Origin of the sequence: Pseudoalteromonas sp. bablab_jr011 (genome assembly GCF_016464045.1) — a bacterium.
Taxonomy (GTDB): Bacteria; Pseudomonadota; Gammaproteobacteria; order Enterobacterales; family Alteromonadaceae; genus Pseudoalteromonas; species Pseudoalteromonas lipolytica.
Map to the genome: position 1 here is coordinate 1 of NZ_JACDWU010000170.1, position 115343 is coordinate 115343.

Here is a 115343-nt window from a genome sequence, read left to right on the forward strand (position 1 = left end):
GCGATGATTTATAAAAATCTTACTGAAGCCCTTTTGCTATATGGTCTTTAGCTAATTTTGTCCCCACCTGCTTTAAGCAGCTTTAACTGAATAATATTCACATATTTATTCAAAAAACTGCTTAACTGACTGGCATTAAGCCGTAGCTGGTTTTTTAATAACGAATAAATTAGCTCATTGCCATCATCATTTTTGCGGGATCTTCTAAGTAAGATTTCCACAAATTATTGAATCGAGCAATAGTACCGCCATCGATAACACGGTGGTCACCAGACCAGCTCACTTGCATTATAGCTGCCGATACCACATGACCATTTTCATCAAAGCGCGGTAGATGCTGTAATTTACCTAATGCGACAATTGCCACCTCAGGCTTATTGATGATCGGGGTTGCAATTGTGCCACCAATCGCACCAATATTAGAAATACTGATTGTTCCACCCTTTAAGTCATCAGGTGAAACACGACCATCACGAGCGGCTTCTGTTAAACGAGTAACTTCGTTTGCAACATCAACAATGCTCTTCGACTGGCATGATTTAATATTAGGCACTAATAAACCAATCTTCGAATCTACTGCCATACCAATATTATGATCATCAAAGTACGTCAACTCTGTACACTCATCGTTTACTTGCGAGTTAAGCACTGGGAACTGCTTAATTGCAAGCGACAACGCTTTGATAAAAAATGGCATCATAGTGAGCTTAACGCCCTGCTGTTTATACTGCTCTTTTAAATCAGTACGCAGTGCAATAAGTTTTGTTAAATCGATTTCGTCACAGAATGTAAAATGAGGAATTGTCGATACTGACGCAACCATTTGCTTAGCCATCGCTGCTTTAATGCCTTTAATTGGCTCAACACGGCTTCCGCCTGTCACTACCACAGGTGTTGATTGTGATGTTGCTGACGAAACAGTTTCAGTGCGTGCTTGGCTTTGACCCTCATTTAAGAAGTCTTCAATATCCTGCTTATAAATACGGCCATTTTTACCCGAACCCGGCACTTGCGTTAAATCAACATCTAGCTCACGGGCTTTACGACGCACTGCCGGTGATGCAACTGCTTTTTTGTTAAGCTGTTTATTTGCAGCAGGCGTTGCTGGTTTTTCTGAAGGTTTATTGGCCGCGTTAGTTTGTGCTTTAACAACCGCTGAGCTGACATCAGGCTCGGCAGTATGACCTTCTATACTCATTTGGAATAACGGGCTGTGTACCGCAGCAATATCGCCTTTTTGATAGTAAAGCTTTTCGACTTTACCCGTGTATTTAGCCGGAATTTGAACCAAAGCTTTGTCTGTCATCACATCACAAACAGCTTGATCTTCTACTATTTCATCGCCTTCGCTGACTAACCACTCAACGATTTCGCATTCAACAATACCTTCACCAATGTCTGGCAAGATAAAGTCTTCTAAATACGAGCCTGAGGTTGCAGTTTGCGGTGTTGGCTGTGCAGCGGTATCGTCTGCTGCTTCAACTGTTTGGCTTGGCGTTTCACCATCAACATCCATTGCAAATAAAGGAGCATGCACTTTTGCAATATCACCTTTTGCGTAATATAACTTGCTGATCACACCATCGTGCACTGCAGGAATTTGTACAAGTGCTTTGTCGGTCATTACGTCACAAATAGGCTGATCTTCTTTTACCGTATCACCCTCTGCAACTAACCACTCAACGATTTCACACTCTACGATGCCTTCGCCGATATCTGGTAAGATAAAATCTTTAGACATACTGACTCCTAAAACTCAACTGATTGCTTAATCGCAGCAAGCACTTTGTGCGCATCTGGCACATATTCTTTTTCAAGGGCGAGTGGGTACGGCGTATCTAAACCACACACTCGTGCAATTGGCGACTCTAAGTGTAAGAAACACTCTTGTTGAATAGTCGCAACAATCTCGGCCCCAAAACCATTGGTAATTGGCGCTTCGTGGCTAACAATTAGGCGCCCTGTTTTAGTAACAGATTTAGCAATTGTTTCAACGTCCCAAGGTAAAATTGTACGTAAGTCAATAACTTCACAACTAATACCCTGTTCAGCTGCTTTTTTCGCTGCGTCTTCAATGATTTCCATCTGCGCCCCCCAAGCAAGTAAGGTAACGTCAGTACCTTCTTGAACAACTTCGGCTTTACCAAGCTCAATGCTGTAATCTTCTTCAGGCACTTCACCGGTTGACGCACGGTATAAACGCTTAGGCTCAAAGAAAAGAACCGGGTTGTTGTCCTTGATTGATGCACGTAATAAACCTTTAGCTTGATAAGGGTTACGTGGCACAACCAATTTTAAACCTGGGGTATGTGCAAAATAAGCTTCAGGCGATTGTGAATGATATAAACCACCTGCAATCCCGCCACCATACGGCGTGCGAATTGTTAAATTACCCACGTTAAATTCATTACCACTGCGGTAACGGAATTTAGCTGATTCATTCACAATTTGGTCAAATGCAGGGAAAATATAATCAGCAAATTGAATTTCTGCTAATGCAGGCGCACCGAATGCAGCAAGGCCATTGGCAAAACCTAAAATACCTTGCTCAGTCAAAGGTGTATTAAATACACGATGCTTACCGTATTTCTCTTGTAAGCCTGAGGTTGCACGGAATACACCACCAAAATAGCCAACATCTTCACCAAAAATACAGGCATTTGGGTGCTCTGCCATGGTGATATCAAGGGCAGAATTAATTGCATGAAGCATGTTCATTTTAGCCATTACTTTAATCTCCCTGCAGTCGTTGGATAAGCATCAGGATGCTGCAAAATGTGTTGTTTTAATTCTTCGTATTGTTTTTGCAGTGATGGAATTGGCGTATCGTATACATCAGAGATAAGTTCTTCTAACGCTGGTTTCGCCACTTTTTCTGCACGTTTAAGTGCCGCTAAAATTTCTTCACGAATAGTTTCTTTATCTTTCGCATCTTGGGCTTCATCTAACCACCCCTGCTTAAGTAACCACTTGCGAAAACGCTCAATTGGGCAACCTTGATGTTTGGCTTCTTCGTCTTTACTGCGGTAACCACTTGGATCATCACTCGTAGAGTGTGCACCTAGTCGATAAGCAATCGACTCAATCAGTACCGGCTCACCATGAGTTGTAACGATTTCACGTGCTTTCTTAGTCGCAGCATAGACAGCAAGTGCATCTGCACCGTCAACTCGAATAGTTTTAATGCCATAACCAACACCGCGTGATGCAATACCGTCACCTTTAAATTGCTCATCTGCAGGCGTTGAAATCGCATAGCCATTATTACGTGCAAAAAAGATAACAGGCGCTTTATGAACCGCAGCCATATTCAAACCGGCATGGAAATCACCTTCTGAGGCAGCACCTTCACCAAAATAACAAATAGTGATGTTATCAATCGTGCTGTTTAAATCACCCGTTTCTGCATCAATGTGACGTACTTTTTGACCGTATGCGTAACCCGTAGCCTGTGGGATTTGTGTCCCTAGCGGCGACGATATAGTCATATAGTTAAGTTCGCGAGAGCCATAATGGATTGGCATTTGGCGACCTTTACCTAAGTCTTTCTCATTCGAGAACATCTGATTCATAAATTGGTCTAGGCTAAAACCACGATAACGTAATGCTGCTTGTTCGCGGTACTGCGCCATAATCATGTCATTTTGATCAAGGGCTGCAGCCGAGGCAGTCACCGCCGCTTCTTCGCCTAAACATTGCATATAAAAACTAACACGACCTTGACGCTGTGCCGCTTGCATACGCTCATCAAGCGCACGAATGAATCGCATTGTCTCATAAAGACGAATTGCGGTGTCTTTGTCGATATCAGGTGCTGTTGCACCTTCATAGATGTCGCCTTCCTCATTAAGAATGCTTAATGTAGGGATTTTTAATGCGTGACCATCAATAAATGACAGTTCATGATTAATATTCAGCGATACGTTATTTGGATTACTCATAACCTACCTTCTTTCGTTGTCAGATACATACGCAACTGCCCTTATTTGAATTTTTATCAGCAAAAGCTGTAAGGATAAAGTTTGCGTAATTTTCAATCTATTTAAATTAAACTGCCGACACTTTACGTTAACGTAAGTTGTTATTCAACTAATCATAGACGAATAGTCGATAAATCGCTAAACATGCATGGAAAGTTAACTATACAACAATAAATTTTATTTAATATCATACAGTTAACTGTATTTTGGTGGGTGTAAATGCAACTATTTTAAATAAAGTTGCTATCAACTTGCATTGGAATAACCGTCAATAATGCACGCTGACCTAAGGCTACATCAGCATTTGGGAAGATTATAGCTTCACCCTCAACCTCAGCCACATACCTGGTCTGACCATCAGTTGCTAATAATTCACCTTTCGCGAAGCCCGTAAAATTTTCTACGTCATCTGCGAATGGAAAACTAAAGTCTTCGCACGTTCGGTTTATTGTTCTATAAACTGAAAAAAGCTCAAAATCAGATGCATTAAACTCACCATATTCAACACTTTCTTGACTAATTAATGCAATTAAAGTTTCTTTGGTTTTCGCAAAGCGTGACATATCATTCTCACCAAACGCTTTAACTTGACCGAGCTCAACGGTAAATGAGTCAGCGCCATGGACAAATGACGAGTAGTAGCTAAAGGTTGTCGCTGCCGACTTCATCATTAATACGGTGTTTACGCCACAGCTTAATAAAAACTGCAATTGAGATTTTTTCCACGGTTTTCCATGTAAGTAGGGATACACAGCAAATTTTTCATTTTTTGAGCCACGAATAGCAGTATGCAAATCATAATGACAACGTGCGCTACCTTCGCTGCCACGACTAAAAAAGTCACTGACAACATCTTCTAATTGTTTTGCGCGCACACGCTCCGAGTTTGAAGCAATGCCCTCTTGGGTATGATGACCATTGAATAAACGATTTAAGTTTTCTTCAACAAATCGCTTACCGATATTTATTGATTTTGGGTTACCAAAAATAAACAGCACGCGTTGTTTTAAGGTCATCTCTTCTTTAATTATTGCACTAATTAACTGATCGCAAATTTCAATCGGCGCTGTTTCATTACCGTGTATCGCACTTGATAACACAATATCTTTATTGCTTACTGTTGCAGGCTGAAACTCGATAATCCCCGTGTCATGGACAGTCACATTTGTCCCATTCGTTAACGTGAATGATGAATAAGGTAATGAAAATTCGTTTTCACGAGTTAAGCTTAGAAAATCACCCGACGCTTTTAGCGCATCTAGGTAAGTAGCTGATGAGTAGCTCATGGTCTGATCCTAATATTACGTGAGAGTAGAATACAAAAACGGCTGATTAAATCAGCCGTTATAATAAAAAAGAAAGATAAATTAGCGAATAACAGAATCAACTAATTTTTTGGCTTCTTTTTCTAGTAATGCAAGGTGTTCTTCACCTTTGAATGATTCAAGGTAAATTTTATAAATATCTTCCGTACCTGAAGGCCGCGCAGCAAACCAACCATTTTCAGTTACGACTTTTAAACCACCTATCGCCGCGTTGTTACCCGGTGCATGGGTCAGCTTTTGAATGATTTCATCACCTGCAAGTGTATTGGCTTTCACATCGTCAGCTGATAACGCTTTTAGGCGCGATTTTTGTTCAGCATTCGCAGGCGCATCGATACGCTTATAAATCGGCGCACCAAACTCTTGTTCAAGCTCTTTGTAAAGCGCTGAAGGTGTTTTGCCTGTTACCGCTAAGATCTCAGCAGCTAGTAAGCCAAGAATGAAACCGTCTTTGTCTGTATTCCACACGGTACCATCAAAGCGTAAGAATGAGGCACCTGCACTTTCTTCGCCACCAAAGGCTAAAGCGCCACTACTCAACCCTTCAACAAACCATTTAAAGCCAACCGGCACTTCTTTTACTTTACGGTTATTGCGCGCAACGACCTTATCAATCATGCCGCTTGAAACAAGCGTTTTGCCAATTGCCACATCTGCAGACCAATCGCGGTGATTTAATAAATAATCAATCGCAACAGCAAGGAAATGGTTCGGATTCATTAAACCATCCGGTGTCACAATACCGTGACGGTCGTAATCTGGGTCATTACCAATGCTGATATCGTAATCGTCTTTCAGGGCAATTAAATTCGCCATGGCGTAAGGTGACGAGCAATCCATACGAATTTTACCGTCTTTATCAAGCGGCATAAATGCAAAACGTGGATCGACTGACTTATTTACGACCGTTAGGTCTAAATTGTATTTTTCGGCAATCACTGGCCAAAAGTTAATACCTGAACCCCCTAGTGGGTCGATACCAATTTTAATTTTAGCGTCACTGATGGCTTTCAAGTTAATGATATTCTCTAAATCATTAACGTACGGCGTGATCAAGTCTTGATATTTAATAAAGCCTGAGCGAGACGCTTTTGCAAAAGGAAATAACTCCACCTCAACAAGGTCTTCTAATAAGAGTTGATTTGCTCTGTCTTCAATCCATTTGGTAACGTCTGTGTCTGCTGGGCCACCATTTGGCGGGTTATACTTAAAACCGCCATCTTCGGGTGGATTATGAGAAGGTGTAACAACAATCCCGTCAGCTAACTCATTTTGGTTCACTTTATTATGTGACACTACCGCGTGGCTAATTACCGGCGTTGGTGTGTATTCATCATTCTCTTGCGTAATCACTTGTACTTCATTAGCAACAAGGACTTCGATTGCAGAGTTAAATGCCGCTTCACTTAATGCGTGTGTATCTTTACCTAAGAAAAGTGGTCCAAAAATATCGTTTTCTTTACGAAAATCACAAATAGCCTGGGTGATCGCTAAAATATGCGACTCATTAAACTTTACATCGTACGAGCAACCACGATGGCCAGACGTGCCAAAGGCAACGCAATGCTCTGGATTTTGTTCTAGATCTGGTTCATTTAAATAGTAGGCTGAAACCAGCTTTGGTACATTGACTAAGCTTTCTTGAGGTGCAGTTTTACCTGCATCTGGATGAATCGCCATAATATTTCCTTATTGATTATAAGTAATCACGAATCTTTTCTGCTTCATCAGCCGTGTAACCAAGGCACAAGGCGACTTCATGAAGCATCATTTTTTTACGCGTAGTATTAGAGTTTGTCATCACCCAGTATTCTGTATCAGTGATGTTTTTCGGGTTCATACTGCTGCCACTTTCAAGTAACGCTTCTTTACTTGTGGCAAAATAAACGCGGTCACGTCCTTTAATTTCAAGCACGTTAACAAAATCGTCTTTATGTGTTCTGTACAAAGCAGCCAAAATAAATAAGAAACGGCCGACAACGCCTTTTTGCATCGCTAGCTCTTCTTTATTAAGCACATTGAATACATTACCTTTAGCGTATGTCGTTGCTGTGACAGCTGGTTGGCTTTTTGATTCAGGCGCTGCTGATTCTGTGTGTTGTTCCGTGTCTTCTTCTGATTCAACAACGCTGATTTCTTGTTCAGTGTTTGTCGTCGTTGAATGACTGGTCGTTAAAGTGCCATCAGAAAGGTTTAATAAACGACGCAAAATGGTTGATGCACTTTCACCAATACTTTGCGTATTACTCGCGATGTATTGATATAACTCGTCGTCTATGTCGATTTTTTTCATGTTATTCCTGTCTTTACGGGTCACATTTTAAAAGTTCGCAATGATTATACCTAAGCTCGCAGCAATTCTCTATGTTTTGCAATTTGTTATTTCACTAGGCAAAATAGCGCCACTTAAAATAGGAGCTAAAAATGCTATTAAATTACCAGCAAAGCGGCCAAGGTTCGCATGTTGTTTTGATCCACGGATTATTTGGTTCGCTAGAAAACTTAAATGTCATCGCGAAAGCACTGTCAGAAAATTACACAGTGACCAATATCGATTTACGTAATCATGGTAAATCATTCCACAGTGATAGCATGAACTATACGGTAATGGCTGCCGATGTTTTAGAGTTACTGAACCATTTAAATATCAATAAAGCACATATTGTTGGCCATTCAATGGGCGGTAAAGTGGCTATGCAATTAGCACTTAGCTACCCAGAACGCGTTGAAAAACTAGTGGTTATGGATATTTCGCCAGTGGCTAACAAACCTCGCCATAGCGCTATTTTCAAAGGTTTGAACGATGTTGCTAATTCTGCCGTTACAGATAGAAAAGCAGCCGACGAAATACTTGCCAAACAGATTCCCGAGCTTGGCGTACGCCAATTCTTATTAAAAAGTTTTGCCAAAAATGAACAAGGCCAGTATCAGTGGCGGTTTAACTTAGCTGTTTTAGACCAACAATATGAAAATATTTTAGCACAACTTGATGAAAATGATTCTTGTTTATGTGATACTTTATTCATTAAAGGGAATGATTCAGACTATATTTTAGCTGAACATCGCCCTGTTATTATGGCGTTATTTCCAAATTCAAAGGCAAAAATAATTCATGGTGCGGGTCATTGGCTTCATGCTCAAAAACCGCTTGCTGTAAATAAAGCAATCAGTGATTTTTTAGCCTCGAATTAACGTCGATAAAATTCACTGTTTTTGATCGTACGCACTAAATTAATACGATTTTGTGTGGTATAGTACGCGCCGTTTAATTTGAAGGTTTATACGTTGATGGTCAGTCAGTTAATTAACGAATTTGATACCTTAGGGTTGTATTTTGGCTTAGCCGGCATTTTCTTTTTTATTGGTATGGCAATTCAAGACGTACTAAAGAAAGGTGACGTGCCCCGATTTGGCCGATACATCGTTTGGTTAGTGCTATTTTTAGGCTGCTCTGGTTTTATAGCAAAAGGACTTATTCAAGTCTTCTGGCAAGGCGCAGGTGTAGGCTAGGCATGGCAAAGTCAGAAACAGATAGAACAACACCCGATTTATTTGAATACGAAAAGCGTCCTGGTAGACCAAAAACAAATCCCCTACCACGTGACATGCAGTTGAAAGTCAACAAACGTAATCAAATAAAACGAGACAAAGCACGTGGTTTAAAGCGTGTAGAATTTAAGGTTTCATCACAGTTATATCAAGCACTAAGCGATATGGCCGATGCGCAGAATATTAGCCGTAGCGCGTTGATTGAAACAATTTTACAAGAAAGATTGGCTATTGATAGATAGAAGGTTTTAAATCCATGTCAAGCGTAGGTATTTTTTTCGGAAGCGATACAGGCAATACTGAACACGTAGCAAAAATGATTCAGAAAGAATTAGGTAAAAAGCTCGTTGCTGTTCACGATATTGCAAAAAGTTCTAAAGAAGAGATTGCTGAATTCGATTTATTGTTATTCGGTATCCCCACTTGGTACTATGGCGAAGCGCAATGTGACTGGGATGATTTTTTCCCTGAGTTAGAAGAAGTAGACTTCGATGGTAAACTTGTTGCTATTTTTGGTTGCGGTGACCAAGAAGACTATGCTGAGTATTTCTTAGATGCGATGGGCATGATCAACGATATCGTTACTGAACGTGGTGCTATAGTTGTGGGTCACTGGCCTACTGAAGGTTACGACTTCGAAGCCTCAAAAGCGGTCATTGATGATAATCACTTTGTAGGCCTAGGCATTGATGAAGACCGTCAGCCAGAACTTACTGAAAAGCGTGTTAAAGAGTGGTGTGCTCAAGTTTATGAAGAAATGTGTTTAGCAGAACTTGCTGATTAATAACAAGTACTACTCGCATTTACTAGCTGATGTAAAGATGCACAACCAGTTCATTTTTGTCTAAAAAATCGGCAATTAAACGAATTGTTCTTTGCACTTAGTAACTAGGCACGTTATTCTAATATTTGCTAATGTGTCGTGTGCATCTTTATGATGCCTAGTATAAATAAATAAAATTGAGACAGATTTAATGACTGATCACAACTTGGAATTAAAAAAAGCAGGGTTAAAAGTAACACTGCCGCGTATTAAAATTTTAGAGATTCTACAATCTCCAGACAACCAACACATCAGCGCTGAAGATGTCTATAAAATTCTGTTAGACATTGGCGAAGAGATTGGTCTTGCAACTGTCTATCGTGTTTTAAACCAATTCGACGATGCAGGTATTGTATCTCGTCATCATTTTGAAGGTGGCAAGTCAGTTTTTGAATTATCGGGTAGTACTCACCACGACCACTTAGTGTGTTTAAAATGTGGTAAAGTTGTTGAGTTCGAAGATGATACGATTGAACGTCGCCAAGAAGAAATCGCAAAAGAGAACGGTATTAAACTAACAAACCACTCTCTTTACCTTTATGGTGAATGCGAAGACACTGCTAAGTGCAAAGAGTTCGCTGAATCAAATAGTTAAAATTTGATTTAGACATAAAAAAACCTGCATTAAGCAGGTTTTTTTATGTCTGTAGAAATTAATTAGATAATTTCTAGTAACTCAACATCAAAGATTAATGTTGAGAAAGGTGCGATTGCAGCACCTGCGCCACGCTCACCATAGGCAAGTTCGTGTGGTACGTATAAACGCCATTTTGAACCAGTACCCATCATTTGTACCGCTTCAGTCCAGCCTTTGATAACACCGCTTACTGGGAATTCAGCAGGTTGACCACGCTCATAAGAGCTGTCAAAAACAGTACCGTTAATTAATGTACCGTGGTAATGAGCACGAATTGTAGACTCAGCAGTTGGCTTTTCACCCTCACCCGCTGTTAATACTTCGTACTGTAAGCCTGATTCAGTTACCGTAATTTCTGGACGTTTTGCATTTTCTTCTAAGAACGCAACACCTTCAGCAGCAAGTACTTTAGCTTCTTCTTCACGACGAGCTTGGATTTCTGCATTGATTTTTTCGAAAGCAGCTTGAATTGCAGGGATCTCAACTTGGAAATCACTTCCTGCGTATGCGTCTTTCATACCTTCAAAAACTGAGTTTAGGTTTAAACCTTCAAAAGGGTTAGCTTTAAGTTGCTCACCCATTTGTAAACCAATACCGTAGCTTGCTTTTTCAGCGTCTGTTGTAAAAATATCTGACATGTTTAAATTCACGTTTATTAGTTAAAAGATGCATTTATACTAACATAAAAAAACAACGAATAATGCTTAGTTTACTGCGTTTGCTCAGTGTTTAAACTAATTCGCTGCTTTATTTTTTCAATGACAAAGGTTGACGTTGGTAAACTTAAGATCATTGCGACAATAAAATACACATCCATCAATCCTGCTTTACCGAGTATAACAAGTGGCACAATTAACAAGCCAACTGATGCGATATACAGTGCAGCTATAACAGGCCAATGCTTATCATATTTTCCAATTAAGTGACCAACCAGCACATTAAAACCGATGCCATAAGCAATCGATGTGAGTAAACCATGCTCTGGCTTTGCATCATGTGCCATAGCAACTAGAACATTCACGCCGCTATGATAAAAATAAGAAAAAACACTCCAAAGCAGAATATGTTTTATAAGGTGTTTAAAAGTAGACGAAGACTCGCTTGTTGACATGACTTATCTCCAGATAGCAAAAAACCGCCCTGTAGGCGGTTTTTTAAAAATAATGGTGGAGAGATAGGGATTTGAACCCTAGAGGGGCTACAAACCCCTGCCGGTTTTCAAGACCGGTGCATTCGACCACTCTGCCATCTCTCCGTACGGCGCGCATAATAGTGCTTACAGCTTTCATTGTAAAGACTTAACTGTAAAAAAGCCTAAAAAATTTAAATCAATAATATTGCTTTGGTCTGCGGGCAATCCATGAACAAATTAAACAGACGAATAAACTGATTAGTGCAAAGCCGAGCGTCTGAACAATAATGTCTATTTTATTCATGTTGTGATTTGGCACAATCACCAGTAAAAAGGCCGGTAGACTGCTAAACGTTAAAACATAACAACAGACTTTAAACGCACGCCCAAAATCAAAACGTTTTGTACTGTGCATCCACCAGGTAAGTAGAAACAAAACACCGACCGCTGATAAACCTAAAAACTGAGGTGCTTTTGTCGAGAGTGCAACAAACAAAGTGATCACTGCACCAACAATGCCCCAAAGAGACCAAGCGAACCAATTTTCTTTTTCACGTAAAAATAAGTTTCCCATTTTTCTCGTCTTCTTTATCGTTATTTTTCTAAGACTATCCATACGTTAACAAAAAACAACCGATTAAAAAACATACTGAAGAAGAATAATTAAGTTTTTGCATCCAAGCGCTTCTTACAGCAAAGCCACAACTTGAAAAAAAGTAACATAAGCAAGCTTAATCAGGTATGACTCTTGTGATGCTAAAAAGTTCCCTTAACTTACAGTTTCTCAAAAAAAGTGTCTGGTTTATGACGAATGGGCTTTTTAATATCTACCTCAGGTGTGCCTATATACAAGTAGCCGACAATTTCATCCTCTGCTTTGCAACCAAGCGCGTGTTTAACAGCTGGACTTTGCGCAAAGTAGCCTGTGCGCCAAATGCCACCTAATCCCTGAGCGAATGCAGCTTGTTGCATTGCTAACACAGCGCACCCAGCACTTTGCACCTGCTCTATGCGCGGTACTTTTGGGTTTTCTTTTACATCGGCAATTGCGATTATCACCATAGGTGCTCTGAGGGGGAGCTCTTTTGCCCGCTCAATTACGCGGTCATCTTGCTGCTCTTCGATAGCGGCTTGGTGGTAGATCTCACCTAATTTATGGCGTGCTTCGCCTTCCACCACGATAAAACGCCACGGCGCAATACAACCATGATCGGGGACTTTAATCGCAGCGCGCTGAATAATTGAAAGCTGTTCTTCTGTTGGACCCGGTGAAATTAAACGTGGATCTGACTGTCGTGTTTGTAAAAGCGTTAAAGCGTCCATTATTATTCCGTAAATTCTTAAATACGATGCCCGTTAATACAGGCAATAAAATCTAAGCTTATCATTTAACTTCATTATCAATAAAGCGATTACGGTACTTTCTGCTAAACCAGTAATCGAGACTGACATAGCGTCCCCCGCCTGTAAAAAATAGGCTTAACAGCATCGCAAAATAAATAACAGAAAACTCCATTCCGTTATTTAAAATCACAGGGCGCCCTGTTTCATATAAATAATCAGTAAAACCGTGGGTTTCTAATAAGTCGCGCATTTTTGTTAAGCGCTCAGCTGCCGCTGAGGAGTTGTCTAAGCTTGCTTGTGCACCTGGTATTTGTAGCCAGCTTAATACTCTTGCAGGACTGGTACTGGCATCTGTAGGCGTGACAGCAAACCAGCCATTATCACCGTGTACGCTAGTCGCAGCCACACACATCGTAATCATTAATGGAATAGCTGTAAGACGTGTAAACAGCCCCAAAAATAGCAGTATACCGCCAAGAAACTCGGCCCATGCGGCCAAAAATGCCAGTAGTGCAGGCATCGGTAAACCTAAGCCCCATTCTTTGTTACCAAACCATGTAACGATGTCATCAGATGCGAGAAAATATTGGTAAAAATGCGAAACATCTCCGCTCAACGCTAACTTGTTAAATCCAGCGATTATCATCACCGGCGCTAAGATTAAGCGAAAAAGTAAAGCGGGTATCCCCTGTAAACACTGCAGACGTTTGAAGATTGTTTGATAGGTATGTGTAATGTGCATAGCGGTCTCATGACTAAAATAGATTAATCAATAAGACCGCTAACAATGTGGTTATCTTTCAGTTAGATTTTGCGTGCGACTTGCAATGCTTCAAAAATAGCGCGTTTTGCATCAATGGCCGCGGCCAGTTTTGCACCACCTATCACATGCACTTTTGCGTTTTCAGCCTCAGCTGCAAATGGTTCACTGTTAGACACCTGACCAATACAGGCAATCACTGTATCAACATCAAGTATCTGTTCCTCACCCTTTACGGTAATCTTTAACCCTTGGTTATCAAAACTGATGTACTGGCAGTCAGCAATTTGTTTAACACCATGCTGTTTTGCTACTTGGCGGTGGATCCAACCCGTCGTTTTACCCAGCTCACTGCCAAAGCGACCTGAGCTTCGTTTTAGCATATAAATTTGGCGATTATCTTTGTGAGGTTGTGGCTCACACTCTATTCCCCATTGAGTTTTAAACTCTTCAATGGTTTGATCTTTATGCTCACTTAAAAAGGCCACCATATCGAAACCGATACCTCCAGCGCCTAATATCGCAATTTTTTCACCCAGTTCAACCTCACCTCTAATCACTTCATCGTAGGCAAAAACACGCTTACCATCAGCACATTCAATTTTAGCTTCACGAGGTCTAACACCGGTCGCAAAAACAACATCATCGTATTGATTTAGCATGTTATCTGAAAACTCAGTGCCCAATTTTAATTCAACATTTAAACGCTTAAGTTCATTAGTGAAATAATTTAGCGTGTGATTAAAATCTTCTTTTCCGGGTATTTGCATGGCTAAATTAAACTGGCCGCCCATTTGCTCTTTACGCTCAATGAGCGTTACTTTGTGCCCTTTTTGCGCCAAATAGCAACTCGCAGCAAGGCCAGCTGGTCCTGCACCTACCACTAACACTAAACGTGATGACGCGGCTTTTTCTAGGCTATATTCAAGCTCAAATGCAGCTTGAGGGTTCACTAAACAGGTCGCACGTTTATTTTTAAATACGTGGTCTAAACAACCCTGATTACAACCAATACAAATATTTATCTGCTCAGTTTTATTATTTACGTATTTATTAAAAAACTCAGGATCAGCTAAAAGTGGTCTTGCCATCGAAATAAGGTCTGACTCTCCTGCCGCTAAAATACTATTAGCAATCTGTGGGGTGTTAATACGGTTTACCGCAACCACAGGAACTGAGACCGTGTCTTTTAAACGTTTTGACGCCTCTTTAAATGCGCCAGGTGGAACCATACTGGCAATCGTTGGAACGCGAGCCTCATGCCAACCTATACCTGTATTAAAGATATCAACGCCGGCTTCTTCAAGCGCCAAAGCTTGTTGCTTTACTTCATCAGGAGTAGAACCGTCAGGAACTAAGTCCATCACTGATAAACGAAAAATAATAATAAATTTTTCACTGACTTTTGCGCGTACTGCTTTCACTATTTCAACAGCTAGGCGCATTCGGTTTTCTAAGCTACCACCATAAGCATCATTTCGCTTATTAGTATGATTCGCCATAAACTCATTAATTAAGTAGCCTTCTGAGCCCATGATCTCAACACCATCGTAGCCCGCCTTTTCGGCTAAGCGCGCTGAGCTTGCAAAATCTTTTATGGTTTTTTTAATGGCACCAAGCGACATCGCCTTTGGTTTGTATGGGTTTATTGGCGCTTTAATCGCACTAGGAGCATGATTAAATGGATGGTAGGCATAACGCCCTGCATGCAAAATCTGTAAACAAATTTTCCCACCATGTTGGTGTACTGCTTCAGTGTAAGCACGGTGTTTAACAACGTCATAATATGAGCTAAACGTTGATGCAAATGGAGTAAGTTTACCGCGTAAATTCGGACTATACCCGCCGGTAATAATTAAGCCTGTGCCTCCTTTAGCACGTGCTTCATAAAATGCGCGTAACCGTTTACGATTATGCCAGCCCTCTTCAAGACCGGTGTGCATTGAGCCCATAACCAAACGATTACGAAGTTCGGTATGCGGTAATTGTAATTTTTGTTCTAACATTGTCTGCCCCGTTAACTGGTCGAACCTCTATGATGTTTAGATTCTGCGGTAATAACCCAGAATAATCAACTTTTAGCGAGTAATTAACTGTCGCAATTTCTCGTTTTAAACACTCTGTTACTATTTAACAGTTAAATTTCAGATTATTCTAAGCTAAGATGGGATTACTACTAAGCTGTACTGAATTAAGGAATTATTTTGCTAGCAAAGATATTTAAAGGCATATGGACTGGGATAAACTTTTCCCGCCGTTTGGTTCTAAACCTATTATTTTTAATACTAGTAATACTCTTTATTGTCGCTATTACTAGCGAAGAAGACAAAGTTAAAGTCGCGGATGGAACCGTACTGCGCCTAAACTTAAATGGCCCTATCGTTGAAGAGAAAACCTATGTTGACCCTGTAGAAGCAGCCATTAATGATGCGACTATGGGCAAAGAAGCACCTTCAGAGATTTTGCTTGATGATATTATTGAAGTTATCAACCAAGCTGCAAAAGATGACCGTATCTCTATTATGTTGCTTGATCTTCAAAAAATGCCAAGCGCGCATATCAATAAGCTTAAACAAATAACAAAAGCGATTGATGAGTTCAAAGACGCTGGTAAACAAGTTATTGCTACAGGCTATTACTACACTCAAGCACAGTACTATATTGCAGCACATGCCAATGAAGTGTCTATGCACCCTTATGGTGGTGTAAGCATTGAAGGTTACGGCATGTTCCCGCTTTATTTTAAAGACGCCCTTGAAAAGCTAAAAGTAACACAGCACATTTTCCGTGTAGGTACGTACAAGTCAGCAGTTGAACCATTTATTCGTAATGATATGTCAGATGCAGCAAAAGAAGCTAACCAAGTATGGTTAACTGCACTTTGGAACGAATATAAGTCAGATGTTGCCGCTTCTCGTCCATTTGATGAAAGTAACTTTGACGAAGATATGGATGTTTACCTTGCAAAAATGCAAGCAGTGGATGGAAATTCAGGTGACTATGCCTTAAACAATCAATGGGTTGATTCACTAAAAACATCTCAACAAATTCGCCAGCAACTTATTGACCTAGTCGGTACAGAAGAAACCGGTAAAACATTTAAGCAAGTGAGCTTCCGTGAATATTTATCGCTGGTTAAACCTCCTATCGAATTTGATAACCCTATTACTGAAAAAGTAGCGGTAATCGTAGCAAAAGGCACGATTGTTGATGGTGAACGTAAAGCCGGTGAAATTGGCGGTGATTCTACCGCAGCCCTACTTCGCAAAGCGCGCTTAGATGATAAAGTAAAAGCTGTGGTTCTGCGTATTGACTCTGGCGGTGGTAGCATGTTTGCCTCTGAGGTTATTCGTGCTGAAGTTCTGGCACTTAAAGCCGCAGGGAAACCGGTTATTGCGTCAATGAGTTCTGTTGCGGCCTCGGGGGGGTATTGGATTGCCTCTGCTGCAAATGAGATTTGGGCAGCGCCAAGTACGATTACAGGTTCAATCGGTGTTTTTGGTACTTTTATGACATTTGAAAACACCATGGCTGAGTTAGGTATCTATTCAGATGGTGTTGCAACCACTGATTTAGCAGGCTTCTCTATTGCTCGCCCACTGGATGAAAAAATGGCCGACATCATTCAACTCAGTGTAGAAAATGCCTACAAACGCTTCTTAAACGTTGTAGCCGAAGCACGAAATATGACTCCTGAGCAAGTTGATAAAATTGCCCAAGGGCGTGTGTGGATTGCAACTCAGGCGAAAGAGCTTGGCTTAGTTGATAAACTAGGTGACAAACAAGATGCGATTGAAGCGGCAGCAGAACTTGCAAAATTAAAGCATTACGATGTTAAAACCATCAAGCAATCTTTAACACCCCAAGAGCAAATGCTACAGGATATTTTTGGCACCGCTGCTGTACAAGCATTCTTAGCTAAGTCGCAGTCTTCTGACTCTGTGCTTGCAACACAAGCTAACTTACAAAGCCTTGTTAAGCAGTTGAGTAGTGAAATTGATAATTTAAAAGATTACAACGACCCACAAGGTGTCTATGCACGCTGTTTAGTGTGTAATGTAATTCAATAAGTTACTAACTAACGCGATTTTAGGTATACTAAGCCCAGTTAATTTACTGGGCTTTTTTATGAAACGTAAACGTATATATATCGCCTATACAGGCGGCACAATCGGGATGAAAAAATCGAGCCGGGGCTATGTTCCTGCTGAAGGCTTTTTAACCGAAACAGTGGTCAACAATGCTGAGTTTAATCGTGATGAAATGCCTTTATTTGATATTCACGAATACTGCCCTTTGATTGATTCATCCGATATGTCACCGGCACATTGGCAACTTATTGCTGACGATATCAAAAGTAAATACCAAGACTATGATGGCTTTGTCGTATTACATGGCACTGACACAATGGCCTACACGGCATCGGCTTTATCGTTTATGTTTGAAAATTTGACCAAACCCGTGATTGTCACAGGCTCACAAATTCCTTTGTCACAGCTTCGCTCTGATGGTCAAGTTAATTTACTAAACGCTATGTACTTAGCAGCGAATTACCCTATTGCTGAAGTCAGCCTGTTTTTCAATAACCAACTGTTCCGTGGTAATAGAGCAACAAAAGCACACGCAGATGGTTTTGACGCGTTTGCTTCACCTAACCTTGAACCGTTAGCGTTATCAGGTATCAATATACAATTAATCAAGGGGCAATTGAGCCCGTATGTCGATAACGAACTGCAAGTATCTAACATTACTCCACAACCAATTGGCGTGTTGTATTTGTATCCGGGGATCAGTCCTGAGGTTGTAAAAAGCTTGGTTAACGATAACATTAAAGCGCTTGTATTATTAAGCTTTGGCGTTGGCAATGCACCACAAGACCCTGCCTTTCTAGACATCCTCAATGAGGCTAGTAAGCGTGGCATGGTGATTGTTAATCTTACCCAGTGTTTAAAAGGACATGTCAACATGGGTGGGTATGCCACCGGTAATGCATTACTCAACTGTGGTGTTATCAGTGGCTATGACATGACTTTAGAAGCCTGTTTAACAAAGTTACATTACTTATTTAGCCAAAAGCTTGAGGTTGAAACAGTGCGCCATCTTATGCAAGACAACCTACGTGGCGAGTTGAGTCGATAAAATTAAAGTTTTAGATATTAAAAAGGCACCGTACGGTGCCTTTTTTCATGATGGTGAGTAATTCAACTCATTAACGGACTTTTTCGTCAATATCGACTAAATCAGTTAAATGGCAAACTTCACCACTGTGTGTTTTGATACCGTGCTCACCGAAGTAATCACGCTGTGCCTGAACCAAATGTCCATTGCTTGGTGTTGTAAGTGTTGCAATATACGTTTGTGTTGCAGTTAACACAGGGAATGCAAGACCAGAAGCAACTGCCGCCCCTGTCACTTTACGAAGTGCAGCTGATTCACGCTGCATAGAATCAATAAACTCTACGCCTTCAGCAACATTATCTAAGTAATCGGCACGAATAATACAACCCGCTCGCCACGTTTGTAACGTTTTAGCAAGATCAACTTTCCACTGGTGCGCACGTGATGCACCTTTGATAAGCGCAAGACCTTGACGGTAAGCCAGTAAACTTGCCAACGTAAACGCGTCTTTTAATTCTTCTAGGTCTAACTCAACAGTGTTAGTTGCTTTGGCTGCATAGGTCATTTCTTTTGCAGCATGCGTATCACATGTATTTGTTAAATGGCGAGCTTGTACCGCAGCAACCAGTGAAGGCACTGCAATGCCTAACTCAAGCGCATTTTGTGCTGTCCATAATCCAGTGCCTTTGGCCCCTACTTTATTGTCAATTAAGTCAACTAAAGGCTCACCTTCAGTTGTTTCAAGGCTAAGAATATGACTAGAGATTGATAGTAGGTAGCTATTTAATGTTCCTTCAGACCAATCATTAAAAATGTCGGCAACTTCTTTTGGCGTGCGATTAGTGCCCAAACGAAGCAGTTGATACATTTCTGCAATAAGCTGCATCAACGCATATTCGATACCGTTGTGCACCATTTTTACAAAGTGACCGCTTGCAGATTGCCCTACACGCGCAAAACACGACTCCCCCTTGTAACTTGCTGCAACTTTTTCAAACCACGGCTCAACACGCTCCCAGCCGCCTTCTGAGCCACTAGCCATCATTGCAGGACCATGGCGTGCGCCTTCGGCACCCCCTGAGATCCCCATTGTGGCGAATTCAAATTTATTTTGGAACTTAAGTTTACGGCTAATACCGTCTTTATAGTTACTATTGCCGCAATCGACGATGATGTCATCACACTCGACGCCTGCTTCCGCAAGCTCAGTACATACTTTATCAACCAATTCACCAGCAGGAACTAAAAGTAAAATTGAACGAGGCGGCTCTAAACGTCTAACCATATCATTTAAATCAGACACAATATGTAAACGGTCTGCCAATCCGAGTGCTTTCGCACAGCTTAGTAACTCAGCACCCGCATCAGGGTTCTTATCGTACGCTACTAATGTCAGCCCTTTTTCAATCAGGTTGAGGGCAAGATTTTTACCCATAACGCCTAACCCTACTAATGCAACTTGCATTTAGTGTCCTCCTCGGTAACAACTATTGGTTAGTTAATCAAAATAAATACGCGCGCATTATACCCAAGCAGCCCAAAAATGCGAGCATCCAAGCCAACTTGGTAAAAATCAGTGTGTTTAAAAGCGACGTTGTTCAAATTATATCAAAATAACGCAGGCATCGGACCAGATTTTTATAATACCCATTTAAAAGTTAAGTGTATTGACGCTACCTGACACCGGTGTCATAATATCGTCATTCAATTTTTGTATTATGATTCAATAATACATGGATTCAGATACTCATAGTTAAAAAACACATTTTTACCTATGAGTTCTACACCGTGCCGTTGTATAAGCCCATTAGCAAGGCTTTTAGCACGACTTTTTAATAGTAAACCATCAATTCGCTTAACATCGATTAAGCGCACAGGAGAATTTGATGCTAAGACGCACAAAAATTGTTGCGACACTTGGACCGGCAACCGATCGCGATAACAACCTAGAAAAAATTATTCGTGCAGGTGCAAATGTTGTTCGTTTGAACTTCTCACATGGCGTTGCTCAAGATCACAAAGACCGTGCTCAAGCTGTACGCGATATAGCAAAGCGTTTAGGCAAGCACGTTGCAATACTTGCTGATTTACAAGGTCCTAAGATTCGCGTTTCTACATTTAAAGATGGCAAAGTAAACTTAGAAGTAGGTGCTAAATTTACGCTAGACGCAAAAATGGAAAAAGACCAAGGCGACGTAAACGCTGTGGGTATTGACTACAAAGAATTACCAAACGATGTAAAATCAGGTGATTTGCTACTGTTAAATGATGGCTTAATTCAACTTACTGTCGACTCTGTTGAAGGTGAATTAGTGCATACCACAGTCACTGTGGGTGGCGTGCTTTCGAACAATAAAGGCATCAACCGTTTAGGCGGTGGTCTAACGGCCCCTGCTTTCACCGAGAAAGACAAAGAAGATTTAATCACAGCAACCGAAATTGGTGTTGACTATATTGCGGTTTCTTTCCCACGCAGTGGTGATGACATGCGCTATGTACGTTCACTAGCCGAAGCAGCAGGTTCAAACGCGCAATTGTTAGCTAAAATTGAACGTGCAGAAGCGGTTGAAACCGTTGAAGCAATTGATGATATCGTCCTAGCTTCTGATGCTGTAATGGTGGCGCGTGGTGATTTAGGTGTTGAAATTGGTGATGCTGCCCTTGTGGGTAAGCAAAAGCTTATTATTAGACGCGCTCGCTCATTAAACCGTACAGTAGTAACGGCAACGCAAATGATGGAATCAATGATCGATAACCCAATGCCAACACGTGCAGAAGTTATGGACGTTGCCAACGCAGTGCTTGATGGGACTGACGCTGTTATGTTATCAGCAGAAACAGCGGCAGGTGACTACCCAGAAGAGACTGTCGCAACCATGGCGCGTGTATGTTTAGGTGCCGAGTCACAAAAAGAAACGCACGTCTCTAAACACCGTTTAGATAGCCGTTTTTCTTCTAACGCTGAATCTATTGCACTTTCAGCCATGTATGCTGCTAACCACCTTGACTCAGTGAAAGCGATTATCACACTGACTGAATCTGGTAGCACGGCTAAACTTATGTCGCGTATCAGCTCTGGTTTACCTATTTATTCGCTGTCTCGTCATGCAAGTACATTAGGCCAAACAGCACTTTATCGTGGCGTTTACCCTGTATACTTTGACTCAACTAAATGTGAAAAAGACAACATGGTTCGTGATGCGTTAAACACGCTTGTTGAGCAAGGCTCTTTAGCCACAGGTGACACTGTAATATTAACTCACGGTGACGCTATGGAAACCATTGGTGCAACTAACACGATGAAAATTGTGACGGTTTAAAAACCAATATAACGAAAAAAGGCGCAAAATTAATTTTGCGCCTTTTTTGTTTAAAATAGCGTATCAGCTTGCCAGTGCTGCTTTTACTTTATCGCGATAACTGCGGCTTACTTTTAACTCTTGGCCATTATCGAGCACTAATAAGTACTCACCGCTGACTTGAGTAACAAGTTTGCTGATTTGTTTTGTATTAACAATCGCACTGCGATGTACTCGCACAAATAACTGGGGATCAAGCTCTTGCTCAAGCTCTTTCATTGTTTTGCGTAAGATATGTGTTTGCCCATCTTGGCAATGTAAACACATGTAATCACCAGCAGCGTCAACCCATTGAATAGTAACAACAGGCACACGGACTATTTCACCCTGCTCTTTTACAGCCAGTGACTCCGGATAACGACGGTCGGCTAAGCTATCACCTGTGGCCAGCTTTTTTAAAATCTCTTCGCAATTATTGCCTGTTATACCCGCGACAAAACTCGCTAGTTTTTTCTTATGGGCGTTATCTTGTTGCGTCTTTAAATAGGTATGCACTTTCTCTACCGCCTGTTTTAGTCTGTTGTCATCGACTGGTTTAAGAATATAATCCAATGCATGAATCTCGAATGCTTTTACAGCAAACTGATCAAACGCCGTTACAAATACAATTGCAGGTAAAGGGTTCACACTTTCGCTTAACGCACGTGCTACTTCAAAACCATTCATATTTGGCATTTGAATATCTAAAAAAACTAATTGGATGTTACCACTAAGGCATTCATCTATTGCCTCTTGACCATTGCTACATAAACGAATGACTTCTATGTCGTCAAACTCAGAGAGTCGAACCGCTAAGCCTTTCCTAGCTAATGGTTCATCATCAACGATCAAAGTTCTAATTTTGCTCATTTCTTAACAGCCTTTTCAAACGGAACACGCAGATTAACTTTTAATCCACTTGGCGAATTGTCAGAGAGTACAAACGAATAGTTGTTCTCATAAAGTGTTTTTAATCGGTCCTTTGTATTTGCTATGCCAACGCCTTGAGAATTAACCAGTTGACCATCTATTAACTCAGTACCAGGACCATTATCGCCTACTTCCAATAATAGTTCATTTGCAAAAACTTGTGCTTTAATATCAATCACTCCCCCCTCATTAAGCTGCGCTATCGCATACTTGATTGAGTTTTCAATAATGGGCTGGAGGATCAAACTCGGTACTAATGCCTCTTTCGCTTGCTCGCTAACATCAACATTGACCTGAAGACGCTCATCAAAACGTACTTTTTCAATCTCTAAATACAGCATGAGTGCGTGTATTTCTTGCTCTAGAGGCACCTTTTTAATGGGATCAGTATTGAGTGTGTAGCGTAAGAAGTCACTTAATTTAGAGACCATTAAATTCGCATCTTTATTCTCTTTCACCAAAATTAAGGTTGATATTGCATTCAGTGTATTAAATAAAAAGTGCGGATTAAGTTGGTAGCGCAGCATTTTTAACTGTGCTTCGTGCGCCATTGTTGTTGCTTTTAAGGCTTTTTGACGCTCACTTTGCAGTAGTTGGTAATACTTTATACCAAAATACAAACCACTCCAGCACAGAATAATATAGACAGAGTCTAATCCTTGCTGAAAATAATAAAACCATTCATTCGGCCGGTAACCGTGTCGATAAATTTCCCATAAGTTGAATTTTTGAACGACCGCCCATAACGTACCCGTGATATAGGATGCCCCAAACACAACCAGCATAAGAACCCATGGCGATGCATTCCAAACTTTGCGATACATATAACGCAGTGGTACTGTCATTAAACACCCTGCATAGGCGTTTAATACAATAACAAATACGTAAATATCACGCATTTCAAATACTTTTGAGCCGATATAATTCACCAACGCGTAGCCTATCCAGCCTGCTATTTGCAAAACCCAGAAGAAGCGTTGTCGATTATCAACTAATGATTGCCAATTCAAAATATCAAGTTACCTTTCGTCGTTATTTTTATTATACCGATAGTCACTCATGCAAAGCACTGCCACCTATCTTAATTTTTAATAGCCTTACCGCATTCTACAGGCATTAAAAAAGCGAAGACTTTGACGGCCTTCGCTTTTTAATCGGCAATTTATTACGCCAATTTATCAGAGGCTACTTTGTATTTAGGATCCTCAATCACGTTAACCTCGACAAGATCGCGTGCTTTATGAAGCAACTGAATACAATCTGGGCTTAAATGACGTAAATGTAATTTTTTACCCGCTTTAGCATACTTATCGGCTAAACTATCAATGGCTTCAATCGCACTGTGATCTGCCACTCGGCTATGTTTAAACTCAATAATGACGTCTTGGGGATCACTTTTTACATCGAATAATTCGGCAAAGTTTTTCACCGAGCCAAAAAACAGTGGGCCATGCAATTCATACACTTTTGAGCCTTCTTGGTCGATATAGTTACTTGTATAAATGTGTTTAGCATGCTGCCAAGCAAATACCAGTGCAGACACAATCACACCTACGCACACAGCAATAGCAAGGTCAGTGGCAACAGTCACACCAGACACTAATACAATCACAAATGCATCAGACTTAGGCACGCGCTTCATCATTTTAAAGCTTGCCCATTCAAATGTGCCCAGTACCACCATGAACATTACACCAACCAGTGCCGCCAGCGGGATCATTTCGATTAAGCCTGCTGCAAAAATAATGAATGCCAATAGGAGTAAGGCCGCGCTAATACCTGATAAACGTGAGCGACCACCCGAGTTAATGTTAATCATTGATTGGCCAATCATTGCACACCCGCCCATTGCACCAAAGAAACCACAGGTTACATTAGCAGCACCTTGACCAATACACTCTTTATTACTGTGGCCACGCGTTTCTGTAATTTCATCTATAAGCGTGAGTGTTAACAATGATTCAATTAAGCCAATTGCCGCTAGAATTAATGCATACGGAAAAATTATTTTTAACGTTTCAAGGGTAAATGGCACCATTGGAATATGGAATTGCGGCAGACCGCCTGCAATAGTTGCTTGCTCGTTACCCGTCATCCCTTTTAAGAAATCAAGCACAGTGCGTGCTTCAAGGTCAAAACCAATCACAATACCCGTGACTGTCACAATAGCAACTAATGATGAAGGTACCGCGGTAGTTAGCTTAGGTAAAAAGTGAATAATCGCCATTGTTAACGCGACTAAACCAAGCATTATGTAGAGCGCTTGACCTTCCATCCACTGTTGGCCGCCCATACCATCTGGCACTTTAAATTGACCTAGTTGGGCTAAGAAAATAACGATAGCAAGACCATTCACAAAGCCTAACATGACGGGGTGAGGTACCATGCGAATAAACTTACCAAGCTTAAATATACCTGCGAGGATCTGTAATATCCCCATCAATAATACCGTCGCAAATAGATATTCAACGCCATGGTCTAATACTAAACTTACCATTACGACGGCTAATGCGCCGGTTGCACCTGATATCATTCCAGGGCGACCACCAAAAATAGCCGTAATCAAACCAACAATAAATGCGGCATATAGGCCTACTAAAGGCTCTACATTAGCAACGAAAGCAAAAGCAACGGCTTCTGGCACCAATGCCAGTGCGACTGTCAGGCCTGATAATATATCGTTTTTAGCAGAGCTTGGCGCTTTGCTGAGTAAGTTAAACATTAAGATCCTCTTTCAAGTGTATGCATTTTGGCAAGGCGCAGAATTCTAGCAAAAACTGCCTACGTTAACAATCAGCAACAACCGTAAACACACAGACAACAAAACGGTTAGCACGCAAAAGCACTAACCGTTTGTCAATAAAAAGCTAAATGAAGAAGGTATAATTAAAGAGGTAAAGATGTACTTCGCTTCACACAAGTCATCGTCACATTTGAGTGTACTTCTTGCACAAACTCAAGATTTAGAAGGTTATCGCGAACAAACTGCTCATACCCTTCAATTCCTTTAGAAATAATGCGCAGCATAAAGTCCATAGTACCCGCCATGCTATAGCACTCGGTCACTTCGTCGTAGCTCATGATTAAACGTTCAAATTCAGCTAAGTTTGTTCTGCCATGATTTGATAAGCGAACATGTGCATAAACCAACATATCAAAGCCAAGCTTTTTCTCATCAAGTAAAGCAACTTTACCTTTGATATAACCATCTTGTTCAAGTTTAGCGATACGACGCCAACAAGGAGATTGAGATAAACCAACTTTATCGGCAATTTCTGCCGTTGATAAGCTAGCATCCTGCTGTAATAATGCCAAAATTTGGCGATCTACTTGGTTTAGAGACATTTTATTTCTTTTTCTTTAAAAATACTGAGTAAATTATATAACTGATTTGAATGTCAGTCTGCCTATTTTCTATTATTTATGCGAAAAAAATGCAATTTTAGCCAAAGCGTCCACTAATAAATGGATTCGTTTTTCGCTCATGCCCTACGGTAGTGTTTGGACCATGACCAGGTAAAATGGCAACTTCATCTGCAAACGATAAAATTTCTGATTTAATTGATGCAAGCAGCTGCGCACTATCGCCTTTTGGAAAGTCTGTGCGCCCTACTGAACCTTGAAAAATAACATCTCCGACGATGACCTGCTGTGTCTCGTCATCATAAAAGACCACGTGCCCTGGCGTATGGCCTGGACAATGGCGCACCGATAACTGACTATTACCCACGCTAATCACATCGCCATGGTTTAACCACTGTGTTGGATAAAAAGGTGAAATGGGTGCAAATCCGAACATTTGAGCTTGCATTGGCAGTGAATCAAACCAAAACTTGTCGTCAATGTGTGGACCAATGATGTCAACATTAAACTTATCGGCAAGCTGTTTAGCCGCACCAACATGATCTAAATGACCATGGGTTAGATAAATTGCAATTAATTCACAACCAAGTGAGGCAAGCTGAGCGCATAATTTTTCAGCATCACCGCCAGGGTCAACTAATGCTGCTTTATTCGTCTGCTGGCAAATAATTATGCGGCAGTTTTGTGCAAACCCCGTCACAGGGACTGTAATGACTTTCATCGTTTTTATCCTTGTTCAGGTGTCTCAAACGTCATTAAAATTGGGTATTTTAAATACGCTTTATCATAAAATGGGGTACGCTCATAAAGCCAATTCAAACGCGCTTCTGGATCATTCGCAAATTGTTTATCTTCACGAATTTTCTGATCAAACTCTAACGCAAGGGCCGGTTTTTCTTTTAACATCTGTCGAGCATACGGCATGAGCGCGTAATTTTCCATGTACTCAGTACGTTGAAAAATGGTGTTAAACTCACCCCATGAAAAAAATGAATCAGGCGCTTCAGGGTGCAGCAAATGTGTTGCCAATTCTGAGTAGGGTTGCGCCGTTGAGACTTTATACCAGCCCTGTACATCTACTTGCACAGGGGCATAGTCAAATTTGGCATCTACACGAAAACGCCCTTCAAAGGGAGCTTTAGCAAATGTATAGTCGACTACGCTTGCCTGTGTCATCACTGCCGTTGGCGTGTTATCAACCTGTGTAACGTCGATACCGTGTAACTTAAGTTTTTTGATTATATTGCTATACGCAGGTGGAATGTAAAACGCACGAGGAACATGAACCGTTTTCTTAACGTCTTTTTGCCAAAAAATCGGCAATGACTCATAGTTTTTAGCTTCACCGAGGTATTTAACTTCAGCTTGCCCTGTAAGCGCGCTTTCACTGCGTGAATAGGCAATGCCTTTAAATGCGAGTGTGTCGGGTTGCTTTGCGTAACTTCGCTCAACAACAAGTTGTCTCGGTTTAAAATCGAGCTCTTTTTTTACAGCGGCATTTAATGCTTTATCGTTAGCTGCAAGCGCATCAATAGCGCCGTCGATAAACACATAAGTGCCTAACACACGCTGCTTGTAAGGTTTTAAAGAGTGATTTTCAACTAAAATACTAGGCAATGAACGTAAGTCACCCCACCCATTCGAATAACGAGGTGTCGCAACCCATCCTGCTAAGCCTTTTTTAAAATCGCGCTTGTCCATAACAAACACTAATGGCCCAGGTATGTGCCCTGCTTTTTCTAATTTGGCATCAATGACAGGTTTAAACAGGGTGTCTAGCGCTTCTGACACACTTGGTGACTCACTTGAGAACACAGGATTGTACCCATACGTGACATCGTATTGGTAATCAGCGCCATCTGTTACATGTACATCAATATAAAGATCGGGTTTGAATTGATTTATAACCTGCATAACCCCTTGTACTTCGGGGGTATCAAGCTTTGTATAATCACGATTTAAGTTTAAATTTAGACCGTTAGTTCTAAATCCCATTTCTGCTGGGCCGCGTTGATTTATACGGTTAAATTGGCTACTACGTTCGTGACCATCTACATTCAGAATTGGAATGAACAGTATGTTTACTTTACTTAAAATATCACGACGCTTTCCGGTCGCAATATCACGTAATAGCATAAACATGGCATCTTTACCGTCAATTTCCCCGCTGTGAATACCCGCTTGAACAAAGATAGTTGGTTTGGTATCTGCAACAAGTTGTGTTGGCTCAAACAACCCTTGCTCATTAGCAACAAGCATTTTTATTGCGCGGCCACTGCTACTTGTGGCAATCGTTTTTACTTTAAATTGAGTAGGATTAGCCGCAACGAGTCGATCTACAAAAGCCATTGTGTCTGCATAATTTGGCGATAAGGTGCCATCACTTAATTCAAAATCAGTCGTTAATGGCCCTTTTTCTTGCATTAAAGACACACTGTTACCTTGCCACGGTAACAAAGGAGGTAGGTGGCTGTCTAAAGTCACTACAGTAGATAAAAACACTAAACTGGCAAACATATCACTCTCAAGTGCGGTACTTATTCTATTAACGGGAATTATAACAACTAATTAGAATAGATTGCGTAAACTGCGGTGATTCAACAAAAAAATGGAGCAAATGACAGGACGTGATTATTTAAAGATTCACGGTTCAGGAGTTCTAAGATCAAAAAAAGGAGCACTAGGCTCCTTTTTAAACTGTATCAAAAGCGAAAATTAAGCCGCTAGGCCTTCTTTAGCTTTTGCAACAAGCGCTGCGAATGCAACTTGGTCGTAAACAGCGATATCTGCAAGGATCTTACGATCGATTTCTACAGATGTCTTTTTAAGACCATTGATAAAACGGCTGTATGAAAGACCGTTTTGACGAGCTGCTGCATTGATACGTGCAATCCAAAGTTGACGGAAAGTACGTTTCTTAGCACGACGGTCACGGTAAGCGTATTGACCCGCTTTAGTAACTGCCTGGAAAGCTACGCGGTAAACACGTGAACGTGCTCCGTAGTAGCCTTTAGCTTGTTTTAAAACTTTTTTGTGACGTGCACGTGCGATAACACCGCGTTTAACTCTTGCCATTTCTGAAGACTCCTATTAAGCGAATGGTAACATACGTGAAACTAGACCATGGTCATTCTTATGAACCATCATCTTAGGACGTAAGTGTAATTTACGCTTAGAAGTTTTCTTAGTCAGAATGTGACGAAGATGCGCTTGTTTACGCTTGAAACCGCCAGAAGCAGTTTTCTTGAAACGCTTAGCTGCGCCTCTGTGTGATTTTAGCTTGTAAGCCATTGCAATAACTCCAAATGTATTGCTCAACAATATGGCAAGCAGGCGAGAGATATAAATAGCTCTTCTTTCAAGGCCTAACTTACCGCCATTATCCGGTGAAAGCCCAGTACTAATGCACTGCAACTTTACTTAAACCGGTTATTTCAGGTGAACAGCAAGCTGTTACTTGATGACCTGAGATAAATTCGGTGCGTATTATCGCTTGTTTATTGCTTTTTAGCAATAGGTGCCATCATCATAACCATTTGGCGACCTTCAACACGATTTGGGAAAGATTCAACTTGTGAAACATCTTCCAAATCAGCTTTAACACGATTTAATAATTCAATACCAATTTCTTGGTGAGCCATTTCACGACCACGGAAACGAATAGTAATTTTAGCTTTATCACCCGCTTCTAAGAACTTACGCAAATTGCGAAGCTTAACCTGGTAATCACCTTCATCCGTGCCTGGACGGAATTTGATTTCTTTCACCTGGATTTGCTTTTGCTTTTTCTTTTGTTCTTTTAGTTCTTTGCTTTTCTCAAAGATGAACTTACCGTAGTCCATAACCTTACAAACAGGTGGCTCAGCATTAGGACTGATTTCTACAAGATCTACACCCGCATCATCAGCCATAGCTTGCGCCTCTTTTAATGACACGATGCCAGCTTGCTCGCCGTCAATGTCAATTAAACGAACTTCTTTAGCTGTAATATCTTCGTTGATACGATTTTTTTGAGCTGTTTGTTGCCCTTTCTTGCCGCCTCTAATGGTACGATCCTCCAAGAATATAAAATAAAAAGCGTGTAGTTGGCTGTTTGTTATGCCCTACACGCTCATGATTTATTGTCGATTTTTTATTTCGTCGCTAATTTTTGCAATGAAATCATCAACATTAAATTTGCCTAGGTCTTCACCTGTGCGAGTGCGTACTGCCACTTCTTGTTGTTCAACTTCTTTGTCGCCTACAACAAGTAAGTAAGGAATACGTTTTAACGTATGTTCACGGATTTTAAAGCCAATCTTCTCATTTCTCAAGTCAGCAGCGGCTCTAATTCCAAGTTTATTTAATTTTTGTACAATTTCTTGCACATAGTCAGCTTGTTTATCCGTGATATTCATGATCACCACTTGCTTAGGTGCAAGCCATGTCGGGAACAATCCGGCGTATTCTTCGGTTAAAATACCAATGAAACGCTCAATCGAACCTAATATAGCACGGTGTATCATAACTGGTGTACGACGTTCGTTATTTTCTGCAACGTATGTCGCACCTAAACGACCTGGTAATGCAAAATCTAATTGCACTGTACCACATTGCCATGCACGGTCTAAACAATCATATAATGTAAATTCAATTTTCGGACCGTAAAACGCCCCTTCACCCGGTAAGTAATCAAACTCAATGTCGTTTACTTTCAGAGCTTCTGCTAACGCAAGCTCTGCTTTGTCCCACATTTCGTCTTCACCGATACGTTTTTCTGGGCGAGTAGACAGTTTTACAACGATCTTTTCAAAACCGAACGTTTCATACGTGTCGTAAACCATTTTGATACACGCTGATACTTCATCCATAATTTGGTCTTCAGTACAGAATATATGTGCATCATCTTGTGTAAAACCACGAACACGCATTAAGCCATGTAATGCACCTGATGGCTCATTACGATGACAACAACCAAACTCAGCCATACGCAATGGTAAGTCACGGTATGATTTTAGACCTTGGTTGAAAATTTGCACATGACCAGGACAGTTCATTGGTTTAATAGCATATTCACGCTTTTCAGATTCTGTGGTGAACATGGCATCTGCGTATTTATCCCAGTGCCCTGATTTTTCCCACAAAACTCGGTCCATCATTAATGGGCCTTTCACTTCTTCGTAATCGTACTCACGTAGTTTTTCACGAACGAAGTCTTCAAGCTCACGGTAAATGCTCCAGCCGTCATTATGCCAAAACACCATACCCGGCGCTTCTTCTTGCCAATGCCATAAATCAAGTGCTTTACCAATGCGACGGTGGTCACGTTTTTCAGCTTCTTCTAAACGTTTTAGATACGCTTTAAGTTGCTTTTTATCTGCCCATGCTGTGCCGTAAATACGTTGCAGCATTTTGTTTTCAGAATCACCGCGCCAATAAGCACCCGCCACTTTCATTATTTTAAAATGTTGGCAGAATTTCATATTTGGTACGTGTGGGCCACGACACATGTCAATGTATTCTTCGTGGTGGTATAAACCAGGGCGGTCATCTTTTGCGATATTCTCGTCTAAGATTTCCATTTTGTATGTTTCACCACGTGCTTCGAATGTATCACGCGCTTCTTGCCAGCTTACGGTCTTTTTAACCACATCGTAGTTTGTTTTTGCAAGTTCAAGCATGCGCTTTTCGATGGCGTCTAAATCGTCTTGACTTAATGAGTGATCCATATCGATATCGTAGTAAAAACCATTGTCGATCGTTGGACCAATTGCCATTTTCGCGTCAGGGAAAAGTTGCTTAACTGCGTGACCAATAAGGTGCGCACAAGAGTGACGGATGATTTCTAAACCGTCGTCATCCTTGGCAGTAATAATTTCTAAGCGCGCATCGTCGGTAATTAAGTCACATGCATCAACACGATTACCATTTACACGACCGGCTATGGTTGCTTTCGCTAAACCTGGGCCAATATCGCTGGCAACATCATATGTACTTACTGGGTTTTCAAAACTACGCTGACTGCCGTCAGGAAGGGTAATAACTGGCATTATAAATCCTTATACAGTGGTGATGCCTACAATGCATCACATGTAATTTTTTAAATAAATTTTGAGTAACTCTGCAACGCTTTTACGAATAAGCATTGCCATTTGGTGCCTAAAAGACGTGTATTTACTGAGTCTTCGCAAATACAAGCGCCCATTGTCGCCGCTAGAGTCCTCAAATACAAGTATTTAGGTCAGTAAATTGACAATTACTTAAGTCATTTCATACTTAACAGGTCAGTACTTTAACGGTGATCACGATGCCACACACGCATACGCTCAAGTTTGCTAGTTTGAATTTACTTAACTACACCGCTCCCCCTTATTCGTTTTACCAACAGCATGAACGCTATAACAACACGCAGTGGCAGCAAAAGCAGCAGTTTGTGCGTGATTTTCTGTTTGATTCGAAAGCCGATGTGGTCGCGTTTCAAGAGGTTTTTAGTGCTCACGCATTAGAAATACAGTGTAAAGAAGCCGGTTATGATTATTTTGAAACCGTCGACTCCCCTTCGCACGATGCGCTGTACCCTCAAGTGCTGTTTAATCCTATTGTTGCTATCGCCAGTAAATACCCTTTCACTTTTGTCGAACCTTTGACTCCCTGCCCAGAATTGCTTGAATACCTCAACAACCAAAGTGATTTTAAGTTTAATCGCACGCCTATAAAGTGTTTCTTGGACTTTCCTGAATTTGGTGAGGTGTGCTGTTATGTTGTGCATTTTAAATCACAACGTGTGCAATCTATGGCGCACATACTCAACATACATAACCTTGAAGATCCCTTATTGCAGTTGCTGCACCAAACAGTTGGCGCAATGCAATCGCAAATATCACGCTCATTAGAGGCGTCTATTGTTTATTACGATGCGTTAAAAACACAGCGTGAAAAACAATGTGCCACCTTGGTGATGGGCGATTTTAACGACGTGCTGACAAGCCCCACATTATCATTTATGACACAAGGCTTTCACCCGACTCGTTGCGAGCCCTGTATAGCAAATAATGAACCCGTCGTCGGCTTAACAGACGCCTACCTATTTTGCGCTGCTAGTGAGAACAACACAAAGCCGTTTAGCCACTATTATCACGGCAAGGGGAATGTGCTCGATTATATTTTGGTCTCTGCGCATTTTAATCCACAATGCGCACTATCAAAGGTCTCAAAGCTGGGATACGAAAGCTATGATGCGCATTTAAACCCCCACCAAGCAGTAGAAGATATTACAGTAAGTGACCATAGTTCGATTGCAATTAAAATTCATTTTTAAAGCAACTGTTTTTCAGGACGTTACTTGCTATAATTGCGCAAATTAAGTTATTTAGAGATTAACTATGAGAACATGCGGTGTAGAAATTACAGGTAGTGATGTACTACTGTGTATTTTAACGAAAGATAACGACGTGTTTGATATCCGTGATGTAAGACAAACTCGCTTCACGTTAGGCGATGGTAATGACACAGAAGTTATGCGCAAATTTCAGTTTGATTTTAGAAAACTGATGCAAGATTACCAAATTGATTCTGTTGCAATTAAAGAGCGTCAACCTAAAGGTAAATTTGCAGGCAGTGCTAAAGGTTTCAAAATGGAAACAGCCATTCAACTTATTGAAGAGTTAGATGTGCAAATTTTCAGCGCAACAACAATTAAAGAGCAGCTTAAACGCAATCCACTGCCTATAGAGTTTGAAGATACTGGACTGAAAAAGTTTCAAGAAAACGCGTTTATCAGTGCCTATGTGTACTTAATGCGAAAAACCTATAAACAAGATCAAGCGTAATTTATCTTGTTTAAAAAGAACGTGCTACGGCACGTTTTTTTATGCCTGCCAAAAACCATTCTTTTCTCTTAATTTAGCTGCAATCACTGTACATTAGTCTTATAAGACTTTTATTTGTCGACAATCTATGCTTAGTTAAAACTGTAAGCTGACACTAAATGAACACGCAGTGTATTCATTTTTGTTATTTTCGCATCAAGTCCATGACAACATTTTAATAGGACACGGAGAAAACAATGCAAGCAAAGAACATACATAATAACAGTCTCCCATTAACACAAAGCTATTTTAAAGGTCGCACTGACATTCCTCTCATAGAGCAAACCATTGGTCAGTACCTAGATAACATTGTCGACAATTACCCAGAACACCCCGCGATTGTTGTTAATCATCAAAATATCCGCCTTACGTATAAAGAATACCAGCAACAGATTAACCAACTTGCGATGGGCTTGCTGTCAATTGGCGTTAAACCCGGCGATCGTGTGGGTATTTGGTCACCCAATAACATTGAATGGTGTTTAACACAATTTGCCACGGCGAAAATAGGTGCCATTATGGTGTGTATTAACCCTGCCTACCGCCCAAGCGAGCTAAAATACGCATTAAACAGTGTCGAATGCTCAACACTCATCACCGCTGATGAGTTTAAATCGAGTAATTATATCGACATGCTAAATGAACTTGCACCTGAACTAAAAAATGCAAATGCAGGCAATTTAGATCTTAAAGCACTTCCCCATTTGAAAAATATCATTCGCATTGGCGAACGTCCTACAGCGGGAATGTATTGTTTTAGCGACATAATGCAACGTGCGACTGATGCACATAAACTTGAGCTTGATGCGATTAGTGCAACATTAAAAGCAGATCAAGATATCAATATTCAATTTACCTCGGGTACGACAGGAAACCCTAAAGGCGCAACGTTATCGCATAAAAACATTCTCAATAATGGTTTCTTAATGGCACAAGCCATGAAACTAACCCATCTTGATAAATTATGTATTCCAGTTCCGTTATATCATTGTTTTGGCATGGTACTGGGCAATTTAGTGTGTATTAGTAAAGGGGCTACTGCCGTTTTTCCGGGTGATTCCTTTGATCCGAAAACAACGTTAGATATTGTTGAAAAAGAACGCTGTACAGCACTTCATGGCGTACCCACTATGTTTATTGCCGAACTTGAACTAAAAAACTTTGCTGATTATGACTTATCAAGCCTGCGTACAGGTGTTATGGCTGGCTCCACATGCCCAGAGGAAGTCATGCGCAAAGTACAAACATTAATGCACATGAAAGAGGTGGTTATTGGTTATGGACAAACTGAATGCAGCCCGATTAACAATGTAACCGAAACCGATTCACCACTGGAAAAACAAGTGACAACAGTAGGACGAGCACTTGCCCATACCGAGGTGAAAATTATTGATGAACTTGGCGATATCCAAAAAATTGGTGTGCCCGGTGAAGTATGTAGCCGAGGTGCGGGTATTATGCGTTGTTACTGGAACGATGAAGAAAAAACCAATGCCACTATCGATGAACACGGCTGGTTACATTCTGGCGATTTAGGTGTGATGGACGAACACGGTTTTGTAGCGATTGTTGGTCGTATTAAAGATATGATCATTCGCGGCGGCGAAAACATTTACCCTCGTGAAATAGAGGAAGTACTATACACCTACCCAGGTATTCAGGATGCAGCGATTTTTGGCATCAGTGATGAAAAATATGGTGAAGAAGTGTGTGCGTGGATCCAACCAAAAGAGGATGCCGTACTTGATGAAGATGCCATTCGTGATTTTTTAAAAGACAAGCTGGCTTATTTTAAAGTGCCAAAGCACATTCGCTTTGTCGACGAATACCCGATGACAGTTACAGGCAAATTGCAAAAATTCAAAATGCGTGAACAGATGCAAGAACTACTCAACGAAAAGGCATTTTCGTAGTGTAGAAACAGTAAAGCTCAGCAAGGCTGAGCTTTACATAAATAGGCAATCAGACAGAAAAACTCAATGGGCTTAAACACGCCCACATACACGCTTCTTATTTGTCTAATATAATATCGAAACCACCATAAATCAAACGCTTACCATCAAATGGCATAGGGTTGTTTTCAGGACTCATACGTGAATCCTCCATTAGTTTCTGCCAGCCGCTATCGCGAACAGCTTTTGAAGGCCAGATGACCCATGAAAACACCACCGTTTCATTTTCATCCGCTTTTACAGCCATGGGAAATGAAGTGACTTCACCCTCGGGTACATCACTCCCCCAGGTTTCGACCACCTTTAACGCACCGTATTCTTTGAATATTTCGGCTGCAAATTCAGCATGGGCAAGGTATTTTTCTTTATTTACTGTGGGTACAGCAGCTACAAAACCGTCGGCATAAGACATAAGTTAACTCCTTTAATAAGCATGTTAAACATAGTCTAATTGCAAAAAAGTGGCTAGCTATATTCATTAACAGCGCATTCTTAACATTAATAAGCTGTTCTGTGAGTTAAACAACACCTTGCTTAAGCATCGCCTGAGCAACCCGTTCAAACCCTGCAATGTTTGCACCGAGCGACAGGTCGTCTTCACTTGAATAACGCTTTGCCGTTGCTGATACTCTATCAAAAATGTTTTTCATTACTTGTTGCAGATTTTCGTCAACCTGTTGTGGCCGCCATGTTTGTAAGCTTGCATTTTGCGCCATTTCAAATTGACTCGTTGCAACCCCACCAGCATTAGCAGCCTTGCTTGGACCTAAATATACATCGTGTTCTTGAAATATAGCGTGTGCCTCAGCGGTCGTTGGCATGTTTGCACCTTCACAGACAATTTTACAGCCATTATCGACAAGCGCTTGGGCATCTTTTTTAGTTATTTCATTTTGTGTGGCGCACGGTAATGCGATATCGCCGTTAAAGTGCCAAACTTGGTGACCGTCTTTTGGATACTGACTCACAGGGATATACTCTGCTTGTGGGTGCTCGTTCAAGTAATCACGCAGCGCAGCGCCCTGCTCTTTTTTTAAGTGTTTTATTAATTCAACGTCAAGGCCATCTTCACAATATAAGGTGCCTTTTGAGTCACTGCAGGTCAAAATAATCGCATCGAATTGTGACAGTTTTTCCATTAAATACAGCGCAACATTTCCAGCCCCTGACACCAAGCAACGTTTACCTTTTAGTGAATCATTTTTAGCATCAAGCATGGCACTAAGAAAATAGGCGATACCATAACCCGTTGCTTCGACTCTTAATGAAGAGCCCCCTAACAGAGTGGGCTTACCTGTAAGTACCCCATTATATTGGTTTGTAATCCGCTTGTACTGACCAAATAGATAGCCAATTTCTCGCTCCCCAACACCAATATCACCTGCAGGCACATCGGTTTGTGCACCAATATGTCGGTACAACTCTGTCATAAAAGAGTGACAAAAACGCATAATTTCATGATCACTCTTTCCTTTTGGATCAAAGTCAGCCCCTCCTTTTGCACCGCCTAAAGGAAGCCCTGTTAACGCATTTTTTAAAACTTGCTCAAAGCCTAAAAATTTGACCACGCTTAAATTAACACTCGGATGAAACCGTAATCCCCCTTTGTAAGGACCAAGAGAAGAGCTAAATTCGATTCTAAATCCCCGATTAACTTGCACGTTTCCTTTATCGTCTAACCAAGGCACACGAAACATTATCTGTCTTTCAGGCTCAACTAAACGCTCAACAATCGCATTATGTTGATACACGTCATTTTCTTTAAGAATTGGGGTTAATGAGGTAAGCACTTCTTCAACGGCTTGATGGAATTCCTGTTCGTGTGGGTTAGAATCCTTTACAGTTTGCAGCATATTTTCTAGATATTGCATGTCAGCTCCTTTTTCAAGCTATTGAAATGTCTCACTAGTTTTAAACTCACTGATGAGACAAATCGATCACTTTATAATAAAGACGTGTTATTAGGTTTTAGGGCTCATTATTCGTCCATTCGAATGCACCCACATCACCCGGAAAAACAACGGGTGATTCAATACCGTCTTTATTTACTGCTGCAACACCAAAATAGTAGTTATCAATCACCACATTTTTTAACGTCGCTGTTGTCACTTTGCCAACATCACGACTAAATTGCCACTGAGGTTCACTGGTATAACGCCAGTAAATTTTATAGCCTGTAATTGTAGGATCATCACTGTGGTGCCACGATAAGGTGGTGCTTGGTTTAACGGCCCCTGAAATACTGACTCCCGTTGGTGGTGCTGGCGCCCATGCCATTGACGCAAGACTCACTGCATTTAATGACGTTAACTTTGCAGCATATGCAAAATCAACATGATCAATTGTATCACCATATGTAATGCCATCTTCGGTGCGCAAGTCTTGATGTTGTTGATTATAATTTTCGTTGGTTTCCATTATACGAACAGCAGCAAAGCCAACATCGTTGAATGGGCGGTGATGCCCTCCACGCCCAAACCTGTCTAATCGATACACCAACATGGTATCAAGATTTTCTATGTATTTGTCTGCGATTGTATCGATGTAGCGTGCGAGGTTGCGGCTCGCGGAATCGACTTCGCCCCCGGTAAACCGACGCTTATGGGCTTGTTCTTTGGTTTCAATAACCCGTGTGCCTTCAGAGAAAATACGTGCGGTGGTGTTATCTGTTACCCCATTAATACCGGTAGAATTACCGATCATATCGTTATTTAAGACAGCATGTACTCGCCAGTTATTATCTTGCGCGTATTTCGCTAATATTTTACCACCAAACAATCCTTGCTCTTCACCTGATAGTGCGGCATAAACAATCGAGCCATTAAATGTGTATTGTGACAACACTCGCGCAGACTCAATCACACCCGCTACACCTGAGGCATTATCGTTCGCACCCGGTGCATCTGAGGTGTAGTCCATCACATCACTGACACGAGAATCGATATCACCCGACATCATAACCATCCGATTAGGGTCAACCTGTCCTCGCTGAATGGCAATTATATTTACCACTTCAACAGGGTTTGGAATACGTTTTTCGCCAGAAATAGTGTCTTTGACCTCAATAATTTCAAGGCACTGGCCACACGCTTTTGAAATTGTTTCAAACTCCGCTTTTATCCAGCGTCTTGCAGCCCCAATACCACGAGTATTTGATTTAGTCTCTGATAAAGTATGTCGCGTGCCAAAATCAACCAAGGTTTGAATATCTTGCTCTATACGGGTCTTTGAAACTGCACTCGCTATTTCATGCAATGCTCGTTGATTGTTAACTTCAGGCGTTGTGGCGTGTGCAGCCGTTGCTAATAGTAATGATGAGCCAAACAAAACACTGCTCGTTGTTATTGTTTTTCGCTTTAACATAGTGTCACTCCTTCAATGAATCATTCAAGGCTAACTAATATTTCGCTTCAAGCAATAGTAATGAGTTAGAAGACAGATTATTAGGTTAAAACTTTTAACACAGCAGATAGGTATTAAGCGCCTCTATTAAATAAAGGCGATTGCTTTTTGTAATGTGTGTCTACTTAAAGACCTATTTTGATAGTCTGAGTCGCAGTTGAACTTTTACTTATGGTTTAATACTTTGAGCGCCGGGTAACTTTATATCATCGTTATAAAACACAACTTGATTCCCCCCCGAATGCTTGGCACGGTACATGGCTTTATCAGCACATTGAATCAAATACTCTGCATCACCATAATATTCAGGAAACATTACGGCCCCCATACTAGGGGAGTAAGCAAGCTCGGCATCGTTAAATTCAAGTGGCTTTGCTATCTCTTTCTTTAACGTGTCGACCAACATAAGAATGTCTTGCTTGTTCTTTATACTGTTTAAAATGACAACGAACTCATCACCCCCTAAGCGACCTACACTGTCATTTTTTTTAAGCACATGACGAATTCGCATCGCGATGGTTTTTAATAATTTATCACCTGCTGCATGACCATGAATATCATTAACTTGCTTAAATCCATCTATATCAATAAACAACACCCCAAGCACCGACGAAAGCGTATTAGCGATTGACAGTGATTCTTCAAGTTGGTTTATTAAAAAGCTTCTGTTTGGTAAGTCAGTGAGTGGGTCATGCCCTGCTAAATAGATAAGCTTTTGTTCGAGGTTTTTTTGCTCTGTTATGTCATACGCAATGGCGACTCTGACTTGCTTCTCTTGTGACCAATACACTGACCACAAAACATGCACGATCCGGCCATCTTTTCTTACCCAACGATTTTCAAACCGTGGGTGCTGATTGTTGTTCATTATTTGGTTAATTGCATGTATGGTTTTTGCTCTGTCTTCGGGGTAAACAAAATCGAGCATTTGTCTATTAATTGCTTCGCCAGGTGAATAACCAAAAATAGTTTCGAAGGCAGGATTTGTAAAAAGTAAGCAACCTTTAACATCTACAACACACACAGCGTCTAGTAAAAGCTCAACAATATCAGGCAAATATTCAGATGTTTTTGTATTCATAAGCGACTTCTAAGCAACCCATATTCTGAGTATAGCCGAAACAAAGCGAGTCACTAAACCACTAAAAATTAATTTTTGATCGGGTATAAGCGCTTAGATAACCAAACAGAAATACCACTAAAAAAAGCAATGCCCATAAAATCAGCGACTAAATCAATAAAATCTAACGTCCGAGTTTCAACAAAGTATTGACTCAACTCCTCTAACACCACGAACGTTGCCACGATTGCTGCGGCATAATAGATAGTATACCCGGCCACAACAAACGTTTTAAATTTAAAGGCAAGATTAATAAACAAAGTAAGTAACCCGAACAGACAAAAATGGCCTACTTTATCACCGTAAGGAATGGCAGCAACGAGATCAAAAAACACCGCTTTTTGACCCGTATTAGCGAGGTAAATTACCCAGCCGATAAAAATAAAAAAAGCAGCAGCTAAAACGACCAGTGCGCGTTGTAACATGTTATTACTCCATATGAGATGTTAAGAATAAAAACTGATAAGGGATCACTCGACGCCAATAATGCCAGTCATGTTTCCCTGCACGCTCAATATAGTCATGGCGGATTCGCATTGTGAGCATAGCGTGGTGTAATGCACGATTCTGTTCAATAAAAAAGTCATCAACCCCTATATCGAGCATAATCGCTAAACTGTCATCGCCTTTTTTCCAAGCCGTATTGCCCCCAGCTATTTTATGAAGGTTGTTTATAATGGCAATATCATCCCAGCGGGCTTTATTTTGTGCATAACTGCCCAGCACATTTGCTAAGTCAAATTCTGCCGAAAACGGCCTTACATCAACCCCAGCTGAGATACCCGATACCGCAGCAAACCGTTCAGGGTTATTAATTGCAATATGCAATGCACCAAACCCTCCCATCGACAAGCCTGTTATTGCTCTGCCTGATTTACTGGCATTCGTTGCATATGTTTTATCAATAAAATTAACGACATCATCTGCAATGTATGTTTCGTATTGAGATGCGTTATCAACTTCAGAATCAACATACCACGAACCATAGTTACCATCCGGATTGACGATAATGACGTTATAGTGATCTGCTAATCTTTCTATCTCTGTCAGGTTTGACCAATCGGTATGGTTTCCGCTAAAGCCGTGCAATACGTACACCACGTTATAACGTACAGACGAATTGTAACCCTGCGGTAGAATGACAGTCAGCGGCTTTTCAATCGCTGTTTTTTGACCTTTAAACGTAACGGTTTCGAGCTGATACGCACTGACAGGCAAACACACTAATAGCGACAATGCACAGAGTAATTTTTTCATGATGGCGTCCTTTTTCCTGTTATGTTTTCATTAATTTAAATACATGTAAATACATGAATAAATGTTGTATTTTAAACGTTATTTTTATCGTAAATGCTCTGCTAAAAAGCCAGCTCAATGATATAGTACCATTACTTAATTTTATAAAAGCGTCGCTTATGTATCGTATATTTGAACGGATGACCAATCCATTTCCTAAAGAAAAGCCTTCTCAGCCGCCCAATAGTTTGTTTGCTTTTTGCCGCCATTATACGCGAGGCATGGAGCTGTCATTATTCTTTATGTCATTAAGTGCAGCTGCATTAGCTATTTTAGAGGTTTCTCTTTTTAGTTACATGGGTCAGTTAGTTGACTGGCTAGGCCAATACACACCAGAGACTTTATTTGTTGAGCAAAAATCTGAGTTGATCAGAATGGCTGTGATACTGCTTGTTGTGTTGCCTATCGTGGTGTTTTTTCACTCTGCGGTTTTACACCAAGCACTCCTAGGTAACTACCCAATGTCTATACGTTGGTTAGCTCACCGCTACTTACTTCGGCAAAGTATCAGTTTTTATCAAAATGAGTTTGCGGGCCGCATTGCGACTAAAGTAATGCAAACCTCTCTCGCAGTTCGCGAGGCCGTGATGAAGCTGCTCGATGTTTTGATGTACATTGTGGTGTATTTTGGCGCGATGGTATTTTTAGTCGCAGAGTCTGACTGGCGTTTAATGATCCCACTATTAGTTTGGTTACTATTATATGCAGCCATTCAACTTTACTTTGTTCCTAAGCTAAAGCGTGTTGCCAGCTCGCAAGCTGATGCACGCTCAGAAATGACAGGCCGCGTAGTCGATAGTTACACCAACATTTCAACAATCAAATTGTTCTCTTATACTCAGCGAGAAGAGCAATACGCCAAAGACAGCATGGATGTGTTTTTACAACCTGTTTATAAGCAAATGCGTTTAGTGACGAGCCTTAACTTTTCGATCAATACCTTAAATTATTTACTGGTCTTTAGTATTGCTGCCTTATCTTTATACCTGTGGTCGATTAGCGCTATTTCTGTTGGTGCAATCGCTATTGCTGTCAGTCTTTCATTGCGATTAAACGGGATGGCACAGTGGATCATGTGGGAAATTAGCAGCCTATTTGAAAACATTGGCACGGTTGCCGATGGTATGAAGACTTTATCGACGCCTATCGAGGTTGACGATCAACCCAACGCGTCAACGCTTGCGGTATCGAAAGGTGCAATCAGCTTTGAAAACGTGCAGTTTAATTATGGTAAAGCAGCAAATGAAACGCACCGTGGCCCCGTTATTAATGGTTTAAATTTAAACATTAAAGCAGGTGAGAAAATTGGCCTAGTTGGCCGCTCAGGTGCCGGTAAATCAACGTTGGTTAATTTGCTTCTTCGCTTTTACGATGTTGATTCCGGAAATATCACCATTGATAACCAAAATATTGCTACGGTAAGCCAAGAGAGCTTACGTAAACACATCGCAATGGTGACGCAAGACACATCACTACTGCATCGCTCTGTAAAAGATAACATCTTATATGGTAGACCTGATGCAACAGAAGATGAAATGTTAGCCGCAGCAAAACAAGCAAAAGCGCTTGAGTTTATCGAAGATTTAGAAGACAGCAAAGGCAATAAAGGGTTTGCTGCTCAAGTGGGTGAACGAGGTGTCAAACTATCTGGGGGACAGCGCCAGCGAATCGCGATTGCACGCGTACTACTTAAAGATGCACCCATTCTCATTTTAGACGAAGCAACCAGTGCGCTTGACTCCGAGGTCGAAGCCGCTATACAGACCAGCCTTGATGATTTAATGACGGGTAAAACGGTCATCGCAATTGCCCATCGCTTATCAACCATTGCGCAAATGGACAGACTCATCGTGCTGGATGAAGGCGGTGTTGTTGAACAAGGCAGCCATGAACAATTAATAGCGCAAGGCGGTATTTATGCTGCCTTATGGTCTCATCAAACCGGTGGTTTTATAGGTGTTGAGTAGTAAATCGCGTATTTAAACGCTTAATCGCAGAGGCATTGATAATTCATTCAATGCCTCTTTTTTTCTCTAATGTGGTTTAAAAACAAAGCACATTAGGCTTAAAAAATGATGACCACTACACTAAACGTAACCCTATTAATACCACGAGGGCTATATTGGCAATCGCTGCAATCAAAAAGAAATAGCTGCGCGGGCTTGGGTTCTTTTCTGTTGCAATAGCGTAATACAGCAGCATGTGAATAATCCTTGCTATCACATACACCCAGATACACAGAGCGAATACATTACTATTCACATTTAGAAAAAAACCTAAAAATACCGCACCTAAAAACAACGGGCTATTTTCTAAACTATTCATAAACGTGCGATGCGCACGAAATACAAAGCTTTCATGACCCAAAGATGCGTTAAACTTACCAGGTACGGCACCGGGTTGTTTTGCCTTAACAACCGCAGCCACACCCCATTGAACAATAAGCATGATTAAGTAAACATAGACAGCAAAATAAGCAGACAAGGTTAATTCAGGCATTGTTAATTCCTTTTGTTAAAATAAGACGAATTCTTTTAACCTTGCAAAAAGCCAACCAAATTAACCCACTGATTTTTAATGAGATTAATTTTTTTTAAATCTTAAAGCTGCATAATTAGTACGGACTGTGTATAAATTTTACAATGTGTGTGCCACATGCAATATACGCTTATTTCCCGCGACCACTTCATTAAGTGCCCAACCTTATGCCCTAAAATATAAAGTACCCTAAAACATAAAGTACCCTAGCATTGCCATAAAAACACTGATAACCCGCTGTTTCATTTATTCAAGGCGCGAACATTTCTTATCAAGACTGTTTAAAGAGTATTTTGCTTTCTCGAAGAGCTAAATAAAGTAAAATCAGACATATCATTTGTTGTCGATAAAATGCCCCAGCTCCTGCGATGTACCAGCGCGGGCCGAGCGCGCTTTGCTGCAGTAATGAATGACCAACAGGCTGGCTACTTGCTGCCTATGTCACCAAGCGGATGCACTGTATACTATTGTACGCTTGTCAGCGGTCACTGAATTGAAAAGTCCGATATTAGTAGTACACCGTAAGCTTTGCTTGTGCTGCAACTCGGGCAATCACTGTTGCTTTGCCGTCTTTAGAGATTGAACCCAGTTTACAATGTGTTGTTGGTGACATTAAAGTTCTGTTCTTTAGTTGCAAAACCAAATGACTGTGCGTAATTAACATGACCAGGGAATGCGCTGAACACGCTTTGATAAAGTTAACTCACTCAACGTTCACTGCCATTTATCTCACTGCGCTAAATAAATGTGTATGACGCAATACCGCAAACAGCGTCGCAAAATAAACAAGAATATTTTTTATTGTGCTCATTTTTACTATATTGATTTAATTAAAGAACGTTAAAACACTAAAAAAGAGTAAATAAATTCATTCAAATAATCATAATTAAGTATGCTAACTATCAATTTACTTGCACTTTTGAAGTAGTTTTCGTTTTGCCCCCCTCAAATCTCACCGTTTTTACTTTACCCTCAGAACCACACATTATATCGTGAGCATCTACAGACAGCACTTCTCACACGGTGGCTTTGCTGCCTAGCGATGAGTTGATTAGCTAAAATTCACTATTCTAATAATAAAAAGGTTTTACATGCGTTTAGGACCCGGACTTCTTGTCACTGCTGCCTTTATAGGCCCAGGCACCATTACCACCGCAAGCGTTGCAGGGGCAAACTTTGGTTTTGCTTTAATTTGGACACTCTTATTTTCGGTTATCGCCACTATTTTGCTGCAATCTATGGCTGCTAGACTCGGTGTTACAACGGGACAAGACTTAGCAACTGCACTGAGAACAACCATCAAAACGCCTGTGTTTAAGTTATTAGCCGCGTTTTTGGTGATCAGCGCAATAGGGATTGGCAGTGCAGCCTATGAAGCAGGCAACCTCTCTGGAGCAAGCCTGGGTTTACAAGAAATATTGCCCTCGTTTAATCCTTTGATTTGGACACCTTTGATTGCAATTTTAAGTGCCGTGCTGTTGTATACCGGAAAGCATAAAGTAATTGAAGGTGCATTGATCGTTTTAGTTGTGCTGATGAGCTTGGTCTTTATTTCGACATTAATAATGGCTGCGCCGCCCTTAACTCTCGTTTTAAAGGGCTTTATACCAAGTTTACCTGAAAACTCCATTACCACGGTATTAGCCTTAATCGGCACCACCATTGTTCCTTATAATCTGTTTTTACATTCAGGCGTTCTTGCCCAAAAACATGACAAAAATAAAGATATTGAAAAGGTTATTAAAGAAACGAATGTAGATACCAGTATCTCAATAACCCTAGGCGGTATTATTACCTTAGCAATTTTATCAACAGCTTCCGTGGCATTTTATGGCACCGATGCGGGTAAAATTTCTGCAGCCAATATGGCCGTACAACTAGAGCCTTTGTTGGGTGGAATGGCCCACTACTTTTTTGCTATTGGCTTATGTGCTGCGGGCCTCACCAGTGCAATAACGGCCCCTTTAGCGGGTGCATATGCCGTGTGTGGTATGTTAGGTTGGTCAACAAAAATGAGTCATACACGCTTTAAAGGTGTGGCGATTATTATCCTAGCGTTTGGGGCGGTTGTGGCGTCTCTCGGACTTGACCCTGTTGCGGTGATCATCTTTGCGCAAGCAGCCAATGGCTTACTCCTGCCGATTGTGACTTGCTACCTTGTTTGGTTGGTGAATCAAAAATCAATTATGGGAGAATACACTAACTCTGTTTTTGTTAATGTTGTTGTTTTCCCTGTCTTGTTACTCATTTTTAGTTTAAGTATTTATAAATTATTCAGTTTGATTTTCTAGAGTGATAGTGCGAAATGGTAAAATAAAAGCCATTTATAGCAGGTTAGTCGTCCATACCAGCGCAATATTACTTAATCAAAAGCCGCATGGTTTCCCTATGCGGCTTAAATTTTATGCGCTCAAGTATATGCGCTTTATCTTATTGCTTACCTGACATTAACTGTTCCATAAGCTGGCTAAAGTCAAAGCTTGCCGCTTTTTGTAGCGGTGGGTATTCAGTAAGCGACTTAATATGCTCACCTAATAAGTGTTGTACAGGTTCGTTAAGCCATTGTTTAGCCTGAACTATATCAGAGCGGTCAGTCAAACCATCAAAGCTTTCAAACGGATCCATGCGAAGGTTGTAGAAAATGGGGAACTTTTGTTTTTCATACTGCGCATAGTAGTTTTCGCTTGTTTCAAAATGCAGCTTCCATTGTTTATAGCGAATCGCTTTAATGCTTGATTCGTAATAATAGAAAAAGTGGTCACGTGCACTGTCATCTGTTTTTCCTAACCAGTAATCTAAGTTATTTACACCATCAAGTGGCTGTTTATGCTCTTTGAGTGCTTTTTTGGCCACATTAGGCTCACCCGCAGCAGCTGCCAAAGTGGTGTAAATATCCATGTGTGTTTGAATACCGTTTAAAATTCTATCTGCGGGTACTTTACCTGGCCAACGAACAATCATTGGTACACGTACACCGCCTTCGTAGGTTGTCATTTTTTCTCCACGGAATGGCGTTGTACCACCATGAAGACGCGCACTGTGTTCTGGACCATTATCTGTCGAGTAAACAACGATCGTATTATCTAGCACACCCATGTCTTGAAGTGCAGCCATCAATTCACCCACTTGTTGATCATGCTCAATTAAGCCACTACCATACAAATCGTGCTCTGTAGTGTGCTTGGCAGCTAAATAACGGCTTTCATCACTTAAACGGGTATACATGTGCATACGGCTTGGATTAAACCACACAAAGAACGGCTTATTCTCTTTTTGTGCTCGCTTGATAAAGTCTAAACTTGCATCCATGAATTCTTTATCAACCGTTTTCATTCGCTCGCGAGAAAGCTGGCCTGTGTCTTTAATTTTTTGCTTACCAACTTTACCAAATCGTGGATCAACTGTTTTGTCATCTACATTAGTTGCATAAGTGTGTAAAACCCCGCGTGTACCGTATTTTTTGAAGAATTCAGGATCTTTAGGGTAATCAACTTGCTCAAACTCTTCTTGGGTATTTAAGTGATATAAGTTTCCAAAAAATTCATCAAAACCATGAACGGTTGGTAAGTGCTCGTTGCGATCACCTAAATGGTTTTTACCGAATTGACCCGTAGCGTAACCTTGCTCTTTAAGAACTTCAGCAAGAGTATAGGAGCCCGCTTTTAAACCAAGCTCTGCGCCGGGTCTGCCAACAGTTGTCATGCCACTACGGATTGGGTACTGTCCGGTAATAAGGGCCGCGCGACCAGCAGTACATGACGGTTGAGCATAATGATCAGTGAACATCGTGCCTTCATGGGCGAGTTTATCAATATTTGGGGTTTTATAGCCCATTGTACCCAAACCATAGGCACTTATATTCTGCCACCCTACATCATCAGGGAATATTATAAGAATATTGGGTTTATCTTTAGCGAACGCCACTGAGCTTACTAAATACAAAGCAGCAGATGCGACGGCGAGAAATCTTTTCATAACAGCAATCCTTCGTGTTTTGGAGTATCACAATCCACTTAACTAAATGATTAAGTATTAATGTAGATTGGTATTGAGTACTAAAAGTACCTTTTTAGTCTACTAAATGTTTACACTTCCGCAAATAAATTAGTTAAAAAACAAACAAAAATGCCGCATGGTTTCCCTATGCGGCATTTTTAACTTATTAGGCTAATAAAACTTATTTAATAACCTCTAAGCCTCCCATGTATGGGCGCAATACCTCTGGCACAACAATTGAGCCGTCAGCTTGTTGATAGTTTTCTAAAATGGCAACCAATGTACGACCTACAGCCAAACCTGAACCATTAAGTGTATGCAATAGTTCTGGTTTTTTCTCACCTTGACGACGGAAACGCGCTTGCATGCGACGTGCTTGGAAATCAACCATGTTTGAACACGATGAAATTTCACGGTAGGTATTTTGTGCAGGTAACCATACTTCTAAATCGTAAGTTTTCGCGGCACCAAAGCCCATATCGCCGGTACAAAGAATCACTTTACGGTAAGGAAGCTCTAATGCTTGTAAGATTTGCTCTGCGTGACCTGTTAGCTCTTCTAGCGCTTGCATTGAGTCTTCTGGTTTTACTAGCTGTACTAATTCAACTTTGTCGAATTGGTGCTGACGAATAAGACCACGTGTATCACGACCATAGCTGCCGGCTTCACTACGGAAACATGGCGTATGCGCGGTTAAACGAATTGGCAAGTCACTTTCGTCATAAATTTCATCGCGGGCACAGTTCGTAAGGGGTACTTCAGCTGTTGGAATTAAGCTAAAACCAGGTTGTTGTTGACCTTCGTCATCCACTAAACCTAACGTGTGGAATAAATCACCTGCGAACTTAGGCAGTTGGCTTGTACCGTACAAACTTGCGCTATTAACAAGGTAAGGTACGTACATTTCTGTGTAACCGTTTTTATCGGTGTGCGTATCAAGCATGAATTGTGTTAATGCACGGTGCATACGCGCAACTTGGCCACGCATCACAGTAAAACGTGCACCACTGATCTTCACGCCCATTTCAAAATCAAGACCCTTTACGTCTTGACCTACATCAACGTGATCTTTTACTTCAAAGTCAAATGATTTTGGTGTACCCCACGTTGATATTTCAACGTTTTGCTCTTCATCTTCACCAACAGGAACTGACTCATCTGGTAAGTTTGGAATGGCAAGGGCAATTTGCTTAAGCTCTTCAAGCACTGCGTCTTGCTCTGCTTTTACGCTGTCTAGTTCATCACCAAGGGTACTGACCGAATCAAGCAAAGCTTGTGCTTTATCGTGCTCGCCTTTGGCTTTAGCTTGGCCGATAGCTTTGGAACTTGCGTTACGTTCGCTTTGAAGTTCTTGCGTTTTTACTTGTAATGTTTTGCGTTTTTCTTCAAGTGCAGTCACTGCATCGATATCAAGTTCAAAGCCGCGTGTTGCTAAACGCGCAGCCGCTTGTTCAATATCTTGACGTAAATATTTAGAATCTAACATGTTAGTTTTTAACCTTTTTGCATTACCAGCTGAAGGCCCAGCCAAGCCATAAATATACACACCACCACGTTTAAGGTGATATTGAGGGCCATTTTAAAAAAGTGACCTTGTTGCAACAGCAACAACGAATCCATTGAGAATGTTGAAAAGGTGGTCAATGCACCTAAAAAGCCAATACCAATTAAGGTCTTAGCAGGGCTAACAGCGATTATTTCTTTTTCAATCAAGCCGTATAAAATGCCCATTAACAATGAACCAAGAATATTAACTGTCAACGTGCCAAAAGGGAATCCCCTACCCAGCAGTTTTAGCATTGTTTCGCTAAGAAAATAGCGTAAGCAAGCACCTGATGCGCCACCCAATGCAATCATCATGTAAAGTTTTAAACTATTCATAACGTTTAATATCACTTTGCTCATTTCGCTGCGTTAAATAATCCAGCTTTTGTTTTATTTTTTGCTCAAGCCCGCGATCCGTAGGAAAGTAATACTGCCTATTGCTAATAGCTTCAGGAAAATATTTTTCGCCTGCGGCAAATGCGCCTTCTTCGTTATGCGCATAACGATACTCAGCACCATAGCCCAAATCTTTCATTAGGCTGGTAGGTGCATTACGCAGGTGCTCTGGTACAGGGTAACTAGGTTCATTTTGCGCATCGTGCTTGGCCTGATTAAAAGCCATATACACAGCATTGCTCTTAGGCGCACTGGCTAAATAGAGCGTGGCTTGCGCTATGGCACGTTCACCTTCACTTGGCCCCACTCGCTGATAAATATCCCATGCATTGAGTGCAACTTCCATAGCGCGAGGGTCTGCATTGCCGATATCTTCTGTCGCGATGGCTAATAAACGTCTTGCAACATATAACGGGTCGCCACCCCCCGCTAAAATACGGCAATACCAATATAAAGCACCATCGGGTGAGCTGCCTCGTACAGACTTATGAAACGCAGAGATTAGATCGTAAAACTCATCGCCCCCTTTGTCATATTTCGCTAAATGCGTTGGCAGCACTTGACTTAAAACATGCTGATCAATTAGGTAATTACCTTGTTTTTCAGTGGTTAAATCAACGGCTTGTTCAAGTAAATTGAGTACTTTACGGGCATCACCGTCGCTGGCTTGGCAAAGTGCCTGCTTTGCGTTATCGGCAATGACGATGTTTTTTTCACTTAGCTCTACATCATCACGTAATGCGCGCTCAATCACATTGTGTAAATCGGTTTGCTCTAACGCTTTAAGTACATAAACACGTGCCCGTGAAAGTATGGCGTTATTGAGTGCAAACGAAGGATTCTCTGTGGTGGCGCCAACAAAAATAAACGTGCCGTCTTCTATGTGAGGCAAGAAGGCATCTTGTTGTGATTTATTAAAACGGTGTACTTCGTCGACAAATAATAGCGTACGCTGACCTCGCCCAGCAAGGTTAGCTTTGGCTTCATTGACTGCTTCACGGATGTCTTTTACGCCAGCGGTGACAGCAGACATTTGAATAAGACTTGCATCTGCATGATTAGCAATAATTTGCGCAAGAGTGGTTTTACCAACCCCCGGCGGGCCCCACAAAATCAGGCTGTGGCAGCGCCCAGCTAAAATTGCTTGGTATAGCGGTTTATCAGGGCTTAAAAGATGTTGCTGACCAATGTAGTCATTCAATGTTTCAGGTCGCATGCGCGCCGCAAGTGGGCGCACATCAGGACCAAAATTAAATCCTAGATTACTCAAGCCCTATTCACCTTGGCTTTGATCATCAACTTCAACACCTTCAGGAATGATAAATTCAAAGGTCGTCGTAGCCAATGGTTGATTAACCTGAGCATCTTTAAAGGTAAATAACGATTGCTGACCCGAGGTATCCATCACGGTCAATGAAGATAAAGCCTGTTTATCATCACTGAATGCAATATCAAGTTGCTCAACTTGGCTTTCTATGCCTTTATTTGGTGTAACACTAAAGCCTGTATCGGTAGCCAATACTTGGTATTTAGCCCACTGCTCAGGGTCTTTTGATGTAAGTAGCACAAACGGGGTTGAATCTATCAGACTATGGGTATTCATTATGGTAACTTGCTCAGCGAAGCTATCAAAATAATAGGTTTTTTCACCGTTAGAAACAAATAACGTTTCATCTGGACTTTGCTGTTGCCAGCGAATCATCATAGGTTGCTGGAGCGCAATATTGCCCTCACCTTGCATAATGGCTTCGCCCTGTGCATCGGTTACTTTTTGTATAAATTGCGCTTTAAAACTGTTAATTGTGCCAAGTTGCTGTTGCAATGCTTGGCTGTCGTCAGCACGACTCTGACCGCTTAATAAACACCCTACTATTAGGGTTAACACTGTAATTTTTTTCATTAATTTGCTCCACCATTGGGCACTAATACTTCTCGGGCACCATTATGACCTGGCGCACTGACAATGCCTGACGTTTCCATTTGTTCCACTAAACGTGCTGCGCGGTTATAACCAACGCGAAGCTTACGTTGTACACTCGATACCGACACTTTGCCGGTTTCTATCACAAATGATACTGCTTCATCGTAAAGCGGATCTGACTCTTCATCACCGTCTTCACTGGTTTCTCCTGGTAGTAAAATTTCTTCTGTGGCATCACCATTTAAAATTTCATCAATGTAATTTGGCTTGCCCCGTTTCTTCCAATCGTCGACCACGGCATGAACTTCATGATCATCAACAAATGCACCGTGAACACGCACAGGCACGCTGGTGCCAGGCGGTAAGTAAAGCATATCACCCATACCCAGTAAGTTTTCAGCACCTTGTTGGTCTAAAATGGTGCGCGAGTCAATCTTACTTGATACTTGGAACGCCATACGCGTTGGAATATTCGCTTTAATTAAACCCGTTATAACATCAACCGACGGGCGCTGTGTTGCAAGCACTAAGTGAATACCTGCTGCACGGGCTTTTTGTGCAATACGTGCAATTAGCTCTTCTACTTTTTTACCGACAATCATCATCATGTCAGCAAATTCATCAATCACCACGACAATACTAGGCAGTTTACCCAGCTCTTCAGGGCCATCAGCCATGCCGTCAGTGTCTTTAAAAAGTGGATCAAGGATCGGTTGACCGGCCTCTTTCGCATCCAATACTTTTTGGTTGTAACCTTTTAAGTTACGCACACCCAGTGCCGACATAAGCTTATAACGACGCTCCATTTCCCCCACACACCAACGCAGTGCATTAGCCGCTTCTTTCATGTCTGTGACCACTTCACACAATAAATGCGGAATACCTTCGTACACAGAAAGTTCAAGCATTTTAGGGTCTATCATAATCATACGTACATCATCAGGCCCTGATTTGTACAGTAAGCTTAATATCATTACATTAACGCCCACTGACTTACCTGAACCAGTGGTACCAGCGACAAGTAAATGAGGCATTTTACCCAAGTCAGCACACACAGGCTCACCGGCAATATCTTTTCCTAATACCATGGTTAATGGTGATGGGTTTGACTCAAACTTAGGGGCATTGATTACTTCGCTTAAACGCACGATTTCGCGGTGTTTATTCGGCAACTCAATACCTACATAGGTTTTACCCGGAATAACCTCAACAACACGCACACTGACAGCAGACAGCGAGCGCGCTAAATCTTTTGCAAGACCGGTGATTTTCGCCACTTTAATACCCGGTGCTAAATCGAGTTCAAAACGCGTAACAACAGGGCCTGGGTATACGCCGACAACCGTGGCTTGAATATTAAAATCAAGCAATTTGGTTTCAACTAAACGTGAAATGCCATCAAGCTCTTCTTGCGATAATGGGTTCTTCGCTTTATCTGGGCGGTCTAACAGCTCCAGCGACGGTAACGGGGTTGCTGGCGGTTGCTCTTCTAATAAGGCCTCAAATTTTTCTTTTGCAGTTGGAGGTGGCTGATACGCAGGCTTTGCCTTTGGCATTGGGCGTGCAGGAGAGACAACCGTTGTCGTTGGCTTTTCAGGTTCAACAACGGGGCTTTGATCAAGCGCATTGAGAGCTGATACAGTGTCAAACGATTCATCATCAAGCGCACTAAAACCGATTTCTTGATCTAAAATATCGTCAAGTTCATCAAAACCATTAAATTCAGACTCTGTTTTTTTAGCTGGTTTTGCAGCCGCTTTTTCTTGAGCAGGTTGGTTTACATCGGGTTCGGTAAAACCAATTGAAGGCTCACTATCAGGCTCGACAAAATTCGCATCGGGTTCTGATGAAAGAACAGCTTTATTTGCGTCTTTTTCGCGTTGAAGCCAGGCCGACAAGTGCTTGCGTGTAAAATAAAAGGCACGCATTACCCAATCACCTAAGAAGTCAACAAATTGCACCCATGACACACCCGTTAAAAGCGTTAAGCCTGCGAAAAAGAAACACAGTAATAAAATAGATGTGCCAGTAAAATTAAAGGTCGGCATCATCGCCGAGGCAATAACGTCCCCTACTACCCCGCCCGATGAAAAATTATAAATATCGTCAAAATTGATGCTGCTAATCGCGGTTGCAGAGGTAATAAATAAAGCAAAACCAATGATTCTTAAAGCCAGCGTGGTGTAATCAAGTTGGAATATGCGATGGGGCTGCTTAAATAATAAGTAACCAAATAACTGAATAGCCGCCGGCACCAAATAGGCAAGCCAGCCAAATGTAAGCAATAAGATATCTGCTATCCACGCACCTGCTGTGCCGGTAATATTCTTTACATTAACAAATTCACCGGTTTGCGACCATGATGGGTCGGCAGGATCAAAACTGATTAATGCACATAAAATAAATACTGCAGCAAAGGTGCTGATAATTAGCCCAGTCTCTAACAGTCTTTGAACACCATTTAGGCGCATAGCTCCCTATTCCTTATTATTCTTTACTCATCGATTAGCAGTGAAATACCTTAGCAGGAAATGCCGTTTGTTGCACTTTATCTTAACCATGATGGACTGATAATGAACAAGTTTTTGTTACTCTTTGTTTATTTTAACAGTTTATGCAATATAAGGACGAATAATCACCCCTTGTTCACCTTTTACTTCTTCCATCACGACGTAGGTACGGCTCTCACTTACATTAGGTAACTTAAGTAAGATATCACCCAGTACGTTACGGTATTCTGACATGTCATTAACGCGGGTCTTTAATAAAAAGTCGAAATTTCCCGAAACAAGGTGACACTCAATTATTTCATCGTGCTTTTTTACCGCCGCATTAAATTCTTCAAATACATCAGGTGAGGTTTTCGTAATCGTGACCTCAACGTACACCGACAACCCCTGACCCAATTTTGCAGGATCAACAACTGCTTTGTACCCGAGTATGTAGCCTTCTCTTTCAAGCTTCTTTACACGCTCTAAACACGGGGTCGCACTTAAGCCTACACGCCTTGCTAACTCTACGTTAGAGAGCCTTCCATCAAGCTGTAATTCCATTAAAATTTTTCGGTCTATTCTGTCAAGTAATTGATGCATACGCCAAACCAGAGTTTTACACTGTTAAAATATATTTTTTAGATTATATCACTACAAATGAACTTAAAAAAGGTGAGACACACTGCCATGTCATGAATATAATAGTCGAAAATTTTATCCCGTTCTATTAAGGCGAAAAACTATGATTATTGGTGTACCAAAAGAAATTAAAAACCATGAATACCGTGTAGGTATGGTTCCTGCGAGTGTTCGTGAACTAGTAAACCATGGCCACCAAGTGTTCGTTGAAACTGATGCAGGTATGGGCATTGGCTTCACTAACGAAGATTATATTGCAGCAGGCGCTGAAATTTTACCTACCCCAGCTGACGTTTTTGCTAAAGCTGAAATGATCGTAAAAGTAAAAGAGCCACAAGCGGTTGAGCGTGCAATGTTACGCGAAGACCAAATTCTATTTACTTACCTTCACCTAGCACCTGATCTTCCACAAACTGAAGACCTTGTTAAAAGTGGCGCAATCTGTATCGCTTACGAAACAGTAACAGACGCTCGTGGCGGTTTACCACTTCTAGCACCGATGAGTGAAGTTGCTGGTCGTATGTCAATCCAAGCTGGTGCACAAGCGCTAGAAAAGTCGAACCACGGCCGTGGTATGTTACTTGGTGGTGTACCAGGTGTTGAGCCAGCTAAAGTTGTTGTTATCGGCGGCGGCATGGTTGGTCGTAGTGCAGCACAAATGGCAGTTGGCCTAGGTGCAGATGTGGTTGTTTTAGACCGTAACATCGATGTATTACGTGCACTAGACGCTCAGTTTGGTAACAAAGTGAAAGCGATTTACTCAACCGCTGATGCGCTAGAGAAACACGTACTAGAAGCTGACCTTGTGATCGGTGGCGTACTAATCCCAGGTGCTGCAGCGCCTAAATTAGTGACAGCTGAACACATTAAAGCAATGAAGCCTGGTTCTGCAATCGTTGACGTTGCAATCGACCAAGGTGGTTGTATCGCGACTTCAAAAGCGACGACACACGCTGATCCTACTTACATTGTTGATGACGTTGTTCACTACTGTGTTGCAAACATGCCAGGTGCTGTTCCACGTACTTCTACGTTCGCACTTAATAACGCAACATTACCGTTTATCATCAACCTTGCTAACAAAGGCTATAAGAAAGCGCTTCTTGACGATGCACACTTCTTAAAAGGCTTAAACGTGATTAAAGGCCAAGTTACTTACAAAGAAGTAGCTGAAGCATTCAACATGGAATATGTTGACCCACGTACAGCAGTTGAAAATGCTTAATTAGCATTGTGAAACAAAAAAGCAGCGATATCGCTGCTTTTTTTTCGTCTCAAAAACACAAGACTCTGTTTATCTGGTTGATAGTTAGATAAATCGTTTGATTATAAAATCAACTTTCACACGTTTGGCCTGACCCAATAATTTTTTTACAGGCGCTGGGTAGTCATCCATCGTTTCTAAATCTTGCGGGCCTGATAAGCGTCGGCAATGAGTTAATATCGCCTGCTTTTCTTGCTCTATTTGCTTTAGTATATGCTGCTGCGGATCGTCAATTAAAATACCATTTTCAATATCAAGCCCCCATGCACGCGGATTTAAATTATGCCCGCTTAACAGATGCAAACGCTTGTCAGAGCAAATCCCTTTTAAATGGAATGAGTTGCTCTCGTGTTTCCACAGATAAACGTTAAGGTTACCATTGGCGATATGACGCTTTTGCGATTTTAAAAATTTATACAAAATGGTTTCGTATAAATATGGCAGCGCACCAATTTTACTAAACGGCTCAGATGGCGGTAAGTAAAAGTCGTTTGCTGTTTTATCTCCCACCACAATGGTCACGTTTTTACCTTGTTTTAAAAGGCGACGTAACGAGCGCATCAACGGTGCAGGGAAATTAAAATACGGCGTGTAAAGAATGAGTTCGTGCTCTGTTGTATCAAATAATGATTTGATTAAGCGGTTTAGCTTATTGCTACGCCGACCTAAACCCAAAAACAAACGCACCCCTAACTCACCTGCACTTGCCTCAGCCGCACTGTCATAACTTGCTGATTTTAGATCTCTCATTAATTGCTTTTGAGCAACTTTGATATCATTGAATTGAGTTAACGGACGCGTATCAATGCGTGGAACAGCTGCAGAGCTCAATAAATGTGTGTTAATAAATTCGATGACCGAATTACACAAGCCTGATTGGTGAACTAAAAAATAACGGTCAAGACGATAACGATCATCCTGTTGTAAATAAACATTATTTAAGCTCGCACCGCTGTAAAGTAAGGTGTCGTCAATTACGAAGCCTTTTAAATGTAATACCCCAAAAAGCTCTTTCGCTTTTACGGGTACACCATACACTTTAACGTTTGACTGATATTTTTCTTGAAAATCACAATACATGCTGGCATTGCCATCAGACTTGGCAGCACCAATTAAGCCCCGTTGAGCACGATGAAAGTCTACTAACACGTTTACTTCCAACTCAGGATTCGCTAAAGACGCCTCATGTAAGGCTGTTAAAACCTCTTGACCCGCTTCATCGTCTTGCAAATATAAAGCAGTAATATAAATTCTTTTCGTCGCCGAACGAATTAGACGCAATAGTTCAGTGCGATACTCTCTCGCATTGGTTAAGACTTGGACGTCTTCTGTAGTCAGCCCAAATGCGGGCTTTTCCTGCCAAAATACCATAATTGCCTGTTCGTTTATCTAGCCTAAAGTCTAAGCTAATATCAAAATTAGCTAAAACATACCAAAAAAATATTGCTTGGTCATGAATTAACGCACTTTGCTACGCTAATACTTCACTATTAGCTCGTTTTATAAGCAAAAAGAGGCATTTAAATTTTATTAAGTAAGGATTATTTGACAGCTTCGCGATTTACTTAAAAAAATAATCCGCCCTTTTGTTTACTTCCGCCTTGTTTTTCTTAGAATCGGGCGCATAGACATCGTATCAAAACGTTTTTAGGAAAAACCATGAGTGACGCAAAACACTGTAAATTACTAATTTTAGGTTCTGGCCCTGCTGGCTACACTGCTGCTGTATATGCTGCACGTGCAAACCTTAACCCTGTTCTTATCACGGGTATTCAACAAGGTGGTCAATTAACAACGACAACTGAAGTTGAAAACTGGCCGGGTGATGCTCACGGCCTAACAGGCCCAGCATTAATGGAACGTATGAAAGAACACGCTGAACGTTTTGAAACTGAAATTGTGTTCGACCACATTAACAAAGTAGATGTATCTAAGCGTCCTTTCACTCTAACAGGTGATTCTGGTACGTATACGTGTGATGCACTTATTATCGCAACAGGCGCATCAGCTAAATACTTAGGCTTAGAGTCTGAAACAAACTTCCAAGGTCGTGGTGTTTCAGCCTGTGCAACGTGCGATGGTTTCTTTTATCGTGGCCAAAAGGTTGCTGTTGTAGGCGGTGGTAATACGGCTGTTGAAGAAGCGTTATATTTATCAAATATTGCAGCAGAAGTTCACGTGGTTCATCGCCGTGATAGCTTCCGCAGTGAAAAAATCTTAGCAGACCGCCTTAAAGAAAAAGCTGAAAATGGTAATGTTGTTTTACACTATAACCGTACCCTAGACGAAGTATTAGGTGATGAAATGGGTGTAACCGGTATTCGCATTAAAGCCACGGATTCTGATGAGACTGAGAATTTAGATCTTGCCGGTGTATTCATTGCGATTGGTCATAAGCCAAACACGGATATGTTTGCAGGTCAGCTTGAAATGAAAGATGGCTACTTAGTGGTTGAATCTGGCTTAAACGGTAACGCAACACAAACAAGCGTACCGGGTGTTTTTGCTGCGGGTGATGTATGTGACCATATTTATCGCCAAGCCATCACATCAGCCGGTACAGGCTGTATGGCAGCACTTGATGCAGAGCGCTTCCTAGACAACCTGTAACCAGCGATTTAAAACACCTTTTTTAAAATACCAAGGGGCTATACAGCCCCTTTTTTTAGGCAAAAATTTTGCTAAAATTATCAAAAATAATAATGAATCCGCTGCAATGACAAAGCAAATTTATCAACTTCCTGAATCAGGTGTTGATTTCCCCAACCCTGAGCATGCCCTTGACGAGCCTGATGGCCTTTTAGCAATTGGCGGTGGGTTATCTGTTGCGCGCTTAAAGAACGCCTATCAATCCGGTATATTCCCTTGGTTTAGTGATTATGAGCCGATTATGTGGTGGTCACCTAGCCTGCGAGGCATCATTGAACTTGACGAGTTTCATGTTAGTCGTAGCTTAAAAAAATATTTAAAGCGCTCTGCGTTTCGCGTCACGATTAATCATGCTTTTTCTCACGTGATTTCAGCTTGCCGTGAACAACGCTTAGACGCAGAAGGTACGTGGATCACTGAGCAAATGATGGATGCTTACATTCAAGCCCATCAACAAGGTCTTGCACACAGTGTCGAGATTTGGCATGACAATGAGTTAGTCGCCGGTCTCTATGGCATTATGCAACATGGCGTATTTTGTGGAGAGTCGATGTTTCACCAAGTATCAAACGGCTCAAAACTAGCGATGTGGGCACTCGTTAACTGGCTAAAGAAACACAATGCTCATTTTATTGATTGTCAGTTAGAGAACCCTTATTTGCTAACTTTAGGTGCAAAAGTTATCCCACGTAGTGAATTTTTAACTAGACTTAAGTTAGCAAAAAACTATGTTCCCACAGCAGACATGTGGCAACCACAAGAGTTGATAAATATTTATGACTGAGCATTTACCCGCTAGGCTTGGTTTGAGCCAGCAATTTGATTGCAGTTATTTACCGGATCGCCAAGAGCAGCTCCTCGTTATATTGGACCCAAGTTGCTATTGCCCTGATAAATTTGAACAATTGTTAGCATTGGGGTTTAGGCGCAGTGGTGACCAAATATATCGTCCTCACTGCCCTGTTTGTAACGCCTGTAATTCAGTGCGTGTCTTAGCGCAACAATTTACGCCTTCTAAATCACAAAAACGTAAACTAAACAAAGCAGACAAACTTTTTACGGTTAGTTACAGTGAATATGAACGCGCAGAATATTACCCTCTTTATTGCAAGTACATTACGCAACGACATCAAGATGGCTCTATGTTTCCGCCTGATCAGAACCAATATGAAAGCTTTTTATTTTGCCAATGGTTGCCTGTGACATTTATTGAACTGCGAGAAGGTGACAAGCTCGTTGCTGTAGCAGTCACCGACTGCATGCACAATGCAGTTTCCGCAATTTACACATTTTTTGATCCCGATTATGAGAAGTACAGCATTGGTAGTATCATGATCATGCAGCAAATTAAGTTTGCTAAACAACAAGCAAAACAATTTGTCTATTTGGGCTATCAAATCGACGAATGTGACAAAATGAAATACAAAACCCAATTTTTGCCCGCAGAAAAGCATCTTGGCGATCACTGGTTGGCGATTTAATTTACAAATTTGAGCCCTGTAGCTTTACTTATTGCTGTATTTTCGGCAAAATCTGCAGCGTTTAACTATTAAAGAGGTGTTACGCTAAACATGGCGAAAGAAGACGTAATCGAAATGCAAGGTACGGTCCTTGATACTTTACCAAATACAATGTTCCGAGTTGAGCTAGAAAATGGTCACGTAGTTGTGGCTCATATCTCTGGAAAAATGCGCAAAAACTATATCCGCATCTTAACTGGCGACAAAGTAACCGTAGAAATGACTCCTTACGATTTATCGAAAGGTCGCATCGTATTCCGTGCTCGCTAAGTTAGTGCGATAACGAGAGATTTAGCTTTTTGCTGCTTTGAATGGGCAGGTGTGTTTATTACAAAGAGCTAAAAGCGTTTATTAAATGGTGTTCAAACTACCCTAGTTTCAATTCCATTTAATAAACAAAAAGCCCAGCATTAGCTGGGCTTTTTGTTTTCTGCCTTTTAAACCTTACGCTGTTTCGAGGTTTGTTTCATATTCAAAGTGAATTTTCTTGTCCTTAACCGACACTTTCACTGAACCACCCGCGGCCAGCTCACCAAATAGAATTTCATTGGCCAACGGCTTTTTGAGCTCGTCTTGAATCACACGCGCCATTGGCCGTGCGCCCATTGCTTTGTCGTAACCTTTATCAGCCAACCATTCACGTGCTTTAGATGTCAGTTCAAGATTAACAGACTTCTTATCTAGCTGAGCTTGAAGCTCAACAATGAATTTATCAACAACCTGCAAAATAACGTCTTTTTCAAGGTGATTAAACCAAATAATGTTATCTAAGCGGTTTCTAAATTCAGGTGAAAAGACCTTGTTAATCTCAGTCATGGCATCGTGAGAATGATCTTGCTCTGTAAAGCCTATCGATTTACGCACAGTCTCTTGTACACCGGCGTTGGTTGTCATTACCACTACCACATTTCTAAAGTCGGCTTTACGGCCGTTATTATCCGTTAAGGTGCCGTGATCCATCACTTGTAATAAAATGTTGTAGATATCTGGATGCGCTTTTTCAATTTCATCAAGCAACACCACCGCGTGTGGGTTTTTGATAACGGCTTCGGTTAATAAACCACCTTGCTCAAAGCCAACATAGCCTGGAGGCGCACCAATCAAACGGCTTACTGCGTGACGTTCAACGTATTCAGACATATCAAAGCGAATAAACTCAACCCCCATGCACTTAGCTAACTGCTTAGTGACCTCTGTTTTACCAACACCCGTTGGGCCTGCAAATAAGAACGACCCCACAGGTTTATCTTCATTTGCGAGTCCAGAGCGAGATAAACGAATAGCCGATGTTAATGCATCAATTGATTGATCTTGACCAAATACAAGCATCTTCAAGTTACGATCAAGGTTCTTTAATGTTTCTTTATCACTTGAAGAAACGCTTTGCTGTGGTATACGCGCCATTTTTGACACAATTAACTCGATATCAGCTACACCAATGGTTTTTTTGCGTTTTGATATCGGTTGTAGGCGCTGATTTGCACCGGCTTCGTCAATCACATCAATCGCTTTGTCAGGTAAATGACGCTCATTAATGTATTTTGCGCTCAGCTCAGCAGCTGCCTTAAGGGCTTTTTGCGTGTAACGAATACCATGATGCTCTTCGTAACGCTCTTTTAAGCCATTGAGGATTTTCGTTGTATCAGCCACACTTGGTTCAAGTACATCAATTTTTTGGAAACGACGTACCAGAGCACGGTCTTTCTCAAAAATATTTTTATACTCGTTGTAAGTGGTCGAGCCCATACAACGTAATTTACCACTTGAAAGTAACGGCTTAATTAAGTTAGACGCATCCATTACACCACCAGACGCAGCACCCGCACCAATAATGGTATGTATCTCATCGATAAATAAAATTGAATGCGGTTTAGCTTGCAGCTCTTTTAGTAACGATTTAAAACGTTTTTCAAAGTCGCCGCGGTATTTTGTACCGGCTAATAATGCGCCCATATCAAGTGAATAAACAACCGCATCGGCTATTACATCAGGCACTTCGTTTTTCACAATACGATAAGCAAGGCCTTCAGCAATGGCTGTTTTACCTACCCCGGCTTCACCAACCAACAATGGATTATTTTTCTTACGACGGCATAATACTTGTACCGTACGCTCGACTTCATTATCACGGCCAACAAGCGGATCGATATTTCCTTCAATCGCTTGCTGATTGAGGTTTGTTGTAAAGTTTTCAAGTTTAGTCGGCTCTTCGCCTTGCACCTCTTGTACTTCTTCATGAATATCATCATGGTCATCGCCACCGATATCATCATCGGCTTTCGAAATACCATGCGAAATGAAGTTAACGATGTCTAAACGATTTACATCCGCTTTTTTAAGTAAATAAACAGCTTGGCTTTCTTGTTCAGAGAAAATAGCCACAAGTACATTTACGCCTGTTACTTCGTTCTTACCTGACGATTGCACATGAAACACCGCGCGTTGAAGCACACGTTGAAAACCCAATGTAGGCTGTGTTTCTCTGTCTTCTTCTAAGTCAGGAATAACCGGCGTTGTTTCGTCGATAAAATCTGATAACTCAACTTTTAACGCGCTCATATCTACACCACAGGCGTTAAGCGCTTCTCCAGCAGAAGGGTTATCGAGCAGCGCGAGTAAAAGATGCTCGACGGTCATAAATTCATGTCGGCGCGTTCTTGCTTCGCGAAACGCCGCATTCAAGGTTAGTTCTAAGTCTTTGTTTAGCATTGGCAACCCCTTACTGAGATAATATTTATATACCGTTGTGATGGGCTAAATGTTCACCCTACCTTGGTATTTATTCCTGCTCACAACTACATAGCAGTGGATGCTCGTTGTCTCGTGCGTAACGATTAACTTGCTCAACTTTAGTGTAAGCAACATCGGCGCTATAAATGCCGCATATTGCTTTACCATTATGATGAACTTGAAGCATCACATCTGTTGCTCTATCGCTATCCATATTAAAAAACGTCATTAGTACTTCTATCACAAAGTCCATTGGCGTGTAATCATCATTATTTAAAATGACCTTATATTTTCGCGGTGGTTGCAGTTTTTGCTTTTCACTATCGCGAACCGTTTCAATAACACCAGAATCTTTCATACCACTCATAATTAAATATAGTCTTGTCTTTAGAACTCAAGCAAACTTGAATAAAAAAATAAATAAATTGTTAAAAAATAGTTCAAAACACTTGACTGACTGCCTAAATAAACTACAGTCAATTATAGATTGATTAAACCTTAGTCAGTCTAGCAAATTACACGGTTTAGAATAACTAAATTAGTCAACTTATAGAAGGATGTAGAAGTATGGCTTGTGGTAAAGTCAAATGGTTCAACAATGCCAAAGGTTTTGGTTTCATCGTAGAAGACGGTAGCGAGACTGATATATTCGCTCATTACTCAACGATTGTAATGGACGGTTATAAAACACTTAAAGCTGGTCAAGATGTAACATTCGAATTGCAACAAGGTCCAAAAGGGTTACACGCAACGAATATTGCGCCTAACGATGAAATTTCTTAGGTATTACCTATTCGAGTATCAAGCGAGCGACCTTGTTAAGTTCCTCGCTTACTCTCTTCCCACTAATATATCTTATATTTATCCTTGAAATTCCTTTTCTTCATCCCAATTGTTTAATTGTTATTAGCCCTTTAGAGCCAAGCTTGTTACACTCTTGTTGCTTAAATTTAGCTTTTTCGTCATTTTGACCTAAGGCTTATGGCTAATTTCATTTTATGCCTATTTAGGCTATAAGAATTTTACAGTCTGTCAGCTGTGGTTATTTTGATACCCCGTATTAAGTTGCAACAGCTAACAGACTGATTGCTATGATACCAATTCAGTTAATTAAATGAGCGATATTGAGGAAAATCTTGCCGATAACTCAGCAAAAGTCGTTATTTAGTGATTCTAAATAAGCGCTGCAATGCTGTTAGGTGCGGTTTATTCTCGAATAAAGCAAATGTTATGGCGAGTTGGTATTATTTGATAGCAATATAATTGCATTGTTGAATATGGCTAATTAAGGGTGGCTGCTTGCAGTAACTGCCAAACATTACGCCAACTATCTAGGAATGATGATGACATCAAAAATTATCTACACTAAAACAGATGAAGCGCCAGCACTGGCAACGTATTCATTGTTACCAATCATCCAGGCGTATACTAACGCGGCAGGTGTTGAAGTTGAAACTCGCGACATTTCATTAGCAGGTCGTGTAATTGCTAACTTCCCTGAGTACCTTACAGAAGAGCAACGTATTGATGATGCACTTGCTGAACTAGGCCAAATGGCTAAAACGCCTGAAGCAAATATTATCAAGCTTCCTAATATCAGTGCGTCGGTTCCACAGCTACGCGCTGTAATCAAAGAGCTACAAGAAAAAGGTTACGCACTACCTGACTACCCATCAGAGCCAAAAACTGATGAAGAGCAAAAAATTAAAGCGACTTACGACAAAATCAAAGGCAGTGCTGTAAACCCTGTACTTCGTGAAGGTAACTCTGACCGTCGTGCACCTAGCTCTGTAAAAGAGTATGCTCGTAATAACCCACATTCAATGGGTGCTTGGAGCAAAGATTCTGAGTCGTATGTTGCAAGTATGGAAGAAGGTGATTTCTTTGGTTCTGAGCAATCAGTGACTGTTGCAGAAGCGACTGATGTGCGTATTGAGCACGTTGCAGAAAATGGCGACGTTACAGTACTTAAAGCAAGCACACCGCTTCTAGCAGGCGAAGTGATTGACGCATCTCGTCTAAGCGTTGCAAAATTACAAGATTTCTTAGCGAAAGAAATTCAGACTGCTAAAGAAAAAGGTGTATTGTTCTCACTACACATGAAAGCAACGATGATGAAGGTATCTGACCCAATCATCTTTGGTCATGCAGTAAAAGTATTCTTTAAAGATGTATTTACCAAACACGCTGACCTTTTCAAAGAGTTAGATGTTGATGTGAATAACGGTTTTGGTGACGTATTTGCTAAAATCGAAAAACTAGATGCTGCTAAAAAAGCTGAAATCGAAGCCGATATCCAAGCTGTTTATGACAACAACCCTGCTATCGCGATGGTTGACTCAGACCGTGGTATTACTAATCTTCACGTACCAAGCGATGTGATCATTGATGCATCAATGCCTGCTGCAATCCGTTCAAGCGGTCAAATGTGGAACAGCGAAGGTAAATTACAAGACACAAGTTTTGTTATTCCAGATCGTTGTTATTCTGGTGTTTACCAAGCAACTATTGATTTCTGTAAAGAAAATGGTGCATTCGATCCTACAACCATGGGTAGCGTACCTAACGTAGGCCTTATGGCACAAAAAGCGGAAGAATACGGCTCACACGATAAAACGTTTGAAGTATCAGCAGCAGGTACTGTTCGCGTGGTAGATACAAACGGCACAACATTACTTGAGCACGCTGTTGAGCAAGGTGACATCTGGCGTATGTGTCAGGTAAAAGATGCACCAATTCAAGATTGGGTTAAACTTGCTGTTAATCGTGCTCGCGCAACAAATACACCCGCGGTATTCTGGTTAGATGAAAATCGTGCGCACGATGCCGAGCTAATCAAAAAAGTAAATGCGTATTTACCACATCACGATACTGATGGTTTAGATATCCGTATTTTAGCACCCCTTGAAGCGACTAAGTTCTCACTTGAGCGTATTAAAGAAGGTAAAGATACGATTTCTGTAACAGGTAACGTACTGCGTGATTACCTAACTGACTTATTCCCTATTCTTGAACTAGGTACAAGCGCTAAAATGCTGTCAATCGTACCACTTATGAACGGTGGTGGTTTATTCGAAACGGGTGCGGGTGGTTCTGCTCCTAAGCATGTACAGCAATTCGAAAAAGAAAACCACTTACGTTGGGATTCTCTGGGTGAGTTTTTAGCACTTGCGGCTTCTTTAGAGCACTTAAGCGTTAATACTGGTAATAAGAAAGCACAAGTACTTGCTGATACGCTAGATAAAGCAACAGGTACTTTCCTTGCTGAAAACAAATCACCTTCACGTAAAGTGAAAGAGATTGATAACCGTGGTTCTCACTTCTTCTTAGCATTATTCTGGGCACAAGAACTTGCTGCTCAAAACGATGACGCTGAGTTAAAAGCACAGTTCACGCAAATCGCTTCTGACCTTGAATCACAAAAAGAGCAAATCGTTACTGAGTTGAACGATGCACAAGGTCAAGCAATGAATGTAGGTGGTTATTACCAACCGAATGACGATGCGGCATTTAAAGCAATGCGTCCAAGCACAACATTCAATGACATTTTAGCTAAATTAGTTTAATTGTTATTGAAATCTGTTAAAAAAGCGCTCATTGAGCGCTTTTTTTTATGAATGCGATAATACCAACCCGCAATACGACTTAATTATTTTGAGTGATTAAACCTGTCGCTACCTGCGTTAAAAATGTCTAATTTACGACAGCATGGATGCAGGAGATAGAGCAATGCAGGAGCAATTGCCGAGAACAACTTACTAACGACATTTTTGCCTTGGTATAAACGGGGGTTTTATTGCGTGAAAAAAAAGACCAGTTAATTAAGCTAATTGGTATAAAAGGCCGCATAGGCGGCCTTTCTTATTAAAATTACTTTGTGTACGCTCTTGGCATCGCTGATTCGGTTGTGTAACGTTCGCGCAATTTATCTTGACGCGCTTCAGTTGAAACCTCTTCACCATTGATCCACATTTTACTTACGTGTGATTTCAATTCAAATGGATCATTAGACCACATTACTAAGTTCGCACGTTTGCCTGTTGCTATTGCTCCTGAGTTCAAGCCAAAAACATCCGCAATATTACTGGTCACCGCATTCAATGCACCTTGTTGTGTCATACCATACGACACAGCGTTACCCGCATCAAAACGCAACTGGTAAACATTGTGACTCGAGTCCCCTGCAACACCAATAATCACTTTAACACCGGCTTTTTCGAGTTTGCCTGCATTGGCTAAGTTAGCATGCATTGAATCAAAGCTACCCGGTAAATTTGCCATAGAACTGATAATCACCGGCACATTAGCTTTTGCTAAAGTATCCGCAACAACAACGGCATCATCACCACCATGAATTACTAAATTAATTCCAAACGTGTCTTTTAATTTCACTAATTCATAGATATCTGACGCGCGTTGTACACTGGCAATCAGTGGCATTTCACCTGAGAGTACTTTATCAAGGATCTTTTGCTCTGTGGTGGGGTCTTTTTTATCATCTTTTTTAGCTGACTTGTGCCCTTCAAGCTTGTCGATCAGTGTTTTCATCGACATTGCACGTGAGCCTTTACGCTTTTCACCTAAATGAACCACAAGGGCAACTTGTTTTTGATTTACACTATCGAATGAACCCGATAAATCAACAACAGAGGCAAGACCTGCAAAAATACTTTCACCACCATTTGGCACGATTACGTCTTGAGTAATCCCGCCTTTTCGAGCATAAGGAATTAAGCTACTGCGTGGGTTAAAAGCAAGACTAGGATCGAAATCAATACTCGCTTTATCATCACCGCCGTCACGAGAACCCGCAACAGCCCCTACTTCAACTAAGCCAAGTTGGTTCATCGTACCGATAAACCCTGCGGTCACGATTTGACCTTGAGCATCAACAGTGGTGTCTGCATTTATTGATTCTGGATTAATTGCAACAATTTTTCCCTCGTCAATAACGACACTAGCACCTTCTAATACACCTTGTTCTGTTGATGTGTGAATGGTTGCATTAATAATTGCAATCGATTGTGCGCTCGCTACCGACGAAAATAAACCAGCAGCAACTAAAGAGAGCGAAAATGTTTTAGTTAATTTTGTCATCAATGTTACTCCTACTGTTGACCAAGCATGAAATCGCTTTGTGCTTGATATTTTTCATCATGACGATCGTATACCTTGGCACCATCAATAAATACTTGCTCAGCTTTTGCGTACACACTAAAAGGGTTTTGATTCCAGATAACAACATCGGCTTGTTTACCCGATTCAAGTGAGCCTGTTTTATCATCGATACCCAGTGATTTAGCAGCGTTTGCTGTGATCCACTTAATAGCGTGTTGTTCTGAAATATTAAAACCAACATCGTTTGCACGGTACATCACTTTACCTGCTTCTTGGTTTAAGCGTTGAATAGTTGTATCAGAATCTGAGTGGACAATCGCGCATGAGTTTTTAACCGCATCGACAATAGCCACGTTTTCTTGAACCATGTCATAGGCTTCCATTTTAAAGCCCCACCAATCTGGCCACATTGCTGCACAGTTGCCGTTTTCAGCGAGTAAATCGGCAATCTTGTACGCTTCAATACCGTGGTGGAAAGTGCCTGAGTGATAACCAAATTCTTTGCCTAGGTCGATCATCATCGCCATTTCTTCTGCTTTATAACAGTGGTTATGAATAAGAATATCGCCATCAAGGACACCAGCTAGCGTGTCTAGCTTAATATCACGGTGAGGAATTTCAGGATTTTTACCTGCCGCGTAATCGCTGTCATATTTTTCCCACTGACGCTTATATTCCGTTGCATCAATCCATGCTGTTCTGTAGCCCGCCATATTACCCATACGTGTTGAAGGTAATACCCCTTTGCTTCCATAAACACGTTTTGGGTTTTCACCACAAGCCATTTTTAAGCCATAGGGTGCATCAGGGAATTTCATACCTTGCATTGTATGTGAAGGAACATTTTTTAAAGTAACACCACGGCCACCAATTAAATTTGCTGAGCCTGGTAAAATTTGTAATGACGTAATGCCGCCTTCACGAGCACGGTTAAAACCAGGGTCTTGCGGCCAAATAGAGTGTTCAACCCATACTTCAGCAGTCACTGGGCTTGTCATTTCGTTACCATCTTGATGCGATGCCACAGACGGTGTTGGGTATGCGCCTAAATGCGAATGCACATCGATGATACCGGGCGTGACCCACTTGCCTTGTGCATCAATGGTGTTATCTGCTTGTACAGATAAGTCCTTGCCTACTTGTTGTACTTTACCATCAACAAAATAAACATCAGCCTCATCTAAACGCTCACCGGTGCCTGTTAGTACCGTTGCATTGGTAATAAGAGTACTTGTTGATGCCAGTGGCTTATAAGTACTTGGGTATGGGTTTTTATCAATCGTTACTTTTGGATCTTGTGGGCCATTATCTTGGCAACCCGCAAGCGCGATACCAAGTGAAATAACCATCAAGGATGGTGCAAATTTATGCATTTTGTTGTTTCTCCTTTTTTTATTATATAACTTTAATCAAATGTTAATAGCAATGCTAACAAACGAGGTAAGTGACGTTTAAGTAAGACGAATTACGTTATTTCTTCCGTTACTTATTTTTTAATGTAATTCGTATAGAGCTTCTCTAATGCACCTTCGGTCGTGAGGCTAGGATCTTTATTAATAAAATGCGTCACGGTACGGGTTACGAAATCAGAGTTTTGTTTATGTTGTTTAGCAAAGCTTTTGATTAAAGTATTGGCATCAGTGGCTGCCGTTACTTTTTCATGACGGTGGCGATATTGACTCAAGGCACGATTAAAATCGCCGTTATAATCTTCAACGACTAATTTATAAAAGTCACTTTTATCGACGCTAAGCTCGTTGATACAGTAATTTAGCGCCTCTTTAAAGTCGTAAAAGACTATTCCTTGCACATCAAATTCAGTGCGTTTTTCGCGAATAGTAACGCGGGCATCTTCAGTCGAATAACTGTAGCCCTGAAAATCAAGCCGCTGTGCAGCTTCTTCGCCCAATTTCATTCCCGCTTTAATGCTATGAACAAATTCATCACTCATATCATCAAGCTCATTTTCGTGCCACATGTGAAATACTCGCAGCGCTTTGGCATATTTATTGGCTATTTTCTTTTTTACTTTGGTGAATCGGCCATCAATCGTTAACACTCGCTCATTATGAAGTAGCGCAAAACATTCATAACACGCTGGTATTGAAATAAATTCAGCGTCTTCACCTAAATCAATAATACTTTGCATCATATGAAGAGGGGGGCAATAGTCGCGCTCAGTTGCCTCACAACCACAATAAAAGCATTGATTAAAATGCTTAGAATGTGAGGCATAGGCTTGTTGATAATAGCCTGATAATTTTGTGGTCACTTAAACTCCTTACACTTTATTCAGTGTCTAATAGTGAACATTTAAATTAGAGTTAAAACGTAAATGTAGCAATACCGTAAAACAAATAGAAAATACGCTCTCTAAACCTGCTCAGTTTGCTCTAAAATGAAATTATTTTCTCGTTATTTGTGTCAAAATTCATACTTTAAAATATGTCTAATCAAACGGTTATATATTGGGGTACACATCTACATACTTGCTTACATCTTGTCCGTTTTCATTAACAGCAATCAATCAAATTTAGGGTAATACTTTAATGGTGCCTAGCAAATAGGAATTGTGAAGTATCCCACGCGAGGTTGCACGACTTTCATGTCACATGGACAAACAACTGGAGAGAAAGATGAATACATTAACATTAGCATTTGGTACAGCACTTATTGTCGGTTCTTCAATGGCAGCAACAGATGCAAACGCCGCACAGTTTGTAGCTGCAGATAATTCTGCTGGGACACAAGCATGTATGGCTATTGTGTCAAATAAACCCATAAACCTTGCTCAAACAATGCGTGATTTACGCTTAAACAAACGCGTCATCTCAGACAAGTTACAGTGCAATGATATGTCTACGGCACAGTTTGCCAGCACCTATGGCTTTAATAAATCAGCAAGCTACTTAAATTTAGAGCAACAAACAAAAACAAGTATTCAAGATATCGCTAAAGTCAGTGATAACACCGTCTACGTCATTTCGGGTTCTAAATAATGACAGATTTGATGTAGCAGACCTTGTATAGGTCTGCTACACACTTTTTATAAAAGCGCAGCAATTAAGCCAAATACACCACCAAACACGCCACCCCAAATAACCAGCCAGCCTAAATGTTCTTTAATCATTGTTTGAATGATATCTTTTACCATGACGGGAGTTAGTTCGTTTAAACGCTCATCCACTAACCTTTCTACCGTGTTATGTAACGAGCCACCAATGTGCGAGTTTGCAAACAGCTTTTCATCGAGTATTGTTTTAAATTCGTCACTGTGAGAAATATCAATGACGGCCTGTTTCATTTTATTTATGAACGGCTCACGCATTGGCTCTAAGGCATCACGTCCACCAAACATTCCTAACATACTGCCAAATTGCGATTGCTCAATAACTTCGATTAATGAGTCATAGGCTGGGCTTAGGTTTACTTCAGCAATAACAGGCTCTAATTCTATTTGAGGTTTCGCAAGAGCCATCACTTGATCTATTTTCTCTGCCGCGAAAAATTCCGTCATGACTAACTGCCTGATGGATGCTTTAAACGACTCAAACTTTAGCGTAATGACACCTGAACCATACAAGAAAGGCACTTTTTCAAACAGCATATGTATCGCTAACCAGTTTGTTACAGCGCCAGACAAAGCAAATAATCCCACAGATAATACAATTGCCTGATCAAACAAAAATCCAACTAACACGAAGGCCAAAGCCACTAAATTAGTAACAAGACTTTTATTCATTTAAATCCTCACGCACACAGCCAAATATTTAATAATATTAACGCTATGAGATTGTTAATTCACCGACTTTTTGCCATAGTTTAACTACATGGTTAAAAGGTGAGCGATATTATGTGGAATTCAGTGAATGAACAGATAAGCCAAGCTATGCACTTTGATTTTAAGCATACCTTTAAACGCCAACTGCAATCGCCCAACAGCGATAAATACTTTGAACTGCGCGATGAAAATCACCGATTTTTTGTCAAGGTGGCTCACTTAAGTGATTTAGAAAGATTAGAGTGCGAATCCTTTAATTTAAAGCTTTTAACGCAAGAAAGCTTATTTATGATCCCCGACTGCATTGCCACAGGGTGCAATATTGAATTTTCATTCATCGTTTTAGAGTGGTTAGAACTGGACAAACTTCCTCACTCAAATTGGCATACGATGGGCGAACATTTAGCCACACTTCATCAAAAGCATACGCAAGCCATGTTTGGTTTTGATCACGACAACTTTTTAGGCCCCACAGTCCAGCCAAACCGATGGCACAAAAAATGGGATGTTTTTTTTGCAGAAGAACGGATTGGTTGGCAACTTCAGCTCTTACAAGAGAAAGGCATTGAACTCGTTGATCAAGATATGTTTATCGCTTTTATTAAAGACACCTTGCACGGCCATAATGTCGAACCTTCATTACTGCATGGCGACTTTTGGCGACGAAATATGGGCTTTATACAAGCGATTCCTAGTCTGTATGACCCTGCTTGCTATTATGGTGACCGGGAATGCGATATCGCTATGAGCGAACTTTTCGCACCGCTTCCTGATGCTTTTTATACTGCATACAATCAACAATACCCCCTGCAAAATGGCTATGAACAGCGTAAATTGATCTATCAGCTATACCCTATTTTAAATCACGCTAATATTTTTGCCGGACACTATCTGACTGAAGCTAAACAACAAATTGATTTGCTGCTTAAATAAACTTTAAATTGCTGTAAAACGAATGTCATAAACGCAAGAACAGGACTATAGTGTAAATAGAACACGTTTATATACAGGTGCTAGCCGCTTGTTTAGCGGTTAGTGTGTAAGTTATATCAATCTTATTAAATTTGCGTTCATCACCATTAGATTACGATTTTATAAGATTGCAATTTAACGAATTCAGGCATGCCTGATTAAGGTAAAAGCTGATGAAAGATAACTTTTCTCAACGTATATCCTGCCCTCATTGTGGACATCATATATTCGTGGCATTAGATGCCAGCGAAGGCGACCAAGATTATTACGAAGAATGTAGCGCATGCTGTAACCCTATTCATTTAAACATGCACATTGACTACGCACACAACAAATTAGAATTACATGTTGACAGTGACGACGAGCAAATTTTTTAATTTGCTTGTCGTGCCAAATAGTTTTCAACCGTGTATATAATTGTGTAAGTTTGTTGGTCAACCTCAATATTGAGTAGATTGCCTTCGCGTTGTTTATCTAAATTAGTAATCGCGAGAGTTTCAGGTATGAGGTGTAACCAAAAACCACGCTCATCAACCTCACCCACAGTTAAACTTGCACCATTTACGCTGACAAACCCTTTGTACAATACATATTTTTGCCACTTTGGATCGATTGTAAGATGCATTTTGCAGTTATTTTGTTCATGTATAATAGACGTTATGTTTGCCATACAGTGAATATGGCCCGATACAATATGCCCCCCAAGCTCAGTGCCTACCGTTACGGAGCGCTCAAAGTTGGCCCAATGTCCGTTTTGTAATTGACCAAGGTTAGTCAACTTTAATGTCTCATCAATCACATCAAAATAAATAAGTGTAAAATCACTGTCCTGAAGTGCTTTAAATTCGACAACAGTCAAACAACAGCCATTAATTGCAATGCTGGCACCCACACTCAGTTTTTGCGCATACTCATTAGCGACTTTTAAGGTTAACCTTAGTACTCCACCCTCGTGCTTTGTGTGTTCGACAATGGCTTGAGTTTGTATAATTCCAGTAAACATCTTGGCGTCTTCTTTTATTCGCAAAATACATATCTGCGATTTTTATTGATCTTTGAATAGATTACAATGACAACCTGTTTTTTTAGTTGTGTATTTTATGTCTTTTTGTAGTTGGGAAGCCAAACGGTTAATTTCTTTAGCCATCCCTGTATTTTTGGCGCAAGTGACCCTGATATTAATGACGGTTGTTGATACCGTAATGGCAGGACAAGTGAGTGCAACGGATCTGGCTGCATTATCAATTGCAACAGGTATTTGGAACCCCTTAATGTTAGCGCTTCAAGGTATCCTGCTTGCACTGACGGGAATTATTGCGCAGTTTTCGGGCTCAAATGACAAACACGGCATAAGCCATTATTTTCAACAAGGCCTATATTTAGCGCTGGTGCTTAGTGTCATTGGCTTAGGGCTTGCTACTTTAGCAGACAGTATTCTCTCTCATTTAAATACAACAGCGGCGATTACAACGCTCGCTGAACAGTATATACATTTTGTAAAATGGGGCATTTTTGGCTTTTTACTCTTTAGTGTTTATCGCAATATCACTGAGGGTATGGGCATGACCAAACCTGCTTTTTACATAAGCTTAATCGGCTTAGCCGTTAATATTCCAGCTAACTACGTGTTTATACACGGTCATTTAGGTTTTAATGCGTATGGCGGTGCAGGCTGTGGTATTGCAACGGCGTTAGTTTTTACGGCGATGGCTATCACACAAATGATATACTGCCATTTTGATAAAAAAATTAATGCAAAGGCGTTATTAGCGAATTTCTCGTTACCACAGCCTGCCACTATGTGGACAATCACTAAAGTCGGCATTCCTATTTCATTGGCCACATTTTTCGAAGTGACACTGTTTGCTTGTATTCCGCTGTTTATTGCACATTTAGGTGCTGTTGCTGTCGCAGGCCATCAAATAGCGGCAAGTGTAACCACTTTACTTTTCATGATGCCGTTGAGTTTATCTATAGCTATTAGTATTCGTATTGGTAATTTGTTTGGACAACAGCATTTCAAACAATTAAGAAGTGCGGTGAGTACAAGCTATATTTTAGCCGCTATTATTGCCTTTTTATTGGCGAGTGTGACTTTCTTTGCGCGAGATATTATTAGCCAACTGTACTCAGATAATCCTGAGGTTTTAGCGCTTGCCTCATCAATCATGGTACTTGCCTGTATTTACCAATTACCTGATGCATTACAAGTTTCTGCCAATGGAATTTTACGTGGTTTAAAGTATACCGCCCCAATTGGTTATATTACCTTCGTGTCGTATTGGTTGATCGGTTTTGCACTTGGATTCGTACTTGCTCGTACAGATTTAATTGTGCCAGCGATGGGGCCTCATGGGTTTTGGATAGGTATTATCGTTGGCCTCAGTGCTGCGGCCATCATGTTGATGTACACAGTTCATAGGCGATTTAACTATGCACCTTTTCAGCAAAACTAAGTCTTTATTTAAGCTCACAGTGTGTGCTGTGAGCCTTGTGCTATTTGGTTGCTCACCCTCAGCCAGTGATATAAACAAAACATATGCCGAAAGGCTCAATAATGTTCTTGCATTTAAAGAATTTGAACTCACTAAACCCGCGCGTATTGAGCCCGTTCATTTTGATATCGTTTCAGGCAGCGCTCACACCATTGGCATGTTAGAACTTGCGCAGTTACGTCAATGTGAACTCGCTACGTTAATTGCAGAGCATAATAATCAATTAGGTAAAACAGCCACTGCTGCGGGTGTGCTTAGCTATCAAATTGAATTTATTCAAGCCGCTGAAAAGTGCTTAGATACCCTATCGCCTGACAATCCGCTGTATACAAAAATTGCCCAAGCTTCTGAGCAAAAACAACAAACGCTCCCGCAGTATTTTGAAGCAATGATAACTAACGAAAGAGAATTTAAAGTTATTTGGCAACTTACGTCATCTAACTTAGATGAACACACGGCAGGCTTCACAGAAACCGAGCACGCTATGAGCATGTTCGCGATGTTAAACGAACAAATTAAAACCGGTGACATTAGTGAAATTGATACAGCGTCGCTTATAAACGCGTTAGAAGTATTAAATAAGTTTAAATACAACACCTTATTAGTGTCTGCCGTAAGAACACAAATTCATTATAATGAGCAACTCACAACGTTATTGCAGCAATATGAAATAGACGCACTCTGCCCTGCTAACAAAAATAAACAGAAAGCACAAAAGCTCAGTAATATTTTTAAAAAGTTTTATTTAGAGCAGTTACAACCTTATCAATCATTCTTAACAGGTAAACTCGAGTCACTGCTACCTTTGTACGAAAAAATATGGCAAGACCCAACGTTAGGTCATTATGTTGATAGCAGCCATGAAGGCAACATTCTTACAGAGCTTAAATTTTCAGCAAAACAACACGTTACTTGGTGGCAAAACTTTTATAAGCAGTGTGAAATTAGTCCATTATGAATAAAAAAACAGCACTTAACACAAAAATAGCTAAAGCAGCTTGATTCAAGAAACCAGTCGCTATATATTAGCCACCGTTGTTTAGCCAATTAAACAACCGCTTAAATCAAAATACAACCGTAGCTCAGTTGGTTAGAGCACTACCTTGACATGGTAGGGGTCGGTGGTTCGAATCCACTCGGTTGTACCACGATTTATTTGATATTTCTTTATTGTACGACCGTAGCTCAGTTGGTTAGAGCACTACCTTGACATGGTAGGGGTCGGTGGTTCGAATCCACTCGGTCGTACCAATTCTCTCCAAAAATTTTACATAAAAATAATTAGCCCAGTTGCTTAAAGCACACCCTCTCTTAATTATATCTTCCCTAGCACTGTTGGTTATATCACGCTCACTGCTCCTAGCCCACGCCAGATACTGCAAGCTTTAAGCGAGTCGTAGAATAATAAAAAATCGCAATGACTCTGTTAGTTACCGCACTTATTTATCATTTAATTACTACATGAAATAAACGGTAATAATGAAAACGAATTAATAAATAACGGTAAATGGCTTGTGTTATTTTTTAATCAATTTTTTAAATCAACTGTTGACGTAAACGAAAATTAGCACTACCCTTTTCTGGAAGCGCTTTCAGAAGCGTTTTCTTTTTCGTTATTTATGGTAGCGCTTCCATATTTATGAAAAGGCATATTTAGACAACAATAGCATGCACTTGCTGCGTGAATAACAATGATAAAGAACGAGGGAAACCTAATGTCAAGCCATAACTTTAAAAGAACAAAGTTAGCAACTAGCTTATCTTTGCTCTTAGGTGCAAGTACCTGTTTACCGGCCTTCGCAGAACAAACTGAACACAACAGCGACATTGAAGTTATTCAAGTTACTGGTTTTAAAGGTAGTATAAAAGAATCAACGCAACTAAAACGCTACTCTTCCGGTGTTGTGGATGCAATATCGTCTGAAGATATTGGTAAATTCCCAGACACGAATCTAGCAGAATCATTACAACGCATTACGGGTGTATCAATTGATAGAAGTAATGGTGAAGGCTCGAAGGTTACTGTGCGTGGTTTTGGTCCTGATTATAATATGGTTACCCTCAATGGCCGTACTATGCCAGCAGCTTCCTTACCAGCGGGAGGAGGAACACCTAACTCAAGAGCTTATGACTTTGCAAACTTAGCCTCTGAAAGTGTTAAATCAGTCGAAGTTTATAAAACAGGTAAAGCAAGCATTGCTTCAGGTGGAATTGGTGCAGCAATCAACATTAATACAACTCGCCCATTAGATAACCCTGGTTTAATTGCAAACGTGGGTGTAAAAGCAATGCACGATACAACAAATCGTGTTGCTGATGATATCACTCCAGAGATATCAGGTATTTTTAGTTGGACTGATGCCGATGCCAAATTTGGCGTATCACTCACCGCGAGTATGCAAAAACGTGATAGCTCTGCAACGGGTGCATTTGTCAACGAATGGCGCACAACAGCATACGATGGAACAATTCCACAAGCAGCTGATGACATTATTGTTGAGAACGCCCCTGCTATGGGCCAGTATTATTCAATGCCATCTGATCTTCGCTATACAATTGCGGACCGCGAAAGAACACGTACGAACACTCAATTAACTTTACAATATAGTCCCGTCGAATCATTAACAGCAACACTTGATTATACCTATTCGCAACAAGACTTATATGAAGCACGCGCAGAGCAGTCAATATGGATGGATAACTATAAAACCCACCTAATATTTGACGATAATGCCGTAAAAACGCCTATTTATTACCAAGAAGAGCGTCGTGATTTATCAACTCGAGATATAGGTTTGGCTCTACAAGAGTTAAATCAAGTAAATAAAAATGACTCTATCGGCCTAAACCTTGAGTACTTTTTTAATGATCAACTCAGCTTTGTTTTTGACGCACATAGCTCAAAAGCAACAAGTGAACCCGATGCCCCCTACGGCAGCTGGGTAAATGCGGGATTAGGTGCCAATATAGTTGCAGGCCAGCAAGTTGACTTTAGCCGAGATCTTCCTTCGATGGTTATCAATTTTGATGATTGCTCGCGCACTAACCTTAACTGCAGTGGGGCTTTGGAACAAAGCGATGTAGGTACTTCTATTCTTGATAGTAACTTTGCTCGTCAAGAATCAACGGTCGATGAATTCCGATTACTCGGTAAATATGAAATAGAAACGGGCGTGATTGACTTCGGCATTGAGTCTCGTTCAATGGAAAGTCATTCATTACAATCTCTTACTCGAAATACAATGGGTAACTGGGGTATCGAAAACCCAGGGGAACTTCCTGATGGTTATTTAAACCCGACTAATTTTTTAAATGAATTTGATGACTACGATACCTCAGGATCATTTGATCAAGGGTTTACTGGCAGCGCATCTGAAATTGGTTATTGGGCTGCACAGCAGTACGGTTTTAACTTTGCTGCTGACGGTGCATTCGCAACCAACCGAACAATAAAAGAAGAAATTAAAGCAGCCTTTGTACAATATAAACATCAAGGTGAAATAGGTGATATGCCATTCAACCTATTAGTGGGTGCGCGTTACGAAACCACAGATGTCACATCAACTGCTAATATTGATTTACCTAATGCTGTTGCATGGGAAGGCAATAATGACTTCAATGTGCGTTATGGTACAGATAAACAAGATTACTCTCTCAGTTCTGACTACAACCATTTTTTACCGAGTATCGATTTCGATATAAACGTGGTTGATGATGTAAAAGTGAGAGCATCATACAGCACCACGATCGCCCGCCCTACTTATGATAATTTAAGTTCTGCAGCGACTGTCGGCGTACCTACAGGTCCAAAACTTATTCCGGGAACAACGAATGCACCAGCATCAACAGGTAACCCGGGGTTAGTCCCGCTTGAGTCTGACAATTTTGATGTGTCTGTTGAATGGTATTACAGTGATGTCAGTTATGTATCTGTTGGTTATTACAATAAAAAAGTCGACAACTTTATTGGTTTAACACCCATGACACAAAACTACTATGACTTACGTGATGTCTCAGCTGGCCCTCGTGCACAAGCGGCCATTGCTGAATTACAAGCCAGAGGACTTGCAATAACAGATTCAAACCTATTCCAAATGGTGGCTGCAATGGAAAATGGGGTTGAATTTGACTCAATGAGCTACGAAGAATTCGAAGCCGCATATGATATATTGCCTAATGGTGACGATCCGTTAATGGAATTTACAGCTCAAGTGCCAACCAACAATAAAGACGCCAAAATAGACGGGTATGAATTAGCGATTCAGCACTTCTTCGGTGACTCTGGGTTTGGTGTTCAAGCCAACTACACCATTGTAAATGGCGATATTGATTTTAACGTTGCAGCAGATCCCACAACAACACAATTTGCATTAGTCGGTTTAAGTGATACAGCAAATATCATAGCCATGTACGAAAATGATAAATTCCAAGCGCGTATTGCCTATAACTGGAGGGATAAGTTCTTAAACAGTGCTGCACGATATGTTAACGAACCAGCATTCACAGAAGAATATTATCAAGTCGATTTTAATGTGGCATATAACTACAGTGAAAAAATGTCTTTCTTTATAGAAGGGATTAACATCACAGAACAAAATAGCCGCCAGCATGGTCGCTACAAAGCACAGTTATGGAATTTAGAACAAAATGGCGCGCGTTATAATGTCGGTATGCGCTATAACTTCTAGATACTATCTCTTATCGTGATGCATTTTTAGCCAGTCTCTTGATGCACAAACACCGTACGTGTTTCAGTGTGGACCGCTGGTTAATTATTGCTCATGGTAATGAGAATTAGCTTTGTTGTCAGAGGCATATTTAGCTGAACCCTTTTTATGCCCGCAAGCCGTTCCTTGTTTGGAGCGGCTTTTATTATTTAAAGTAATGCTATGAATACACACATAAATAACATAGTCATCGTGGGTGGTGGCGCCGCAGGTTGGTTAACAGCGGGATTACTGGCAAGCGAACACCCTGATAAAAACATAACGTTAATCGAGTCAGTTAATATTGGGATCTCTGGGGTTGGAGAAGGCACATGGCCGTCGATGCGAAACACACTGCAACGCATCGGTATTAAAGAAACTGACTTTTTACGTCATTGCGACGCCTCATTTAAACAAGGTTCTAAATTTATTAACTGGCAAACAGAATTAGAAGGCGATAATTACTATCACCCTTTTATGGTGCCTCAAGGCTATACCGAATGTGATATTCATGCGGCATGGCAATACCTATCCCCAGAGCATAAATACGCTGACACTGTAAACATGCAAAGCTTTGTTTGTCAGGCCGCTCTCGCCCCAAAGCAAGCCCAAACACCTGATTATGCAGCTGTTACAAATTATGGATACCACCTTGATGCACATAAGTTTGCTCACTTTTTAGCGCATCATTGTGTTAACAAGCTTAATGTAAAACACATTGTTGATGATGTACTGAATGCAAATAATGATAGTCATGGCTATATTCAAAGCGTAAATACGCTCAGTAACGCAGCTATTTCTGGGGATTTATTTATTGATTGCTCAGGTAGTGCAGGCTTATTAATTGCAAAGCACTACCAAATAGAGTACTTAAATCAGAATCACATTTTATTCAATAATTGCGCCGTCACGACCCACCTTCCCTATCAGGATCCACACGATAATATCGCGTCAGCAACGTTATCCACTGCGCAACAAGCAGGCTGGATATGGGATATTGGATTACCTACTCGACGGGGCATAGGGTACACATTCAGTGATAAATATTGTGACGAAGCAACGGCAATAAAGACCTTAAAACACTATGCAGAGCAATCTATTGGCTCCAAACTAGCGGAGCAACTTGATACTCGAACACTGCGCTTTACACCAGGATACAGAAAAGAGTTTTGGCATAAAAACTGTGTCGCTGTTGGTATGTCACAAGGCTTTATTGAGCCCTTGGAAGCGTCAGCTTTAGCGATGGTGGAGCTAAGTATTAGTATGCTAAGCGAGCAAATGCCGTCAAACCGCCAACATATGACTTTATTAAGCGCACGTTTTAATGAGCGCTTTAACTACCGCTGGCAAAAAGTCATCGAGTTCTTAAAACTCCATTATGTGCTTAGCAAACGCAATGATAGCCCATACTGGCTCGATAACCGCCAAACGAATACAATTCCAACCGCGTTACAGAAATTACTCGAATTATGGTGTTATCAACCGCCAAGTCGGTTTGACTTAATTGAAAATGAAGAAGTATTCCCTTCGGCTAGTTATCAATATGTGCTTTATGGCATGGGTTTTCACACCCGTTTACCCGCTCATATGAGCACAAAACAGCAAGAATTTGCGCAGCAACTGTGTAAGCTAAATCGAGAGCGGATTGGGCACTACTTAAAAAATTTACCTAGCAACCGCTTATTACTCCAACAACTATTAGCTAAGTAAGGGTTAAGAATGACAAATCACTTTACCAAACATGTCGTTATTGCTGGGGGCGGTACCGCCGGTTGGATGGCCGCAGCTGCGTTAGCTAAATTATTAGGCAATGAAATAACCATCACTTTAATTGAATCTGATGAAATTGGGACTGTCGGTGTCGGCGAGGCAACAATCCCCCCTATTCGTACCTTTCATAAGTTACTGGGTATAGATGAACAGCGCTTCATGACCCAAACACAGGCGACTTTTAAACTCGGGATCAGTTTTGAGAATTGGCACAAACCAAACAGTGACTATATTCACTCGTTTGGCATGACAGGCAAAGAGTGCTGGGCTGGCGAATTCCATCACTTTTGGTTACATGCTCAAAATCAAGGTGTTAAAGATGATTTTGGCGACTATTGTTACGAATTGCAGGCTGCAAAACACGGAAAATTTGGCTTCAACAAGCAAAACCCAATCAACTATGCCTTTCATTTGGATGCCAATCGCTATGCCTTATTTTTACGAGATTTTGCTGAACAACACAGCGTAAAACGCATAGAAGGAAAGATAGAGCACATCAACAAATCTGCAACGAATGGCTTCATTGAAAGTGTCACTTTAAAAAATGGCACCACCGTTTCGGGGGATTTTTTTATTGATTGCACTGGCTTTAAAGGGTTACTTATAGAGCAAGCCTTGCATACAGGCTTTGAAGACTGGTCACACTTATTACCGTGTGATAGCGCTGTCGCTGTACAAACAACAGGCTCAGATGAAATTCTCCCTTATACACGCTCAATCGCACACCAATCGGGCTGGCAGTGGCAAATACCATTACAAAACCGTACAGGTAATGGCTTAGTGTATTGCAGTCGCTATTTGACTGACGCGGATGCCACACACCTATTACTCAACAATATTAGTGGCGAGATTTTAACAGAACCAAAAGTCATAAAATTTAAAACGGGGCGTCGTCTAAAAGGCTGGAATAAAAACTGCCTCGCTCTGGGTCTCGCAAGTGGCTTTTTAGAGCCTCTCGAGTCAACCAGTATTCACCTTATTATGACCGGTATAATCCGCTTTATACGATTATTCCCGTTCACCCATATCAGCCAACATGCAATTGATGAATACAACAAACAATTAAAATCTGAACTCGAGAGCATTCGTGATTTTATCGTGCTGCACTACAGTGTAACCGACCGAGACGATAGTGAATTTTGGCGTCATTGCAAAACAATGGAGATCACTCAAACACTCAGCCATAAAATTGCATTATTTAAACAAACAGGGCGCGTTTTTTTAGATGACGGTGACATATTTCGCGTTGATTCATGGGTGCAGGTAATGCTTGGTCAAGGAATAAAGCCACAGCAATATCATCATGTAGCCAGCTTAATGAGTGAACAAGAATTAATGCAGTTTTTACACGGTATTAAACAGCAAATAGCACATCGCCTTGCGCAATTGCCTAACCATAAAGAGTTTGTAAGTAAGTATTGCTCACAGAACAATTAGTGTATTGACTGATTGCCATGCACTATTTAGGCTTATTTCGCATAGAGTCTGTATGCTGTGTCAGTACTCATACCTCGTTAAATATGTTTGGTAAGTATACGCGTTTTATAAGGTCATACTATTACAGCGAGTGTCAACAGAGATGTGGAATTATTAATCGTTTTTTCTTTTATAAAGCAAGCAGTAACACTTGCTTTATTGTTTTTTAAAATGCAAAAAACACCGTATTAAACCCGTTATTAAAATAAACTATTGACCATAACCAAATTAGTCTCTAACCTAAATATGGAAGCGCTACCATAAACACCCAGTATTTTGCGTGTTTTTTTTGAAAAAACATGGAAGCGCTTTCAGTAGAAAAGAATTAGTCACCATTTAACTTGCAATTGTTCACCAAAGGTTTCTTTAAATGACTCAGCTCACGTTACCAAAAAACTCACCTATGCTTAGCAAAGACTTTATCTATGGCGTCGCTACGGCTTCGTTTCAAATTGAAGGTTCTGCGGATAAGCGCCTCCCCTGCATCTGGGACACTTTTTGCGCAACCCCGGGGAAAATCGCCGATAATTCGAATGGTGAACGTGCGTGTGAACATGTCATAAAATGGCGTGAAGATATTGCTCTCATTGACTCTTTGGGAGTGGATGCTTATCGCCTCTCAATTTCTTGGCCACGAGTCATAACCTTAGACGGCACTTTAAATCATGATGGTGTAAAGTTTTATACCGATATACTAGATGAGTTAGCACGTCGTAATATAAAAGCCTTTGTGACGCTTTACCATTGGGATTTACCGCAACACTTGGAAGACAAAGGGGGATGGTTAAATCGAGAAACCGCCTTTGAATTTGAACGCTATGTTGATTTAATAAGTAAAGCATTTGGTAATAAGGTTTATTCATATGCGACATTGAATGAACCTTTCTGTAGTTCATACTTAGGCTATGAAATTGGTGTTCATGCTCCTGGAATAAAAGGCCGTGAATTTGGCCGAAAAGCAGCGCATCACCTATTACTTGCCCATGGATTAGCCATGAAGGTTCTGAATAAAAATAGCCCACACGCGCTCAATGGAATTGTACTTAACTTCACCCCTTGTTACCCGGTTACTCAAAGTGATGCCGATTTAGCTGCCACAGCATTTGCTGATGACTATATAAATCAATGGTACATGAAACCGGTAATGACCGGAGCGTACCCTGACATTATAGAGCAGTTACCTGAGGCTCATAAACCTGACATATTACCAGGGGATATGGAAACAATTGTTCAACCACTTGATTTTTTGGGTGTCAATTTTTACACGCGATTACACTATCAAGCGAGCGAAACTGATTATTATGAAGAAATGCCTCACCAAGCACCAATGACCGATATTGGCTGGGAGATATACCCAAAAGCGCTCACTGAATTATTAGTATCGCTGCATGAAAAATACCAGCTACCTCCTGTTTTTATTACTGAAAATGGGGCAGCTATGGATGACAAGATGATTAATTCAGAGGTTCATGATCAAGATAGAATTGATTATTATAATAGCCATCTAAACGCTGTGAACGACGCAATGGAGCAAGGTGTTACTGTCTCGGGGTATTTTGCATGGAGCTTAATGGATAATTTTGAATGGGCAGAAGGATACTCAAAACGTTTCGGTATTGTTTATGTCGACTATGTAACCCAGCAACGTGTTATTAAAGACAGTGGCAACGCATACAGTCACTTAATTAAAAACCGCTAATAATAAAGATACCAATAATGATAAAAAACACTCTGCCCTTACATGAAAAAATAGGCTACGCAATGGGTGATGCGGGCGCCAACTTAGTGTGGCGTGGCGCATTAGCCTACTTAGCCGTTTTTTATACTGACACATTTGGTATTTCAGCGTCTGCCGCTGCCCTCCTTTTTCTAGTCGTACGTTTATCCGATGGTGTCACTGATATCATTATGGGAATGATAGCTGACCGCACGCAAACGCGATTAGGAAAATTTCGTCCTTGGATTTTGTGGTCGACGCCTTTTTTAGCGTTATTTATGGTACTGTGCTTTACCACCCCCAACATTAGCCCAGTCGCAAAACTAATATACGCCTACTTTACTTATATCGGACTCACATTAGCTTACACAGTAAGTAATGTCCCTTATTCAGCTTTAATGGGAGTCATGACAGGGGATGACCTAGAGCGGGCAAAACTCTCTGGATTCCGTTTTGCTGGAGCATTCACTGGTGGACTATTAGTAATGGGTTTTTTGCCGGATTTAGTTGCTTACTTTGGCCAAGGAAACAGTGCGCAAGGTTATCAATACACTATGTATTTATTCGCTGCTTTACTCACAATACTCATGCTGATCACCTTTGCCAGTACGAAAGAGCGCGTTCAACCCGCTTTAAAAAAACAGACCTCATTAAAATATGAGTTATTAGATTTAAGTAAGAGCTTACCTTTTATAGTGCTTCCATTATTAGCAACTACGTTGTTTTTTTATTATCGTGAACTTTATTCAGGCCTTTTCTTTGCAGTAACAATGGGCTTAATGACAATTGTCATTCGTAAATTGCTGTCTCAAGATCACAGTAAACTCAGTGGCTCTCAGCAGGATATGGTGGACTTATTAACCAATAAACCTTGGCTTATATTATTAGGCATGGGCTTTTTAACCATGATGTTTAATGGCATAAAGTACGGTGTGATTGCCTATTACTTTAAATATTATGTGGGTAATGAGCTGATGGCCGGACAATATTTTATTGCCTTGTTAGTTGTCTCTATCTTTGGGGCTTTACTAACGGGGAAGCTGGCTGAAATATTTGGAAAACGCACTTTATTTATTCTTTCATTAATTCTAAGCGCCCTGTTTACAATTGCCTTTTTCTGGCTACCAAGTGACAACATCCCGCTGATCTTTGCTCTTGGTTGTAGTGCCGAATTCTTTGCAGCCATGATGCCTACCCTGTTTTTCTCGATGCTCGGTGATAGTGCTGATTATTCTGAGTGGAAAAATAACCGCCGTGCTACTGGCCTTATTTATTCTGCAGGTACATTTGTGCAAAAGACAGGCGGTGGATTCGCCGGTGCGCTTGTTTTAGTCGTACTCGCGGGCTACGGCTATAACGGTATGGATGAAACAACAATCGCTCAATCTTTAGAAGGTATGAAATTGCTTATGAGCTGGTTACCCGCAGCGTTTGCACTTTTAGCGGCCGCACTCATGCTCTTATATCCATTAACCACTGAGATGACAGAAAAAATTACAGAAGACTTGGCAATTAGACGTGCAAGTCTGTAAATTAATCTACAAAGGTATTTATTAAATTATCATTATGGCAACTATTTATCAGGTCTCTGAGCTTGCAGGTGTTTCTCTTTCAACCGTCTCTCGCGTGTTGAATGAAAACGACTATGTAAGTAAAAAAACAAAACAAAAAGTGCTTGATGCAATGAAACAGCTAGGCTATCAGCCTAACTCTATTGCTCGTTCTCTTGCTTCAAACTGTTCAAATAGTGTTGGCGTGTTAGTCTCAGAGCTCGACGGTCCGTTCTTTGGAGAAATGATGTCTGCCATTGAAGCCCAACTAAGAGCGGCAGGTAAGCATGTCATAATCACGCCGGGGCACAGTGAAGAAGACAAAGAAAAAAATGGTTTAGAATTTTTGATCTCTCGAAACTGTGACGCCATTATTGCCCATGTTGAGGCTGTTACTGATGATTATTTAGTTGAGCTAAATAAAGGAAAAACCCCTATTTTCTTAATCAGCCGATATGTTGAGCAAATGAAAGAAAACTGCATAAGCCTTGATAATGTCATGGGAGGCTATTTAGCAACCAAGCACCTACTAGACTTAGGGCACCGCGATATAACTTACATAGCAGGGCCCTTGTTTAAACCAGATGCAGCGGACCGTCTGACAGGGCATAAAAAGGCTCTCAACGAATACAATATCCATTTTGATGAGCAATCTCTGTACGTTGGCGATTTTAAGGAAACGGGCGGATACAATGGTTTAAAGCATTTTTTTGAAAACAAAAAGCAATTTACTGCCATCGTGTGTGCTAATGACGAAATGGCGTCGGGCGTGATGAAATGTGCGCGAGAACATAATTTTGAACTTCCTAAAGATCTCGCAATTATTGGCTTCGATAATGTTCATTTTACAAGTTATTTGTACCCTACTCTCACGACGATTGACAATCCCGTTGAACAAATGGGGAAAATGGCCGCTAATTTAGTTTTAAGAGATATTTATAAACAAAATCGTGCCGATATAGAACATATCTTTTCGCCCAATCTTATGATGCGAGACTCAACGCCAAGGTCAAATTAACGGTAACCCCTTGAGAGTATTATCTAATATAAATAAGTAGAGCGTTGACAACGTCTTCGTTTCTACTTGTTACATTCAACTAATATCTAAATATGATAAAGGAGATGTTGGTGTTTATTGGTGAAGTATCAAAGAAGACACAATTAACTGTCAAAACAATCCGATTTTATGAAGAAAAAGGTCTAATACCAGTACCTCTAAGACAAGGAAAGTACCGTGTCTACACAGACGATCACGTTGAAATATTAAAGCTAATTTCTGAAGCTAAAACCCTAGGCGTCACATTGTCTGAACTTAAGGGATTAATTAAATTTAAAGATTCAAAGGCTAACTGGTCAGAAATTAGTGAGTTTTTAGTGATACTAAAAGAACGTCTAACAGAGCAAATAAACGCAACCGCAGCAAAAATTGCCAAAATAGATTCATGTATCAGTATAATCAATCAGCAAACACCTCTTGACTCTCCCCTTAACGAGAGAGTGTATGATGGACAAAAGGTCGCGATAACGAAATAAATCAAACCATTTTAAACAAACTGCTTATCCGTTTACTAATCGGTTAGTTTTTGAATTGGTATGTTTTTGAATAGATAAATTCGCTTTGTAGTCCACTCTTTCAGGCCCTTGCCTGCGTTGTTTATAAGTGATTTCTAACTATAAGGAATGACATGGAAAATTTAGCAAAAAACCTTTGGATCTTTAATGGCAAAAGTGTCACGTTTTTAGGCTTACCCTTTTCTACGCGTATGACCATAATCAAGCTTTCAAATAATGAGTTGTGGGTACACAGTCCTATCGAATTAACAGAGGCTTTGCAGCAGCAAGTAGATAGCTTAGGAAAAGTAACGTTTTTAATTGCACCTAACCACCTTCATCATTTGTTTTTACCACAATGGATAGATGCATACAGCGACGCTAAAGTTTATGGCACGCAAGAGCTTATAAAGAAACGCAATGACATTTCATTCAACGCATCATTAAATAATGAAACGTCATACCCTTGGTCACACGACATTGCACAGATATTATTCACCGGTTCAGCATTAATGGAGGAATGTGTCTTCTTTCATAAGCAATCTAACACCCTAATAGTCACCGATTTGGTTGAAAACTTTTCGGGTAACGATTTTAACTTTTGGCAAAAATGGCTGGCTAAAGGCGCAGGTATTTTAGCGCCAAAGGGAAAAACGCCGATAGACTGGCGCTTAAGCTTTATGTTTAATAAAACACAAGCGAGTAAACATATTAGAAAGATATTTGCCTGGGAGGCAGATATGCTAATTATGGCGCATGGTGAAATAATTAAGAAAGACGCAACAGACTTTTTGCGACAATCTTTTAACTGGTTGGTAAAAAATAAATAACCGCAGCTACCCGTAATGTAATTTTACCAAGACCCCATACAAGTACATTAATATTTCACATTATAAATATTTGCTAATAAACACTCTTTATGATGAAAGCCTATTGACTCTCCACCACAGGGGAGACTTTAAAATAACAATTATTTTCTACCCATGAGAGGTAATTGTGAAAAATATTATATTAGTAAATGGCAATCCTAAAAAGAACAGCTTTTCATCGAGTATTACTGATAAATATGCACAGGCAGCACGCAAGTCCGCGAACATTCGTATTTTTAATCTACCCGAAATGGATTTTGATCCAAATTTAGTGTGTGGTTATGATGATGACCAACCGCTTGCGCCATGTTTAAAGGAATTTAGCAAATCTCTTCATTGGGCTTATTTGAACGCGCATTTTTACCTGGCTCAACTTTTAAATTTTAAAATAGCAACTTACTCGCGACTCAACTCCTCAAAGGGAAAACTGCAAGAGTCATTCTTACAATGGACACACCCGCAGAGCTAGCTGCAGAATACGCTCAGTCATATTATCTCACGATGCCCAAAAACAACACTGGCTTAATGATATTATAAAACGGGGTTCACACTGTGACTAAAGGCTTATATTAAAAAATACAGGCTATTATACTCTATGTTTAGCGTTGCTCTTATGAGGGAGCCCTGCGATGGCACGAAATCCAAAACAGTCAGTTGGAGTCATTCAATAAGTGAAGTAATCAGCTCATTACTAAAAGCGGGATTAAGTATAGAAGCATGCGATGAATACCCTTTCAGCCCTTATGATTGCTTTGATGGCCTAGAATATATTCCCCACGCTGGTTATCAACTATTACATAACGGGCAACAGGTTCCATTGGTTTTTTCAATCAAAGCTCGTAAGCGCTAATTAAATCTAGGTAATTTTTAACAGAGGTATATATGGATATAAGTTTACTGAGTATTTTTATTTCTGTGGCACTAGCTCATTTCCTTGCTTTACTCAGCCCAGGGCCAGATTTCGTGCTGGTAGTGAAAAGTGCACTAAAAGGAAACCAAAAGAACGCTATTGGCGTCGCCCTCGGAATTGCGATAGCAAATGCAGTTTATATAGGGTTATGTTTGATTGGTGTTGGGGCAATTTTATCAACGTCTGTTGGCTTAATGATCGCACTTAAAGTGATTGGTGGGCTGTTTTTAATGTATATCGCTTTTCACGCGTTGAAAGCACCTAAGAGCGCTTACAATAATGTTGTTATCGCAGCTCACAGCTCGGTTGCGTTTTCGTTCACCTGCTTTTGTAAAGAGTTTGCGACTGGATTCCTCTCAGGCATTCTTAATCCAAAAAACCTCTTATTTTATCTGAGCTTGTTTACGGTCGCGCTTACTCCTGAGGTTAGCATTACCTTTAAGGTGATTTTAGGTGTGTGGATGACCCTGATTGTTTTTATATGGGATGTTGCCATTATTTACATGCTATCCAAACAAAGAGTCAGGGAAAAATTTGTTAAAGCGTCTTATTTTATAGATAAAGTTACAGGTGCTGTTCTCGGTGTGATTGGTTTTAATATTGTAAAATCAGTATGGTCAAAACAGTAATGTGATAAGTATTAATCATCGTTGCTGCCACTCGCAATATACGCAGTGTCAGCAACTATTATCACGTCATTATTTAAATAAGCCCTTTAGATGTTTACTATAAGTACGGCTTACTTTTAGTGTTTTTCCGTTGTGTAGTGTTGCCATGTACTCAGAGTTACGCAAGGGATCAAGCTGTTTTACATACTCTAGATTGATGATCGTCGATTTATGAATTCTCAAGAATGCCTCTGGCAAGGTATTGCTTTCAAGCTCTTTTAGTCTGGCTCGCATTACATAGGTTTCCGTTTCTGTGTGAACACACATGTAGTCACCCGCCGCATCAATCCATAGAATATCTGCAAAAGGTATTATTTGAATTGGGCTTTTTGCATCTCTAATAACCAAGTTTTCATCGTCAAACTTATAATCTGACTGCGCTGATTTTTCAAATGTTGATTCTTCTGCTTTGTCTATTTCTTGTTGTACTTCTATTAATTCACTTTTTTGGTATAGCTTTACATTATTAACCACTCTGTCTATGGCCTCTGCTAGCCTAGTGAGTTTGACTGGTTTTAATAAGTAATCAATTGCCCTGACTTCAAAAGCCCGCACTGCATGTTGATGAAATGCAGTGACAAAAATAACAGCAGGACAGGTTTCAGGTTGAAAATGTTTTATTAATTCAAAGCCAGACTTTGATGGCATTTCAATATCTAAGAAAATTAAATCTATTTCATGTTCATTCAGAAACTGAATTGCGTCATCCACACTGCTTGCACTGCCTATGACGTTAATCTCAGCAAATTCTTCTAACCTAATACGTAGGCCTTCAATTGCACTATACTCGTCGTCAACTAATAACGTTTTTAACTGAATCATTTAATAAGACCATTAATTGGCAATGTCATACATACCCAAGCTCCACCAGATGAATGATTGCCTTTTTCTATCCGCTGAGCTTTACCATAAATTAATTTCAAACGTTGCTCGCAGTTTGCCAAGCCTATTCCACGTTTAGTGCTCTCATTATGTGTGAAGCCTTTGCCGGTGTCTGAAACCTTTATTATTAGGGTGTTTTTACTCTTTTCAATTACGATTGTTATAGCCATTGTTTTATCAGCTGCCATACCGTGCTTGAGTGCATTTTCAACTAATGGCTGAATTAGCATAGAGGGAATAAGTAGCTCACTACACCCTTCTTCAACTGAGATATTGACAGATAGTTTATCTGCAAAACGACACTTCTCGATGTCTAAATATGTACGAAGAATAGCGATTTCTTCTTTAATTGTGACTTTTTCAAGCGGGTCGGTATACAAACTGTGTCGCAATAAATCACATAACTTTTCAAGCATTTTAACGGCTTCTAAGCTTTCCTTTTTTAGGATTAATGTACAAATCGCATTGATACTATTAAACATAAAATGAGGATTAAGCTGGTAACGAAGCATTTTTAGCTGGGACTCTTTTGCTAAATGTGTTGCCTCAGCCGCTTTTTGTGTTTGTTCTAAGTTATCTAAATAAATCTTAATACCATAATAAAAGGCAGTCCATGTCGACAACATTGTCAATGAGGCGGATGTCCAAGTACCAAAATCAAACCAGCTCATTGGCAGCCAAAAGTTACCATAGAACCATTGTAAAGTGACCCACTTTATTTGGGTCCAAATTAAGGTTGCAGAGATAACGACCACGATATGCAATGCAACTTTTAACTTAAATTCGAGTAAACTAAGATAGGTGAAAACCTTTCTTAGAAAAAGAGTAATTAAAAAGCCAAAGCACGTATCAATTATCAGGTGAGGGATGTGAATAGCCCATGGTTCATTACTGGGAACTTTGATCATGAGTTCGGTCAGAATCGCGTAAACTAGCCAACCGCAAATTTGAAATAACCAAAATAACTGGCTACGAGGGTTCGATGTATTCAAATCATTTATCCAAAAAGCAAAGCAGTCGGGCTATCAACCCCACTGCTTTGCTCCAAATTTAATTACTGCATTTTACCACAACAGCATCACTGTTAGGTTTAATCGTTAAACCAATGTCTGCGAAGGCGATACTCGCTTCGTTTGCTTCAACTTTCAAAACCTCAGTTATCGCTTTCGACTCAGTACCCTCAACGTTACAGCTTAACGGTATTGCTAAGGTATGCCATTTTTTATCACTCAGTATCGCATCAAATGAAGAAAAACTAACCTTCCTTAAACACTGTTTCTGAGAACACATAACCTGTAAATCAGTATGTTCACCGGGTGACTTATTAATTCGCATCTTCAGTGTTAAATAACCTGACTGATACATCTCACTCATTTTTTCTGGTTTTTGATACGCTAAAGCAAATGTCGCTTTATCTGTTCCAGAACGCCAAATAAATTGTCGCGCATCTTCTTGATAAGATAAATTCACCGATTGCATCAACAAACTCATACCATCAGTACTTGTAGCCGATGAATTTTTGGTAATGACTTTATCAGTTTGGCCAGCTTGAAGACTCCACACTAAGTTGTCAGATAAACTTCTTACAAACAACGCTTTCGAATCTGTACTTGCCACTTTCCTCGGTGTCGTTTTTTCGGTTAACACAGGTAAGTTAACCGTATCATCGTATGTTAAACCATAACCATACTCAAATAATGGTTGGTAATTTTCGTCGCCAATATTTAACGAATATTGGTCATCATATTTTGGCCAAGAAAAACTCAATTTCCCTGTGAAATCATACTGAATAGCGCCTTTTTCATTGGTTAATAAAATATCAGCAATACCTTCACCTTCTGACCCCGGTAACCACGCAGCCACAAAAGCATCTGATGCATTCAGCTCTTTATTTACCCAAAGTGGACGACCCGTTAAAAATACAGTAACAACTGGAATACCTTTTGCCTTAAGTGTCTTCAATAATGCTAAATCTTTTTTGGTTTCATATTGATATTCTAGGTACTCAATGTCACCAAACCATTCGGCATAAGGTTCTTCACCGATTACGACAATCGCAACATCAGGCTTAACAGAATAATCACCAAATTCAGCAAACTCAACGTCACCACCCGCCTTTTCAATTTGTGATTTTAGACCCGCAAAGATAGAGGTTGCATTGGGGAAGTCATCATTGGTGTTGTCCGTTCCCTGCCATGAGACACTCCATCCACCAGCTTGCTTAGCAATATTGTCAGCACCGTTTCCGGCAACGAGAACGCGACTTTTAGCATTAATTGGCAGTACATTATTGTTATTTTTAAGTAGTACAAGAGATTTTCGCACTGCCTCTCGAGCTAACTCTCGATGTGGTTGAGCACCTAACCATTCAGGGTGTTGCGACTCAGGTCGTAATGAAGGTTTACCTTTTGCAAACACTCCCCATCTAATTTTAGCTCTCAGAAAACGTCTAACCGCATCATTTATTCTAGCCTCTGGTATCACACCTTCTTTCGCTTGCTTAACCGTATTATGATAAAAAGCTTCAAAGTGTTCAGGCACCATTATGACATCAACACCCGCATTTATGGCAGCAGCACATTGCTCAAGATCGCACCCTTCAACAAATTTATGCGCATTCCAGTCGCTAACAACAAAGCCATCAAAGCCCATTTGATTTTTCAGTACCTCTGTTAATAAATACTTATCACCGTGGACGCGTTGACCATTCCAACTATTAAAAGAGGCCATGACCGACTGCACCCCCTCATTAATGGCTGAAAAATAGCCCGGACTATGAATTACTTTTAATCCTTGCTCGTCGATAATGGTGTTGCCACGGTCTATACCGCGCTCTGTACCACCGTCACCAACAAAGTGTTTGGCTGTTGCAATTCGCTTGGTATTTTTCAAAAAGTCGTTGCCGATTTCTCCTTGGATACCAATCACCATCTCTGCAGCATACTCTTTTACTAAATCTGGATTTTCTGAATAACTTTCATACGTTCTCCCCCAACGGTCATCTCTTACTACAGCAACGGTTGGTGCAAAGCTCCATTCAATTCCTGTTGCTGCAACTTCTTTAGCTGTCGCTTGACCGATTCGCTTAATCAAATCAGTATCTCTAGCTGCGCCAAGTCCAATATTATGTGGAAACAACGTTGCGCCATAAACATTACTGTGGCCATGCATGGCATCGGTACCCCAAATAGTCGGAATAGCAATACCATCGACAGAAGCGTCCATTGAAGCGAGATACATCTCATCAGCGTACTTTAACCACATGTCCATTGATGCACGTTTATTGCCATAAGGGGCCGTGTTCCCACCATTTAAATATGAACCGAAGCCATATTTACGCATTTGCTCAACCGTTAAATAGCCAATCTCTGGCTGAACCATTTGTGCTACTTTTTGCTCAATTGTCATCGTGGCTAGCAGTTTATCTATATGCTTTTCAACTGCAGGATCGCGTTTTAGTTTCGTATTAACATTTGGCCATTTTACACTGCCCGTTTCTACACCATACGACAATGGGCTATGAACAACACCGGTTAAAAAGAGTGGGCAAAACAGTAACTTTAAAAATTTAAATTTAGACATCAAAAACCTATAAAAACAATTAATTACAGAGAAAATCAACGCGGTATGTATTCAATGAAATCGTAATATACCCAAGATGAAGCGCCATAATATTGACCTGGGAAATAATTTGCTTCGACAGAATTATCACCATGCCAATGATTAATCATAATTTTGCTATTATCGACGGGCCACGCGTAAGCTGGAATTTCATTCTCTGCTAAATGACCATCTCCGTTTTCTTTATACACCGTTCGGATCGTTTGCTCATGGCCATTGGCATCGAATAAATACCAGCGAATAGCGTTGCTTGACCAATCAAAGCCAATAGTCAGCAAGTTTTCTCGGTAATCTAGCCCATACTGACTTAAGTCAATATCCTTTTCCCAACTTTGGTATTGACCACCTTGCGGTTGGTAAATCACATTTGTATGAACAACATTACCTAACGAAGGAAGCAATTCAATATCAATTTCTTGCCACGCTCGGCCAGGGCTATCCCACCACGATGTATAGGTAAAAATTGATGAAACAGTGCCCGCCACGTTGCCAGATTTTAATCTTCCCTGAACTTTACCGTACCCATAAAAATGGTTGCTTTGTAGTTCTGAACATGAGCCTTGTGCTAATGACAACGTTAAACCATGCTCACTGGGATTTAGTAAATCAGTTTTAAATGCGCAACCAAAAGGTGTGCCATTACTGCCAGTACGTGCAGTCCAAACAGAGCTATCATATCCCCATGAAAAATTATCTTTAAAATAATTAGCATTCGCGTGGGTAGCGACTAAAGTTGTGCAGCCCAATAATGCACTAAGAAACAGTTTTTTCATTGTTATGCCTTAAATAATTTGGCTCCCATATTAAAAATATGGGAGCGTAAAATAGAGGGGTTAGAATGAAAATCCAGCTCTTACACCATAATACCTAGGCATGCCAAAGCTGCCCTTAGGAATACCCTTGCTGGTATTGTTCCAGTATTGAATCGTCTCATCAGATGCATTATTGATGAACATTTCTGCATACCAGTTTTTCTCTTTTGGCTCATATTTTAAAGAGGCATTGTATACAGCAAAGGCATCGCGGCTATCGTCTATGTATTTAGTCGCTTCGTCTGAAACTGCAAAGTCCATATCATCCAAATGCTTATCGAGATTCCACACGGTGGTATACGCTTTATCTTTCCAGCTGGCATTAAACCAACCATGAATAAATCCATATTCGCCCAGATCAAAGGTATGTGTATAACTAATGTTAGCCGTGTATTTTGGCGTCATTGCTAAGTTATTACCTCTAAGGTTAGTCGTTAGCAATGTATTTTCAGGGTCTTTAGATTCTTCATAAGAAATATTAAACAAATACTCAGAATCATAATCCCATTTAGTGTGCCAATCTTCCGTAATTTTTGCCTCAGTCCAGGTCACATAACCAGTAATTCGCCCATTTGGATAGGGTTTCCAGTCAAATTCAAACTCAAGACCTTTAATCGTAGAGCCCGGAACGTTTTGAGTATAATAAGCAATTACAGGCTGATTCTGATAATCAAGAATTGGCTGACCATCTTCACCGATTACAGGTGCCCCATCCTCATCTTCAACAACAGACAAGCGCTCAACATTACCAATTGATCCCACTGACGCATATTGCATATCTGTATAATCTGTATAGAAAAATGCTGCTTTTAGGTTCAATGAATTATCAAAAAAGCTAGACTTTGCGCCGAATTCCCAGGTCAGCACTTCTTCGGGATCAAATTTTGTTTCAAACCGAGTTACTTCACCCGTTCTATCATTAACCACTTCGTAAACATCACCAATACCACCCGCTTTAAATCCGCTTGCAAGGTAGGCATAGAGCATTGTTTCTTCGGAGATGTCATAATCTAAGCCGACACGAAAATCATGATGCTGCCAACTTCCTTTATTGTCGTTTTCAAAGTACGACGCATAAATAGACGGATCTTCATAATAATCGACAGGTTGATTGTTAAGCTCTGTTCTATTTAACCAACCAACAGCACAGCCATCAGCATTTGAACAACGATAGGTACGACCGCCTTTATCCTGCTTCGTTTCATCACTAAAGCGATAACCAAATGTCGCATGCAACTTTTCAGTTAATTTATAAGTGCCTTGGCCAAACAAAGCATACGCATCTGTTGAACGGTCTGGCTGGTCCCAAAATGCTTTATCATCCATTGGATTATCGTAATAACCAACTGTGGTTGTTTTTTCATGAAAATAATTGGCACCCACAATCCAAATAAAGTCGCCGTATTCATCTGATTGCAGTTGTAATTCTGTAGAAAATGATTCTGCTCCGGTGCCATCTAGGAAATAAGTAGCGCCATCCCAAGGGTCTAAACCAACTTCGCTATCTTGTGCTGAAGACCTTTCCATATCTTCATATCCCACTAACCACACCAGATCATATTGATCATTTATGGTGTAGTTAAAGGTATTACGAAGGTATGTTATGTCTAGATTCAACTTTCCTGGCACATTAACTACGGCTTGATACGTGTTATCACTCGGTAGGAAATTCGTACAATCACCTCCCATTTCAGCGGGTCTTCCACGTAACTTATCGCAGTTAACTAAATCAAGGTTATTATTACTATCGTTTACATATTTTTGGAAAACGGTGTGGTTTGAAAAATTGCCATCCAACGGCTCCCAAAGTGTACTTATACGGAAGGAATATTCATCTGCATTATTATAAAAATCACTTTTATCTGCAGCTGTTAACTGACGAACTTTTTGAGCCTCAGGATCGGTTCCTGCGCCATCAATCCACCAGTTTTCTCTTTGTGTCACTGTTTGTCCAACACCTTGGTATGAATCTTCAGAGATTACAGGGGCATTTAAAACCTCATCAGAAAGTCGGCGCGTGTCATATTGGTTAGGGTCATAGTAACCCTCAAGGTAAGAGTCACGCTTTAGGCCTTTCGCTGAAAAACGAACTGCAAACTCTTCAGTTACTGGAATATTGATAAGGCCATCAATACTGCGGCTATTAAACTTGCCCGCTTCAATATTCAACTGCCCATATTGGTTTTCAAATTCAGGCTTGGCGGAAATCACATTGATACTTCCCACTGTCGAGTTTCGGCCAAATAAAGTACCTTGTGGTCCACGAAGCGCCTCAACACGGTCAATATCATACATCAGCGCAAGCGCACCTTGCATTCTTGGTGAATAAATACCATCTAAATGAACACCAACAGCAGGGTCCCCTAACTCAGTTAAGTTAGTTGAACGCACGCCTCGCATTGAAATAACAGGAGCAGATTGATCCGTTGCTGTAGAAATATCTAAGCTAGGCACCAAGTTCGCTATATCCTTTATGTTATTTACACCATTTTTTTTAAGCTCAGCCTCTGTAAGTGCAGTGATGGCCACCGGTGTTTCCATCAATTTGGTTTTACGTTTTGTTGCCGTTACTGAGATAATTTCTAACCCACTATTCTGCTGTTCAACGTCTTTAGATTTTGAATCTTGCTGATCATTATTCTGTGCATATACCGGTAATGAGCATGCTAATGCGACAGCGATAGCAACAGCTTTTTTATTTATTGTGTGCATATTCGACCTTTTTAATGTGTGTTCTAGTGTTAAAGTCTTTACGTTTAATTAACAGTATCTAAAGGAGCATTTTTCATTACTAGTCAAATTCGGCAAAGCGAGTTTCAAACAATACAAAGCGAGACTGGATTCAGATAAAAGAGGGTTAGCGACAGAATTTAGGTTTTCTAACGCGTAAAAAAAGGAGATAAACGGGGGCCATTGGGCTTTTAATCATTGCGAAATATTCCTAACAATTTTATTAAAAACCCAACGTTTTGACGTTACTTAAGTTGATTGAGAATGAGTTTTTCGGTGTGGCTCAATAAGTCAAACCCGCCTATTTCACCGTGTCCGGGAACCACTATTCGTAATTTTTTGTAATCATTCTTCAACTGCTGAGTAATTTTTAGCCATGAATGAATATCTCCATGGGCCATATTCCCTACAGAGTTAGACTGTAATGCACGAACCGCACAGCCTGCGTATAAGATACGTTTATCTGGTAACCACACCATTATATTATCCATCGCATGACCGGGGCCTGGGAAAAACACATTCAATGAGCCAAATTTCACCTGTGCACCGACTGTTGCAAGTTCGGTTATCACATTGTTTGGCACAGCAGTCCCTTGCTCTATTGTCAATTGCTGCGTCAAAGGGTGAGAATACACTTTAATACCACGCGCTTCTAATACATCAACCCCTGAAGCTCGGTCTGCATGTGCATGAGTGACAAGTGCCCTGGTTATCGGCAAGTTTATTTCTGTGTTAATGACGCTTAATAACTGTTGTGTTTGTAACTCTCCCCACGCCGTGTCAATCAGGGTTAAACTTTGCCCCTCCCTGACAATCAAACCATTCGAAGGGAATGTTGTCCCGTTAGGATAAACATAAAAAGAGGTATGCAACCAAACGCCTTCATCTATTTTCGTGATAAAGACTTCATTCTCAGCGTGTATATTCGCTAAACTACTTTGAGTAAAGACACCGAAAACAACAAAAAATAATACACCCAATATCCTTTTAAATATCATCATAATTCCTAATCTTCTTGACGTTATAATATTATAATTTTTTACGTGATCGTTTTGTACCAAAAACAACGCTAATTTTAAGAGTGGACTCAATTTACTCGATACGAATGCTCGCCCTAGTTCAGCCTCTGATAGCAGTGATTAAAAACGGGTGCATCGGCCCTTTATTCCCTGCTTTTAATTCTGCCAACTCGTTTAAGCGTATATTCTATTTACACGGTTACTTTTCGATGTTGTATATTTGCAACAAGAGGCTAAGCTTTATATACATAACAAATGCTTAGAAAAAATATGAAATTATTAGTAATGCTCTTTTTTTTCTTCTCTACTCAAGTGGTTGCAATGCTTACACCCGTGACCTATGAAAAAGATGGAGAAGTCATTACCAAAAATGCGGTACGCTACAAAGACGGCTATGGTTACAACGTAAATGCCGAACATGTATTAAGGCTTGTTACGCTTGATTGGCCACCCTATATCGATGAACACCTATGTAACAAAGGCTGGCTTTACCAGTTTACAATTCAATCTTTGCTTAAAAAAGGCTATGGCGTCTATATCGGCTTCTACCCATGGGCACGGGCAGTGAGGGAGGCAGAGCTTGGCAAAGCAGACATCCTTTTTCCTGAATACTTTATTGAAAGCACGGTTATTTCAGATAACTTTTTAGACAAGACACGCAACGAGTTATTAGCTCTCAGCCAACCGATTCCTGGTGGGGATCTCTCATTTGTTGCCTTGAAAGGAAACCAAATTCGTTTTAATGGCGACCTAAACTCTGTTAAAGACCAGGTGATTGGCGTTGTCAGATCTTACAAAAACACTCAGCAACTTGATGAAATGATTGATAATAAACAAATTGACACCATCGTTGCAAACAATGAGTACCAACTTATCCACCTACTACTAAGCAATCGCGTTAGTCTCATTGTTGCAGATCTTGAAGTGCTTAAAGCCAGTGTTTATAAATCAGAGTTATCGATTAATGGCAAAAGACAAATCATTGAATCATTGGTTGCGCTTGAACCAAAACTTGAATATAAGCCCCTCTATTTTTCTATTAGTAAATCAACACCGCACTGGCAAAAAGTACTGAAAGATTTAAATGACGAGATCAAGCAAAAACGACAAAGCGGCCAATTTGAAAACTTCATTAAAAAGATGAAACAGCAATGCTATGGAGTCGAAAAAGCGGCATGAATGCCGCTTATTGAGATATTTATTCGGGCACTCTTACCCACCCTTCCATGAGTACTCGCGCACTGCGGCTCATACTGGCTTTTGTTACTTGCCAATCTTCACCAACTCGTTCTGCTGCGGCTCCCACTTTTAACGTACCCGATGGGTGCCCAAAATTTACTTCATGGCGCTGTCCGCCACCTGCAGCTTGATTTACTAAGGTGCCGGGTATCGCAGCTGCAGTGCCAATAGCAACCGCTGCCGTGCCCATCATGGCATGATGCAGTTTACCCATCGACATAGCACGAACGAGTAAATCAATACTGTCGGCTGTTACTTCTTTTCCACTGGATGCATGGTAGCTTTTAGCGGGTGCAACCCACGCAACTTTGGGTGTATGCTGGCGTGATTTAGCTTCCTCTACGTGCTGAATTAAACCCATTTTTAGCGCACCATAGGCACGAATTGTTTCTAGCTTTTCAAGGACTGAAGCATCACTATTGATAGCATCTTGAAGCTCAGTACCGTCATAACCGATTTCACTGGCATTAATAAATACAGTAGGAATACCCGCATTAATCATAGTCGCAGATAGCACCCCAACGCCCGGAACGTCGAGTTCATCAACGAGATTACCCGTTGGGAATAACGCGCCTTCACCATCAGCCGGATCCATAAACTCAAGCTTTACCTCGGCTGCAGGGAATGTCACACCATCTAGTTCAAAATCACCTGTTTCTTGAACTTCACCATGGGTAATGGGGACATGTACAATGATGGTTTTACTAATATTTACTTGCCAAACTTTAACTTCTACAACGCCGTTATCTGGAATCTTGCTGGCATCAACCAAGCCATTACTCACCGCAAATGCGCCCACTGCAGAGGTTAAGTTACCGCAGTTACCACTCCAATCAACGAATGCCTTATCGATAGCAACTTGACCAAAAAGATAATCAACATCGTGATCGTCCTTGCAGCTCTTCGATAAAATAACGGTTTTACTGGTGCTTGATGTAGCTCCCCCCATACCATCCGTTTGTTTACCGTATGGATCTGGGCTACCAATAACACGCAGAAGTAAATTATCTCGTGCTTCACCTGCCTCTTGGGCAGGTTCAGGTAAATCAGTTAAATTAAAGAACACCCCTTTACTGGTGCCGCCACGCATATAAGTAGCAGGCACTTTAATTTGTGGTTTAAAGGCCATAATTAATGCTCCTCAGACTCTAAAAAGTCTTGAGCAAAGCGCTGAAGTACACCACCAGCTGAGTATATTGATACTTCTTCGGCTGTGTCTAAGCGACAGGTCATCGGTACTTCAACCACCTCACCACTTGTGCGTGTAATGAGCAGAGTTAATGTCGCACCAGGTGTTGGCTCGCCTTTAACGCTAAAGGTCTCACTACCATCAATGCCTAATGTAGTTCGTGTTGTGCCCGCTTTAAATTCAAGTGGTAACACACCCATACCAATAAGGTTTGTGCGGTGAATTCGCTCAAAGCCTTCTGCAGCAATAACTTGTACACCAGCAAGACGAACTCCTTTTGCAGCCCAGTCACGTGATGAACCTTGACCATAATCAGCACCCGCCACAATGATGAGTGGTTGTTTACGCGCCATGTAGGTTTCGATAGCCTCCCACATACGGGTCACTTTACCTTCAGGCTCAATACGAGCATAAGAACCTTGCTTTATTTCACCATTTTCTTTAACCATTTCGTTCAATAGTTTAGGGTTTGCAAACGTTGCACGTTGAGCAGTTAAGTGATCCCCTCGATGAGTGGCATACGAGTTAAAGTCTTCTTCGGGTAAGCCCATTTTAGCAAGGTACTCACCCGCAGCACTTGATGCTAAGATTGCATTCGAGGGTGATAAGTGATCAGTCGTAATATTGTCACCTAATACAGCTAATGCACGCATATCAGTTAAACTACGCTCACCAGCCAATGCACCTTCCCAATATGGCGGGCGACGAATATAAGTGCTTTGCGGACGCCATTGATAAAGTGGGTCGTTATCTTCACCATAATCAACACTTAAATCAAACATAGGCTCGTAAACCTTTCTAAATTGTTCAGGTTTAACGCTTTGTTTAATCACTGCATCAATTTCTTCATCTGATGGCCATAGATCCATTAAGCGGATTTCGTTGCCGTGTGAATCGATTCCCAATACGTCTTTTTCGATGTCAAAACGAATAGTACCTGCAATGGCATAAGCAACCACTAAGGGAGGTGACGCAAGGAATGCTTGTTTGGCATAAGGGTGAATACGACCATCGAAGTTACGGTTACCCGACAACACAGCAGTTGCGTATAAGTCACGGTCAATAATTTCTTGTTGAATTTTAGGATCAAGCGCGCCACTCATCCCATTACAGGTTGTGCATGCAAATGCCACAATGCCAAAGCCTAACTTTTCAAGCTCTGGTAATAAATTGGCTTCTTCAAGGTATGATTTAACCGCTTTAGAACCCGGTGCTAAAGAGGTTTTAACCCACGGTTTACGTGATAAACCTTTCGCGTTCGCATTGCGCGCAAGTAAACCAGCAGCAATCACGTTACGCGGATTACTGGTATTAGTACAGCTCGTAATTGCTGCGATAATACATGCACCATCAGGCATTAAGCCTGCTTCATTTTCAACAACCCCTGTGATCCCTGCTTTAGCAAGGTCATTGGTTGCAACACGACGGTGTGGATTAGATGGGCCCGCAATATTACGGCCAACGGATGATAAATCGAACGTTAAAACACGTTCATATTCAGCCGTTTTTAAACTATCGCTCCACAAGCCAGTTTCTTTTGCATAGGTTTCCACCAGCTTAACTTGCTCTTCTTCGCGGCCGGTTAGACGCAAGTAATCAAGTGTGTTGTCGTCAATATAGAACATAGCTGCTGTGGCACCAAATTCAGGTGTCATGTTTGAAATCGTTGCACGGTCACCTAACGTCAGTGCATCAGCCCCTTCACCATAAAACTCAAGGTAAGTTGAAACAACTTTCTCGTTACGTAAAAACTCCGTGATCGCAAGTACGATATCGGTTGCAGTAATGCCTGGTTGTGGTTTACCGGTAAGTTCAACACCAACAATATCAGGTAAGCGCATGTACGAAGCACGGCCAAGCATGACGCTTTCAGCTTCAAGCCCGCCCACGCCCACAGCAATAACGCCTAATGCATCAACCATAGGAGTATGGCTGTCTGTGCCGACTAAGGTATCTGGAAATGCAACGCCATCACGTTTTTGAATAACAGGCGACATTTTCTCTAAGTTGATTTGGTGCATGATGCCGTTACCCGGTGGAATAACATCAATGTTCTTAAATGCCGTTTTTGTCCAGTTTATAAAGTGAAAGCGATCATCGTTACGACGATCTTCAATGGCGCGATTTTTTTCAAACGCATCGGGTTCAAAACCTGCGTGTTCTACTGCTAATGAATGGTCAACGATTAATTGAGTAGGTACCACTGGGTTTACTTTCGCAGGATCGCCGCCTTTCGCGGCAATTGCATCGCGTAAACCGGCTAAATCAACCAGCGCTGTTTGGCCTAAAATGTCATGACACACGACACGTGCAGGAAACCACGGAAAATCTAGGTCACGTTTACGTTCAATTAATTGCGAAAGTGCATCGTTTAACATTTCAGGTTCACAGCGGCGAACTAAGTTTTCAGCTAATACGCGTGATGTGTAAGGAAGTGTGGCGTAGCTGCCTGGCTTAATAGCATCAACAGCAGCGCGAGTATCAAAATAATCAACGCCGGTGCCTGCTAATGGTTTTCTATATTCTGTATTCATGATGACTCTACTTGTACTTGGTGACGATGAAGGAAGTTGGGCTTGTTTTTAGTGTTTTTATGCCCTTTTATAAAAGGGCGGCTTAGCCGCCCCTGTCATTGGTTTGATTGGTGTTATTAACGCTCAGTAATTGGCGTATAGCTTCGTGCTTCTGGGCCCGTGTAATCAGCGCTTGGGCGGATAATACGGTTATTAGCACGCTGCTCTTTAACATGAGCAGTCCAACCTGTTACACGGCTCATCACGAAAATAGGCGTGAACAACTTCGTTGGAATGTCCATGAAGTGATACGCTGATGCATGGAAGAAATCAGCGTTACAGAACAATTTTTTCTCGCGCCACATAACTTCTTCACAACGAACAGATACCGGGTATAACACAGTATCACCCACTTCTGCTGCCAGTTTTTCAGACCATTTTTTGATGATCACGTTACGTGGGTCAGACTCGCGGTAAATGGCATGACCAAAACCCATAATCTTATCTTTGCGCTCAAGCATGCCCATTAATGCTTCTTCAGCTTGATCGGCGCTCGTAAAGCTTTCAATCATATCCATCGCAGCTTCGTTCGCTCCGCCATGTAGTGGACCACGCAAACTACCAATTGCACCTGTCACACATGAATGAATATCAGACAAAGTTGAAGCACACACACGCGCTGTGAATGTCGATGCATTAAACTCGTGCTCTGCGTATAGAATGAGCGAAACATTCATTACTTGCTCAAATAATGCCGATGGCGCTTTGTCATGTAATAAATGTAAGAAATGTGCGCCAACCGAATCATCATCTGTTTCAGTATTAATACGTACACCGTCATGACTAAAACGGTACCAGTAACAAATAATGCTTGGGAATACAGCGACCATGCGGTCGATTGCATCATTTGCTTCACTAAAATCTTGCTCCATTTCTAGGTTACCTAGCATAGAGCAACCCGTACGCATAACATCCATTGGGTGTGCATCTTTAGGAATGTTTTCTAGTACTGTTTTTAGTGCGTCTGGTAAACCGCGAAGTGTTTTTAATTTAGCTTTATATTCAGTAAGCTCTGCGGTTGTTGGTAATTCACCGCGCGATAGTAAAAAAGAGACTTCTTCAAACTGGGCTTTATCAGCCAGTTCACTAATATCATAACCACAATACGTTAAACCAGAGCCTGACTTACCTACTGTACACAGAGCTGTTTCACCTGCTACTTGACCACGTAAACCTGCGCCGCCTAATGCTTTATCTACCATGAGTGTTCTCCTTCAATGTTGTCGTTATGATTTTTTAGCTGTGAAAAGGTTATCAAGTGTATTTTCATATGAGTGATAGTCTAAAAACTCATATAACTCAGCACGTGTTTGCATATTATCGATTTGGCTTTGTTGTGAGCCTTCGTTAAGAATAGATGCATACACGTTAAGTGCTGCTTTGTTCATGGCTCTGAATGCACTTAATGGGTAAAGCACCATTTCAACACCCACTTCACTTAACTGCTCTTTGGTATAAATCGGTGTTTGACCAAATTCTGTGATATTCGCAAGGATTGGCACATTTAACGCTTTCGCAAACGCTTGATAATCGGCTAAATCATGAACTGCTTCAGCAAAGATTGCGTCAGCGCCCGCTTCAACACAGGCTGCTGCACGGTCGATAGCTGCATTTAGGCCTTCTTTTTGGAATGCATCAGTACGCGCCATAATGTAAAAATCGCTATCCGTTTTTGCATCAACCGCGGCTTTAATACGGTCAACCATTTCATCTTTAGAAACGATTTCTTTATTTGGACGATGACCACAGCGCTTTTGTGCTACTTGGTCTTCAATATGAAAACCCGCCGCGCCCGCTTTCGTCATTTCTTTAACTGTACGCGCAATGTTAAATGCCCCGCCCCAGCCTGTATCGGCATCAACAAGAAGCGGTAAGTCGGTAGCGCTGGTAATTCGACGAATATCTTCAAGTACGTTGTCTAGGCTGGTCATGCCTAAATCTGGCATGCCGTATGATGCATTAGCCACACCAGCGCCTGAGAGGTATAACGCTTGGTGGCCTGTTTTTTCAGCCATCATGGCACAATACGCATTGACAGTGCCGACCACTTGCAGTGGCTTATTGTTGGCTATCGCCTGTTTGAACTTTAATCCTGCTGACATTGGATAACTCCTATCTTTGAACGGTCACAGCTCTTTGGCTGTGTCTAATTTTTAAAATTAATCTGTGACGGTTTGACGACAACTCGGCTATTTTTTTGCCGCGTGTAAATCAAACTTAGTCTGTATATTGGCCTGAGATGCGCTTATATGGCGCTTCATTAGCATTTCAGCTAACTCCCCATCATGATTTTCAATGGCATTAATAATTGCAAGATGCTCATCAAAAGCCTTTGATACGCGAGGCCCCGCCATGCCCATTTGTACACGGTACATACGGATTAACTGATACAACTCATTACATAAAAGATGAATTAAGTGTGCGTTTTTAGAGCCTTTGATTATGCGATAATGAAAATCAAGGTCACCCGCTTCTTGGTAGTAAGATTCACCTTCTTTGACACGTTGTGTTTGCAAGTGTTGATTAAGTAACTGCTTTAAACCTTGCACTTCTTGTGGCTCCATATTGTCGGCAGCTAAACGACACGCAAGACCTTCAAGCGCACTACGAACCTGATACACTTCAATAAGTCGCTCAGCAGTCAGTGCCACAACACGACAACCCACGTTTGCTTTACGTTCAACTAAGTAGCAACTTTCTAAACGATTAAGTGCTTCACGTAATGTAGCGCGACTAACGCCATAACGCTTCGCAAGTTCAGGCTCAGAAATTTTACTACCCTGTTCAATAGTGCCTTGAACTATTTCACGGCGCATGTCGACAAACACCTGGTCTGACGCTGTCGTTATCGTGATATCGTTATAGTTATCGTTGGCTTTTTGCTCTGTCATAGTCACTTCTTTAAACGTGCTGAATTTAGATTATCGACAATTAATAACGTCACTATGCGCGCTATCGTATAAACTGTCAACCTTCAGACCATGAAAACAGGCTAAAAAAACAGCTAAATGTCGACATAAAGTGATATCTTTTGAAAATATTGACCATAAACAGTGTTTATAGGGGTGAAGTGTCGACAGTTTAGTCATACGTGTAAAACTATAAAAAAGTCCCCCGTACACATCAAAAATGATATGATCAGCACATTATCACGTGACTTGAGAGCCCTTTCGTGGACGCTAATACATTTATTCCCGATTCATTTATTGATGATGTAAAAAGCTACCTTCCTGCACATTTATCCCTAGACGATTTTATTGCTGCCTGTAGGCGCCCGCTCAGACGCTCTGTACGCGTTAATACATTAAAGATGTCTGTTGAAGAGTTTCAGCGCCAATGCGCACGCAAAGGCTGGGAGTTAACGGCCATTCCGTGGTGCGAAGAAGGGTTTTGGTTAACGCGACCAAGCGAAGAGGAATCCGCTCTTGCCATAGGCAATACTGACTTGCATTTAAGTGGCGCTATGTATGTACAAGAAGCAAGCTCAATGCTCCCCCCGGTTGCACTTAGAACAGAAGTACAGCACAGCGATGCGGTACTTGATATGGCGTCGGCGCCGGGTTCTAAAACATCACAAATTGCCGCCATGATGAATAATCAAGGGGTTTTAGTCGCGAATGAATTGTCGTCATCACGCTTAAAAGTACTGGCTGCCACACTTAAACGCATGGGCGTGGGTAACTGTGCGCTGTCACATTTTGATGGTGTGATCTTTGGTGATTACATGTATGAATGCTTTGATAGCATTTTACTCGACGCACCGTGTTCTGGTGAAGGCACCGTTCGTAAAGATGCAGACGCCCTTAAAAATTGGTCCATTGAATCTAACATCGATATTGCAGCGGTTCAAAAAGCACTCATTAAAAGTGCGTTTTATGCATTGAAGCCTGGCGGTACACTCGTTTATTCAACCTGTACCCTAACCCCACTTGAAAACCAGCATGTTTGTCAGTATTTATTAGACACATTTCCTAACTGTGTTGAAGTACAGCCACTTGATTGTTTATTCGAAGGGGCAAATAAGGCGACAACCCCTGAGGGCTACTTACACGTATGGCCACAAACATACGATAGCGAAGGCTTCTTTATCGCAAAATTCAAAAAAGTAGCTTCAGTTGATAACCCGAATCAAAAAGTCAAAAAAGGGGCATTTCCATTTACGGCGTTTGATAAAAAACAAAGCCAAGCATTTATGCAAACAATTAAAAAACAGTTCGGTCTAAAATCACTGCCAGGCAGCTTAATGCAGCGTGACAAAGAACTTTGGCTATTTCCTGAATCCTTTAATGCACTTCAAGATAAAATCAAATATTCCCGCTTAGGAATCCAAATTGGTGTGATCCACAAAGGGGGTGTGCGCTTAACGCATGAGTTTGCCACAGTATTTGGCCAATATTGCGATAAAAACACTTATGAAATGACAGCTTCTCAAGCAAATGATTACTTCAATGGTAAAGATATCCGTCTTGAGAAACCGGTTCAAGACAATGGTGAAGTTGTGTTATTGCTGTGTGGCTGTCCCGTGGGTTTAGGTAAATGGCAAAAAAATAAAATTAAAAACTCTTTACCACGCGATCTCGTGCAAAATACCCAGTTGATAACATGGGTATAACATGCGAATAAACGCTGTATAAACACGGTTCTACTTTGGGTAAACAAAGGTAACAACTTGATTTTAAACCAGTATAAAATTTGTACATTTATAGTGCAATTTTCATCTCATTAACTACACTTAAAAGTACTTTCTACTTCTCCCTACTGAATTTAGAAGGTGTTTTTTTAAAGTTAGCGCAGGCTCGCAAGAGCCACCCCCTAAGCCCAGAACAATGCGGATTCGTTCTGGGCGTTTTTTATTCAAAAGTCGCATAGCCAAACATAATCCTTTTTGATTTCATTAATAAAATAACTAAAAAGGATCCTCCATGTTAAAACCGCTGTGTGTATTACTTCCCGTTTTTATTAGCTTCCAAAGTATTGCAAAAAACAGCCAATACGAAGGCTTTAGCTATCCTAATAAGGCAAAGAACGCCATTAGTATTTCCTTTGATGATGCCAGACACAGTCAGGTAGACACAGGGTTAGCACTATTAGACAAGTATCAGGTTAAGGCCACCTTTTATGTCTCCCCTTTTAATGTCAAAGAACGCGTTGAAAAATGGCAAATGGCAGTAAAGTCTGGGCATGAGATAGCGAACCACACTACCAGCCATTTATGCACCGGCAATTTTGAGTGGTTGCGTAAACAGGGGGTTTCTCTTGAGCAAATTACGCTCAAAGGCATAGAACAAGATATTCTAAAAGCGCAAGACTATATCAAGCATACGTTGGGCATTGAAGCAACCTCGTTCGCATATCCGTGTGGAAACACATTTGTAGGGCGTGGTGCTAACACAAAAAGTTATGTGCCTGTTATTGCCAAGCACTTCGAAACAGGTCGAACTTGGCTAGATGAAACCGCCAACAACCCTAATTTTACCGATTTTACTCAGCTTACTAGCTTAGCGATTGATGGCCTTACCTTTGAACAAATAAAAACCATGCTTGAGCAGCACCGTACAAATAACAGCTGGATTATTCTTGCGGGGCATGAGGTGGGTAAAAGCAGTCAGTACACCACAGACAGCGAAGCACTTGAGAAGCTTATCGTGTATTTACAAAACCCAGACAATGGTTTTTGGCTTGATACCGTGAGTAACGTGGCTAAATATGTAAAAGCTAACCGACAAGAAATTGATTAATGATCATTTAAATCAAATTCAGTAATTTGGTTATCAGCGTGAATAAGCTCATACTTTGCAAGCAACCCGTCATTAAGTTCAATCAAGCTGATAGCCGCATTACTTACAAGGTATTTTTGCCCGTCGCCTTTAGTTTGATGTTTATCAACTTCCATCTGCCAGCGCTTAGTAAAAAAGTTAAGGGGACTTTTCGGGGCATATAAAATTGAATCAAGCTTATCGAGTACGTTAATAAGTTTTCGCGGGAACTCATTTTTAATACCACTGGCCGTTAATTGCCAAATACGGTTTTTATGTTTCCCAAAGCGCTTTTGAACAGAAAAACAAAATGAATAATGGACATCGCCAGAAAGAATTAATGTTTCTTTCGGTGTATCTTCACGCCGAAATGTATCGAGTAACTTTTTAGCAGAGCCTTCGTGAGCCATCCAGTTTTCAACATCAACTAATAAAGGCTGACCACAAAAATTAAACATAGCCTGAATCGCTTCTATTGATTTCACCCCAAATACGGGCGCTGGAGAAACGATAATAACCTTATCATGCGAAAGTAAGCTTTCTTCAAGTTCGGTTAAGCGTTCCCAGTCGAGTAAACCTGAAGGCTCATTAAAGTTTTGCTCATTACGCCAGCGATGGGTGCGCGTATCAAGCACCACCACTTTAGGAATGGTATTGAGCTCGTAATGCCAATAATTAAAATTGAGGATCAGCTTATCGAACTCTTTGAACTGCCATGTTTGGCCGTCAAAGCTTTTTGTGAAAGCAGATAACAAAGACAGCGTTTTTTCACCCGCATCATTACCAATCCCTTGCATTAACCAATAACTTATTAAACCGTTATTAACGATTCGTCGGCTGACTGGGTGTTGATAGATAGCGTGCTCCCACCCTGCCGTTAAATTCCAGTCATCTGTGACATCATGGTCGTCAAACATCATCAGGGTTGATACATTAGCAAACAACCGCTGTGTTTTATTCAACCCATCCGCAAAGCCAAGGAGTGCATCCTTTTCAAGCTGAAATTGCGTGGCGTGTTTAGGCGGCAGTGTTGGGCAATCTGCCTGTGCAAAATCAATTAGCTGCCACGAAACAGCACTAAAGTTAAGTATATAAAGTGCAATGAACTCTTGAAAATGTACTAAATGATTTTCAGCTTTTAAACTAGAAAAATGAGGCTCATCTTTTTTAAGCCAATAACCGACTCCCCATTTGCTGCGATTTTGCCAAGGCACTTTAGGTAAATAAAGATGGCGACTATAAAGCTGTTCGCTAAAACAAGCGGGTAAATTGAGCTTAAGCGGCGGCTCTTTAAAGATCCCAAACAGCGTTATGATTTTTTCTATCGCCAGTAACATCGGCCCTGCAACATCATCTGCGTATACTTGATCACCCGATAACAAAAGTAAATCAGCACCCGCGTTTAGCGATTGTCGCTGCTCATTTTGCCACGTGTCGGCTGCCACCAAACTATCTTTAGCAGGATGATGGGGGTTACGGCACGAACCATGTAAGATTTTATCGAGTCTATTAGGAATTACAAATGCAGGAAAATCGGCACGTTCGTAGCAAAATGCAGATAAATCGAGGCTTTTATCACGATCATGAAGTGAATAATAGATCAGTGAATCAACCCCAAATGGCTGTGAGGTTGGTAAAACAATGACATAGTGAAGAAAGAGAGCCTCGCCTAATTGAATGACCTCATGCTGACAGGTAGATTCAAGGCCCTCAAACTCAATTCTATAATCACTATTTCGGGTTGTTACAAACTGAAAACAAACTTGATGAGGATCTGCACGGCGTACCATAGGCCCCATAATAAGTTGAGGTAAATTTGATACGCCGGTCATTGTTAAGCCCTTTTTGCTTGCTTAAACAGTGAATAGAAATTATCTGTCGTTGCGTTAGACAATTCGTTAAAAGTAAGCCCTTTTAACTCAGCAATATAATACGCAACGTCTTCTACATATGCGGGTTGGTTTGTTTTTCCACGGTATGGCACAGGGGCTAAATAAGGCGAATCTGTTTCGATTAAGAGCCGATCTAATGGGATTTTCTTCACAACGTCTTTTAGTTCAACGGCATTTTTAAATGTGACAATACCTGAAATCGAAATATAAAAGCCCATATCAATCGCTTTCTTAGCCATATCCCAATCTTCAGTGAAACAATGCAGTACACCACCACATTTTTCAGCATTATGAGCGCGCATCAGGTTAATTGTGTCCTCACGCGCATCTCGAGTGTGAATGATAAGGGGTTTGTTAAGCTCATTAGCAACGTCTATATGCCCAACGAAGCTCTCTTGCTGAACGATATGCGTTTCTTTTGAGTAATAATAATCAAGACCGGTTTCACCAATTGCAACGACTTTATCGTGAGTAGCAAGGTTGATCAGTTGGTGTTTATCAAGTGCATCTTTTTGATCAAGAGGGTGTACGCCACACGAAGCGGATACATCTGGATAATCTTTAATTTTTTCAAGCATGCTTGGAAACTGCTCCAAAGTCACACTAACACATAAAAAGTGTTCGACTTGCTTTGCACGTGCGTTTTCAAGTACTTGGTCTAAATTAAGGTTGAGTTTGTCGAAGTCAAGACGGTCTAAATGACAATGAGAATCTACAATCATGGTACTACTTTTTTACATGGTATACGTCGGATTGTCAGAGTTTAACATAGTACCCAGCAGTTTTTCGATCTTGGCATTTAAATTGGTTTTATCGTCGATAAAGCTTATACCAATACCTGGCGGATTCGAGCTTTGTGCACCTTGTGGGGTTATCCAAGCAACCTTCCCAGTAATTACGTCATCTTCTAAAGCATCTGGTAATGTCACTTTTAAAGCCAATGAATGCCCCATTTCAAACCGCATATTAGTACGTACAAACAAACCACCATTTTTTATGAAAGGCATGTAACAGCGATATAATTCTTCTAAATCTTCGATATCTACTAATAATTCTTGCACAATATGTCCTAATTATGGCTTTCACGTAAAGAAAACGCTAGTTTCGAAATGGCCAGCGGCATATTCAAACCAAGCACATGTGAGCTGTTATAAATAAACTCAGAAATTGCAGATTGCGCTTTTTGATAGCTGAAAAAATCCATTCCCAATACTAATTGCGTTTTTAGATGCTCAGTTAAAAACAAAGTAAAGACATTAACCAAACTTGTATCTTTATTCAGTATGTCGACTAACGCACTGAAATTATGGCTGTCTTTTATCTCAGTTGCAAATTTATAGAGTGTATCAATAGACTCTAATTGCTGTTCATTTTGCCATTGTTCTACAAGGAGTGGTTGTTGCGAAAACAAACCTAACCAAGAATAATTAGGAATATCTAGGGAGGCTAACCATTGTGTCGTAGTTTCTATATTAACTTTCACTTCGTGCACCGCACAACGACTGAGTATGGTCGCAGGTAATTGCGCGATTTGTTCACAGGTTAATAATAGGTAGCGGCGTAAACTTGGCTCTTCAAGCGTTTTTAATAGCGCATTTGCAGCGGCTGTGGTCATTTTATGGCACTGCTCAAGTACAACCACCTTATTACCGTTTTGAGCAGCTGAATGGTTGATAAAATCGGTAATATCACGAATTTCATCAACACCGATCGTTTGCCCGTCTACTTTAACCACCCTTTTATCGGGATGCGTGCCTGCTTGATTTAACAAACAACTTTTACAATGACCACAGGCAACCAAACTATTGGCTGAGGCACATAACAAACCATCAGCTAGCTGCTCTACTAAGCGCTGCTTGCCAACCCCTTTATCACCATTAAACAATTGCGCATGGTGAAAACGATGCTGAGAATAGCTCTGTGCTAACTGTTGTTGTAAGGGTTCAAGCCAAGGCAGTGGCATATTATTTTAAACTCTCAAAAAAGGTATCAAGTACCGTGGTGATGGCAGCATGCACTTCAGGCATCGCTTTATTTGCGTCAACAGTTTGAATACTGGGATCATGTTCAGCAAGTGCCAAATAACGCTCACGTGTACGTTCAAAAAAGCCGAGCGCTTCTTGTTCAATTCGATCAAGTTCTCCGCGTCCCTTCGCACGTGCAAGGCCCACAGCAGGGTCAATATCTAAATATATTGTTAAGTCTGGCTTTAAGCCTTTTAAAACCATATCAGCCAAAAAAGAGAGTTTTGATTGCTCAATACCACGACCACCCCCTTGGTAGGCTTGCGATGAGAGATCATGACGGTCTCCCAGTACCCAAGTCCCTTTATCGATTGCAGGTTTAATAACATTCGCAACAAGTTGAGACCGTGCAGCGTACATTATAAGCAATTCTGTCTCACCCGTTATTTGCTCTTCATGAGCCTGTTTTACAATGTG

The 115343-nt window shown here is 40.9% G+C and carries 99 protein-coding genes and 3 tRNA genes (1 of these 102 running past the window's edge); 40 read left to right on the forward strand and 62 right to left on the reverse strand.

From position 1 onward, the window contains the following. Positions 1-169 precede the first annotated feature (169 nt). From JIG41_RS08970 to seqA, 6 genes are all read right to left on the reverse strand, one after another. A complete protein-coding gene (locus JIG41_RS08970) occupies positions 170-1741 on the reverse strand; it encodes a dihydrolipoyllysine-residue acetyltransferase (RefSeq protein WP_182394883.1) in 1572 nt (523 codons plus the stop codon). 8 nt (positions 1742-1749) lie between these two features. Then, entirely contained in the window at positions 1750-2727 is a 978-nt protein-coding gene (locus JIG41_RS08975; RefSeq protein ID WP_036968262.1) for an alpha-ketoacid dehydrogenase subunit beta, read from the reverse strand. Continuing rightward, the gene (locus tag JIG41_RS08980) at positions 2727-3941 is read right to left on the reverse strand and encodes a thiamine pyrophosphate-dependent dehydrogenase E1 component subunit alpha (protein WP_036968259.1); all 1215 of its coding nucleotides are present in this window, start codon (positions 3939-3941) and stop codon (positions 2727-2729) included. The genes JIG41_RS08975 and JIG41_RS08980 overlap by 1 nt, the downstream gene beginning before the upstream one ends. A gap of 269 nt (positions 3942-4210) precedes the next feature. Then, positions 4211-5266, reverse strand: a complete 1056-nt coding sequence (astE, locus tag JIG41_RS08985) for a succinylglutamate desuccinylase (protein WP_199524591.1) — start codon at positions 5264-5266, stop codon at positions 4211-4213. Positions 5267-5347: 81 nt separating this feature from the next. Then, positions 5348-6985 carry a phosphoglucomutase (alpha-D-glucose-1,6-bisphosphate-dependent) gene (gene pgm / locus JIG41_RS08990; protein ID WP_036968253.1) on the reverse strand — a complete coding sequence of 546 codons (1638 nt, stop codon included), beginning with the start codon at positions 6983-6985 and terminating at the stop codon, positions 5348-5350. 16 nt (positions 6986-7001) lie between these two features. Further along, on the reverse strand, positions 7002-7598 hold the full coding sequence (seqA, locus tag JIG41_RS08995; RefSeq protein ID WP_036968250.1) for a replication initiation negative regulator SeqA: 597 nt from the start codon (positions 7596-7598) through the stop codon (positions 7002-7004). Between the two features lie 131 nt (positions 7599-7729). On the opposite strand from seqA, the gene JIG41_RS09000 reads away from it, so the two are divergent. From JIG41_RS09000 to fur, 5 genes are all read left to right on the forward strand, one after another. Then, on the forward strand, positions 7730-8497 hold the full coding sequence (locus JIG41_RS09000) for an alpha/beta fold hydrolase (protein ID WP_036968246.1): 768 nt from the start codon (positions 7730-7732) through the stop codon (positions 8495-8497). A 96-nt stretch (positions 8498-8593) separates the two neighbouring features. Continuing rightward, a complete protein-coding gene (locus JIG41_RS09005; RefSeq protein ID WP_036968243.1) occupies positions 8594-8815 on the forward strand; it encodes a DUF2788 domain-containing protein in 222 nt (73 codons plus the stop codon). Positions 8816-8817: 2 nt separating this feature from the next. Continuing rightward, positions 8818-9096 (forward strand): LexA regulated protein, encoded by a 279-nt coding sequence (ybfE, locus tag JIG41_RS09010; RefSeq protein ID WP_004586673.1) that lies wholly within the window; start codon positions 8818-8820, stop codon positions 9094-9096. A 14-nt stretch (positions 9097-9110) separates the two neighbouring features. Beyond that, the gene (fldA, locus tag JIG41_RS09015; RefSeq protein WP_036968238.1) at positions 9111-9638 is read left to right on the forward strand and encodes a flavodoxin FldA; all 528 of its coding nucleotides are present in this window, start codon (positions 9111-9113) and stop codon (positions 9636-9638) included. Positions 9639-9828: 190 nt separating this feature from the next. Then, entirely contained in the window at positions 9829-10272 is a 444-nt protein-coding gene (gene fur / locus JIG41_RS09020) for a ferric iron uptake transcriptional regulator (RefSeq protein WP_036968236.1), read from the forward strand. A gap of 62 nt (positions 10273-10334) precedes the next feature. Here the strand turns inward: fur and JIG41_RS09025 are convergent, their stop codons facing one another. The 7 genes from JIG41_RS09025 to JIG41_RS09055 all read right to left on the reverse strand — a co-directional run bounded on the left by JIG41_RS09025 (position 10335) and on the right by JIG41_RS09055 (position 15556). After that, positions 10335-10952, reverse strand: coding sequence for an FKBP-type peptidyl-prolyl cis-trans isomerase (locus tag JIG41_RS09025; RefSeq protein WP_036968233.1), 618 nt, complete (start codon positions 10950-10952; stop codon positions 10335-10337). A gap of 71 nt (positions 10953-11023) precedes the next feature. Further along, the gene (locus tag JIG41_RS09030) at positions 11024-11425 is read right to left on the reverse strand and encodes a hypothetical protein (protein WP_051501762.1); all 402 of its coding nucleotides are present in this window, start codon (positions 11423-11425) and stop codon (positions 11024-11026) included. Between the two features lie 53 nt (positions 11426-11478). Beyond that, positions 11479-11569, reverse strand: a tRNA-Ser gene (locus JIG41_RS09035). A 73-nt stretch (positions 11570-11642) separates the two neighbouring features. Beyond that, complete coding sequence (locus JIG41_RS09040) at positions 11643-12020, reverse strand: hypothetical protein (protein ID WP_036968230.1); 378 nt, start codon at positions 12018-12020, stop codon at positions 11643-11645. Positions 12021-12220: 200 nt separating this feature from the next. Then, the gene (locus JIG41_RS09045) at positions 12221-12769 is read right to left on the reverse strand and encodes an NAD(P)H nitroreductase (RefSeq protein ID WP_074989591.1); all 549 of its coding nucleotides are present in this window, start codon (positions 12767-12769) and stop codon (positions 12221-12223) included. Between the two features lie 61 nt (positions 12770-12830). Further along, the gene (locus JIG41_RS09050; protein ID WP_199524592.1) at positions 12831-13532 is read right to left on the reverse strand and encodes a DoxX family protein; all 702 of its coding nucleotides are present in this window, start codon (positions 13530-13532) and stop codon (positions 12831-12833) included. 62 nt (positions 13533-13594) lie between these two features. Next, positions 13595-15556 carry an FAD-dependent oxidoreductase gene (locus tag JIG41_RS09055; protein WP_075593541.1) on the reverse strand — a complete coding sequence of 654 codons (1962 nt, stop codon included), beginning with the start codon at positions 15554-15556 and terminating at the stop codon, positions 13595-13597. Between the two features lie 198 nt (positions 15557-15754). On the opposite strand from JIG41_RS09055, the gene sppA reads away from it, so the two are divergent. Both sppA and ansA read left to right on the forward strand, forming a co-directional pair. Further along, positions 15755-17620 carry a signal peptide peptidase SppA gene (gene sppA / locus JIG41_RS09060; protein WP_199524593.1) on the forward strand — a complete coding sequence of 622 codons (1866 nt, stop codon included), beginning with the start codon at positions 15755-15757 and terminating at the stop codon, positions 17618-17620. Positions 17621-17678: 58 nt separating this feature from the next. Beyond that, on the forward strand, positions 17679-18689 hold the full coding sequence (ansA, locus tag JIG41_RS09065) for an asparaginase (RefSeq protein WP_036968216.1): 1011 nt from the start codon (positions 17679-17681) through the stop codon (positions 18687-18689). Between the two features lie 70 nt (positions 18690-18759). Here the strand turns inward: ansA and gndA are convergent, their stop codons facing one another. Next, positions 18760-20133: an NADP-dependent phosphogluconate dehydrogenase gene (gene gndA, locus JIG41_RS09070; RefSeq protein WP_075593539.1), complete on the reverse strand. Its 1374-nt coding sequence runs from the start codon at positions 20131-20133 to the stop codon at positions 18760-18762. Between the two features lie 421 nt (positions 20134-20554). Between gndA and pyk the strand changes: the two genes are divergently transcribed. After that, positions 20555-21988: a pyruvate kinase gene (gene pyk, locus JIG41_RS09075; RefSeq protein WP_075593538.1), complete on the forward strand. Its 1434-nt coding sequence runs from the start codon at positions 20555-20557 to the stop codon at positions 21986-21988. Positions 21989-22051: 63 nt separating this feature from the next. Here pyk and JIG41_RS09080 read toward each other — a convergent pair whose 3' ends face one another. The 10 genes from JIG41_RS09080 to thrS all read right to left on the reverse strand — a co-directional run bounded on the left by JIG41_RS09080 (position 22052) and on the right by thrS (position 32328). Further along, positions 22052-22876, reverse strand: coding sequence for a LytTR family DNA-binding domain-containing protein (locus JIG41_RS09080; protein ID WP_036968204.1), 825 nt, complete (start codon positions 22874-22876; stop codon positions 22052-22054). Then, entirely contained in the window at positions 22873-23946 is a 1074-nt protein-coding gene (locus tag JIG41_RS09085; RefSeq protein ID WP_036968201.1) for a sensor histidine kinase, read from the reverse strand. The genes JIG41_RS09080 and JIG41_RS09085 overlap by 4 nt, the downstream gene beginning before the upstream one ends. Before the next feature lie 155 nt (positions 23947-24101). Beyond that, on the reverse strand, positions 24102-25658 hold the full coding sequence (locus tag JIG41_RS09090) for a SulP family inorganic anion transporter (RefSeq protein ID WP_036968200.1): 1557 nt from the start codon (positions 25656-25658) through the stop codon (positions 24102-24104). Positions 25659-25822: 164 nt separating this feature from the next. Next, positions 25823-26281: an Lrp/AsnC family transcriptional regulator gene (locus tag JIG41_RS09095; protein ID WP_036968198.1), complete on the reverse strand. Its 459-nt coding sequence runs from the start codon at positions 26279-26281 to the stop codon at positions 25823-25825. A gap of 97 nt (positions 26282-26378) precedes the next feature. Then, positions 26379-27020 (reverse strand): MBL fold metallo-hydrolase, encoded by a 642-nt coding sequence (locus JIG41_RS09100; RefSeq protein WP_036968195.1) that lies wholly within the window; start codon positions 27018-27020, stop codon positions 26379-26381. A 5-nt stretch (positions 27021-27025) separates the two neighbouring features. Next, entirely contained in the window at positions 27026-28816 is a 1791-nt protein-coding gene (locus JIG41_RS09105; RefSeq protein WP_199524594.1) for a M14 family metallopeptidase, read from the reverse strand. 198 nt (positions 28817-29014) lie between these two features. Beyond that, positions 29015-29374 carry a 50S ribosomal protein L20 gene (gene rplT, locus JIG41_RS09110; RefSeq protein ID WP_036968189.1) on the reverse strand — a complete coding sequence of 120 codons (360 nt, stop codon included), beginning with the start codon at positions 29372-29374 and terminating at the stop codon, positions 29015-29017. Between the two features lie 15 nt (positions 29375-29389). Beyond that, positions 29390-29590 (reverse strand): 50S ribosomal protein L35, encoded by a 201-nt coding sequence (rpmI, locus tag JIG41_RS09115; RefSeq protein WP_004587840.1) that lies wholly within the window; start codon positions 29588-29590, stop codon positions 29390-29392. Between the two features lie 206 nt (positions 29591-29796). Continuing rightward, positions 29797-30360 (reverse strand): translation initiation factor IF-3, encoded by a 564-nt coding sequence (infC, locus tag JIG41_RS09120; protein ID WP_074989585.1) that lies wholly within the window; start codon positions 30358-30360, stop codon positions 29797-29799. A gap of 57 nt (positions 30361-30417) precedes the next feature. After that, a complete protein-coding gene (thrS, locus tag JIG41_RS09125) occupies positions 30418-32328 on the reverse strand; it encodes a threonine--tRNA ligase (protein WP_036968184.1) in 1911 nt (636 codons plus the stop codon). Between the two features lie 257 nt (positions 32329-32585). Between thrS and JIG41_RS09130 the strand changes: the two genes are divergently transcribed. From JIG41_RS09130 to JIG41_RS09140, 3 genes are all read left to right on the forward strand, one after another. After that, positions 32586-33596 (forward strand): endonuclease/exonuclease/phosphatase family protein, encoded by a 1011-nt coding sequence (locus tag JIG41_RS09130; RefSeq protein ID WP_199524595.1) that lies wholly within the window; start codon positions 32586-32588, stop codon positions 33594-33596. 64 nt (positions 33597-33660) lie between these two features. Beyond that, positions 33661-34107, forward strand: coding sequence for a DUF3010 family protein (locus JIG41_RS09135; protein ID WP_036968178.1), 447 nt, complete (start codon positions 33661-33663; stop codon positions 34105-34107). 236 nt (positions 34108-34343) lie between these two features. Beyond that, entirely contained in the window at positions 34344-36059 is a 1716-nt protein-coding gene (locus tag JIG41_RS09140; protein ID WP_199524596.1) for an AMP-binding protein, read from the forward strand. Between the two features lie 97 nt (positions 36060-36156). Here the strand turns inward: JIG41_RS09140 and JIG41_RS09145 are convergent, their stop codons facing one another. The 6 genes from JIG41_RS09145 to JIG41_RS09170 form a co-directional block, all read right to left on the reverse strand. Next, on the reverse strand, positions 36157-36510 hold the full coding sequence (locus JIG41_RS09145) for a DUF1428 domain-containing protein (RefSeq protein WP_074989583.1): 354 nt from the start codon (positions 36508-36510) through the stop codon (positions 36157-36159). Between the two features lie 106 nt (positions 36511-36616). Then, positions 36617-37969, reverse strand: a complete 1353-nt coding sequence (gene gdhA, locus JIG41_RS09150; RefSeq protein ID WP_199524597.1) for an NADP-specific glutamate dehydrogenase — start codon at positions 37967-37969, stop codon at positions 36617-36619. A gap of 97 nt (positions 37970-38066) precedes the next feature. Beyond that, positions 38067-39461, reverse strand: coding sequence for a M28 family metallopeptidase (locus JIG41_RS09155; protein WP_199524598.1), 1395 nt, complete (start codon positions 39459-39461; stop codon positions 38067-38069). A gap of 208 nt (positions 39462-39669) precedes the next feature. Then, a complete protein-coding gene (locus JIG41_RS09160; RefSeq protein WP_199524599.1) occupies positions 39670-40581 on the reverse strand; it encodes a diguanylate cyclase domain-containing protein in 912 nt (303 codons plus the stop codon). 68 nt (positions 40582-40649) lie between these two features. Then, the gene (locus JIG41_RS09165) at positions 40650-41045 is read right to left on the reverse strand and encodes a VanZ family protein (protein WP_036968155.1); all 396 of its coding nucleotides are present in this window, start codon (positions 41043-41045) and stop codon (positions 40650-40652) included. A gap of 4 nt (positions 41046-41049) precedes the next feature. After that, complete coding sequence (locus JIG41_RS09170) at positions 41050-41877, reverse strand: alpha/beta hydrolase family protein (protein WP_199524600.1); 828 nt, start codon at positions 41875-41877, stop codon at positions 41050-41052. Positions 41878-42035: 158 nt separating this feature from the next. On the opposite strand from JIG41_RS09170, the gene JIG41_RS09175 reads away from it, so the two are divergent. Further along, positions 42036-43883, forward strand: coding sequence for an ABC transporter ATP-binding protein (locus tag JIG41_RS09175; RefSeq protein ID WP_065979997.1), 1848 nt, complete (start codon positions 42036-42038; stop codon positions 43881-43883). Positions 43884-43998: 115 nt separating this feature from the next. Here JIG41_RS09175 and JIG41_RS09180 read toward each other — a convergent pair whose 3' ends face one another. After that, positions 43999-44415 (reverse strand): MAPEG family protein, encoded by a 417-nt coding sequence (locus tag JIG41_RS09180; RefSeq protein WP_036968147.1) that lies wholly within the window; start codon positions 44413-44415, stop codon positions 43999-44001. A 1130-nt stretch (positions 44416-45545) separates the two neighbouring features. Here JIG41_RS09180 and JIG41_RS09185 point away from each other — a divergent pair. After that, on the forward strand, positions 45546-46745 hold the full coding sequence (locus tag JIG41_RS09185; protein ID WP_199524601.1) for an Nramp family divalent metal transporter: 1200 nt from the start codon (positions 45546-45548) through the stop codon (positions 46743-46745). 139 nt (positions 46746-46884) lie between these two features. Here JIG41_RS09185 and JIG41_RS09190 read toward each other — a convergent pair whose 3' ends face one another. The 7 genes from JIG41_RS09190 to lrp form a co-directional block, all read right to left on the reverse strand. Next, positions 46885-48429, reverse strand: a complete 1545-nt coding sequence (locus JIG41_RS09190; protein ID WP_065979977.1) for an arylsulfatase — start codon at positions 48427-48429, stop codon at positions 46885-46887. Positions 48430-48631: 202 nt separating this feature from the next. Further along, positions 48632-49936 carry a serine--tRNA ligase gene (serS, locus tag JIG41_RS09195; protein ID WP_036968138.1) on the reverse strand — a complete coding sequence of 435 codons (1305 nt, stop codon included), beginning with the start codon at positions 49934-49936 and terminating at the stop codon, positions 48632-48634. An 8-nt stretch (positions 49937-49944) separates the two neighbouring features. Further along, the gene (gene crcB / locus JIG41_RS09200; protein ID WP_074989576.1) at positions 49945-50331 is read right to left on the reverse strand and encodes a fluoride efflux transporter CrcB; all 387 of its coding nucleotides are present in this window, start codon (positions 50329-50331) and stop codon (positions 49945-49947) included. Then, a complete protein-coding gene (locus tag JIG41_RS09205) occupies positions 50324-51661 on the reverse strand; it encodes a replication-associated recombination protein A (RefSeq protein ID WP_199524602.1) in 1338 nt (445 codons plus the stop codon). The genes crcB and JIG41_RS09205 overlap by 8 nt, the downstream gene beginning before the upstream one ends. Before the next feature lie 3 nt (positions 51662-51664). Continuing rightward, the gene (gene lolA, locus JIG41_RS09210; RefSeq protein ID WP_036968132.1) at positions 51665-52291 is read right to left on the reverse strand and encodes an outer membrane lipoprotein chaperone LolA; all 627 of its coding nucleotides are present in this window, start codon (positions 52289-52291) and stop codon (positions 51665-51667) included. Next, complete coding sequence (locus JIG41_RS09215) at positions 52291-54783, reverse strand: DNA translocase FtsK (protein WP_036968127.1); 2493 nt, start codon at positions 54781-54783, stop codon at positions 52291-52293. The genes lolA and JIG41_RS09215 overlap by 1 nt, the downstream gene beginning before the upstream one ends. Before the next feature lie 141 nt (positions 54784-54924). Then, a complete protein-coding gene (gene lrp / locus JIG41_RS09220; RefSeq protein ID WP_036968123.1) occupies positions 54925-55404 on the reverse strand; it encodes a leucine-responsive transcriptional regulator Lrp in 480 nt (159 codons plus the stop codon). Positions 55405-55546: 142 nt separating this feature from the next. On the opposite strand from lrp, the gene ald reads away from it, so the two are divergent. Next, entirely contained in the window at positions 55547-56668 is a 1122-nt protein-coding gene (gene ald, locus JIG41_RS09225; RefSeq protein WP_036968120.1) for an alanine dehydrogenase, read from the forward strand. A gap of 84 nt (positions 56669-56752) precedes the next feature. On the opposite strand, the gene pssA is transcribed toward ald, so the two are convergent. Beyond that, positions 56753-58078: a CDP-diacylglycerol--serine O-phosphatidyltransferase gene (gene pssA, locus JIG41_RS09230; protein WP_199524603.1), complete on the reverse strand. Its 1326-nt coding sequence runs from the start codon at positions 58076-58078 to the stop codon at positions 56753-56755. 288 nt (positions 58079-58366) lie between these two features. Here pssA and trxB point away from each other — a divergent pair, with 288 nt between their 5' ends. The 4 genes from trxB (at position 58367) to infA (ending at position 61146) form a co-directional block, all read left to right on the forward strand. Further along, positions 58367-59317 carry a thioredoxin-disulfide reductase gene (gene trxB / locus JIG41_RS09235; RefSeq protein WP_036968114.1) on the forward strand — a complete coding sequence of 317 codons (951 nt, stop codon included), beginning with the start codon at positions 58367-58369 and terminating at the stop codon, positions 59315-59317. A 106-nt stretch (positions 59318-59423) separates the two neighbouring features. Next, positions 59424-60140, forward strand: coding sequence for a leucyl/phenylalanyl-tRNA--protein transferase (gene aat / locus JIG41_RS09240; RefSeq protein ID WP_036968111.1), 717 nt, complete (start codon positions 59424-59426; stop codon positions 60138-60140). After that, positions 60133-60837, forward strand: a complete 705-nt coding sequence (locus JIG41_RS09245; protein ID WP_036968108.1) for an arginyltransferase — start codon at positions 60133-60135, stop codon at positions 60835-60837. The genes aat and JIG41_RS09245 overlap by 8 nt, the downstream gene beginning before the upstream one ends. Positions 60838-60927: 90 nt before the next feature. After that, positions 60928-61146, forward strand: a complete 219-nt coding sequence (infA, locus tag JIG41_RS09250; RefSeq protein ID WP_002962494.1) for a translation initiation factor IF-1 — start codon at positions 60928-60930, stop codon at positions 61144-61146. Positions 61147-61320: 174 nt separating this feature from the next. Here infA and clpA read toward each other — a convergent pair whose 3' ends face one another. Next, the gene (gene clpA / locus JIG41_RS09255) at positions 61321-63585 is read right to left on the reverse strand and encodes an ATP-dependent Clp protease ATP-binding subunit ClpA (protein WP_036968105.1); all 2265 of its coding nucleotides are present in this window, start codon (positions 63583-63585) and stop codon (positions 61321-61323) included. Between the two features lie 70 nt (positions 63586-63655). Further along, positions 63656-63964 carry an ATP-dependent Clp protease adapter ClpS gene (gene clpS / locus JIG41_RS09260; RefSeq protein WP_174403847.1) on the reverse strand — a complete coding sequence of 103 codons (309 nt, stop codon included), beginning with the start codon at positions 63962-63964 and terminating at the stop codon, positions 63656-63658. Positions 63965-64173: 209 nt separating this feature from the next. Between clpS and cspD the strand changes: the two genes are divergently transcribed. Together cspD and JIG41_RS09270 are read left to right on the forward strand one after the other, a co-directional pair. Further along, positions 64174-64389, forward strand: a complete 216-nt coding sequence (gene cspD / locus JIG41_RS09265; protein ID WP_036968098.1) for a cold shock domain-containing protein CspD — start codon at positions 64174-64176, stop codon at positions 64387-64389. A 560-nt stretch (positions 64390-64949) separates the two neighbouring features. Then, positions 64950-67172 (forward strand): NADP-dependent isocitrate dehydrogenase, encoded by a 2223-nt coding sequence (locus JIG41_RS09270; RefSeq protein WP_065978459.1) that lies wholly within the window; start codon positions 64950-64952, stop codon positions 67170-67172. Positions 67173-67476: 304 nt separating this feature from the next. Here JIG41_RS09270 and JIG41_RS09275 read toward each other — a convergent pair whose 3' ends face one another. From JIG41_RS09275 to JIG41_RS09285, 3 genes are all read right to left on the reverse strand, one after another. Further along, entirely contained in the window at positions 67477-68703 is a 1227-nt protein-coding gene (locus tag JIG41_RS09275; RefSeq protein WP_036968090.1) for an amidohydrolase family protein, read from the reverse strand. Positions 68704-68714: 11 nt separating this feature from the next. After that, complete coding sequence (locus tag JIG41_RS09280; protein ID WP_199524604.1) at positions 68715-70097, reverse strand: amidohydrolase; 1383 nt, start codon at positions 70095-70097, stop codon at positions 68715-68717. Between the two features lie 113 nt (positions 70098-70210). Beyond that, positions 70211-70996: a hypothetical protein gene (locus JIG41_RS09285; RefSeq protein WP_036968084.1), complete on the reverse strand. Its 786-nt coding sequence runs from the start codon at positions 70994-70996 to the stop codon at positions 70211-70213. Positions 70997-71360: 364 nt separating this feature from the next. On the opposite strand from JIG41_RS09285, the gene JIG41_RS09290 reads away from it, so the two are divergent. Next, entirely contained in the window at positions 71361-71723 is a 363-nt protein-coding gene (locus JIG41_RS09290; protein ID WP_036968081.1) for a DUF3718 domain-containing protein, read from the forward strand. Positions 71724-71770: 47 nt separating this feature from the next. On the opposite strand, the gene JIG41_RS09295 is transcribed toward JIG41_RS09290, so the two are convergent. Next, positions 71771-72466 (reverse strand): hypothetical protein, encoded by a 696-nt coding sequence (locus JIG41_RS09295; RefSeq protein WP_036968078.1) that lies wholly within the window; start codon positions 72464-72466, stop codon positions 71771-71773. A gap of 111 nt (positions 72467-72577) precedes the next feature. On the opposite strand from JIG41_RS09295, the gene JIG41_RS09300 reads away from it, so the two are divergent. Then, positions 72578-73438, forward strand: a complete 861-nt coding sequence (locus tag JIG41_RS09300; protein ID WP_199524605.1) for a fructosamine kinase family protein — start codon at positions 72578-72580, stop codon at positions 73436-73438. 212 nt (positions 73439-73650) lie between these two features. Further along, on the forward strand, positions 73651-73854 hold the full coding sequence (locus JIG41_RS09305; protein WP_036968072.1) for a CPXCG motif-containing cysteine-rich protein: 204 nt from the start codon (positions 73651-73653) through the stop codon (positions 73852-73854). On the opposite strand, the gene JIG41_RS09310 is transcribed toward JIG41_RS09305, so the two are convergent. Further along, entirely contained in the window at positions 73851-74480 is a 630-nt protein-coding gene (locus tag JIG41_RS09310; RefSeq protein WP_199524606.1) for a riboflavin synthase subunit alpha, read from the reverse strand. The genes JIG41_RS09305 and JIG41_RS09310 overlap by 4 nt on opposite strands. 97 nt (positions 74481-74577) lie before the next feature. Between JIG41_RS09310 and JIG41_RS09315 the strand changes: the two genes are divergently transcribed. The 14 genes from JIG41_RS09315 (at position 74578) to JIG41_RS09380 (ending at position 91150) form a co-directional block, all read left to right on the forward strand. Beyond that, positions 74578-75933: an MATE family efflux transporter gene (locus JIG41_RS09315; RefSeq protein WP_036968066.1), complete on the forward strand. Its 1356-nt coding sequence runs from the start codon at positions 74578-74580 to the stop codon at positions 75931-75933. Then, positions 75911-76930 carry a DUF3080 family protein gene (locus tag JIG41_RS09320; protein ID WP_036968063.1) on the forward strand — a complete coding sequence of 340 codons (1020 nt, stop codon included), beginning with the start codon at positions 75911-75913 and terminating at the stop codon, positions 76928-76930. The genes JIG41_RS09315 and JIG41_RS09320 overlap by 23 nt, the downstream gene beginning before the upstream one ends. Before the next feature lie 113 nt (positions 76931-77043). Then, positions 77044-77120, forward strand: a tRNA-Val gene (locus JIG41_RS09325). Positions 77121-77146: 26 nt separating this feature from the next. Beyond that, positions 77147-77223, forward strand: a tRNA-Val gene (locus tag JIG41_RS09330). A gap of 464 nt (positions 77224-77687) precedes the next feature. Beyond that, on the forward strand, positions 77688-80660 hold the full coding sequence (locus JIG41_RS09335) for a TonB-dependent receptor (RefSeq protein ID WP_065978466.1): 2973 nt from the start codon (positions 77688-77690) through the stop codon (positions 80658-80660). A 201-nt stretch (positions 80661-80861) separates the two neighbouring features. Further along, positions 80862-82388, forward strand: coding sequence for a tryptophan halogenase family protein (locus JIG41_RS09340; RefSeq protein ID WP_075593518.1), 1527 nt, complete (start codon positions 80862-80864; stop codon positions 82386-82388). A gap of 9 nt (positions 82389-82397) precedes the next feature. Then, positions 82398-83885 (forward strand): tryptophan halogenase family protein, encoded by a 1488-nt coding sequence (locus JIG41_RS09345; RefSeq protein WP_199524607.1) that lies wholly within the window; start codon positions 82398-82400, stop codon positions 83883-83885. A 409-nt stretch (positions 83886-84294) separates the two neighbouring features. After that, positions 84295-85623 carry a GH1 family beta-glucosidase gene (locus tag JIG41_RS09350; protein ID WP_199524608.1) on the forward strand — a complete coding sequence of 443 codons (1329 nt, stop codon included), beginning with the start codon at positions 84295-84297 and terminating at the stop codon, positions 85621-85623. A gap of 17 nt (positions 85624-85640) precedes the next feature. Then, positions 85641-87173 (forward strand): MFS transporter, encoded by a 1533-nt coding sequence (locus JIG41_RS09355; RefSeq protein WP_036968049.1) that lies wholly within the window; start codon positions 85641-85643, stop codon positions 87171-87173. A 34-nt stretch (positions 87174-87207) separates the two neighbouring features. Continuing rightward, positions 87208-88209, forward strand: coding sequence for a LacI family DNA-binding transcriptional regulator (locus JIG41_RS09360; protein WP_036968046.1), 1002 nt, complete (start codon positions 87208-87210; stop codon positions 88207-88209). Positions 88210-88319: 110 nt separating this feature from the next. Further along, the gene (locus JIG41_RS09365) at positions 88320-88724 is read left to right on the forward strand and encodes a MerR family transcriptional regulator (RefSeq protein ID WP_065978471.1); all 405 of its coding nucleotides are present in this window, start codon (positions 88320-88322) and stop codon (positions 88722-88724) included. Positions 88725-88876: 152 nt separating this feature from the next. After that, a complete protein-coding gene (locus tag JIG41_RS09370; RefSeq protein ID WP_075593515.1) occupies positions 88877-89572 on the forward strand; it encodes a DUF4336 domain-containing protein in 696 nt (231 codons plus the stop codon). 166 nt (positions 89573-89738) lie between these two features. Next, entirely contained in the window at positions 89739-90080 is a 342-nt protein-coding gene (locus JIG41_RS09375; protein WP_075593514.1) for an NAD(P)H-dependent oxidoreductase, read from the forward strand. A 413-nt stretch (positions 90081-90493) separates the two neighbouring features. Continuing rightward, a complete protein-coding gene (locus JIG41_RS09380; protein WP_074989381.1) occupies positions 90494-91150 on the forward strand; it encodes a LysE family translocator in 657 nt (218 codons plus the stop codon). A gap of 69 nt (positions 91151-91219) precedes the next feature. Here JIG41_RS09380 and JIG41_RS09385 read toward each other — a convergent pair whose 3' ends face one another. From JIG41_RS09385 to bla, 6 genes are all read right to left on the reverse strand, one after another. Continuing rightward, positions 91220-92011, reverse strand: coding sequence for a LytTR family DNA-binding domain-containing protein (locus JIG41_RS09385; RefSeq protein WP_199524609.1), 792 nt, complete (start codon positions 92009-92011; stop codon positions 91220-91222). After that, on the reverse strand, positions 92008-93063 hold the full coding sequence (locus JIG41_RS09390; RefSeq protein ID WP_227006816.1) for a sensor histidine kinase: 1056 nt from the start codon (positions 93061-93063) through the stop codon (positions 92008-92010). Before JIG41_RS09390 ends, JIG41_RS09385 begins: the two co-directional genes overlap by 4 nt. A gap of 58 nt (positions 93064-93121) precedes the next feature. Then, the gene (locus tag JIG41_RS09395) at positions 93122-95653 is read right to left on the reverse strand and encodes a glycoside hydrolase family 3 protein (RefSeq protein WP_199524610.1); all 2532 of its coding nucleotides are present in this window, start codon (positions 95651-95653) and stop codon (positions 93122-93124) included. A gap of 35 nt (positions 95654-95688) precedes the next feature. After that, on the reverse strand, positions 95689-96465 hold the full coding sequence (locus JIG41_RS09400) for a family 16 glycosylhydrolase (RefSeq protein WP_074989384.1): 777 nt from the start codon (positions 96463-96465) through the stop codon (positions 95689-95691). Positions 96466-96525: 60 nt separating this feature from the next. After that, positions 96526-99216: a TonB-dependent receptor gene (locus JIG41_RS09405; RefSeq protein ID WP_036968029.1), complete on the reverse strand. Its 2691-nt coding sequence runs from the start codon at positions 99214-99216 to the stop codon at positions 96526-96528. A gap of 263 nt (positions 99217-99479) precedes the next feature. Further along, positions 99480-100235: a subclass B1 metallo-beta-lactamase gene (gene bla / locus JIG41_RS09410; protein WP_081759712.1), complete on the reverse strand. Its 756-nt coding sequence runs from the start codon at positions 100233-100235 to the stop codon at positions 99480-99482. 288 nt (positions 100236-100523) lie between these two features. Between bla and JIG41_RS09415 the strand changes: the two genes are divergently transcribed. Continuing rightward, entirely contained in the window at positions 100524-101432 is a 909-nt protein-coding gene (locus JIG41_RS09415) for an ABC transporter substrate-binding protein (RefSeq protein WP_036968026.1), read from the forward strand. Positions 101433-101451: 19 nt separating this feature from the next. On the opposite strand, the gene prpF is transcribed toward JIG41_RS09415, so the two are convergent. The 5 genes from prpF to JIG41_RS09440 all read right to left on the reverse strand — a co-directional run bounded on the left by prpF (position 101452) and on the right by JIG41_RS09440 (position 108145). Continuing rightward, complete coding sequence (gene prpF, locus JIG41_RS09420) at positions 101452-102621, reverse strand: 2-methylaconitate cis-trans isomerase PrpF (RefSeq protein ID WP_199524611.1); 1170 nt, start codon at positions 102619-102621, stop codon at positions 101452-101454. Between the two features lie 2 nt (positions 102622-102623). Further along, complete coding sequence (gene acnD / locus JIG41_RS09425) at positions 102624-105215, reverse strand: Fe/S-dependent 2-methylisocitrate dehydratase AcnD (protein ID WP_199524612.1); 2592 nt, start codon at positions 105213-105215, stop codon at positions 102624-102626. Positions 105216-105331: 116 nt separating this feature from the next. Continuing rightward, complete coding sequence (gene prpC, locus JIG41_RS09430) at positions 105332-106456, reverse strand: 2-methylcitrate synthase (RefSeq protein WP_118844358.1); 1125 nt, start codon at positions 106454-106456, stop codon at positions 105332-105334. 24 nt (positions 106457-106480) lie between these two features. Beyond that, complete coding sequence (prpB, locus tag JIG41_RS09435; protein WP_199524613.1) at positions 106481-107356, reverse strand: methylisocitrate lyase; 876 nt, start codon at positions 107354-107356, stop codon at positions 106481-106483. An 87-nt stretch (positions 107357-107443) separates the two neighbouring features. Next, on the reverse strand, positions 107444-108145 hold the full coding sequence (locus JIG41_RS09440; protein WP_036968009.1) for a GntR family transcriptional regulator: 702 nt from the start codon (positions 108143-108145) through the stop codon (positions 107444-107446). A 281-nt stretch (positions 108146-108426) separates the two neighbouring features. Here JIG41_RS09440 and rsmF point away from each other — a divergent pair, with 281 nt between their 5' ends. After that, the gene (gene rsmF / locus JIG41_RS09445; RefSeq protein WP_180310881.1) at positions 108427-109866 is read left to right on the forward strand and encodes a 16S rRNA (cytosine(1407)-C(5))-methyltransferase RsmF; all 1440 of its coding nucleotides are present in this window, start codon (positions 108427-108429) and stop codon (positions 109864-109866) included. 310 nt (positions 109867-110176) lie between these two features. After that, positions 110177-110992, forward strand: a complete 816-nt coding sequence (locus JIG41_RS09450) for a polysaccharide deacetylase family protein (RefSeq protein WP_199524614.1) — start codon at positions 110177-110179, stop codon at positions 110990-110992. On the opposite strand, the gene JIG41_RS09455 is transcribed toward JIG41_RS09450, so the two are convergent. The 5 genes in view from JIG41_RS09455 to tmk are tightly spaced (at most 12 nt apart) and all read right to left on the reverse strand, a layout consistent with a single transcriptional unit that may run on beyond the window. After that, a complete protein-coding gene (locus JIG41_RS09455) occupies positions 110989-112842 on the reverse strand; it encodes an alkaline phosphatase D family protein (protein ID WP_199524615.1) in 1854 nt (617 codons plus the stop codon). The two genes, JIG41_RS09450 and JIG41_RS09455, sit on opposite strands and share 4 nt — an antisense overlap. A gap of 2 nt (positions 112843-112844) precedes the next feature. Then, a complete protein-coding gene (locus JIG41_RS09460; protein ID WP_199524616.1) occupies positions 112845-113624 on the reverse strand; it encodes a TatD family hydrolase in 780 nt (259 codons plus the stop codon). Positions 113625-113636: 12 nt separating this feature from the next. After that, a complete protein-coding gene (locus JIG41_RS09465) occupies positions 113637-113963 on the reverse strand; it encodes a PilZ domain-containing protein (protein WP_036967997.1) in 327 nt (108 codons plus the stop codon). Between the two features lie 8 nt (positions 113964-113971). After that, positions 113972-114865, reverse strand: a complete 894-nt coding sequence (locus JIG41_RS09470) for a DNA polymerase III subunit (protein WP_199524617.1) — start codon at positions 114863-114865, stop codon at positions 113972-113974. 1 nt (position 114866) lies between these two features. After that, a protein-coding gene (gene tmk, locus JIG41_RS09475; protein ID WP_036967991.1) for a dTMP kinase crosses the window boundary here: on the reverse strand, positions 114867-115343 show its 3' portion. It continues 150 nt past the right edge of the window; only the last 477 of its 627 coding nucleotides appear in the window; the start codon falls outside the window, past its right edge; its stop codon occupies positions 114867-114869.

Coding starts and splice junctions, on each gene's coding strand:
- JIG41_RS08970 (WP_182394883.1), bottom strand. CDS start 1,741: ATGTCTAAAGATTTTATCTTACCAGATATCGGCGAAGGCATCGTAGAG.
- JIG41_RS08975 (WP_036968262.1), bottom strand. CDS start 2,727: ATGGCTAAAATGAACATGCTTCATGCAATTAATTCTGCCCTTGATATC.
- JIG41_RS08980 (WP_036968259.1), bottom strand. CDS start 3,941: ATGAGTAATCCAAATAACGTATCGCTGAATATTAATCATGAACTGTCA.
- astE (WP_199524591.1), bottom strand. CDS start 5,266: ATGAGCTACTCATCAGCTACTTACCTAGATGCGCTAAAAGCGTCGGGT.
- pgm (WP_036968253.1), bottom strand. CDS start 6,985: ATGGCGATTCATCCAGATGCAGGTAAAACTGCACCTCAAGAAAGCTTA.
- seqA (WP_036968250.1), bottom strand. CDS start 7,598: ATGAAAAAAATCGACATAGACGACGAGTTATATCAATACATCGCGAGT.
- JIG41_RS09000 (WP_036968246.1), top strand. CDS start 7,730: ATGCTATTAAATTACCAGCAAAGCGGCCAAGGTTCGCATGTTGTTTTG.
- JIG41_RS09005 (WP_036968243.1), top strand. CDS start 8,594: ATGGTCAGTCAGTTAATTAACGAATTTGATACCTTAGGGTTGTATTTT.
- ybfE (WP_004586673.1), top strand. CDS start 8,818: ATGGCAAAGTCAGAAACAGATAGAACAACACCCGATTTATTTGAATAC.
- fldA (WP_036968238.1), top strand. CDS start 9,111: ATGTCAAGCGTAGGTATTTTTTTCGGAAGCGATACAGGCAATACTGAA.
- fur (WP_036968236.1), top strand. CDS start 9,829: ATGACTGATCACAACTTGGAATTAAAAAAAGCAGGGTTAAAAGTAACA.
- JIG41_RS09025 (WP_036968233.1), bottom strand. CDS start 10,952: ATGTCAGATATTTTTACAACAGACGCTGAAAAAGCAAGCTACGGTATT.
- JIG41_RS09030 (WP_051501762.1), bottom strand. CDS start 11,425: ATGTCAACAAGCGAGTCTTCGTCTACTTTTAAACACCTTATAAAACAT.
- JIG41_RS09040 (WP_036968230.1), bottom strand. CDS start 12,020: ATGGGAAACTTATTTTTACGTGAAAAAGAAAATTGGTTCGCTTGGTCT.
- JIG41_RS09045 (WP_074989591.1), bottom strand. CDS start 12,769: ATGGACGCTTTAACGCTTTTACAAACACGACAGTCAGATCCACGTTTA.
- JIG41_RS09050 (WP_199524592.1), bottom strand. CDS start 13,532: ATGCACATTACACATACCTATCAAACAATCTTCAAACGTCTGCAGTGT.
- JIG41_RS09055 (WP_075593541.1), bottom strand. CDS start 15,556: ATGTTAGAACAAAAATTACAATTACCGCATACCGAACTTCGTAATCGT.
- ansA (WP_036968216.1), top strand. CDS start 17,679: ATGAAACGTAAACGTATATATATCGCCTATACAGGCGGCACAATCGGG.
- gndA (WP_075593539.1), bottom strand. CDS start 20,133: ATGCAAGTTGCATTAGTAGGGTTAGGCGTTATGGGTAAAAATCTTGCC.
- pyk (WP_075593538.1), top strand. CDS start 20,555: ATGCTAAGACGCACAAAAATTGTTGCGACACTTGGACCGGCAACCGAT.
- JIG41_RS09080 (WP_036968204.1), bottom strand. CDS start 22,876: ATGAGCAAAATTAGAACTTTGATCGTTGATGATGAACCATTAGCTAGG.
- JIG41_RS09090 (WP_036968200.1), bottom strand. CDS start 25,658: ATGTTTAACTTACTCAGCAAAGCGCCAAGCTCTGCTAAAAACGATATA.
- JIG41_RS09095 (WP_036968198.1), bottom strand. CDS start 26,281: ATGTCTCTAAACCAAGTAGATCGCCAAATTTTGGCATTATTACAGCAG.
- JIG41_RS09100 (WP_036968195.1), bottom strand. CDS start 27,020: ATGAAAGTCATTACAGTCCCTGTGACGGGGTTTGCACAAAACTGCCGC.
- JIG41_RS09105 (WP_199524594.1), bottom strand. CDS start 28,816: ATGTTTGCCAGTTTAGTGTTTTTATCTACTGTAGTGACTTTAGACAGC.
- rplT (WP_036968189.1), bottom strand. CDS start 29,374: ATGGCAAGAGTTAAACGCGGTGTTATCGCACGTGCACGTCACAAAAAA.
- rpmI (WP_004587840.1), bottom strand. CDS start 29,590: ATGGCTTACAAGCTAAAATCACACAGAGGCGCAGCTAAGCGTTTCAAG.
- thrS (WP_036968184.1), bottom strand. CDS start 32,328: ATGCCAGTTATTACCCTTCCTGACGGCAGTCAGCGTAGTTTTGAAAAC.
- JIG41_RS09130 (WP_199524595.1), top strand. CDS start 32,586: ATGCCACACACGCATACGCTCAAGTTTGCTAGTTTGAATTTACTTAAC.
- JIG41_RS09135 (WP_036968178.1), top strand. CDS start 33,661: ATGAGAACATGCGGTGTAGAAATTACAGGTAGTGATGTACTACTGTGT.
- JIG41_RS09140 (WP_199524596.1), top strand. CDS start 34,344: ATGCAAGCAAAGAACATACATAATAACAGTCTCCCATTAACACAAAGC.
- JIG41_RS09145 (WP_074989583.1), bottom strand. CDS start 36,510: ATGTCTTATGCCGACGGTTTTGTAGCTGCTGTACCCACAGTAAATAAA.
- gdhA (WP_199524597.1), bottom strand. CDS start 37,969: ATGCAATATCTAGAAAATATGCTGCAAACTGTAAAGGATTCTAACCCA.
- JIG41_RS09155 (WP_199524598.1), bottom strand. CDS start 39,461: ATGTTAAAGCGAAAAACAATAACAACGAGCAGTGTTTTGTTTGGCTCA.
- JIG41_RS09160 (WP_199524599.1), bottom strand. CDS start 40,581: ATGAATACAAAAACATCTGAATATTTGCCTGATATTGTTGAGCTTTTA.
- JIG41_RS09165 (WP_036968155.1), bottom strand. CDS start 41,045: ATGTTACAACGCGCACTGGTCGTTTTAGCTGCTGCTTTTTTTATTTTT.
- JIG41_RS09170 (WP_199524600.1), bottom strand. CDS start 41,877: ATGAAAAAATTACTCTGTGCATTGTCGCTATTAGTGTGTTTGCCTGTC.
- JIG41_RS09175 (WP_065979997.1), top strand. CDS start 42,036: ATGTATCGTATATTTGAACGGATGACCAATCCATTTCCTAAAGAAAAG.
- JIG41_RS09180 (WP_036968147.1), bottom strand. CDS start 44,415: ATGCCTGAATTAACCTTGTCTGCTTATTTTGCTGTCTATGTTTACTTA.
- JIG41_RS09185 (WP_199524601.1), top strand. CDS start 45,546: ATGCGTTTAGGACCCGGACTTCTTGTCACTGCTGCCTTTATAGGCCCA.
- JIG41_RS09190 (WP_065979977.1), bottom strand. CDS start 48,429: ATGAAAAGATTTCTCGCCGTCGCATCTGCTGCTTTGTATTTAGTAAGC.
- serS (WP_036968138.1), bottom strand. CDS start 49,936: ATGTTAGATTCTAAATATTTACGTCAAGATATTGAACAAGCGGCTGCG.
- crcB (WP_074989576.1), bottom strand. CDS start 50,331: ATGAATAGTTTAAAACTTTACATGATGATTGCATTGGGTGGCGCATCA.
- lolA (WP_036968132.1), bottom strand. CDS start 52,291: ATGAAAAAAATTACAGTGTTAACCCTAATAGTAGGGTGTTTATTAAGC.
- JIG41_RS09215 (WP_036968127.1), bottom strand. CDS start 54,783: ATGCGCCTAAATGGTGTTCAAAGACTGTTAGAGACTGGGCTAATTATC.
- lrp (WP_036968123.1), bottom strand. CDS start 55,404: ATGCATCAATTACTTGACAGAATAGACCGAAAAATTTTAATGGAATTA.
- ald (WP_036968120.1), top strand. CDS start 55,547: ATGATTATTGGTGTACCAAAAGAAATTAAAAACCATGAATACCGTGTA.
- pssA (WP_199524603.1), bottom strand. CDS start 58,078: ATGGTATTTTGGCAGGAAAAGCCCGCATTTGGGCTGACTACAGAAGAC.
- trxB (WP_036968114.1), top strand. CDS start 58,367: ATGAGTGACGCAAAACACTGTAAATTACTAATTTTAGGTTCTGGCCCT.
- aat (WP_036968111.1), top strand. CDS start 59,424: ATGACAAAGCAAATTTATCAACTTCCTGAATCAGGTGTTGATTTCCCC.
- JIG41_RS09245 (WP_036968108.1), top strand. CDS start 60,133: ATGACTGAGCATTTACCCGCTAGGCTTGGTTTGAGCCAGCAATTTGAT.
- infA (WP_002962494.1), top strand. CDS start 60,928: ATGGCGAAAGAAGACGTAATCGAAATGCAAGGTACGGTCCTTGATACT.
- clpA (WP_036968105.1), bottom strand. CDS start 63,585: ATGCTAAACAAAGACTTAGAACTAACCTTGAATGCGGCGTTTCGCGAA.
- clpS (WP_174403847.1), bottom strand. CDS start 63,964: ATGAAAGATTCTGGTGTTATTGAAACGGTTCGCGATAGTGAAAAGCAA.
- cspD (WP_036968098.1), top strand. CDS start 64,174: ATGGCTTGTGGTAAAGTCAAATGGTTCAACAATGCCAAAGGTTTTGGT.
- JIG41_RS09270 (WP_065978459.1), top strand. CDS start 64,950: ATGACATCAAAAATTATCTACACTAAAACAGATGAAGCGCCAGCACTG.
- JIG41_RS09275 (WP_036968090.1), bottom strand. CDS start 68,703: ATGACAAAATTAACTAAAACATTTTCGCTCTCTTTAGTTGCTGCTGGT.
- JIG41_RS09280 (WP_199524604.1), bottom strand. CDS start 70,097: ATGCATAAATTTGCACCATCCTTGATGGTTATTTCACTTGGTATCGCG.
- JIG41_RS09290 (WP_036968081.1), top strand. CDS start 71,361: ATGAATACATTAACATTAGCATTTGGTACAGCACTTATTGTCGGTTCT.
- JIG41_RS09295 (WP_036968078.1), bottom strand. CDS start 72,466: ATGAATAAAAGTCTTGTTACTAATTTAGTGGCTTTGGCCTTCGTGTTA.
- JIG41_RS09300 (WP_199524605.1), top strand. CDS start 72,578: ATGTGGAATTCAGTGAATGAACAGATAAGCCAAGCTATGCACTTTGAT.
- JIG41_RS09305 (WP_036968072.1), top strand. CDS start 73,651: ATGAAAGATAACTTTTCTCAACGTATATCCTGCCCTCATTGTGGACAT.
- JIG41_RS09310 (WP_199524606.1), bottom strand. CDS start 74,480: ATGTTTACTGGAATTATACAAACTCAAGCCATTGTCGAACACACAAAG.
- JIG41_RS09315 (WP_036968066.1), top strand. CDS start 74,578: ATGTCTTTTTGTAGTTGGGAAGCCAAACGGTTAATTTCTTTAGCCATC.
- JIG41_RS09320 (WP_036968063.1), top strand. CDS start 75,911: ATGCACCTTTTCAGCAAAACTAAGTCTTTATTTAAGCTCACAGTGTGT.
- JIG41_RS09335 (WP_065978466.1), top strand. CDS start 77,688: ATGTCAAGCCATAACTTTAAAAGAACAAAGTTAGCAACTAGCTTATCT.
- JIG41_RS09340 (WP_075593518.1), top strand. CDS start 80,862: ATGAATACACACATAAATAACATAGTCATCGTGGGTGGTGGCGCCGCA.
- JIG41_RS09345 (WP_199524607.1), top strand. CDS start 82,398: ATGACAAATCACTTTACCAAACATGTCGTTATTGCTGGGGGCGGTACC.
- JIG41_RS09350 (WP_199524608.1), top strand. CDS start 84,295: ATGACTCAGCTCACGTTACCAAAAAACTCACCTATGCTTAGCAAAGAC.
- JIG41_RS09355 (WP_036968049.1), top strand. CDS start 85,641: ATGATAAAAAACACTCTGCCCTTACATGAAAAAATAGGCTACGCAATG.
- JIG41_RS09360 (WP_036968046.1), top strand. CDS start 87,208: ATGGCAACTATTTATCAGGTCTCTGAGCTTGCAGGTGTTTCTCTTTCA.
- JIG41_RS09370 (WP_075593515.1), top strand. CDS start 88,877: ATGGAAAATTTAGCAAAAAACCTTTGGATCTTTAATGGCAAAAGTGTC.
- JIG41_RS09380 (WP_074989381.1), top strand. CDS start 90,494: ATGGATATAAGTTTACTGAGTATTTTTATTTCTGTGGCACTAGCTCAT.
- JIG41_RS09385 (WP_199524609.1), bottom strand. CDS start 92,011: ATGATTCAGTTAAAAACGTTATTAGTTGACGACGAGTATAGTGCAATT.
- JIG41_RS09395 (WP_199524610.1), bottom strand. CDS start 95,653: ATGTCTAAATTTAAATTTTTAAAGTTACTGTTTTGCCCACTCTTTTTA.
- JIG41_RS09400 (WP_074989384.1), bottom strand. CDS start 96,465: ATGAAAAAACTGTTTCTTAGTGCATTATTGGGCTGCACAACTTTAGTC.
- JIG41_RS09405 (WP_036968029.1), bottom strand. CDS start 99,216: ATGCACACAATAAATAAAAAAGCTGTTGCTATCGCTGTCGCATTAGCA.
- bla (WP_081759712.1), bottom strand. CDS start 100,235: ATGATGATATTTAAAAGGATATTGGGTGTATTATTTTTTGTTGTTTTC.
- JIG41_RS09415 (WP_036968026.1), top strand. CDS start 100,524: ATGAAATTATTAGTAATGCTCTTTTTTTTCTTCTCTACTCAAGTGGTT.
- prpF (WP_199524611.1), bottom strand. CDS start 102,621: ATGGCCTTTAAACCACAAATTAAAGTGCCTGCTACTTATATGCGTGGC.
- acnD (WP_199524612.1), bottom strand. CDS start 105,215: ATGAATACAGAATATAGAAAACCATTAGCAGGCACCGGCGTTGATTAT.
- prpC (WP_118844358.1), bottom strand. CDS start 106,456: ATGGTAGATAAAGCATTAGGCGGCGCAGGTTTACGTGGTCAAGTAGCA.
- prpB (WP_199524613.1), bottom strand. CDS start 107,356: ATGTCAGCAGGATTAAAGTTCAAACAGGCGATAGCCAACAATAAGCCA.
- JIG41_RS09440 (WP_036968009.1), bottom strand. CDS start 108,145: ATGACAGAGCAAAAAGCCAACGATAACTATAACGATATCACGATAACG.
- JIG41_RS09450 (WP_199524614.1), top strand. CDS start 110,177: ATGTTAAAACCGCTGTGTGTATTACTTCCCGTTTTTATTAGCTTCCAA.
- JIG41_RS09455 (WP_199524615.1), bottom strand. CDS start 112,842: ATGACCGGCGTATCAAATTTACCTCAACTTATTATGGGGCCTATGGTA.
- JIG41_RS09460 (WP_199524616.1), bottom strand. CDS start 113,624: ATGATTGTAGATTCTCATTGTCATTTAGACCGTCTTGACTTCGACAAA.
- JIG41_RS09470 (WP_199524617.1), bottom strand. CDS start 114,865: ATGCCACTGCCTTGGCTTGAACCCTTACAACAACAGTTAGCACAGAGC.